A 110,889-nucleotide genomic window follows, 5' to 3' on the forward strand; every position below is an offset into this window, starting at 1 on the left:
ATCTCTGCTTATCGTCCTCACTTGCGTGAGCCGACAAACAGTGAAGCTGACACTCTCATCATCGGTTTCCCTAGAGAGCCGATATGCGTCGATCCGCGTCGAAAAACGACCAAACCACCCGCATATCCCTTCAGATATCTCGCAATGTCAAAAAGCAGAGGAAACAAAACAACCTGAACCGCGCCAATCACTCAGCGCCGTCAAGCCGCATCGTCTCCAGATAGTGTCCCGGATCTTCCGCGTCAAGGGCTCTCTCAAGCTTCCCATCCGCTTCCTTCCGTCCCGTCCGACCGTTCCGTCGTCTCGGTGAAGCGGTGTTTAGGCCCCAGCCCCGACAGCCGCAAGCACAAAAATGCAGAAATCCGAAAGATTGTTGTAAGTGGCTGAAATAAAACAGAAAATTCAGGCGGCTCCCCGCCGCAAATTCCCACAACAACAACCCAACTCCAGAATCATCACACACAAATATCCCAAATTCATGACAAATCACGATTCCCAGACGGACTAGAACATAGAGAATCCCGGGGAAACGACGAGGAATCGCTGATTCACCTCCCCGACTCGCTCGGCGAAGGCGATTCTGCGGGGCTGGTCAGCTCAGCGACAGCAGCGAGACACCGTTCTTGCGATGACGCCTGGCTAGGTCCCGCCCCTCCTTCCCTGTCAGCAGACGGCGAGCACCGGGAATCTCTTCCTCCCCTCGGGCCAGCGCAGGGAACAGAGCCATCATCTCGGCCTGCGCCTCATCATCCAGCGCCGACAGCCCCGTCGCACCGGGATAGAAGGATTCGGCGGGCGCGCCTTCGGCATAGACAATCTCGTGCTGATCGAAGGCGAAGTGGACATAGGTGATCTGGTCCAGATGCTCGACCGTGACGCCCGGCAGATCCAGAAGATGCTTCGCCGCGACCAGCACCCCTTCTGATGAGAACAGCCTGCTGGCGATTCGAGACGTCACTAGAACGCGATGCTGGGCCGAGACAATCAGATCGGCCTCCGGCAGCCCTGCCCCAAGCGCACCAGCCGAGATGCGCACCGGCAGCAACTGCGGGTTGCCGCGCAGCTCGGCCGGGCCAAGATGCTTCCTTCCCACCCAACGGATCGGGCGGACGCCGCTGTCTTTCGTGATCACCTCATCGCCGACTTCCAGTTGTCCCACCGCGACAGACCCCGATGGCGTCGCAATCCGGACGCTCTCCTCGAAGCAGACAATCTTGACGTTGGGCAGGTTGCGGTTCGCAAGCGTTCCAAAGAAGCCGCTGCTGCTATGCGCGATCAGCTTGATGGACTGGATGTTCTGGCCAGAGAAGTTCTCGGGCGTGAAGTTCGAGAAGATGGCCCCGTTCTCAAGCTGAACGAAGGCCAGCACCTGCCTGAACGTTGTGCCGTTGCCACGCGTGACCTCAATGTTCCAGGTAAACACCGAATCGATGTCAGAGGTGATCTTGCCGTTACCAAGATCATAGGTGAAGCTGTCGGCCCCCATAGGCCCGCCCTGCCCGGCGACACGGTTCTTGAAGTCGTTCTCTTCCAACCGGGTCGAATTGCCTTCGCGGACAGTGTCGTTCTGGGTCACCGTCAGCAGCCGCATGTTCGCAGAGGTAAATAGCTTGTTGGCGACCCACCCCGGGACAGTGGTCAATTCGTTGGTGTCATTGTTGAGGTTCGGGCTGCTTCCCGCCTCGGTCGGGTCCAGATCGGCATATTGCCCGAAATAGAACTGCGTCACGTTATAGGTGGGCATGGTCGGCTCTCACGCTTGGGGTACCGGGCGCATCCCGGCATGCAGCTTGAAGAGAGAGTGACCGAACCAGATTAAGATCAGGCTAATGCAGACATGAAAAAAGCGCGCCAGACTGGCGCGCTTTCGGAATTCCGGTCGAAGTTGCGATCAGCGCTTCGAGAACTGGAACGAACGGCGGGCTTTGGCCTTGCCGTATTTCTTCCGTTCAACGACGCGCGAGTCGCGGGTCAGGAAGCCGGCTGCTTTCAGTGCCGCACGCAGCGAGGGCTCGTGCAGTTGCAGCGCTTTCGAGATGCCGTGCTTGACCGCACCGGCCTGGCCCGAAAGACCACCGCCAGCAACGGTTGCATAGACGTCGTACTGACCGGAAACGCCAGCGATGTCGAAGGGCTGGCGCAGGATCATCTGCAGCACGGGACGGGCGAAGTATTCAGCCATGTCCTTGCCGTTGACCACGATCTTGCCCGAGCCGGGCTTGACCCAGACGCGAGCGACAGCGTCTTTGCGCTTGCCGGTGGCATAGGCACGGCCCTGCGCGTCACGCTGGGGTTCACGCGGAGCGGCAGGTGCAGTGGCGGCGACCGTACCGGTCGTCACCGACTTCAGGTCGTCGAGGGTTTTGATGTCTTCGGCCATTCTTACGCGCTCCGGGTATTCTTGGCGTTCAGGACTTTGACGTCCAGCACTTCGGGCTGCTGAGCTTCATGCGGATGCTCGGCGCCGGCATAGACGCGCAGGTTGCTCATCTGCTGCTTGCCCAGGATGTTGCGCGAGATCATGCGCTCAACGGCCTTGATCACGACGCGCTCGGGGTGCGCACCTTCCAGCACCTGACGCGCGGTGCGGTGCTTGATGCCGCCCGGGTGGCCGGTGTGCCAGTAGTATTTCTTCTGGTCGCGCTTGTCGCCGGTCATCTGCACCTTGTCGGCGTTGATGATGATGACGTTGTCGCCCATATCCATGTGCGGAGTGAAGGTCGGCTTGTGCTTGCCGCGCAGGCGGTTCGCAACGATCGAGGCAAGACGGCCCAGAACCACGCCCTCGGCGTCGATCAGGATCCACTTCTTCTCGATTTCCGCTGGTTTCGCGGTGTAGGTTTTCATCGGACGTTCCCTTTGGGGATGAGAATTCGTGATGCGCGTATATCCAAGAATGTCCGGCATCGGTCAAGTGCACAGCGCTTTAATTTACCTTGCAATATCATATCGTTACGAAATAGGTATCCAAATACCACAAATTCTGCCGCTTTTTATCCCCGCGTAGGCGGAATCGAATAGGTCATCGAGCATCTGGCGACGGGTTCTTCCCCACCTTCCGAATAGATCAGCGCCTCGCCGACCGCCAGAACCCGGCCCAGCTTGAGAATCCGGCATTCGGCCAGTAGGTCGCGCCCCGCCTCGGGCTTGCGCATGAAGTCGATCGAGGCGTTGGTTGTCACCGCCAGCGCGACCGGCCCGATGCGCGCCAGGATCGCCAGATAGATCGCCACATCGGCCAGCCCGAACATGGTCGGGCCGCTGACCGTGCCGCCCGGACGCAGATGCTCGTCCCGCACGGACAGGCGCACGACGACATTCTCTCGCGCCACAGTGTCGACGCTGATGAACGGTACCTGCGGAAATTCGCTTCGCAGGAAGGCGTTCAGACTGTCGCGGTCCATCTGGATGGTCATGCTTTCCCCCAATTCACTCGGCGGGTAAGGTGATCAGCGATGAACGGAAACACAAGCCGACAACAATCCGGAGACGCTGGAAAGATGACAGATACCGCAACGGAACCGCTGATCCTGCGTCAAGATACCGGCCATGTCGCGCGGCTTGTGATGAACAGCCCGGCGAATTTCAACGCGCTTTCGACGGCGATGATTGCCCAGATGTCAGCGGCGCTGGAGAAGATCGCGGCAGATCCGCAGGTGCGCGTGGTCATCATCGCGGCGACCGGCAAGGCCTTCTGCGCGGGCCATGACATCCGCGAAATGCAGGCCGCGCGGCAGGATGCGGATGGTGGAGAAGCCGCCTTCGCCGCGCTTTTCGGCGCCTGCTCGGCCATGATGCAGCGCATTGCCGCCCTGCCCCAGCCCGTCATCGCCGAGGTTCAGGGCATCGCCACCGCCGCCGGATGCCAGCTGGTCGCCAGCTGCGATCTGGCCGTCGCGGCCGAGGGCGTCCGGTTCGGCGTGAATGGCGTCAATATCGGCCTCTTCTGCTCGACCCCTATGGTCGCGCTCAGCCGGGCGATCCCGCCCCGCGCGGCATTCGAGCTTCTGGTGACCGGAGGTTTCATTGACGCGGCCCGCGCGCAGGAACTTGGGCTTGTGAATCGCGTCGCACCGGTGGACGGGCTTCAGGATCATGCGATGGAGCTTGCGCTCACCATCGCCTCGAAACTGCCAGCCGCGGTGCGGTTGGGGAAAGAGGCCTTTCGCCAGCAATCCGGGCTGCCCCTAGATGCGGCCTATGCGCAGATGTCGGAAACCATCTGCGCCAACCTTATGCTGGAGGATACGGCCGAAGGCATGCAGGCGTTTCTGGAAAAGCGCCCGCCAAGCTGGGCCTGATCAGCCCAGCATCGCGAGGAAGGGGAAGGTTTCCAGCAGCCAATAGGCGAACATCGAAAACGCCCCGGTCAGCAGCGCCACGCCGACAAGGACCAGCAGCGCGCCCATGACCTTCTCGATCACCGTCAGATAGGGTTTGATGCGGTTCATCACCCCCATCGCCCGGTTGATGAAGATCGCCGAAAGCAGGAAGGGAATGCCCAGCCCGATGGCATAGACCGCCAGCAGGCCCGCGCCACGCGACACCTCGCCCCCGGTTGCGGCCAGCGACAGGATCATGCCCAGCTGTGGCCCGATGCAGGGCGTCCAGCCAAAGGCGAAGGCCAGCCCCAGCACATAAGCCCCCATTGTCGAGCCGCCGCGATCTCCGGTATCCAGCCGCGCCTCGCTGTCGAGGATCGGGATGCGGATGACGCGCAGGAAATGCAGGCCCATGACCATCACCACGACGCCTGCGCCGCGCGCCAGCCAGTCCTGATATTGCAGGAACATCCGCCCGAAGGCCGAGGCCGCCATCCCCATCAGCAGAAAGACCGTCGACAGGCCCAGCACGAAGAACAGCGCGGGCACGACGGCGCTGCGCTCTCCCTGCCGCAAGCCCGAGACACCAACCCCGGTCATATAGGCCAGATAGGGCGGCACCACCGGCAGCACGCAGGGCGAGAGGAATGACAGAATGCCTGCCAGCATGGCGACCATGGCGGCGGGCAGGAAGGCGGCATCGATAAGGTCAATTCCAAACATGCCGCACCATGGCTTGGAAAAAGGGCGCGGGGAAGCCCCGCGCCCTCACGCTTACGTGGGTATGTCGCCCGTGATCAGCTGGCCGACCACCAGCCGCGGCGCTTGGCGCGCGGGGCAGCTTCGGCTTCGACCGGCGCGGCGGGCGCGCTGGCCTCAGGCGCTGCACCCTCGGAAACCGGCTCTTCTGCGGGTTTGTCATCCTCGGACGGCGCGGCATCCTCGGCCAGAGCGGGTTCGACTTCGACCGCCGACATGACCTCGGCGACGACTTCGGTGACGGTCCCGTTCATCCCGAGGTGCGACGATTCGTCCTCGACCACCGCAGCCGGTTCATCGGCTTCGACCGGCGCTTCGGGCTCGGGCGATGCCTCGACCGCAGCTTCAGCCGCGGGCTCCGATTCGGCGGCCAGTTCGGGCGCGGCTTCAGCATTGGCTTCGCCAGCGGACTCATCGGGCTTGCGACGCGAGCGGCTGCGGGTCCGGCGACGCGGCTTGGTGCCAGCCTCTTCCCCCTCGACTGCGGCCGGAGCGGCTTCCGCCTCGACGACCTCGGCCTCAGCCACTTCGGTCACGCCTTCATCATCGGCAGCAGCCTCATCCGAGTCATCCCCCTCGGATGCGCCCTGCATCTCGGCACCATCCTCATCACCCTTGCCACCACGACGGCGGCGACGGCGACGGCGGCGCGACTTGTTGCCATTCTCGGACTGCTCATCCGAGGCATCGGCCACAGCCGCGACGGGCGCTTCGGCCTCATCCTCGTCCTCGACCTCATCGACGATCTCGTCATCGTCGATCTGCGCCATCAGTTGCGCATTGACCGAGACGACCTGCGTCGCGACTTCCGGCACATTGCGCGTGGCGGTCTTGAACTTCTCGATGGCGTAATCGGGCGAGATCAGCACCGGATCAGCCTCGACCCGGACGGACATGCCATAGCGTGCCTCGATCCCGGCGATATGCTCGCGCTTCTGGTTCATCAGGAAGTTGGCGACGGCGATCGGCGCTTTCACCAGCACTTCGCGCGAACGCTTGCGCGTGCCCTCTTCCTCGATGGCGCGCAGGATCGTCAGCGCAAGGCTGTCGTCCGAGCGGATGAGGCCCGTGCCATGGCAATGCGCGCAAGGCTGCGTGGTCGATTCCAGCATGCCGGGGCGCAGACGCTGGCGCGACATCTCCAGCAGGCCGAAGCCCGAGATGCGGCCAACCTGAATGCGCGCGCGGTCGGTTTTCAGCCGCTCCTTGAAGCGCTTCTCGACGGCGGCGTTGTTCTTGCGCTCTTCCATGTCGATGAAGTCGACGACGATCAGACCGGCAAGGTCGCGCAGACGCAGCTGGCGGGCGACCTCTTCGGCGGCCTCGAGGTTGGTCTTCAGCGCCGTATCCTCGATCGAGCCTTCCTTGGTGGCCCGGCCCGAGTTCACGTCGATGGCCACCAGCGCCTCGGTCACGCCGATGACGATGTAGCCGCCCGATTTCAGCTGGACGACCGGATTGAACATCCCGGCCAGATAGCTTTCCACCTGATAGCGCGCGTAAAGCGGCATCGCATCGGTGTAATGCTTCACGTTCTTGGCGTGGGACGGCATGATCATCTTCATGAAGTCCTTGGCGGTGCGGTAGCCGCGCTCGCCCTCGACCAGAACCTCGTCGATCTCCTTGCTGTAAAGATCGCGGATCTGGCGCTTGATCAGATCGCCTTCCTCATAGATCGGCGCGGGCGCGACCGACTTGAAGGTCAGCTCGCGGATCTGCTCCCACAGGCGCATCAGGTATTCATAGTCGCGGCGGATCTCGGTCCGGGTCCGCTGGCTGCCGGCGGTGCGGATGATCAGGCCGGCGCCTTCCGGCACCTCCATCTCGCTGGCGATTTCCTTCAGCTTCTTGCGGTCGACGGCATTGGTGATCTTGCGGCTGATGCCGCCACCGCGCGCAGTGTTGGGCATCAGGACGCAATAGCGGCCCGCCAGCGACAGATAGGTGGTCAGCGCGGCACCCTTGTTGCCACGCTCTTCCTTGACGACCTGGACCAGCATGATCTGCCGGACCTTGATCACTTCCTGGATCTTGTAGCGACGAGCGCGCGGCTTTTTCGGCGGCGCGATTTCTTCCGCGATGTCCTCCTCGGCGACAGATTCGATCTGGTCGTCGTGATGCTCATCATGGTGATCGTCGTGATGATCGTCGTCGCAGGACGCCTCAGCCTCGCTGGAAGTGGCATCGCTGGCAACGGCGGTCTCCTCCGCAACGGCGGCGACTTCCGGCTGTTCCGCTTCGATCTTCAGGGTCTCGGCGACGTCAACGGCCTCGGGCTCGGCGGTGTCGACGACGGTCATGCCCTCGATCTCGTCCGACGAGATCACGGCATCCGCTGCCACAGCCGCAGGCTTCGCACCGCCGCGACGGCGCGAGTTGCGCTTGGGCCGCTCTGCCTCTTCGGTTTCGGCGACCGCAGCCGCGCGCTCTTCCTCGATCAGCGCTTTGCGATCTGCAGCCGGGATCTGGTAGTAATCCGGATGGATCTCGGCAAAGGCTAGGAAGCCATGGCGGTTGCCGCCATATTCAACGAAGGCCGCCTGCAAGGAGGGCTCGACCCGCGTCACCTTCGCCAGATAGATATTGCCAGCAAGCTGTCGCTTGTTGACTGTCTCGAAATCAAATTCCTCGACTTTTGTTCCGTCCACCACGACAACCCGGGTCTCCTCGGGATGTGTAGCGTCGATCAGCATTTTTTTTGACATAGTACCGTCTTTCGGGCAGCCGCTCCTGTCCGCCATCAGGCGGTGAAAGGTCACGGCTGCTGCATGAGATTTCCGCAAGTGTCGCTTCGGAAACGGCAAAAGGGGCCACCGGGGTCATGCCCCGCAGCCCATGCCTGAAACAATCCGACGCGCGATCCATCGCGGCATTTACCCTGTTTGGCCCGTTTCGACAAAGCCGATCCGGGCGGCGTACACGAAGGCCCAGAGGCCCCTTGGGGCATGGGCGCTGTTTTCCCGCACATCGCACCACCGACATCCCTGCGGGAGGCCAAGGCTGGCGCTTGCGCTGCGAAACTGTCTGCGGATGGTCCACAACCTATCGGTGTGTGTCATCATCCCACATATGACTTACATAAAGGGTATCCCCGAAAAAATACAATGGCGTTTTGCGATACCGCCATGACTTCCGCCGGAAAGGAAACGGGCACCCCGTGACAGGGTGCCCGCTTTCAGGGGATTTTCCCGGCGATCGCAGATCAAAGATAGTCCGCGCGGCTCAGGCCATATTTCGCCATTTTCTCGTTCAGGGTCCGGCGCGGCAGGCACAGCTCGTCCATGACGGCGGCGATGCTGCCCTTGTGGCGACGCATGGTATTGTCGATCAGCATCTTCTCGAAGCTCTCGACATATTCCTTCAGCGGCTTGCCCTCGGTCGTGGTGGCTTCCTGCGTGTCCTCGCCATCGGCCATCAGCAGCGAGGCGATCGAGCCCGAGCCGCGACGGTTCTGCAGCACCGCGCGTTCGGCCACGTTGATCAGCTGGCGGACGTTGCCGGGCCAGGGCGCCTGCAGAAGCTGCGCGGCCTCCTGCGCGGTCACCTGCGGGGGCTCGCAGCCATATTCCTCCGAGAACTGCTCGGTCATGCGGGTGAAGAGCGCCAGGATATCCTCGCCGCGCGAACGCAGCGGCGGCAGGGTGATCTTCAGCGCGGTCAGGCGATAGAACAGGTCCGGACGCAGCGAATCCTCGGCCCGGCGACCTTCGCCCCGCGCGTTCGAGATGGCGATGATGCGGGTTTCAGCCGGGGCCCCCTGCTCCGAGATGAAGGCCAGAAGCCGCGCCTGCAGCGGGTCCGACAGCGCCTCGATATCCTCAAGGCACAGCGTACCGCCACGGGCTTCCTCAACGGCGGGCAGGCCATTCTCGACCGGACCGAACAGCTTCGCCGACAGCACCTCGTCATTATAGGCGGCGCAGGAAATCGGGACGAACTTGCGCGAGGCGCGTGGCCCCACGGCATGCAGCGCATGCGCGACCAGCGTCTTGCCGGTGCCGGTTTCGCCGTCGATCAGCACATGGCCGTCGGCCTGTCCCAGATCCAGAATATCCTCGCGCAGGCGGTCCATCTCGGGGCTCGAGCCCACCAGCTTCGACATCACCTGCTGGCCTTCGCTGAGATCGCGGCGCAGGGCGCGGTTGTCCAGCGTCATGCGGCGGGCCTGGCTGGCGCGCTTGGCAAGCTCGGTCAGGCGGTCCGGGTTGAAGGGCTTTTCCATGAAATCCATGGCCCCGATGCGCATGGCCTCGACCGCCATCGGCACGTCGCCATGGCCGGTGATCATGATGACCGGCAGGCCGGAATCGATCCCCATCAGGCGCTTGAGGAAGGCCATCCCGTCCATGCCCGGCATGCGGATGTCCGAAATGACCACGCCCGGCCAGTCGGCGCCGATGACCTTCAGCGCCTCCTCGGCGCTGGAAAACATTTCGGTATCGAAGCCGGACAGGGCCAGCCACTGGCTGATCGACTCGCGCATGTCTGGCTCATCATCGACCACGGCAATTTTCATGGTGCGGCTCATTAACCGTTACCTTTCTTTCTCGTTACTCGGCCGCAAGCTGCGGCCCTGACCTCTGCTTTGGGTCGTACAAGGGTAGTTCAAGTTCAAATATTGCACCGGATTTACCTTCCTCGGTCGCGTTATGGGCGGTCAGGCGGCCGCCGAAATCGGATGCGATTCCGGATGATATGGCCAGACCAAGACCGGTCCCTTCGCCGGGTTTCTTGGTGGTGAAGAAGGGTTCAAACAGGTTTTCCAGATCGGAAACACCCGGCCCATTGTCACTGACAGACAAAAGGGCGTGAGAACCCGTACTGACGGTAATTTCGATGGCCGCATCGCGCTGGCCCTTGATGGCGTCGACGGCATTGCGCAGCAGGTTGATGATGATCTGCTCCAGCCGGATGCGGTCGCAATAGACCACCACCGGATAGCGCGGCACGTTGCGCTGGATGCGGATCTTCCGGCTGCGCAGCTGCGGCTCCATCATCATCAGCGCGCTCGACAGCGCCGCGCGCAGATCGACCGATTCGAAGGCCTCGCCGCCCTTGCGGGCATAGGATTTCAGCTGACGGGTGATCGCGCCCATGCGTTCGACCAGATCGTCGATGCGCTGGAAGCTGGACAGCGCCTCCTCACCACGCCCGCGCTGCAGCAGCAGGCGTGCACCGGCCAGATAGGTCTTCATCGCGGCCAGCGGCTGGTTCAGCTCATGGCTGACGCCCGCCGACATTTCGCCCAAAGCCGCCAGTTTCGAGCTTTGCTGGACCGTCTGCTCGGCCACGCGCAGTTCCTTCTGCACCCGCTCACGCTCGGCAATCTCGCGCGTCAGGCGGTTGTTCAGCGCCCGCAGATCGGCGGACTCGCGCATATAGGCGGCCGTTTCGCCGCGCGCCCGGCGCGACAGCAGATAGAACACCGCCGCCAGCAGGATCGCAAAGCCCATGATGACCAGCGCCAGCACCGAGTTCACCCGCTCACGCACCGAATCGTAGGTGGTGAAGGCGACCATCTTCCAGCCGCGGAAGGGAATGCGCGTCTCGGACTGCATCACCGCCTTGCCCTCGACATAGGCATCCGCCGGCATCGAGGTCCAGTCGGCGGTCACCTGAAACGCCCGCGCAATGGCCGATGGGGCCGAGCGGATCTCCAGCGCCTCGGGCAGCGTCAGCCCGCGCCAGCGCGGCTCGGTCGACAGGATGATAACGCCGGAACTGTCGGTCACCGTGATCGCATCGGAAATCCCGGCCCATGACCGCACCAGACGCGACAGATCCGCCCCCACGACGATGACGCCCAGCGTCCGCCCTTCCGAGACGATGGCGCGGGAATAGTTGAAGTCATACCCCCCCTGCGCCGGGGTCGAGACGGTGAAAACCGTATCTTTCGAGCGCAGCGGCTCTACGAAGAACGGCGCCTGTACGTAATTCGTGCCCAGAAGGTTGCGGTCGGTCGAGCCAACGGTGCGGCCAGACGCGTCCAGCAACCGGATCGAGGCCGCCCCGATTTCCTTTTGCGCCGACATCAGCCGCGCCGAGGTGCCCGAGAAATTGTTCGAGGTCAGCGCGCTGATCAGCGCCGGATCGCGCGCCAGCAGAAGCGGCACGACCGAGGTGCGCTGCAATTCAGACAGAAGGTTGCCGGTGTAAAGCGCCGAGCGCAGCTCGGTGCGGACACGGGTGTTTTCGGAAAAGCGCGCCGTCAGCCAGGCATTGGTCAGCCAGATCGTCCCCACGGCGACGACCAGAAGCACGGCAATCGCGCCGCGCAATCCCCAGCGGGCAGGCGACCCGCCCTTGCCCTCGGAGGGGTCCGAACTGACACCCTTCCTATTCATGAACCTCCGAAAACACCCCGTTCAGACGGGGTGCCTGTCCAATTTATTCAGTTAGAGCAAACCGCTCAAGTCAGGCGGCAACAAGCCCACCGATCAAAGCCGAAAACAGCCGAGCGCCATCCGATCCGCCATGCGCCGCTTCGGCCGCACGCTCGGGGTGGGGCATCATCCCCAGCACCCGCCGGTTCGCCGACAGCACGCCCGCGATATCCGCGACCGAGCCGTTGATGCCCGGCGCATAGGTGAAGGCGATGCGGTCCTGATCTTTCAGCGCCCGCAGCCCCTCGTCATCCACCTGATAGTTGCCATCGTGATGCGCGACCGGCAGGCGGATGCCCTGCCCCGCCGCATAGCCCGAGGTGAAGGCGCTGTCGGTCGAGGCGACATTCAGCGCCACCTCGCGGCAGATGAACTTCAGCCCCGCGTTGCGCATCAACGCACCCGGCAGCAGGCCCAGCTCGGTCAGGACCTGAAATCCGTTGCAGATGCCCAGCACGAAACCGCCGCGCGCCGCATGTTCGCGGATGGCTGCTGCAATCGGCGAATGGGCGGCGATGGCGCCGCAGCGCAGGTAATCGCCGAACGAGAAGCCACCCGGCACAGCCACCAGATCGACGCCTTCGGGCAGTGCATCATCCTTGTGCCAGACCCGGCTGACCGTGGCCCCCGCGCTTTCCAGCGCAACGGCAAGATCTCGGTCGCAGTTCGACCCGGGGAAGGTGATGACGGCAGCTTTCATGTCAGGACTCCGATATTCCTGCGACTTCCTTTAGCTCAGGAATGCAGAACTGTTAAGCGCCTTTGCCAGAAGGCACGGGAAATTGCTTGTCTGGCCGCCGATCCGACGCCCTGCGATTGTCCGCGCGGGCCGCGTTTTCCCCCTGAGGGGAGGCTAGCGCAGTGCGACCAGAATGGCCCCAAGCGCGATCAGGCCGACCCCGGCCCAGTTCACCGCGCTCAGCCGCTCGCCCAGAAAGGCCACGCCGAACAGGGCCACCAGCACGACGCTCATCTTGTCGATGGGGGCCACGCGGGCGGCATCGCCGATCTGCAGAGCGCGGTAATAGCACAGCCAGCTTGCCCCCGTCGCCAGCCCCGAAAGCACCAGAAACACCCAGCTGCGCGTGCTGACGCTGCCGAAACTCTGCCAGCCGTTTGTCAGCGACAGGATCAGCGCAATCGCGCCCAGAATCACCACCGTGCGGATGAAGGTCGCGAAATCCGAGCCGACGCCCGCCACGCCGACCTTGCCAAAGATCGCCGTCAGCGCGGCAAAGACCGCCGACAGCAGTGCCCAGAATGTCCAGTTCGCGATCATGCCCACTCCAAGAAGAAAGGCCGGGGTGCTGCCCCGGCCTTCGTGTCGATCAGCTGAGCGCCTTGTTCAGGTACTCGTCGACCTTTTCCAGATAGCCCATGGTGCTGAGCCATTTCTGATCCGGCCCGACCAGCAGCGCAAGGTCCTTGGTCATGAAGCCGTCCTCGACCGCCTGCACCGTCACCTTCTCCAGCGTTTCGGCGAAGTTCAGCAGCGGCGCGTTGTTGTCGAGCTTCGCGCGATGCTTCAGACCGCCGGTCCACGCATAGATCGACGCGATCGAGTTGGTCGAGGTCTGGTTGCCTTTCTGATGCTCGCGGTAGTGGCGCGTCACGGTGCCGTGGGCGGCTTCGGCCTCAACGGTTTTCCCATCGGGCGTCATCAGAACCGAGGTCATCAGGCCCAGCGAGCCAAAGCCCTGCGCCACGATGTCCGACTGCACGTCGCCATCGTAGTTTTTGCAGGCCCAGACATAGCCGCCCGACCATTTCAGCGCCGAGGCGACCATATCGTCGATCAGGCGGTGCTCGTAGTGGATGCCCGCCTTCTTGAACTGGTCGGCGAATTCGGCGTCAAAGACTTCCTGGAAGATGTCCTTGAAGCGGCCGTCATAGGCCTTGAGGATGGTGTTCTTGGTCGACAGATACACCGGATAGTTCCGCTGCAGACCATAGTTGAACGAGGCGCGGGCGAAATCGCGGATCGAATCGTCAAGGTTGTACATCGCCATGGCGACGCCCGAGGACGGCGCGTCGAAGACTTCATGCTCAATGGTCTCGCCATCTTCGCCGACGAATTTGATCGTCAGCTTGCCCTTGCCGGGGAAGCGGAAGTCGGTGGCGCGATACTGGTCGCCGAAAGCGTGACGGCCGACGATGATCGGCTGGGTCCAGTGCGGCACCAGACGCGGCACGTTCTTGCAGATGATCGGCTCGCGGAAGATCACGCCGCCCAGAATGTTGCGGATCGTGCCGTTGGGCGATTTCCACATCTTCTTGAGGCCGAATTCCTCGACGCGCTGCTCATCGGGGGTGATGGTCGCGCATTTGACGCCAACGCCGTATTGCTTGATCGCATTGGCGGCATCGATGGTGATCTGGTCGTTGGTGCGGTCCCGCTCTTCGATGCCCAGATCGTAGTATTTCAGGTCCACATCAAGATAGGGCAGGATCAGCTTCTGCTTGATGAAATCCCAGATGATCCGGGTCATTTCATCGCCATCAAGCTCGACGACAGGATTGGCTACCTTGATCTTCGACATGGGGGGTCCCTTCGGTTAGGATTCGCTTGCGCGCCTCTTAGACCGAAACCGATGGAAAGAAAAGGCTTGTATGCGATTGCATACCGAAATAACGCGCCCTAGCCCGCCAGCATCGGCCGTGCGCGCGCATCCAGCCACTCCCACAGCGCCGGAGCGCCGCGCGCAATCTTGACGCCCACCCGGTCGACCAGTTGCTGATGGGTCACCTGATATTCCTGCCAGGTGCCGCCCCCGGCATTGAGGTTCAGCATCACCGGCTGCGCCCGGTCCAGCGAGTTGGCATATTGCGCGGTCGGGCTTTCATTCTCCTCGAACTCGGCCCAGATCGCCCGCAGCGCCTGCCCCTTGGCGGCGGGCAGAAGGCCGAACAGACGCTGGGCGGCGCGCGCCTCGGCATCCATCTGGTCGGTGCTGTGATGGGTCAGGCCATTGCCCGAATGGATCGGCACATCGCCGGTGTCGATCTCGACCAGATCATGCAGGATCAGCATGCGGATCGCCCGGCCAATGTCGACGCCCGGCGCGGCCAGCGGTGCCATCACCAGCGCGAACAGCGCCAGATGCCAGCTGTGTTCGGCGCTGTTTTCGCGCCGACCGGAATGGATGCGGCTGGCGCGATAGACCGACTTCAGCCGATCCGCCTCGGCCAGAAAGGCCAGTTCCGGGGCCAGCGCGTCAGGCAGGTCGCGCCCGCCCAGCCGGGCTTCGATGGCGGCGATGGCCTCGGACCATTCGTGGCGCAGGCGTGCGGCGCGGCCGGTGTCGATGTTGTCGCGGCAGATCTGCAGATGCTCGGGGATCGGGTCCGAGGCCATGACCACCTCGAACATCGGCTGAACATGGTCCATGCGCTTGGCAAAGCGCGCATCCTCGGTCTCCGCCGTTTCGAATTCCTGCCAAAGCTCCATCAGCGCCGCGCCATCGGGCAAAAGCCCGAACAGGCGGCGCGCGGCGTCCAGCTCGGCCACGGCGACCGCACCCGCATCGTGGTCAAGGTGGATGGGATGATCGCCGCAGTCGATCTCGACCAGATCATGCAGCAGCAGCATGGCCAGCGCCCGGTCGCTGCCGCCAAAGACCAGCGCGAACAGCGCGACGTGCCAGCTGTGCTCGGCGCTGTTTTCCGCCCGCGACAGATCCATCAGCACGCTGGCACGGTCGACGGATTTCAGCCGGTCGGCCTCGGTCAGAAAAGCAAAGCGGCGGGTCAGGTCATCGAGCGGCAGGAGGTCGGTCATTCGGGTCTCGTCCGGGGAAAAAGCGAAGGGCCGGAATGACCGGCCCCTCAGTTCGTCAGCGTGTGTTTTCCGTCAGCCGTCGACGGACATAGGTCTGCACCGTGTCGATCATCGGCTTCATATGCACCTCATCGTCGCGGAAGAAGTGGTCCGCGCCATCGACTTCCTCATGCGTGATGGTGATGCCCTTCTGCTCGCGCAGTTTCGAGACCAGTACATGCGTGTCCTTCGGCGGCGCGACGCGGTCGGCGGTGCCGTTGATGATCAGCCCCGAGGACGGGCACGGCGCGAGGAAGCTGAAGTCATACATGTTCGCGGGCGGGGCCACGCTGATGAAGCCGGTGATCTCGGGACGGCGCATCAAAAGCTGCATGCCGATCCAGGCACCGAAGCTGAAGCCCGCGACCCAGCAATGCTTGCTGTTGGGGTTCATCGCCTGAAGATAGTCCAGCGCCGAGGCTGCATCCGACAGCTCGCCAATGCCCTGATCGAACTCACCCTGGCTGCGTCCGACGCCACGGAAGTTGAAGCGCATGACGGTGAAGCCCATGCGATGGAAGGCATAATGCAGGTTATAGACCACGCGGTTGTTCATGGTCCCGCCAAATTGCGGATGCGGATGCAGGATGATCGCGATGGGCGCATCCGGCGCATGCTGCGCGTGGTAACGCCCCTCAAGACGTCCTTCGGGACCGGGGAAAATCAATTCGGGCATGGGCTTCCTTTGAAATTCGGGTTTCTTGACCCTATGGCGGCACGGCTCTAGATCGACTATCTGGGAAGCGCGCGTGAATTAGGCAAGACGCGGTCAAGGATGGCTGGGGGCTTTAGCCCGAAGCGCCCATAGCGTCAATCCGTAGGGAGGGTTCGGATGAAATTGTCGACAAAAGGGCGTTACGCCATGGTCGCACTGGTCGACCTGACCATCGCCAAGGGGGACGACCTGACCTCGCTGGCCGAGATCTCGAAGCGTCAGGACATCTCGCTGCCCTATCTCGAGCAGCTTTTCGTGCGCCTGCGCCGTGCCGGTCTGGTCGATTCCGTGCGCGGCCCCGGCGGCGGCTACCGTCTGGCCCGCCCGGCCGAGACGATCCGCGTCTCGGAGGTGCTGGAGGCGGTCGATGAAACCGTGAACGCGCTGCATGTGGGCGCGGGTGCCTCGGGCGGCGTGTCGGGATCGCGGGCGCAGACCCTGACGAACCGGCTGTGGGAAAGCCTGTCAGCGCATGTCTATGTGTTCCTGCACAACGCGACCCTCGCCGATGTGGCCAAGAACGCCCTGCTGCCCTGCCCCGCGTTGCCGAAGCTGTTTTCGGTGGTGGACGAGTAGCGGCGCGGTGACATCGGCAGGTGATGGGCACTAAAAGCCCGACCTGCCCTGCACACCGCGTCAGGGCCGTCGCTTCTCCAGCCGAATATCGTCCTCACCAATCGCGCTTTCGTTGCCCCAGTCGAGGCTGCGATAGAACCCCGCCGCGCGGGTCGTCCGCCCGGTTTCCAGCCAGATGGTGGAATGCGTCTTGAAGAGCTGATCCTCGGCCACCTGAACCAGCCTTCTGCCGATCCCCTTCCCTTCATGCGAGGGCAGCACGAAGGCCGCGAACAGCGAGCCTTCCTCGGCATCGATCATCGAGAAGCCGACGATGGCCCCCTCCTCGACCGCCACCCAGCAGCAGGGTGAGGCGAGGATCATCTGCGTTACGACCTCGGGCGTGATGCCCAGCTCGACCATCTCCTCGACCGACAGATGGTTCTCATGAACCGAGGTGCGCACATGCGTGATCGCGGGCAGGTCCTCGGGAGTAGCGGGTCTGATCTCTGCTGGCATGGCCCTATCCATTCTCGCCCAGCTCCCGCGCCAGACGGACCGCGCCGTCCAGCGGCGTGCCTCTTGCGGGGCGCTGGCTCCAATGATCGAACAGGCGGTCGGCGAAGATCGGGCCCAGACCGCCGGTGAAGGTGACAGGCAGGCGCGCGCCCTCTTGCAGACGCTCGACCGCCGCGATCACATAGTCGCAGCCTGCGGTCAGCACCTGTTCGGCCACCGGATCGCCCGGGTGCTCCAGCATGACGCGGGCCAGACGGGCGAATTCGCCGCCCGTCGCGGTGCGGGCGAAGCCCACGATGCCCTGTGCGCCCTCCATCTGTGCCAGCACCGCCTGCGTCAGCGGGCTGGGCGGGACGAGGCCGTCCATCGTCCGCAGCGTCAGGGTCAGCAGCAGCTTCCCCATCCAGGCCCCGCTGGCCTCATCGCCCAGCACCGGGCCCCAGCCACCGATGGAGAGGATCTCGCCCGCCGACTGGCGCGAAAAGACCGACCCCGTGCCGATCGCGACGACAATACCGTCCGCCGCGCCAAGCGCACCCGCGACGGCGGTGACCGCATCATGCACGACCCGCGACTTGCCGAAGGGTAGCATCGGCCCCAGCCAATTCCGCGCGCCCGAGATATTGGCCCCCGCCAGCCCCAGACAGGCGGCCACCCCGGCGGGGTCGCGCCCGTCCAGCGCCTGCGCGGCGGTCGCCATGATCGTCTCCAGCGCGCCCTGCCGATCCGAGTTGATATTGGCAGGCCCGCCCTCGCCACGGCCCAGCACCCGGCCATCGGCATCGACCAGCTCGGCCCGACATCCGGTGCCGCCGCCATCCAGTCCCAGATACAGGTCCATGCGACTTCCCCTTGACGGCCCAATGACACGGTTGCAATCCTTTTCATCAGCTAACAGCGCGCCGGAAAGGCCGCAACAGGGAGAGAGAGCGATGTTCCACAGATTGACCGCTGCCATGCTGGCGGCGACCGCGCTGACGACGCCAGCCATGGCCCAGGACGTGACGCTGACCATCGAATCCTGGCGCAATGACGACCTGCCGATCTGGCAGGAAAAGATCATCCCCGCCTTTGAGGCCGCCCATCCCGGCATCAAGCTGAACTTCGCGCCCTCGGCCCCGGCGGAATACAACGCCGTCCTGAACTCGAAGCTTGAGGCCGGATCGGCGGGCGACATCATCACCTGCCGCCCCTTCGACGCCTCGCTGCAGATGTTCGACAAGGGCCAGCTGGCCGATCTGACCGATCTGCCGGGCATGGCGAACTTCTCGGATGTGGCGAAATCGGGCTGGTCGACGGATGACGGGTCGAAGACCTTCTGCGTGCCGATGGCCTCGGTCATCCATGGCTTCATCTACAACAAATCCGCCTTCGACGAGCTGGGCCTGACCGAGCCGAAGACCGTCGACGAATTCTTCGCCACGCTCGACAAGATCGAGGAAGAGGGCAGCTATGTCCCGATGGCCATGGGCACCGCCGACCAGTGGGAAGCGGCCACCATGGGCTATCAGAACATCGGCCCGAACTATTGGAAGGGCGAGGAAGGCCGCAAGGCGCTGATCGCCGGCACCGCCAAGCTGACCGATCCGCAATTCGTGGCCCCGCTTGAGCAGCTGGCGAAATGGGGTCCCTATCTGGGCGACGGCTATCAGGCGCAGACCTATCCCGACAGCCAGAACCTGTTCACGCTGGGCCGCGCCGCGATCTTCCCGGCGGGTTCGTGGGAAATCGGCATCTTCGGCCCGCAGATCGCTGGCGCGTTCGAGATGGGGGCCTTCCCGCCGCCCGTCCCGGCCTCGGGCGACAAATGCTATATCTCGGATCACACCGATATCGGCATCGGCCTGAACGCCGCCTCTAAGAACGCGGATGCGGCGCGCACCTTCCTCGACTGGGTCGCCAGCCCCGAGTTCGCGACGCTTTACGCCAACGCCCTGCCCGGCTTCTTCCCGCTCTCGAATGCCGAGGTGAAGCTGGACGATCCGCTGGCGCAGGAGTTCATCTCGTGGCGCGGCGAGTGCGAGTCCACCATCCGCTCAAGCTACCAGATCCTGTCTCGCGGCACGCCGAACCTGGAAAACGAGATGTGGAACGTCTCGGCCAGCGTGATCAACGGCACCGTCACCCCCGCTGACGGCGCGAAGAAACTGCAGGACGGGCTGGAAAGCTGGTACAAGCCCGGCGAGGCCACCGCGCCCGTCGCCAACTGAGCAAGGCGGCCCCTGCCCCGGCACCCTGCCGGGACAGGGGCGTCATCTGACGATGAAGCGCGCCCATATCCTTGTCTTTCTGGCCCCCGCGGTCATCGTCTATACGGTGATCATGGTGCTGCCGCTGTTCGCGACGCTGCAGCTTTCGCTGTTCCGCGACGGCGGCTTCGTGGGGCTTCAGAACTTCCGCACCCTCTTTGGTGACACGCGTTGGAGCGCGTCCTTCTGGAACGCGCTTGGCAACAACCTCTGGTTCTTCATCGTCCACATGCTGGTGCAGAACCCCATCGGCATCCTGCTGGCGGCGCTGCTGTCCTCACCCCGATTGCGGGGCGCGGCTTTCTATCGCACGGCGATCTTTGTTCCCACGATCCTCAGCTTCGTGGTCGTGGGCTTCATCTGGAAGCTGATCCTGTCGCCGATCTGGGGCATCGCGCCCGGCATGCTGGATGCGGTCGGGCTGAAATCGCTGTTCTCGCCCTGGCTGGGCAAAGAGGGCTCGGCGCTGACGACGCTGGCGCTGATCTCGGTCTGGCAGTTCGTGGGCATTCCGATGATGCTGATCTATGCCGCGCTGCTTTCGATCCCCGATGAGGTGCTGGAAGCCGCCGAGATGGACGGCGTCACCGGCTGGTCGCAGTTCTGGAAGATCAAGCTGCCGCTGATCCTGCCCTCGATCGGGATCATCTCGATCCTGACATTCGTGGGGAACTTCAACGCCTTCGACCTGATCTATGTGGCGCAGGGGGCGCTGGCGGGGCCGAATTTCTCGACCGATATTCTGGGGACCTTCTTCTATCGCACCTTCTTCGGCTTCCAGCTGCAACTGGGCGATCCGAACATGGGAGCAACGATTGCGACGGTGATGTTCGGCATCATTCTGGCGGTCGTCTGCGTCTATCTGTTCGCCATCCAGACCCGGTTGAGAAGGTATCAGTTCTGATGCGCCGCAACCGGATCCTCGCCCATGCGGTGTTGCTGACCTATACGGTCATCGCGCTGTTTCCCGTCTTTCTGGTGGTGCTGAACAGCTTCAAGAACCGCCGCGCGATCTTTGCCGATCCGCTGGCCTTCCCGGATGCGAAAAGTTTCGACCTGATCGGCTATCAGACGGTGCTGAAACAGGGCGATTTCCTGCTGTATTTCCAGAACAGCATGATCGTGACCGTTGCCTCGCTGACCTGCGTGCTGCTGTTTGGCGCCATGGCCGCCTTCGCGCTATCGGAATACCGCTTTCGCGGCAACATGCTGACCGGGCTTTATCTGGCGCTTGGCATCATGATCCCCATTCGCCTTGGCACGGTCGCCATCCTGCAGGGCATGGTCGCGGCGGGGCTGAACAACACGCTGCTGGCGCTGGTGCTGGTCTATACCGCGCAGGGGCTGCCGCTGGCGGTCTTTATCCTGTCCGAGTTCATGCGCGGCGTCTCGGATGACCTGAAATCGGCGGGGCGCATCGACGGGCTCTCGGAATACGCGATCTTCTTCCGGCTGGTCCTGCCCTTGGTCCGGCCCGCAATGGCGACGGTCGGTGTCTTCACCATGATCCCGATCTGGAACGACCTGTGGTTCCCGCTGGTTCTGGCATCGACCGAGGAGGTCAAGACCATCACCCTTGGCACGCAGGTCTTCCTTGGCCAGTTCGTCACCAACTGGAACGCGGTTCTGGCGGCGCTGTCGCTGGCGATCCTGCCGGTTCTGGTGCTTTACCTGATATTCTCGCGGCAGCTGATCCGCGGCATCACCGCAGGAGCCGTGAAATGAAGATACTGGTCGCCGGTCTGGGCAATATGGGCCGCAGCCATGCGCTTGGCTGGCAGAAACTGCCGGGGGCCGAGCTGGTGGCGCTGGTCAACCGCTCGGCCCCCGATCTGCCGCCCGAGTTGCAGGGCATCCCGCTTTACACCGACTTTCACGAGGCGCTGGCTGCAACCCGGCCCGATGTGGTGGTGGTCGCGACCTATTCCGACAGCCACGCCGAATTCGCCATCGCCGCGATGCAGGCGGGCGCGCATGTCTTCGTCGAAAAGCCGCTGGCGACCACGGTCGAGGACGCCCGCCGCGTGGTCGAGACCGCCCGCAGCCTGAAGCGCAAGCTGGTCGTCGGCTATATCCTGCGCCACCACCCCAGCTGGCAGCGGCTGATCGCGGAATCGCGCGCGCTTGGCGGGCCTTACGTCTTCCGGCTGAACCTGAACCAGCAGTCGAAGGGCCCGACGTGGGAGGTGCACAAGCAGCTGATGCAGACCACGCCCCCCATCGTCGATTGCGGCGTCCATTACGTCGATGTCATGTGCCAGATCACCGACGCGCCCCCGGTCGAGGTGCGCGGCATGGGCCTGCGCCTCTCGGATGAGATCGCGCCCGAGATGTACAATTACGGCCATTTTCAGGTGCTCTTCGAAGACGGCTCGCTGGGCTGGTACGAGGCAGGCTGGGGCCCGATGATGTCCGACACCGCCTTCTTCGTGAAGGATGTGGTCAGCCCGAATGGCGCGGTCAGCATCCGCATGGCCGAGGATGCGCGCTCGGACGATATCGACACGCATACCCGCACCTCGAAGCTGCGCCTGCATCGCGTGGGCCTGCCCGATCAGGATCTGTCGATGCAGGGCGAACCCGGCCATCAGGAGCTTTGCGACGCCGAGGCCGCCTTCATGGCCCGCGCCATTGCCGAGGATCTGGACCTTGACCGCCACATGCAGGACGCCGTCACCTCGCTGGCGGTCTGTCTTGCCGCCGACGAATCTGTCCGCTCCGGCCAACCCGTCAGACTGAAAGGCCCCGATGCACGCGCTTGAGATCAGGAACCTTCGCAAGACCTTCGGCAGTGTCGAGGTCATCCCCGGCGCCGATCTGGCTGTCGAGCCGGGCGAATTCTGCGTCTTCGTCGGCCCCTCGGGCTGCGGCAAATCCACGCTTCTGCGGATGATCGCGGGGCTGGAGGAACCGACCTCGGGCGATATCCTGATCGGCGGGCAGCGGGTGAATGACCTGCCCCCCGCGAAACGGGAAATCGCCATGGTCTTCCAAAGCTATGCGCTTTACCCGCATCTGACGGTCGCCGGAAACCTTGGCCTTGCGCTGAAACAGGCCGGCACGCCCCGCGCCGAGGTCGAGGCTGCGGTCAAGCGCGCCGCCTCGATGCTGGCGCTTGAGCCCCTGCTGCAACGCCGCCCGGCCGAGCTTTCGGGCGGCCAGCGCCAGCGCGTCGCGATTGGCCGCGCCATCGTGCGGCGGCCGAAACTGTTCCTGTTTGATGAGCCGCTGTCGAACCTCGACGCCGCCCTGCGCGGCCAGACCCGGATCGAACTGGCGCGGCTGCATCGCGAACTGGGCGCGACGATGATCTATGTGACCCATGACCAGGTCGAGGCGATGACGCTGGCCGACCGTATCGTCGTGCTGAACGCGGGCCGGATCGCGCAGATCGGCTCTCCCATGGAGCTTTACAACCGCCCGGCCAACCGTTTCGTCGCGGGCTTCATCGGCTCGCCCTCGATGAACTTCCTTGCGGCGGAACGCAGCGGGCTGACGCCCCCCGCAGGCGCGGTCGAACTGGGCATCCGCCCGGAACATATCGCGCTGGCCGATCATGGCATTCCCGCCCGCGTCACCCATGTCGAGCGGCTGGGCCATGAAACGCTGGTCCACACGGATGGCGAGGCCGGGCACATCACCCTGCGCCTTGTCGGCGAACATGATCTGCCGGTCGATCAGCCGGTGCATCTGCGCCCCGATCCGGCCCGCGCGCATTGGTTCGGGCCCGACGGAAACCGCTGCGACTAGGCGGCCCGGCCCGTCACGCGGCTGACACCTTTCCTTGCGAAACCTGCAGTCTGGCCCTATATGCGGCCTTTCTGCTTTGACCTCAAAGGTTTCGCGCGCCATGGCCGGACTTCAGACGCCCTATTACCTGATCGACCTCGCCAAGCTGCGGGGCAATATGGAAAAGATCGCCCGCCTGCGGGAACGGTCGGGGGCCAAATGCCTGCTGGCGCTGAAATGCTTCGCGACCTGGTCGGCCTTTGATTTCATGCGTCCCTTCATGGATGGCACGACCTCTTCCAGCCTGTTCGAACTGCGTCTGGGCCATGAGGAATTCGGCAAGGAAACCCATGCCTATTCCGTCGCCTGGGCCGATCACGAGATCGACGAGGCCATCTCCTATGCCGACAAGATCATCTTCAACAGCCTGGGCCAGCTGGACCGTTTCGGCGACCGCGCCAAGGCCAAGGGCATTCAGGCCGGGCTGCGGCTGAACCCGCGTTTCTCGACCTCGGGCTTTGATCTCGCCGATCCCGCGCGGCAATTCTCGCGCCTTGGCGAATGGGATCTGCCGCGTCTCGAGCAGGCGCTGGACCGCATCAACGGCGTGATGATCCACTATAATTGCGAAAACCGCGATTTCGCGCTGTTTGATCTGCAACTGACCCGGATCGAGACCGAATTCGGCGAGTTCCTGAAGAAACTCGACTGGGTCAGCCTGGGCGGCGGCATCCATTTCACCGGCGACGACTATCCGCTGGACGCGCTGGCTGACCGGCTGAAGGCGTTCTCTGAAAAGTTCGGCGTGCAGGTGTTTCTGGAACCCGGCGAGGCCAGCATCACCGGCTCGACCTCGCTGGAGGTCACGGTTCTGGACATCATCAACAACGGCAAGGATGTCGCCATCGTCGACAGCTCGATCGAGGCGCATATGCTGGACCTGCTGATCTATCGCGAGACGGCAAAGCTACCGCAGGACGGCACGCATGACTATCAGATCGCCGGGAAAACCTGCCTTGCGGGCGATATTTTCGGCGACGCGCGCTTTGCCGAGCGCCTGAGCATCGGCGACCGCATCAGCATCAGCGATGCGGCCGGTTACACGATGGTCAAGAAGAACTGGTTCAATGGCGTCGCCATGCCCTCGATTGCCCTGCGCGAGGAAGACGGATCTGTCCGCCTTGTCCGCGCGTTCCCCTATGCCGACTACAAGTCGAGCCTGTCCTGACCTCTACCTGAAAGGAAACTGAATTGGCCAAAAACGTTCTCATCATCGGCGCCGGTGGCGTCGCTCAGGTGACAGCGCATAAACTCGCTCAGAACGCCTCCGAATTCGGAGCCCTGCATATCGCCAGCCGGACCCAGTCCAAGGCGGACGACATCATCGCCAGCGTGAAGGCGAAAGGCCATCAGGTCGAATTTACCTCGCATTCCGTCGATGCCATGGACAGCAAGGCCGTGGCCGATCTGATCCGCAAGATCGACGCGAATATCGTCATCAACGTGGGTTCAGCCTTCGTGAACATGACCGTGCTTCAGGGCTGCATCGAAACCGGTGCCGCCTATCTGGACACCGCCATCCATGAAGACCCCGCGAAGATCTGCGAAACCCCGCCGTGGTACGGCAACTATGAATGGAAGCGCCGCGAGGCCGTGGAAAAGGCGGGCATGACCGCCATTCTGGGCGTGGGCTTCGACCCGGGCGTGGTGAACGCCTATGCCCGCCTGGCCGAGGATGAATATTTCGACAAGATCGAGTCCATCGACATCGTCGACATCAACGCAGGCTCGCACGGGCGCTGGTTCGCCACGAACTTCGACCCCGAGATCAACTTCCGCGAATTCACCGGCACCGTCTACGCCTGGCAGGGCGGCAAATGGACCGAGAACAAGATGTTCGAGGTCGGTCGCGAATGGGACCTGCCGGTCGTCGGCAAGCGCACCGCTTATCTCTCGGGCCATGATGAGGTTCACAGCCTCTCGGCCCGCTACAAGGACTCGGACGTCCGCTTCTGGATGGGCTTTGGCGAGCATTACATCAATGTCTTCACCGTGCTGCAAAACCTTGGCCTGCTGAGCGAACAGCCGGTCAAAACCGCCGAGGGGCTTGAGGTCGTGCCGCTGAAGGTGGTCAAGGCCGTGCTGCCCGACCCGGCGAGCCTTGCGCCCGATTACGAGGGCAAGACCTGTATCGGCGATCTGGTGAAGGGCACCCGCGACGGCAAGCCGGGCGAGGTCTTCATCTACAACGTCGCCGACCACAAGGACGCCTATAACGAGGTCGGCTCGCAGGGGATTAGCTATACCGCTGGCGTGCCCCCGGTGGCAGCGGCCATTCTGGTCGCCCGTGGCGAATGGGACGTCAAGAAGATGGTCAACGTCGAGGATCTGCCCGCCCGCCCCTTCCTTGAGCTGCTGGGCAAGCTGGGCCTGCCAACCCGCGTCATCGACGCGACCGGCGATCACCCGCTGTAGGGGCGGCACAAGCAGCAGATGACAGGCCGGGCCAGAGCAATCTGCCCGGCCTTTTTCTTTTCGGCGGTTCTGGCGTTTCCGTAGCGTCACGGTATCATTGCGTCACCCACCATCTGCGAATCGCGACATGTCCACACCGCCGTCCCCCCGCCTGCGCATCGGCTTCCTTCTGACGCCACGCTTCACGCTATCGGCCTTCGCCACTTTCGTCGATGTGCTGCGCCTTGCCGCCGATGATGGCGACGGTTCGCGCCCGATCCGCTGCAGCTGGAAGGTGCTCTCGCATGACATGGCGCCGGTGCAATCCTCTTGCGGGATGCGGCTCGAGCCGGATGAGCGGATGGGCGACGTCAGCCAGTACGACTATATCGTCGTAGTCGGTGGGCTGATCGACGGCGGCCCCGGCCTCACGCCCGAACAGATCGCCTTCCTGCGCCGCGCGGCCGAGGCCAAGGTGCATCTGGGCGGGCTTTGCACCGGCGTTTTCGCGCTGGCCCGGATCGGGTTGATGGACGGCTATCGCTGCTGCGTCAGCTGGTTCCATCACGAGGATTTTCTGGCCGAGTTCGAGAAGATGCGCCCCGTCTCGGACCAGATCTTCGTGGTCGACCGCGACCGCATCTCGTGCCCCGGCGGCGTCAGCGCCGCGCATCTAGCGGCCTTTCTGGTCGACCGGCACATCGGGCGGGCGGCGGCGCGCAAAAGCCTCTCGATCCTGATCATTGATGAGGCCATGTCGGCGGATCGCCCCCAGCCCGGCCTGCCGCTGGAACTGTCGGCGCGCGATCCGCTGGTGCGCCGCGCCCTGCTGGCGATGCAGCAGAATCTGCACTCGCCCCTGCCGATTGCCCGCATCGCCCGCGATCTGGGCGTCGGACGCCGCAAGCTCGAGCGGCATTTCAACGCCGATCTGGGCATTCCGCCTGCAGACGCCGCCATCCGCATCCGGCTGGCGCAGGCCCGCATGCTGCTGAGCCGGACCGACCGCACCGTCACGCGCATCGCCGAGGAAACCGGCTTCTGCGACGCCTCGCATCTGATCCGCGTCTTCCGCGAGGCCGAGGGCACGACGCCCGACCTCTGGCGGCAGCAACCTCAGGCCGAGGATGAGGCCGCGCCGATGCCGATGTGACGGCTAGCCCGTCAGGAACGCCAGCACGATGCCCCCGGCAGCCGCCATCAGCACGACCATCCAGGGTGGGGCTTTCCACATCATCAGCGCTATGAGACAGGCCAGTGCCAGCGCGAAATCCGGCATGCCAAAGACGGAACTGGTGAAGACCGGGCTGTAAAGCGCCGCGCCCAGAATGCCGACGACCGCCGCATTCGCGCCCTGCATTGCCGCTCCGGCGCGGGGCTGGCTGCGGAAGCGGCTCCAGAACGGCAGCACACCGATCAGCAGCAAGAACCCCGGCAGGAACACCGAGATCAACGCCAATGCCGCGCCCGCGATGCCATGGGGCGCGGGCCCAAGCACCGCCCCCAGATAGGCGGCGAAGGTGAACAGCGGCCCCGGCACGGCCTGCGCCGCGCCATAGCCCGCCAGAAACTGGTCGGCCGAGACCCAGCCGGGTGCCACGATCTCGGCCTGCAGAAGCGGCAGCACGACATGCCCGCCGCCAAAGACCAGCGCGCCCGCACGATAGAAGCGGTCCATCACCGCTACCCCCTGAGAGAGGCCCGCCAGAAGCGGCAGCCCCACCAGCAAGGCGGCAAAGAGGCCAAGCGCGACAATCGCCTGCGTTTTCGTCACTGGCATGCGGACCTGCCCGGGCGTCACCGCTGGCCCCGCAGGGATCAGCAGCAGCCCTGCCACCGCGCCCATCACAATCGCCCCCATCATGCCGACCGCGCCCGGCAGAAAGGCCAGCAGCACGACTGCGCCCACCGCGATGCTTGCCCGCAACCGATCCGGGCAGAGGCTGCGCGCCATCCCCCAGACCGCCTGCGCGACAATCGCCACGGCCACGATCTTCAGCCCATGCAGCGCCCCCTGCCCGACCGGACCCGAGATCGCGCCCGCCGTCATCGCGAAAACCGTCAGCGCAAGGGCCGAAGGCAGGGTGAAGGCCAGAAAGGCCGCCAACGCCCCCAGCCAGCCCGCGCGCATCATCCCCAGTGCAAAGCCCGCCTGCGACGAGGCCGGCCCCGGCAGGAACTGGCACAGCGCGACCAGATCTGCATAAGCCTGATCCGAAAGCCAGCGCCGTCGCAGGACCAGTTCATCGCGGAAATACCCCAGATGCGCGATGGGCCCGCCGAACGAGGTCAGGCCCAGCTTCAGAAACGCCCCGAAGACCTCAGCCGGAGTTCCTTCTGTCACAATCGGCTTGGCGCTCTCGGCTGGCATCATCGCTCCTCGATCCCTGGTCATCGGGCGATTATGCCAGATCATATGCAGATTGCGTGACGGATGCGCCCTTACACCGTCAGGTTCAGTCGCTGCAGATGCCGCACCAGAATGGCCGAGGCGGATTTCGCATCCCGGCGCCGGATGGCGGCCATGATGCCGTGGTGATCCGCATCGATGCGCGGACGCCAGCGGTTGCGATAATGGATCAGGATATAGCGCGAGGCCGCGTTCTGCAGATTGTCGACGGATTCGACCAGACGCGGCATCTCGCAGCCCTCATAGATCTTGCTGTGGAAGGCGCGGTTATACTCTTCCCAGTCGAAGATATTGTCGGCGCGGTCGCAGGCGTGGCGCAGCTCCTCGGCCTCGCGGATCTGCTGGGGCGTCAGATGCGGCACGGAATGCGCAAGCGCCATCGGCTCCAGCGCCAGACGCATCAGCTTCAGCTCCTTATGCGCCAAAGGGTCCAGCGGCGCGACCTGCACTCCGCGATGGGGCTGCGAGACGGCCAGACCCTTGGCGACCAGCCGCAGCAGAGCCTCACGCGCGGGGACGTGGCTCACGCCGAATTCGGCGGCGATATAATCCTGACGCAGCTTTTCCCCGGCCAGCAGCTCGCCCCGCACGATGCGGCGCGTCAGCTCGGCCGCGATCAGATCCGGTGAGGGCGTATACGCCATGCCTCAGGCCCACTCCTTGCCGCGTGCAGCCCGGACCCGCCCCGGCTTGCGTGCCAGCAGATAGGAGGGACAATAGGTCAAAGTCAAATTCCCCCCAAGGTTCATCCGCGCCATCAGCGATTTCAGCGCGGAGGGGGCCATCTGCCCACCCTGCGCGCCATTCACCCCGGTCGCACGCAGATGGCCAAACAGCCCCTGCGCCGAGGCGAAGGTCAGCGTGATCGTCGCATCCCGTGCCCATAGGATTTCCATCCCCTTGGGTAGGGCAGCGGCAAGGGCATTCGCATCACGATAAGAGGGCGCGCCTGCGGGCAGGCCCATCTGCGCCAGTTCGGGGAAGTTCCCCGGCCCGAAACCCGACAGCGCAATGACGCCCCCGGGACGCAGCACGGCGCAGAACCGGCGGATCAGCGCCTCGGGCTCGGGTAGCCATTGCAGCATCGAGGCGCTGGCGATCAGGTCCAGTTCCAGCGGCAGCGGCAGATGCGCGATATCGCCCGCCAGCACCTGCGGCGGCGCGGGGTATTGCAGATCCGGCAGCGGCGCTGACAGATCGTTCAGCCACAGCGCCTGAGGTTGCAGCGCCAGCAGGTCGCGGGTCAGAAATCCGGTGCCGTGACCGGCTTCCAGCAGGCGCGGATGGCGGGGCGTGACCGGCTCCAGCGCCTGAAACAGGGTCGCGGCGATCAGGCGCTGCGCCCGCGCCTCGGTGTCATAGCTCGGCAGATGCCGGGCAAAGGTCTGCGCGACGCGGGCCGAGGTCATGCGAAGACCTCATCCCAGCTTCGCCACATCGGGAAGGGGTTGTGGCCGCTGTCGTGCCAGTCGATGGGTCGCCCGGCCCAGCCAGCGGTCATGGCCGCATGGGTGAAAATGCGATCACGCTTTCCGGCATGGATGCGGTCGAAGGGCGGAATGTCTGGGGCCTGCCGTCCCCGCAAAAGGTCGAGTTCCTGCGCCAGCGCAGCGAAATCGAGATCAGGCGGCAAGGTGCATCCCGCACGGCGGGCAAAGCGAGCCATGCCCTCGGGTGTCACAGCGGCCTGCGTTGAGGCATAGATTTCGGGCGCGATGCCCAGCGTCTCATGCGCCGCAAATGGCGTACCGCAGACGGCGACCGAGCGTTCCGGCGCGATCTGGCCCCAAATCCGCGCGGCCACGCCGACGCCCAGCGAATAGGCCAGCAGCCTGAACCGCCGCCAGGGCGCGATCAGCGCCAGCGGCAGCGCCTCATCGCGGTAATCATCCAGCAGCAGCACATCGCCCCTGCCCGCCAAATGGGCGAAGGGCATCGCCCCCACCGCCCAGCCGGACAGGACCAGCGTCAGCTCTCGCCCCCCGTCGCGCCGCAGCCATTGCGCGCGCATCAGAGGCCCCGCGCGATGGTCAGCATCGCGTGTGCGATCTGCGAGACCTGCCCGGGCGGCGTGATCAGCGGCGGCATGGCGTAAAGCAGCCTGCCGAAGGGCCGCAGCCAGACGCCGGTCTCGGCGCAGAAGGCGTGGACACGGGCCATGGGCAGGGGCGCGCGCATCTCGATCACGCCAATCGCACCAAGAACGCGCAGGTCGGCCGCGCCTGCGAAATCCCGCGCCGGGGCCAGTTCGCCCTGCAACTGCGCGCCGATGCGGCGGGCCTCAGCCGCCCAGTCGCGCGTGCCCCACAGGTCCAGCGCCGCGCCCGCGACGGCGCAGGCCAGCGGATTGCCCATGAAGGTGGGCCCGTGCATCAGCGCCGCAGGGCTGCCCTGCCCGATCATCTGCGCGACCCTGCCGCTGGCGATGGTGGCCGCAAAGCTCATCATGCCGCCGGTCAGCGCTTTCCCGAGGCAGAGGATGTCCGGCACCACGCCCGCGTGTTCCATGCCGAAGGTCGCGCCGGTGCGCCCGAAAGCCGTCGCGATCTCATCGAAGATCAGCAGGATGTCGAACTGGTCGCAAAGCGCGCGCAGCCCCCGCAGATAGGCGGGATGATAGAAACGCATGCCGCCCGCGCCCTGCACGACAGGCTCGATGATGAAGGCGGCGATCTGCGGGCCGTGGCGGGCAAACAGCGCCTCGACCGCGCCAAGGCCGTTTTGCGCCGGGTCCTCGGTCCAGTCGGCGTTAAAGGCGACGGGCGGCATGGGCACGAAATGCTGCGCGCTGATCGCCGCGCCGAAGTGGCTGTGCATGCCATTGTCGGGGTCACAAAGGCTCATCGCCTTCCAGGTGTCGCCGTGATAGCCGCCGCGCGCGGTGGCCAGGCTGGTGCGCGCGGGGTTCCCTGCAGCGATCTGCGCCTGCACGGCCATCTTGACCGCCACCTCGACCGCGACCGAGCCGCTGTCGGCGTAAAACACCCGGTCCAAACCGTCCGGCAGCAGCGCCACCAGCTTGCGCGTCAGCTCGGTCGCCGGGTGATGCGTCAGCCCGCCGAACATGACATGTGGCATCCGGTCCGCCTGCGCCTTCAGCGCAGCGACCAGAGGCGCGGGCGCATGGCCATAGGCCGCGCACCACCACGAGGACATGGCGTCGATCATCCGCCGCCCGTCCGACAGATGCAGCCAGATGCCCTCGGCTCGCTCGACCAGATGCATGGGCTGCGGCTGGGTCATGGCGGTATAGGGGTGCCAGATGTGGCGGCGGTCGATGGCGAGCGCATCCATCACAGGGCCTCGCGGATGGCGGTCAGGTCGATGGCACGGAAGGCGGCGGCCAGCGCTTCGCAGGTCAGCAACGCCAGGCGCGGCAGGCGTCCCAGACTGCGCAACTGCCCCATCCGGCAGATGATCCCCTGACTGTCCGCCACCTCGTCGCCCACAAAGGCGATGCCAAGAATGGGCACGCCGCGCTGGCGCAGCGCCTCGATTGTCATCAGGCTGTGGTTGATCGTCCCCAGCCCCGTGCGGGCCACGATGATGACGGGGGCCTGCCAGCGCGCCATCTGATCGGCGAAGGTAAAGCCCTCGCGCAGCGGCACCAGTGCCCCGCCCGCGCCCTCGACTACCAGCGGACCTGCGGTCTGCGGCAGGTCCAGCGCGCCGGGTTCGATCACCACCCCTTCGCGCGCGGCGGACAGATGGGGCGAGGCAGGCAGGCTTAACCGATAGGCCTCGGGCAGGCAGGGGCACCCGGTCAGGCGGGCAACGGTGTCGCTGTCGGTCTCTTCCTCGAGCCCCGATTGGACCGGCTTCCAATAGGTCGCACCAAGGGCCTGCACCAGCCCGGCCGAGAAGACCGTCTTGCCAATGCCCGTATCCGTGCCGGTCACGATCACCGCGCTCATCTGTAGCCCCTTTCCTTCAGATCGCCGATCAGTGCGAACAGCGCATCGATGTCATCCCGCGTCACGTTTCCGGTGACCGAGATCCGTAGCCGGGCCGAGCCTTTGGGCACGGTCGGCGGGCGGATGGCGCGGATGTCGAAACCCTCTGCCTGCAGGGCCGCCGCTGCCCTCAGGGCGGGCTGGTCGTCTCCAATTACCAGCGGCAGGATCTGGCTTTCCGGCAGCGAAAGGCCCAGCCCCCTCCCCGCCATATGGGCATGGGCGCGCAACGCCGCCGCCTGCGCGATACAGGCCGGGTTGCCCTGAAGATGCGCGATCACCGCGCGCATGGACGCCGCCATCAGGGGCGAGGGCGCGGTCGCGAAGACGAAGGGTCGGGCGCGATTGACCAGCGTCTGAACCAGCACGCGGTCGGCGCAGATCAGCGCCCCGCTGCCGCCCAGAGCCTTGCCGCAGGTGTGCAGCGCGACCATCGCCACATCTGTAAGCCTCGCCCCATGCCCCTGCCCAAGGGGGCCGTAAAGCCCGGTCGAATGCGCCTCATCCAGCACCAGCACCGCCTCCTCGGCCCGCGCGAGCGCGGCGAAATCCGCTAGCGGGGCAAGATCGCCCTCCATCGAATAGACGGTTTCCAGCGCAATCCAGACCCGCCCGCGCCCGCCCGAGGCACGCCACTCGGCAATCATCGCCCGCGCATGCTCGACGTCATTGTGGCGAAAGCCCGCGACATGCGCCGGGCCAAGGCGCATCCCCTCATGCGCGCTGGCGTGGATCAGCGCGTCATGCAGGACCAGATCACCCGCCATCGGCAGGCTGGAGAAAATCGCCTGATTGGCCTGAAAACCGCCGCCCATGAAAAGCGCGGCCTCGGTCCCGAAGAAGCGGGCGGCCTCGGCCTCCAGCGCCTCATGCTCGGGGTGATTGCCGCGCAAAAGCCGCGAGCCCGCCGCCCCCACCGGCACGCCCCGCGCCAGAGCCTCGGCCATGGCGCGGCGCAAAAACTCGGACCCGGCCAGCCCCAGATAGTCGTTCGAGGCGAAATCGCGCCCCCGCGCCGGGGCCAGTTGGCGCAAGCGTCCCCGGGTCTCCAGCGCCTGCAGCCGCTCGGCGTGGCGCAGAAAGGCCGTCACGCCAGCTCTTCCGCCATCAGGCCCAGCTTCTGGAACAGTTGCGCATCCTTGGCGGCGTCGGGGTTGTCGGCGGTCAAGAGCGTGTCGCCAATGAAGATCGAATTCGCGCCCGCAAAGAAGCACATCGCCTGCAATTCATCCGACATCTCGCTGCGTCCGGCCGACAGGCGAACGTAGGATGCCGGCGCAAGGATGCGGGCGGTGGCGATGGTGCGCACCATCTCGATCGGGTCCAGCGGGGTCACGTCGGCCAGAGGCGTGTCGGCCATGCGCATCAGCATGTTGATCGGGATGGATTTCGGCGGCTCGGGCAGATCGGTCAGCGTCTGCAGCATCGAGACGCGGTCCTCGGCCGTCTCGCCCATGCCGATGATCCCGCCCGAGCAGACGTTGATCCCCGCCTGCCGCACCAGCTCCAGCGTCTCCAGCCGGTCGGTGAAACTGCGGGTGGTGATGATCGAGGGGTAGAAGCTCTCGGAGGTGTCGATATTGTGGTTGTAGTAATCCAGCCCCGCCGCCTTCAGACGGACCACCTGATCGCATTCAAGCATGCCAAGGGTCATGCAGGTCTCCAGCCCCATGGCCTTCACGCCTTCGATCATGGCGATGACGGCGGGCATGTCGCGCTCCTTGGGCGAGCGCCAGGCCGCGCCCATGCAATAGCGCGTGGCCCCCGCGTCCTTGGCCTTCCGCGCCTCGGCCAGAACGCGCTGCACCTCCATCAGTTTCGAGGCCCCCAACGTCGAGCCATTGCGCGCCGATTGCGCGCAATAGGCGCAATCCTCGGGGCAGCCGCCGGTCTTGATCGACAGCAGCTTGGCACATTGGATGCGGTTGGGGTCGAAGTTCTGCCGATGCACGGTCTGCGCCTGCCAGAGCAGATCCATCAACGGAAGATTATAGATAACATCGGCTTTGGTCTGCATATCGCCCCCTGTTCGCTGCGGTGAAGCAGACAAGGCGAGAGGACGAAGCTCAATTCCGCAAACTATCTATGATCGAGGATCAGCAGGAATGATGATTGACCGCTGTTTTCAATGGATATTTCAGGGAGGCCGGTGACGACGCGCCGCAAGGTCAGCGTCATCAACTATCTATAATCCATATCTCGATCCGAAATCCTCACGATCCGGCTGCCGCCCTTCGACCCGTCCGAGGAGCGCAGCGCCAGCAGCAAGGCCTCCAGCGCGGGCGTCCGCAGGTGCCGGTGATAGACCGCGTGGATGTCCGACAAGGGCGGGTCCGGCGCGATCTGGCGAAAGACCAGCGGCCCGGCGGTCAGCCGCGCGATCCCGGCGGGCACGATGCTGACGCCAAACCCGGCGGCGACAAGGCTGGGGATGGATTGCGCGTCGATGATCTGCTGCGAGACCTTCAGCTGGAACCGCCCGCCGGTCAGCAGCGATTGGATATAGGCCGCAAAATCCGAGCTGTCGGGGCGCAGGATGATATGGGTCTCGCCCCGCAACTCATCGATCGAGACCGTGGCCTTGCCGCCCAGCGGATGCCCCTCGGGCAGCAGGACCACCAGCTCCTCCTGCCAGGCAAGCGTGTGGGTCAGATCGTCATGCGCGGGTGCAGATCGGTTGAAGCTGACGTCCAGCCGCCCGCTGACCAGATCGCTGACCTGCAGGGCGGGCGATTTCTCGTGCAGGCGCACGGTGATGCCCGGATATTCGGCGCTGAAGCGCATCAGCAGATCCGCCAGACCAGAGCGCAGGATCGATCCGGTGGTGCCGATATCCAGTTGTCCCTGCCGCCCCGACTGCGCCTCGTGAATTTCCAGCAGGGCGCGGTCGTGCTGGGCCAGTATGGTGCGGGCGCGCCGCTCGAAGCTCGCGCCCGCTGCGGTCAGGGCAATCTTGCGGCTGCTGCGGTCGAAAAGCTCGGCCCCGATTTCCCGCTCAAGCGATTGAATTTGCAGGCTCAGCGGCGGTTGCGACATGTTCAGTCGCACGGCGGCCCGGGTGAAGTTCAGCTCTTCCGCCAGAACGACGAAACACTGCAGTTGCCGCATTCTCATATCAAAACCATATGGATGACCCGCAAAACGATATTAGACTCAGGGGCACTTTTGACCAACAACTTCCCATGGAGGATGCGGCACATGGTGCCGCGATAGTTAAGGGGGGAAGATTGATGCCGAAATGGAGCCGCTCACTATTCATACAGGTGTGCTTCGCGCTGGTCCTTGGCATTCTGGTCGGCTTTGCCGCGCCTGAATTCGCGGCCAAGATGAAGCCTCTGGGAGACGGCTTCATCAAGCTGATCAAGATGCTGATTCCGGCCATCGTGTTCTGCGTCGTCGTGCATGGCATTGCCGGGGCGGGCGATCTGAAGAAGGTCGGCGGCGTCGGCATCCGGGCGCTGATCTATTTCGAGGGCATCACCACCGTCGCGCTGATCCTTGGCCTTGCGCTGGCCTATATCTTCCAGCCCGGCGCGGGGATGAACATCGACGTCAGCACGCTCGATGCCTCGGCGATGAGCGCCTATATGGACCGCGCGCATGAGGTCAGTCAGGGCGGCACCGTCGACTTCCTGATGAAGCTGATCCCGACGACGATCTTCAGCGGCTTCGCGACCGGAGACGTGCTGCAGGTGCTGCTGGTCGCCATCCTGTTCGGCTGCGCGCTGGCCCTGCTGGGGGAACGCGGCCGCCCGCTTCTGACGATGATCGAGCTGGCGGGCGACACCACCTTCAAGGTCATGTCCTTTCTGGTCCGGCTGGCCCCCATCGGCGTCTTCGGCGCGATTTCCTATACCGTCGGCAGCTATGGCATCGGCTCTCTGGCGCAGCTGGGCTATCTGGTCGTGTTGTTCTATGTCGCCGTGGCGATCTTCGTCTTCGTGATCCTGGGGATTGTCATGCGGATCGCGGGCTTCAGCATCTTCAAACTGATCCGCTATATGCGCACCGAGATCGGCATCGTCGCCGGAACCACCAGCAGCGACAGCGTGCTGCCCCAGACCATGCGCAAACTGGAAAACCTTGGCATCAAGGACACGACGGTCGGACTGGTGGTCCCCACCGGCTATTCGTTCAACCTTGACGCCTTCTCGATCTATCTGACGCTGGCGGCGCTGTTTATCGCGCAGGCGACGAATACCGACCTGTCTTTCACCCATCTGATGACGATCCTTGGCGTGGCGTTGATCACCTCGAAAGGGGCGCATGGGGTGCCGGGCTCGGCCATCGTCATTCTGGCCGCGACCCTGACGGCGATCCCGGATATCCCGGTGATCGGTCTGGTGCTGGTCCTGTCGGTCGACTGGTTCATGGGCATTGCCCGCGCGCTTGGCAACTATCTGGGCAACTGCGTCGCGACCATCGCGGTGGCCTCCTGGGTGGGCGATATCGACAAGGCGCAGGCCCGCCGCGTTCTGGACGGCGAGCAACCGGCCGAGACCAATGGCGCGCTGGCCCAACCCGAGCATGGCTAAAGCCGTCGCCTGAGTTTGACGATCTGCGCTGGCCGAGATCTCGGCCAGCACTTCCTATTCGGCGCCGATGAAGCGCGCCAGCTTGCCCAGCGTCTGCAGGCCCAGCGCCTCGGCGCCGAAGCCCTTCGCCGTCTGGAACTCGGCCTCGGTGCTGAAGACCATGCCCAGCGTCACCTGCGTCGCACCGTCCACCTCATCGAAGGAGGCCCAGGCATCGGCGTGCTTGGGCCCGTTCTCGCCCCAGAGCAGGGAATAGCGGATGCGGTCCTGTGGGCGGACCTCATGGTAGAGGTGATGGTTCGGAAAGACCGTCCCATCCGGCCCGATCATGTCAAAGACCCATTCGCCGCCGGTCCGCAGCTCGATCCGGCTGGTCCGGCAGGAATACCCGTCCGGCCCCCACCATTTCGGCAGCGTCTCGGGGTTCATCCAGGCGTCCCAGACCAGCCTGCCCGGTGCCTTGATCCGGCGCTGCAGGATCATCGTCCGCCGCGCGACACCATCGAGATTGCCCAATCCCGCATCGAATCCCTGCCGATAGCCCGCCGCGATGCCCTCGGCGGTCGCCGACAGCTGCACGGTCACCACGATCCGGCTGCCCTCCTCCGCGCGTTCCAGATCCGCCGTCACCAGCGCCGAGGATTGCGTGACGCCCTCTGACGACACGAGTTCATAATTCACGCTGCGCCGCGCGGGCTCCAGCTCCAACCAGCCGCATTCGCAGCGGATGTCGGGCTGGTCCTTGACCTTGCAAAGCGAGATCTCACGCCCGCCCGGCCGTGTGTCGGCTTCCAGAAACTCGACCGTGACCGAGGGCGTGGGTGCCGCCCAGATCGCCCGGGCAGCGGGCGCGGTCCAGGCCTGCCACAGCACCTCGACCGGGGCCGGGACCTGTCGTTCGAAGGTCAGCGTCGAAAATTTGCTCATCGCATCAATTCCTTGCCAGAGGGTTCGCCTGCGTCATGTCCCGCGCTCCTGCATCAGCTTCATCACCTGATCCTCCAGCCGGTCGAGGCGCGCCTCCCAGATGGCGCGCTGTTCATCAAGCCAGCTGCGCATCGGCAGCAGCGCCTCGGGCACGATGGCGCAGGTTCGCACGCGCCCGTCCTTGGAACTGGCGATCAGCCCCGCCATCTCCAGCACCGAGAGGTGCCGCATCACCGTGGGCAGCCGCAGCGCCGTCGGGGCCGAAAGCTCCGAGACCGCCGCCGGCCCCTCGGCCAGACGCGTCAGAATCGCCCGGCGCGTCGGGTCGGACAGCGCGTGGAAGAGTAGGGAAAGATCAGGTTCATGCTTAGCCATACAGCTAACTATATAGCGCTGCGAAACGCAGGCAAGAAAAACTTAGCGCATCGGCTAAGTTTTATTCCAGCCGTTTTCGCGTCATGTTGGCCCCGCCCCAAGTGAGGATGGCTGGATGGAACACGCGGTAAGACGGCTTTTTGAGCAGTATGAGCGCCTTTTCAATCATGCCCTGCACGGGCAAGCCGATCTGGAGGCGCTGGCCGCCCTATACGCGCCCGAGATGATCGGCGCTGCCCCGGCAGGCGTGCGAACTGCCAGGAACGACGATCAGTTCAGGGCGGCGCTGGCGCAGGGCTATGCGCAGTACCGGGCCATCGGGACGCAGGCGATGCGGGTCCGCAGCCTTCGCGTCTCGGAGATCGACGCGCTGCATGGCATGGCGCAAGTCTTGTGGAGCGCGACCTATCTGCGGAAAGACGGGACCAATGAGACCATCGATTTCGCGGTTCACTATCTGGTTCAGATGCAGGATGGCGCGCCGAAAGTGTTCGGCTGGATCTCGGACGATGAGCAGACGCTGCTGCGGCAGCACGGGATCGGCTGATATCGGGGGACGCGTCAGGCCGCGCGGGCCTTACAGAACGAAGTGGTGCCGGTGAAGGGACTCGAACCCCCGACCCCATCATTACGAATGACGTGCTCTACCAGCTGAGCTACACCGGCACTTCGTTCATGTGCCGCGCCGGATAGCAGGTTCCGGCGCGACAGGAAAGGGGGTGTCAGCGGTTTTTGCCCGCAATCTTCGCATCTTCTTCCGGAGGCTCGACATCCGGCGGGACATGGCTGAAGGGCAGATCGCTTTCCCGCACCGTCTTGGCCGTTTCCTCGACCGGGGCGTCGACGACTTCGGGCGGAACCGGCACGGCCACAGGCTCGGGGTCGGTGACGGTCATCGCCGGTTCATTGTCCTCATCTGCGGGCGCGCGCACGGTCCGATAGTCCGATTCGCGCGGCACCATGCCCGGGGCCACGTCCGCGACCTCGACCGGCTGCGCCGGGGCCTCGGGTTCCGGCTCGGGCGGGACCGGGACCATGCTGGTGGTGCCGGGCAGATGCTCGACCACAGGCTCTGCAGGGGTCGGAGAAGGCGTGCGGCGCACCACTTTCGCGGCTGCGCTAGTACCGACGATCAGCGGCAGCATCTCGATCCCCTGCGGGACGATGGTGCCACGCGCGGCGGGCGTGTCGGGCTCGCGCCAGGTCAGCGTGTCGAAGCCGCCGCAGCTGTCGCAGACCGGAGACCAGTCGGCCATCACATTGTGGCACTTGTCGCAGACCCATTGCGGGCCACGGCTGGCGACCAGCGCACGCGCCAGAATGCCGCGCACGACGGCGTCATCGGCGCCCTCGCCCCGCTCAACGGCAGCAAGGATCGAGAGTGAGCGCACCGTCGGATGCTTCTGCGCCAGATCGCCCAAGGCACGCCGGGCACCGGGAAAATCCTCGGCCGCGATCAGCAGTTCGGCACGCAGAAGCCGCGTCTCTTCATGGTCGGGGTTCTGCCGCATCAACTCTTCGAAGCGGCGCAGACGCGCGGCCGGGGTCTCGTCCGGGACGATCTCGGCATAGGTCGCGGCGATCGAGGGATGCGGGCGCACGCTCCAGGTCTTTTGCAGCACGCGCGCGGCATTGCGGGCGTCTTTTTGCTGGATATAGCTTTGCGCGGCCAGAACGGCGGCCGGAATCAGGTCGGGGCTGGCGCGGTTGGCCGAAATCGCCGCCTCGCGCGCGCTGATCGAATTGCCCTCGGCCAGCACTTCCGAGGCCTCTTGCAGGGCCATCACCGCATCGCGGCGCATATGCACGTCCTGCGGCATCTCGCCTTGCTTGCGCTTCTCTTTCAGGATGGCGCGGGCGCCCTTCCAGTCATGCTCTTTGGTTTGCAGATCCAGCAGCGTGTTCTGGATTTCCGAGTGCTTGGGCTTCAGCGCATAGGCCTTTTCAGCCAGTTTCAGCGCGGTTGCGGTATCGCCCTGCTCCAGCTTCTGGCGCATCAACCCGCGAATGCCGACAAAGCGGGTGCGGTCATCAGACAGCAGACGGCGATAGATCTCATTCGCCTTGGCGCTGTCGCCCGCGACCTCGGCGGCCTGCGCGGCCAGCAGGTCGGTGATATGCGGCTGATCCAGAAACTTCGCGGCGCGTGCCGCCTTGTCCTGCGCCAGCCGCCCCTCGCCCGAGGCGACGGCCAGCATGCCCTCGGACAGCGCCTCATAGCCCTTGCGCTCGCGCGAGCGGGCGAAATAGCGGTTGATCGCCGTCTCATCGCCCGAGATGAAGCGGATGAAGGCCACGAATGCGCCCAGCACGCGGACCACCAGCCAGACCAGCAGCAAAAGCACGATCAGCGCAAACAGCGCCTGCACCGGGCCCAGCGTGTATTCGATCCCGCCATAGACCACGCGCAGCGTGTGGCCCATCTCAGAGAGCTGGATCGCGCCCAGGGTCACGACCAGAACGATGGCGAAGAAAATCAGGATCTTCAAAGCGGAAAGCAGCATCTTGCGTCCCTCACTTTCCGCCGGCGGCCAAAGCGGCCAGGGCGGCATTCGCCTCGACCCAGGTGGTGGCACTGGTGGTCCAGCCCGCCATGGCCTCTTGCCCGGATGCAGGCAGGGCCGAGATCTGGCTCAGCGCGCCCGGAATATCGCCTGCGGTCACCGCCGCACCGGCGCGGGACAGGATCGCATCGGGATCGTCCCCCTCGCGCGGCTCGACCGAGCGGGCGCCGGTCTGCACGCGCAGGAAATTCCCGATGGCCCCCATCGCACCGCCTTCGCCGCCGATTTCCTTGCGCGCGGCGGCCAGGCCGTCACGGGCAGCGGCGTCAAAGCTGGCTTGCAGGGCCGACAGCGTCGGCACCTCTTGGGTCAGGACGGCGGGCGGCTCTATCCCGGCCTCGGTCAGCGCCTGAAGGGCGGATGTCCGATCGCCGCCGCTTTCCATCGCCGCCTGCAGCTGCGCAGCGGCGGCTGCCGCACGCGCCCGGCGGTTGGCGTCGCTGGCGGCCTGCTCCAGCGCCTTGGCCTGTTCCTGAGCCGAGGCGATGCGTTCTTCCGCCTGCGCCGCGACCTGAGAGATCTGCTGCTGCGCGTCTCCGGCCTGACTGGCCAGTTGCTCGATCCGCTGGGCGGTCTCGGCATCCATTGCGGGCCGCTGCTCCAGCGCCTCAAGCTGGCGCTCCTGCGCCGAGACCTGTGCGCGAAGCTGGTCCATCTCGGCCCGCAGCGCATCGGCGGATTGGGCGTCAAAGCCCGCTACCGGCTGGGTCGAGGGCGAGGCGGTCGAGGCCGGGCGGCTCGACAGCGCCGCCAGCGTGCCTTCCAAAGAGGCGAGCTTCTCCTGCTGCGCCTTCAGCGCTGCCTGAAGCTCGGTCACTTCGACCGGCGCGGTCGCAGGCGATTGCGCGGGGGCCGGGGTATCGGCCAGCAGCTGGCGCGCGGCATCGGCCCCAGCCGATGAAGCACGGGCCACGAAAGCATCATTCTGGGCGGCAAGCTCGGCCTTGGCGGCCTCGGTCCCGGCATCGCGGGCGGCCTGCATCTGCGCCTCGGGCGAGGTCGCGAAACCTGCGGGCAGCAGCGCGGGCGGCAGATGCGGCAGCGCCCAATAGGTCGCGGCGGCCCCGATCCCGGCGGCCACGACGCCGCCCAGGAACATCGGCATGAAGCCTGCCTTGCGCACCTCGACCACGCGGGTTTCGGTGCGGGTTTCCGTCCGCGCGGGCGTGACCGGCGGGACAGAGCCTGCCTGAACGGTTTCAGAAGCCTTCCCTGTCTCCGCACGCTTTTCAGCGGCCGGGCGGGATTCGGTCGAGGTGCCGACCAGCGTCGAATCGATCAGCGGCTTCGTCTCGGCGAGCTTTGCAGCCCCGGTCGTGTCCTTCGGCAGCGGGGTGTTCTTGACCACCTTGCCCGGCTCTGCGGCTTTTCCGGTCTCTGGCTTGGGGTTCTTCGCGGTTTCGCTGGAAGGTTTTTCTGGCTGTTTCACGATTTTCCCCTGTCTCTGCCTGGCTCGCTTTACGGCGGAACCGGTCTCCCGCGCCACGATGACCGAATTGCATTGCCTCCGCCAGTCGTCAGTCTAGTCGGCAGCCGGGTGGGCCTCAACCCGGACGAAACGCATATTCGTCAGGCGAGAAGCTGGCGCAGCGCGGCGATGATGCCGGGACCGTCGGGCGTGGGGGCGACGACCGCGCGTGCAAAGGGCGCGGACCAGCGATCGAGCGCCGCCTGACTGATCGCCGCCAGCCACAGGGGCGCACGGGCCGTCCCGGCCTGCGCCGCCAGGATCTGCGCGCTGCGGGGAGAGAACAGCGGCAATAGGACGCAGCGGTCACCGGCCAGCGCCTCGACTGCTGCGGCGTTCAGATCCTGCGCCACCTGATCATAGACGGTGATCCCGGTCACCGGCAGCGCGCGTGCAACATGCGTGCCATGTGGATGTACCCAAGTCGGGCCCAGGTCCTGCAGCATGGGCATCATCCGGTCGGCATCGCCCGGCCCCACCGTCACATCAAAGCCTGCATTGCGCGCGGCTTCAGCCGTTGCGGGACCCACGCAGATCGCCGGGCGCCCGCGCCCCTGCCCTGCCGCAGGGACCGCGTTGACCGAGGTCAGGACCATGCCCTTAGCCCGCTCTAGCACCAAAGGATCATGCGCGACCGGCACGATGCGCATGATCGGAGAGATCAGCACCTCAAGACCCAGATCGGCGATCTGCCCGGCAAAGCGGCGGGACAGGGGGTCGGGGCGGGTCAGAAGCAGCAGCGGCGGCATGGCAATCGTCAGATCAAGGTGATAATCCGGTCCTGCCTAGGCGCTGGACGCCTGCGGAACAAGGAAAACCATGACGCAGCCCCTGCACCTGACCTTTCTGGGCATCGAAAGCAGTTGTGACGACACCGCCGCCGCGGTGGTGCGTGGCGACGGCACGATCCTGGCCTCGGTCGTGGCCGGGCAGACGGCACTGCATGAGAATTTCGGCGGCGTCGTCCCCGAGATCGCCGCGCGCGCCCATGCCGAAAAGCTGGACCTCTGCGTCGAGGAAGCGCTGGCGACGGCAGGGCTGACGCTGGCCGCGCTGGACGGCATCGCGGTGACCGCCGGGCCGGGGCTGATCGGCGGGGTGCTGTCGGGCGTCATGCTGGCTAAGGGGATCGCGGCGGGCAGCGGGCTGCCGCTGGTCGGCGTCAACCATCTGGCCGGGCACGCCCTGACGCCGCGCCTGACCGATGGCGTGAGCTATCCTTACCTGATGCTGCTGGTCTCGGGCGGGCATTGCCAGTTCCTGCATGTCGCGGGGCCGGATCGTTTCACCCGCCTTGGCGGCACCATCGACGATGCCCCGGGCGAGGCATTCGACAAGGTGGCGAAGCTTCTGGGCCTGCCGCAACCGGGCGGCCCTGCGGTCGAGGCGGCGGCCGCGCGCGGCGATGCCAAGCGCTTCCCCCTGCCCCGGCCGCTGCTGGACAAGCCCGGCTGCGACATGAGCTTTTCGGGCCTGAAGACCGCCGTCCTGCGCCTGCGCGACGATCTGGTCGCCCGCCAAAGCGGCCTGCATGAGCAGGACCGCGACGATATCTGCGCCGCCTTTCAGGCCGCCGTGGCCGATGTCCTGGCCGAGAAGACCCGGCGCGCGCTGGCCGCCATGCCCGCGCCCGTGCTGGCCGTGGCGGGCGGCGTTGCCGCAAACCAGCGCCTGCGCGCCGCGCTTCAGGCCGTCGCCGAGGAAGCCGGGGCCAGTTTCGTCGCCCCGCCGCTGCGTCTTTGCACCGACAATGCCGCGATGATCGCCTGGGCCGGAATCGAGGCTTTCGGGACTGGCCAGCGTGACGGCATGGACCTTGCCGCGCGGCCCCGCTGGCCGCTGGACCAGAACGCCGCCCCGATGCTGGGTGCGGGCAAGAAAGGGGCCAAAGCATGAGCGTTGCGGTGATCGGCGCGGGGGCCTTTGGCACGGCGCTGGCGGTCTCGCTGGCGGCAAAAGGGCCGGTGACACTGTGGGGTCGCGACACCGGCTGGTCAGAGAGCCGCGAAAACCCGCGCCTGCCGGGGGTCACTCTGCCCGCGAATATCCACGTCACCTCGGATCTGGCGCAGATCACGCAGCAGACCGTGCTGCTGGCCCTGCCCGCGCAAAGCCTTGGCGGCTTTCTGGCGGCCGAGGGCGCGCGCCTTGACGGGCGCAATCTGGTCAGCTGCGCCAAGGGCATTGATCTCGGCACGCTGGAAGGCCCCTCGGTCCTGATCCGCGCGGCCTGCCCTGCGGCCATCGTCGCCGTGCTGACCGGGCCGTCCTTCGCCGCCGATATCGCGCGCGGACTGCCCACCGCGCTGACGCTGGCCTGCGCCGATGCGGATGCCGCGAAGGCGCTGCAACATCAGCTCTCGACGCCGAACCTGCGGCTTTACCGCACGACCGATGTGGCGGGCGCCGAAATGGGCGGCGCGCTGAAGAATGTCATTGCCATCGCCGCAGGTGCCGCCATCGGCGCGGGCTATGGCGACAGCGCCCGCGCCGCCGTCATCACCCGTGGCTTTGCCGAGATGCAGCGCCTCGCCGCCGCCATGCAGGCCCAGCCCGAGACGCTGGCGGGCCTTTCCGGCCTGGGCGATCTGGTGCTGACCTGCACATCAGAGCAGTCACGCAATTTCCGCTATGGTCAGGCGCTTGGCGCGGGCCGCGATTTCGATGCCCGCACCACGGTGGAAGGCGCGGCGACCGCCCGCGCCGTCGCCGCACTGGCCGCACGCCTTGGGCTGGACCTGCCGATCTCGACCCTGATCGCCGGTCTTGCCGAGGGGCGCATCGCCATGGAACAAGCCCTGCAAATCTTGCTGAACAGACCCCTGAAGGAGGAATGATGCCGCTTTTTGCCGTGATCTGCCGCGACCGCGCGGGCCATCTGCAAACCCGCCTCGACACGCGCGAGGCGCATCTGGCCTTTCTGGGCAGCCAGCCCGGCCTGAAGGCCGCCGGTCCGCTGATCGAGGACGGAGAGATGCGCGGCTCGCTTCTGATCGTCGAGGCCGAGACCTTGACCAGCGTCAAGGACTGGGTGGCGCAGGACCCCTATAAGGCGGCGGATCTGTTCGCCTCGGTCGAGGTGATCGAGTGGAAGAAGGTGATCGGCTGATGGCCTACTGGCTTTTCAAATCCGAACCCGACGTGTTCGGCTTCGACGACCTGATCGCCAAGGGCGACAAGGGCGAGGAATGGGACGGCGTGCGCAACTATCAGGCGCGCAACAACATGCGCGCCATGCAGGTGGGTGATCAGGGCTTCTTCTATCACTCGAACATCGGCAAGGAAGTCGTGGGCATCGCCGAGGTGATCGCCCTTGCCCATCCCGATTCGACCGCCGATGACCCGAAGTGGGAATGCGTCGACATTCGCGCGGTGTCCCGCGTCGTGCGCCCCGTCACGCTGGATGAGGCAAAGGCCGAGCCCCGGCTGAAGGACATGGTGCTGGTCAACAACTCGCGCCTGTCGGTCCAGCCGGTCTCTGAGGCCGAGTGGAAGGCGATCCTCGACATGGCGGGCGGGACGAAAGCCCTATAGGCGCAAGCGCCCGATCCGACACAGCTTTGAACGACACCCCGACCCGCGCCATGCGGGCGGGCGGCGGGGAAGGCTCCCCGCATCTGCATGAAGGAAGACCGATGGCACGCGGCACGACGATCATGGCTGACCGGCCGACCACCAAGCGCGTGGGCGCATTGCGCGCGCTCTGGCCATTCCTGCGTCCCTATCACCGTCTGATGCTGGGGGCGTTCATCGCGCTGGTGCTGACCGCCTCGATCAGCCTTGTGCTGCCGGTCGCGGTGCGCCGGGTCGTCGACGGCTTCGGCGAACGGACCGAGCTGCTGGATGAATATTTCTTCGCCGCCCTGACCTTCGTGCTGCTGCTGTCGCTGGGCACGGGCCTGCGCTATTTCCTGGTGACCCGGCTGGGCGAACGCGTCGTGGCCGACATCCGCAAGGCGGTCTTTGGCCGCGTCATCACCATGAGCCCCTCGTTCTATGAACGCATCCTGACCGGGGAAATCATCAGCCGCATCACCACTGACACGACGCTGATTCTGTCGGTCATCGGCTCTTCCGTGTCGATCGCGCTGCGCAACATGTTCATCCTTGCGGGCGGCATGGCGATGCTGATCTGGACCTCGCCCAAGCTTTCTGGGCTGGTGCTGCTGCTGGTTCCGGTCGTCGTCGTGCCCATCGTCGTGCTGGGACGCAGGCTGCGCAAACTCTCGCGCGAGAATCAGGACTGGATCGCGGCTTCCTCGGGCGCGGCATCGGAAAGCCTGCTCTCCGCGCAGACGGTGCAGGCCTTCACGCATGAGGACGCCACCCGGGCCGAGTTCGACCGCGTGACCGAGCTTTCCTTCGGTGCCGCCCTGAAGCGGGTGAAAACCCGCACGGTGATGACGGTCATCGTCATTTTCCTCGCCTTCTCGGGCGTGCTGGGCATCCTTTGGGTGGGCGCGCGCGACGTCCGCGCCGAGATCATGTCGGTGGGCGAGCTGGTGCAGTTCGTCATCTATGCGGTGATGGTCGCGGGCGCGGTGGGCGCGCTTTCCGAGATCTGGGGCGAGCTGCAGCGCGCCGCCGGGGCGACCGAGCGCCTGACCGAACTGCTGACGGTTCAGGATCAGCTGTCGGACCCCGCCCATCCCATCCCGCTGCCCCGTCCGGTGCAGGGCCGGATCGGCTTTGACGACGTGACCTTCCACTATCCCTCACGCCCCGACATGTCGGCGCTGGAGGGCATGTCGCTGCAGATCGCCCCGGGCGAGACCGTGGCGCTGGTCGGCCCCTCGGGCGCGGGCAAGACGACGGTGATCCAGCTGCTTCTGCGCTTCTGGGACCCGCAATCGGGGGCCGTGCGCATCGACGGGATCGACCTGCGCGACATGGCGCGCGACGATTTCCGCGAGGCGATCTCTCTGGTGCCGCAGGACCCGGTGATCTTCGCCGCCACCGCGCGCGAGAACATCCGCTTCGGCCGCCCCGACGCCACCGACGCACAGGTCGAGGCCGCCGCCCGTGCCGCCCATGCGCATGATTTCCTGATGGACCTGCCGCAGGGCTATGACAGCTATGTGGGTGAACGCGGCGTGATGCTGTCGGGCGGCCAGAAGCAGCGCATCGCCATTGCCCGCGCCATCCTGCGGGACGCGCCGATCCTGCTTCTGGATGAGGCGACCAGCGCGCTCGACGCCGAATCCGAGCGTCTGGTGCAGCAGGCCGTCGACCGGCTGGCCGAAACCCGCACGACCATCATCGTGGCGCATCGTCTGGCGACGGTGAAAAAGGCCGACCGCATCATCGTCTTTGAACATGGCCGCATCGTGGCGCAGGGCCGGCACGAGGAACTGGTGGCGCAGGGCGGGCTTTACGCGCGCCTCGCCCGCCTGCAGTTCACCGCAGGCCTGGCCGAGGCGGATGCGCTGACCGAGTGACGCCTTAGTGGCGGCGCGCCCGTGGCGCGCTATAGACGGCAGCCCAGTATTCGGTCTTGCCATCGGCCCCGATGGCGCGACCCACGCCGTATTCGCTGATCTGCGGGATCAGGATATTGGCCAGATGCCCGGTCGAGGCCTCCCATGCGGCATGCACCGCCGCGTGGGTAAAGGGCCCCGCCGCAATGTTTTCCGCCGTAATCCCGGGCGCATAGCCCACCGCACGCACCCGCTGGGACGGGCCCGAGGTGCCGCTGCCGCGATGGCTCATCACGCCGCGCCGGGCCATGTCGCAGGCGTGGCGCGCCGCCGCCTCGGCCAGCTTGGCATTGGCGCGCACCGGCGGCAGGCCCCGTGCCCGGCGCACCGATGAGGTGGCCTCGGCCCCCGAGGCATTGTCGCGGCTGCTGGTGGCAAGGCAGCGCACCGCACCCGCCTGTTTTTCATTCTGCCGGACGCTTCCGTTCGCATCGGCCGAAATGGCGCCCGCTGCCAGAACGACGACCACAGCCGTCGCCCCCGAAACGAGCTTGCTAAGCATCTTCATATGAAGCGTAATTCCCGTAAGTTCTGATGCTGCAGAAGCTACTCGGACCAGCTTACCATTTAAACCACAGGTTGTTTAAAATGAAAGCGACTGCGTTGTGACGCGGTTTTTATAGCGGGAACCACCCCGTCCGGAAAGCGTTCGGACAAGCATAGGCAAGAAAGGACCGATCATGGCCATCTGGGATTTCGTCAAGGACGCGGGCAAATCGATCTTCGGGTCAGAGGCCAAGGCGGCCGAGGCCCCCAAGAATCCGGCACCGCAGGGTGCCACTCAGGCAGCCGCCCCCGCCCCCAGCGACACTGATCGCAAGGTCGCCGCGTTGAAGCAGGAACTGGTGCAGCTGGGCCTGACCAGCAAGGACGTCCACCTGACGCTGCGCGGTGATACCGTGGTCATCACCGGCAAGGCCGCCGATCAGGAAACGCTGGAAAAGCTGATCCTCGCGGTCGGCAACATCAAGGGGATTGCGCGGGTCGAACTGGCCGAACCGGCGCTGGCCAAGGCCGATACCCCCGTGCGCGAGCCGGTGTTCCACACCGTCAAGAAGGGCGAGAACCTCTCGGCCATCGCCCAGCACTATCTGGGCAAGGCCAGCCGCTATCGCGAGATTTTCGAGGCAAACAAGCCCATGCTCAGCGATCCCGACAAGATCTATCCGGGCCAGATGCTGCGCATCCCGCAAGACTGACCTTCCCCTAGGACAGCCCTGCTGACGCAGCGTTGCAAGACGGGCAAGCGCCCCGGTGGTGCTTGCCTGCCGGGGCGCTTTGCGGCCATGGTTGAGTGGTCAATCGGGACGTTGCATGATCCCGACGCAGCAAAGATCCTTGGGAGGAGATATATGACCGTGTTCGCGGGAAAGGCTGATCGAGATACTGTCGAGAATGAGATGCCCTATGAGGCACGCGGTCTTCCGACGACGATCTATCAGTTGCTGACCCAGACGCGGGACAAGTTCCCCGACCGCCCGGCGATCAGCTTTCAGCTATTCTCGGACCCGAATGCCCGCGCGGTCACACTGAACTGGACCGAGCTGCATGAGCGCGTGACCGAAACCGCGAATGTCTTTCACAGCCTTGGCATCGGCCCCAAGGATGTCGTGGCTTACCTTCTGCCCAACAGCATCGAGACGCCGATTGTCCTGCTGGCCGGGGCCACGGCGGGCATCGTCAGCCCGATCAACCCGCTGCTGGATGCCGACCAGATCGGTGGCATCCTGCGCGACAGCGGCGCGAAAGTGCTGGTGACGCTGAAGTCCTTCCCGAAATCCGATGTCGCGCAGAAGGCAGCGGCGGCAGTCGCGCTGGCTCCGAATGTCCAGACGGTGCTGGAGATCGACCTGCGCCACTATCTGACCGGCGTAAAACGCCTGCTGGTACCGCTGCTGCGGCCCAAGGTGCCCACCCGCCATCACGCGAACATCGTCGATTTCGAGGCCGCTGCCAGCGCGCAGCGCCACAATCGCCTGCTGTTCGAGGAAGGCACCGAAGATCGCGTCGCCGCCCATTTCCACACCGGCGGCACGACGGGCCTGCCGAAGGTCGCGCAGCACAAATTCTCGGGCATGATCTACAACGGCTGGCTGGGGGCAGAGCTGCTTTTCACCGAAACGGATGTGCTGATCTGCCCGCTGCCGCTGTTCCACGTCTTCGCGGCCTATCCGATCCTGATGTCCTGTCTGTCCTCGGGCGCGCATATGGTCCTGCCGACGCCCGCAGGCTATCGCGGCGATGGCGTCTTCGACAATTTCTGGAAGCTGATCGAGCGCTGGCAGGTCACCTTCCTGATCACCGTGCCGACGGCAATCTCGGCGCTGTTGCAGCGCCCGGTGAACGCCGATGTCTCCAGCCTGCGCACGGCGATCTCGGGCTCGGCCCCGCTGCCGATCGAGCTTTACAACCGCTTCAAGGCCGCGACCGGCGTCGAGATCGCCGAGGGCTATGGCCTGACCGAGGCGACCTGTCTGGTGTCGTGCAACCCGGTCGACGGGCTGAAGAAGGTGGGCTCGGTCGGCCTGCCCCTGCCCTATACCGAGGTGCGCATCCTGCGCCCCGACGGGCCGGGCCGCTTCGTCGAATGTCCGCAGGGCGAGGTGGGCGAGATCTGCATCTCGAACCCCGGCGTCTTCGAAGGCTCGACCTATACCGAGATCGACAAGAACCGCGATCTGTTCGCCGATGGCCGCTTCCTGCGGACGGGCGATCTGGGGCGCGTCGATGAGGACGGCTATCTGTGGATCACCGGCCGCGCCAAGGACCTGATCATTCGCGGCGGCCACAACATCGACCCGGCCGAGATCGAAGAGGCGCTGCTGGCCCATCCTGGCGTTGCCTTTGCGGGCGCCATCGGCCAGCCCGACGCTTTCGCGGGCGAACTGCCCTGCGCCTATGTCGAGCTGGTCAAGGGGGCCACCGCCACCGTTGAGGAGCTGACCGAATTCGCCCGTGGCCACATCCACGAACGCGCGGCCATTCCGAAATACATCGAAATCCTGCCCGAACTGCCCAAGACGGCGGTCGGCAAGATCTTCAAACCCGACCTGCGCAAGATGGCGATCAAGCGCGTCTACAGCCAGGCTTTGGCCGAGGCGGGCGTACCCGCCACAGTTGCAGAGGTCATCGACGACCCCAAGAACGGGTTGGTCGCCATCCTGACCGCCTCGGGGTCGGTGGATGAGCCGAAACTGCAGGAAGTGCTGGGTCAGTTCACCCGCCCGTGGAAGTGGAAAAACTGACCCGAACGGACCAATTTGCCACATAGCAGCAAGATCGCGCCGCGTCATTTGCGGCGTTATCTTGTTTTTAGGCGAATTCACGCCTAAAGTTGCCTCTTTCGCGGCATTCGGTCATAGGGTTTTCATATGCTTGATCTTCAGAACGAGTCGGACGATCTGGTCCTGATCGAGAACGCCCTGGTGATCCCCCCGCTCCCCAAAGGGTTGAGCAAGTGGCAGCCCTCGGGTGTTCTGGACAGCGACGGACGGTTCGTTCAGAACTCGGTCAGCTGGTCCAGCTCGACGCTTGTCGTGAACTCGGAACCCGAGATCCCGGACGCCAATGCCATTCAGGACCTGCCGGGCACGCATATGTTCGCGGGCATCAGCTATGGCCATTTCGGCCATTTCATCACCGAAAGCATGACCCGCATCTGGGCGCTGGATGAGCTGCGCGACAAGATCGACGGGCTGGTCTTCACCCCCAAGATCCAGATGAAGGACAACCTGCGCCCGTTCGAGGTTTATCAGGACCTGACCCGCCATCTGGGTCTGGACGGCATCAAGATCACCTGCCCCGCCACGCCCCTTCGGGTCGAGCGGCTGTATGTCCCGAAACAGGGCTTCGGCTTGGGTGATCTGACCGGCGGCAGCCGAAAGTTCCGCAATTATATCAACGCCCATGCCGGCAAGAATGTCGCGCCGAAAGGGCCGAAGAAGGTCTATATCTCGCGCTCGCTGCTGCCTCCGGGGCGTGGCGGGCTGCTGGGTGAGGCCAAGCTGGAGGCCTATCTGGCGGCCGAGGGCTATCACATCTTCCACCCGCAGCGCGAACCGAAGCTGGATCAGCTGGCGCAGTACAAGGCAGCCGAGCATGTGATCTCGGTCGATTGCTCGCCCCTGCATCTGATCGGCTATGTCGGCCATGAAAGCCAGAAGGTCGCCATCCTGCGCCGCCGCAGCATGGAATTCGGTGAGCTGTTCGAGCGTCAGCTGGGCGGCTTCAAAGGCATTCGCTGCTATCAGATCGACGCGCTGCAGAACGACTGGCTGCCGGTGAACACCGGACGGCCCAGCCGCAGCTCTTTCGGTGAGGTCAAGCTGAGCGAGATCTATCGCATGCTGCGTGAGGCCGGGATGATCCAGAGCGACGTGCCGTGGGAGGATCTGACCCTGGAAGAGCGCAATGCCGACCTGCACCGGATCGAGAAGCATCACGAACTGGGCTTCAAGCCTTTCAAAGCCGATGACAGCTTCCAGACCAGCATCGAGGCGAAAGAGCCCGAAAAGGCCTGAGCCGCCCCAGCCCGACATCAGAAACCCGGCCGTTCCGACGCGCCGGGTTTTTCATTGGTGATCTCAGGTGAACTGCCCCTCGGCGGCCAGACGGCAGATCGTGTCGATTGCCCGATCGCCCAGCCGCACGCCCACCAGCCCGTCGTTGATCGAAGGGACGTCCGAGGGATCATCGGTCGCGGTATCGGCGAAGACGATGGAATAGCGGCAACCCGAGGCATGGGCATTGCCCAGAAAATCGCCCCAGCGGTGGAATTGCGTCAGCACCGAGCCGACCTCGATCACATGCGCATCGGGGTTCGCGAACATCATGTTCGCGAAGAACGCCCCATGGGCCGAGCCGATGACCTCGGCCGCGTAAACGGCGGCGATCTGCTCGAGCGGGCTCATGTTTTCGAAATAGACCTGCTCGAACCCCTGTTCGCGCAGGCGGGCGACCAGCTTCTCTTCGCCGATCATCTGGCGCTGGTTCACGGTATGGGCCTCGGGATCACGGCTGACCCAGATCCGCTTGGGCATCTTGTCCAGATCCGCTTGCGAGATCATCGTCAGCGCCCGTTCCCGCAGCAGCCTCAGCGAGACGTCATAGGTGTTCTTCAGGATAAACTTGCGCCGCTGCGTATGCGGCGAGACCGTTTCCCACTCAGGGTCGGTCGGCGTATCCGCGACCAGTGAGCGGATGCGCGCATCACCACTCGCATAGATCATGTGGCGGAAGTTCAGCGGCAGGTTCACCCGCTCATATTCCGAGGCCTTGGCAGTGAATTCGATGCTGCCCGCCAGTTCGGGGAACAGCGCCTCGATGAACCGGGCCGAGAAGCGCGAGGGGTCATCATTGCGGCAATGAATGGTGATCTGCTCGGGCGGCGCGGCGGCGTAATGGACCAGCTGCGGCAGCGTCTCGGTCATGAAGTGATAGAAGTTCGTGCGGTTCCGGCATTCGATCCCAACCGGAATGCTGGCCGAGGCCAGCGGCCACAGCGGCAGATCGACGGAGGTGTCGCGCCGGGCGTGGTTGAAGAAGCGGTTCGTGCGCCGATAGGCCTGCGTGCCGGGGTTCTGCTTCAGATAGCGCGAATAGCTGCGGTCGCCCGCCGCGCCATTGGGCAGGAATTTGCCATTCACCTGCGCATTGCCACCCCGAAAAACCACATTCGAGGCGATGACCGGAACGGTATTCGTCTCGAACACCACCGGCACGGCCTCGTGCCAGCGGGGTTCAAGGTTGCGTTCAATGACGCCCTGCACTGCCGGATAATCGCTGCAGGCATATTGCCGGACGCGGGCGCCGCTGACCGGCCTGATCAGCCAGTCGAGGTTTTGCAGCGTCCAAAGGCCCTTGTCCCGCCCGACGACGAAGAAATAGTCGCGGGGCGGGCTGGTCCAGCGACCAGCCGCCTGATCTTCATCTGCAGCTTTCTCAGAGGTCTTCGTCTTGGGCATCAGGTCCGATCAGTCTCAGCGTGTGAATTTCTTGTATTTCACGCGCTTCGGCTCGATCGAATCCGGGCCAAGGCGGCGGACCTTGTCGGCTTCATAGTCTTCGAAGTTGCCTTCGAACCACTCGACATGGGCGTCACCCTCAAAGGCTAGGATGTGCGTGCAGAGACGGTCAAGGAAGAAGCGGTCGTGTGAGATGATAACCGCGCATCCCGCGAAATCCTCCAGCGCCGCTTCCAACGCCTGCAGCGTTTCGACGTCCAGATCGTTGGTCGGTTCGTCGAGCAGCAGGACGTTGCCGCCCGATTTCAGCAGTTTCGCCATATGGACGCGGTTGCGTTCACCACCCGAGAGCAGGCCCACCTTCTTCTGCTGGTCGCCGCCCTTGAAGTTGAAGGACGAGCAATAGGCCCGGCTGTTGACCTGCGCATCGCCCAGATCGATCAGCTCTGCCCCGCCCGAGATCTCTTCCCAGACGGTCTTGTTCGGGTCCAGCGCGTCACGCGACTGGTCGACATAGGAAAGCTGGACCGTATCACCATAGGTGATCTGGCCTGCGTCAGGCGTCTCATTCCCGGTCAGCATCTTGAACAGCGTCGATTTACCGGCGCCGTTCGGGCCGATCACGCCGACAATGCCGCCCGGCGGCAGGCTGAAGGTCAGATCCTCGATCAGCAGCTTGTCGCCCATGGCCTTCTTGAGCCCCTCGACCTCGATCACCTTGCCGCCAAGGCGCTGGCCGTTCGGGATGATGATCTGGGCGTTGGACAGCTTCTCACGCTCGGACTTGCCGGCCAGCTCGTTATAGGCGTTGATCCGCGCCTTCTGCTTGGCCTGACGGGCCTTGGCGCCTGCCCGGATCCACTCGAGTTCGCGTTCCAGCGTCTTCTGCTTGGCCTTGTCCTCGCGGGCTTCCTGCTCAAGGCGTTTCGCCTTCTGCTCAAGCCATGCGGAATAGTTGCCCTCATACGGGATGCCGCGGCCACGGTCGAGTTCCAGGATCCAGCCGGTGATGTCGTCAAGGAAGTAGCGGTCGTGGGTCACGATCAGGATCGTGCCGGGATATTCGATCAGGTGCTTTTGCAGCCAGGCGATGGTTTCCGCGTCCAGGTGGTTGGTCGGTTCGTCCAGGAGCAGCATGTCCGGCGCTTCCAGCAGCAGCTTGCAGAGCGCGACCCGGCGACGCTCACCACCCGAAAGGCTTTCGACATCGGCATCGTCGGGCGGGCAGCGCAGGGCCTCCATCGCGACGTCGATCTGGCTGTCCAGATCCCACAGGTTCTCGGCGTCGATCTCGTCCTGCAGCTTCGCCATCTCATCGGCGGTCTCGTCCGAGTAGTTCATCGCCAGTTCATTATAGCGATCAAGCTTGGCCTTCTTGGCCGCGACGCCCAGCATGACGTTTTCGCGCACGTTCAGCGCCGGGTCCAGATGCGGCTCCTGCGGCAGATAGCCCACGGTCGCGCCCTTGGCGGCCCAGGCCTCGCCGGTGAAATCCTTGTCCATGCCCGCCATGATGCGCAACAGCGAGGATTTACCCGCGCCGTTGACACCGACGACGCCGATCTTGACGCCCGGCAGGAAGTTCAGGTGGATGTTCTCGAACACCTTCTTGCCACCGGCATAGGCCTTGGTGACCCCGTCCATGTGGTAAACGAACTGGTAAGAGGCCATGATATTTCCTCGTGATTGTTTCTTGACGTTGTCTGGCTGGTTGAGGGCTATGTAGGCGAGCCCCGCTGAAAGGGAAAGCTTTCACCGCAAAAGAGCGTTGAATTCTGGCCCGAAGGTCTGTTCCAGAAAGCGGAACTGGGGACGAAGCTTGGCGCGCAGCGCCGCGCGCGCCTGTTCGGGCACCGAAAGCCCCGGTTTCGACGGGAACACCTTCTGATCAAGCTTGCGGTATTCGTAAGGAGGAAGGTCCAGAAACGCCTCGACCTGGCGCATCAGCCCTTCCGGATCGGCGGCGATCTGGCCAAAGGGCAGGATCAACAGCCGGTCGGGGCCGAAATGCGCGCTCCAGCGCGGTACGTAAGTTGCGTAATCGCCCCGGTCCAGCAGCACCGGGTCCTCGATCTCATTCAGCCAGTCCGAGACAGTCTGCGGCTTTCGCTTGGCTCGGGTGATGTTCATCTTCAACTGCGAGATCGCCCGGTCGACCGGGTGGCGGATGACATAGATGAACTTCGCCTTGGGCAGGAACTTGGCTACAAAGGCCACGCCTTCCTCTGGCAGGGTCGAGTATTCCGGCGTCACATCCATCGGCAGCGCATCGTCGGGCGCGGGCGCGAAGGCCTGCTTGTACCAGTGGTTGGTGAACATCGGCTCGCGCGTCATGCGGTCCAGATAGCGCCGAAGCGCCTCGGGCATCTCTTCGTTGCGGCTGTCATAGCCCTGCTGGATCACCAGTTTCGAGCGTCGGAAATGCCAGGGCAGCCAGCTGCGATGTTCCTCGATATAGCGGTGGTTGAAGAACTGCATCTCTTTGAAGGGCGGGGCCCAGACATGCGGATGCTGGCCCAGCTTCTGGCTGAGCCAGGTGGTTCCGGCCTTTTGCGCCCCGATGCCGATGATGGCGGGCTTGCGCGGTTTGCCTTCGCTGTTCCACTGCACGGGTCTTGTCCTGTCCTTGCGGGGCCTTTTTGTCGTCCTCCGCCTGTCTAGGCCACGGCGTTTCAGGGGAAAAGCAAGAAACTTGCCCGCCCAAGCGGACCGCCCTCGTGGACAGAGCCCGCAGATGCGATTAGCCTCGGCCCGATTTCGCTGGTGGAGAGTAATGATGTCATCTGGTTCGAATTCCGCGGTCAGCGTTTCGGATGCGACCTATCGCCGCTTGCGGCTGGACCCGCCCGCGCAATGTATCGCCCATGCGCAGAAAGCCGCGAATATCGGCCGCCATATTCAGGCGCTGGAGGAAACCCACCGCGAGCTGATGTCGATTCAGGACCGGCTGAATTTCGCCAACAAGGCCTATACCTTTGCGCGGATCGTGAAGGACACCAGCGTCGCCTTTCTGGACCTCGCGGGCGCGATTGCCGGGGGGCAGGCCGCGACCGTCGGCAGCGTTGGGGTGGCGGCCATCGACACGGCGACCTCGGTGTCAGAGGTCGCGCATGGTCAGGGTGACGCAGCCACCATTGCGCTCCGCACCGCGAACAGCGCGAATTCGGTCCTGAAGGGGCCCGGCGCGGGCGGCACGTTCGGGCAGATGTCGGGCCAGCAGACCATCGGCATGGCGCAGACGGTGAACGAGATGCGCAGCGCGCCCTCGGCCGGGGCGGCGCAGCAGAAGGCGGCACAGGGGGCGGTGAACCTGATGGCCGATACGGTGAAGGGCGTGGCCGACATGGCCTCGACCTCGGAAAGTGACAAATTCGGCAAAGCCGGGCGCGTGGCCGCGATCATCAAGGCGGCCTATGGCTACAAGGCCGCGCTGAACGACACGATCGAGCAGCGGCTGCAGACGGAATATGACATCGCCTCGGCGAAGGCTGTCTATCTGCACAACAACCGCCTGATCATGGAGCGCTATCGCAAGGACCTGCGCGAGGCAATGGACCTGCTGAACCAGTGTCAGGGGCAGTGAACGGGGGCCAGTAATCAGGCCTTCGTCAGCCTGCCCCACAGGTCATATTCGCCCGCCTCATCCACCGTCACGCTGACGATATCGCCGGGGGCCAGACCCTCGAAGCCCTCATCGATGAACAGGTTGCCGTCGATCTCGGGCGCGTCTGCCTTGGTCCGGCAGGTCGCGCCCTCGGCGTCGACGCTGTCGACGATGACGTCCATGACCTGACCGACCTTGGCGGCGAGCTTGGCTTCGGAAATCGCCTGCGCCTTCTGCATGAAGCGGTCCCAGCGGTCCTGCTTGACCTCATCGGGGATGTGATCGGGCAGGTCGTTGGCCCGCGCGCCCTTGACGTTTTCGTATTGGAAGCAGCCCACGCGATCCAGTTGCGCCTCGTCCAACCAGTCCAGAAGCGTCTGGAACTCGGCCTCGGTCTCACCCGGATAGCCCACGATGAAGGTCGAGCGCAGGGTGATATCGGGGCAGGCCGCACGCCATGCCACGATCTCATCCAGCGTCTTGGCCGCTGCCGCAGGCCGCGCCATGCGCTTCAGCGTGTCGGGATGGGCGTGCTGGAAGGGGATGTCCAGATAGGGCAGCACCAGCCCTTCCGCCATCAGCGGGATCAGGTCGCGCACATGCGGATAGGGATAGACGTAATGCAGCCGCACCCAGGCCCCGAGGCCGCCCAGATCGCGCGCCAGATCGGTGATATGGGCGCGGTGCCCGCGCTCGGTCGCGAATTTGCGGTCAACCCCGTAAGCCGAGGTGTCCTGCGAGATCACCAGAAGCTCACGCACGCCGGATTCGACCAGCTTCTCGGCCTCGCGGATCACCGCATGGGCCGGGCGGCTGACCAGCTTGCCGCGCATGTCGGGGATGATGCAGAATTTACAGGCGTGGTTGCAGCCCTCGGAAATCTTCAGATAGCTGTAATGACGCGGCGTCAGCTTGACGCCCGAGGCCGGCAGCAGATCGACGAAAGGATCGGGGCTGGGCGGCACGGCACCATGGACGGCATCCAGCACCTGCTCATATTGCTGCGGCCCGGTGACGGCCAGAACCGAGGGGTGCGCGCCGGTGATATACTCGGGCTCGGCGCCCAGACAGCCGGTGACGATGACCTTGCCGTTCTCGGCCAGCGCCTCGCCGATCGCCTGCAGGCTTTCGGCCTTGGCGCTGTCCAGAAACCCGCAGGTGTTCACGATGACCGCGCCCGCGCCCTTGTAGTCGGGGCTGATGGCGTAACCCTCGGCTCTGAGGCGCGTCAGGATGCGCTCGCTGTCGACCAGCGCCTTGGGGCAGCCAAGGCTGACCATGCCGATGGTCGGCTGGCCCGCGCGCGGGGTGGCATCAAAGACGGGGGCCGGTGCAAGGTCCGGACGTAGCTGGGGAGGGTTCTGGCTCATCCGGCGCATATAATGCGGGTTTGGGCCCGTGTTAAGCGTGTTCCTTGGGAGGAATGTCGATTTCCCTGCGTTCGGAGCGGGCGAGGCCCCTGCCCCTGCGTCACACACCGCTTCGTCACTTTTCTTTTGTCCCGAAGGACGGCAACCTTGCCACATCTGAATCTGACGCGGTGCGCATGAAACATCCTTTCAGACTGAATATCCTTGCCGGTTTCTGCGCAATGGCGCTGGCTGGTTGCGTAACGGTGCCGATGGAGCCCGACCGCCCCCCGATCACCAATAGCGGAGCCGTTGCAGGCGGCGGGGTCTCGATCACCCCGGCCCGGCCTTCGGCCCCGCGACCGGGGGTCGAGCCCATCGTGATCCGCGACAACAAGGGCGGAAACGTGGTGCGGATGATCCAGCAGCGCAACCGTCTGGCCTCCAGCGGTCGCCCGGTCGAGATCAGGGGCTATTGCGGCTCGGCCTGCACGATGCTGATCACCATGCCGAACGCCTGCCTTGGGCCGATGGCGACGGTGGGCTTCCACGCGCCGCGCATCCCGAACACGACCTATATTCCGCCGGGTGTCGATGACCTGATGGCGCAATATTACCGCAACGGCATCCTGCGCCGCTGGAATGCCGAGTGGAAGCATTCGCTGAAGATCCAGAAGATCTCGGCCGCGGAATATGTCCGGCTGGATCCGCAGACGAAGATCTGCAACGACCGCGCGCGGCGGCAATAGCCCCGCGCGCGCCGTCTTCGCTTACTCGCGCAGCCGCCAGCCGGTCAGGAAGATCAGCCGGATGATCGCAAGGCAGGCGACCAGCATGACCGACACCGCAACCAGCGAGACGCCGACCGGCACATCGGCCAGCCCGAAGAACGACCAGCGGAACCCGGAGATCAGATAGAGCACCGGGTTCAGCTTGGCGACGCCTTCCCAGAACGGCGGCAGCATCGAGGCCGAGTAGAACGCGCCCCCCAGAAACACCAGCGGCGTGATGACCATCAGCGGCACGATCTGCAGCTGCTCGAAGTTCTTGGCCCAAAGGCCGATGATGAACCCCAGAAGCGCGAACGAGACCGCCGTCAGCACCAGAAAAGCCAGCATCCAGAAGGGATGCGCGATATGGACGCCGTTGAACCAGAAGCTTGTTAGCAGGATCACCAGCGCAATCATGATCGCCTTGGTGGCCGCCGCGCCGACGAAGCCCAGCGTCACCTCGAACCAGCCCGAGGGCGAGACGAGGATCTCATAGATCGTGCCCGAGAATTTGGGGAAGAAGATCCCGAAACTGGCGTTCGCAACCGATTGCTGCAGCACCGTCAGCATCATCAGGCCGGGCACGATGAAGGCGCCATAGGGCACGCCCTCGACCGATTGGATGCGTCCGCCGATGGCCGCGCCGAAGACGACGAAATACAGCACCGTCGACAGCACCGGAGAAGCCAGCGACTGCCAGATCGTTCGGAAGAAGCGTGACATTTCATGCCAGTAGATGGCTTTGATCGCGGGCCAGTTCATGCGTCTTCCTCGACCAGTGACATGAAGATATCCTCAAGCGAGCTTTGCGAGGTCGCGAAATCGCGCACCGCCACGCCCTTGTCGGCCAGCTCGGCCATCAGCCGCGTGATCCCGGTCCGGTCCGCGTGGCTGTCGTAATCATAAATCATGCTCATCCCGTCTGGCGCAAGCACCAGCCCGCGTTCGGCCAGTTCGGCGGGCAGCGTGGCCATCGGCTCGTAAAGGTCCAGCACGAGGCGCTTCTTGCCGAATTCGCCCATCAGTTCCGATTTCGGCCGCATCAGCAGAAGCTGGCCGTGGTTGATGACGCCGATGCGGTCGGCCATGTCCTCGGCCTCCTCCAGATAATGCGTGGTCAGGATGATGGTCACGCCCTGCGCGCGCAATTCGCGCACGACCGTCCACATCTCGCGCCGCAGCGTCACGTCGACGCCAGCGGTCGGTTCATCCAGAAACAGCACCTTGGGGCGATGCGACAGCGCCTTTGCGATCAGCACCCGCCGCTTCATCCCGCCCGAAAGCTCGCGCGTGCGGGCCTCGCGCTTGTCCCACAGCGCAAGGCTGCGCAGAAGCTGTTCGACATAGGCCTCATCCGGAGGCAGGCCGTAAAGCCCGCGCGTGTAGCGCACGCAGTCGATGACCTTCTCGAAGGGCTCCAGCGCGATTTCCTGCGGCACCAGCCCGATCATCTTGCGTGCGGCGCGCCAGTCGGTGCGGATGTCATGACCGCCCACGCGGACCGTGCCGCTGGTGGGCACCACCAAGCCACAGATGATCGAGATCAGCGTGGTCTTGCCCGCGCCGTTCGGGCCCAGAAGGGCGACGATCTCGCCCTCGTTGATGTCCAGGCTGACGTCGTTCAGCGCACTGGTGCCGCTGCCGTATCGCTTGGACAGGTGATCGACTTCAAGAATTGCCGCCATTCGGCAGACCTCCGGCAGTGGGCCTACCAGAGGGTGCTTGCCGCCCGCTGAGGCCAGGAATCGTCATAGTCGCGGCCGCCAACCTCACCATCGGTGATCGCCGCAAGGATCTGGCCCGGTGTCGGAAGGTCGGCCGAGTCATCGCCGCCCGCCCAAAGGCCAGAGCGCATGATCGCCCGCGCACATTGGAAATAGACCTCGTCGACCGCAAGGACAATGACCGTGCGCGGTTCTTTTCCGTCCCGCGCGAACGAGGCCTTCAGGCCTGCGTCATCGGTCAGCCGCGCATGACCGCGCACGCGCAGCACATTGTCCGATCCTCGGATCATGAACATCAGGCTGGCATTGCCGTCAGCCACGATATTCTTCAACGAGTCGATGCGGTTGTTGCCGTGCCAGTCGGGCAGCGCAATCCGGCGCGGGTCCAGAATGCGCGCGACCGCGCCATCATCGCCCCGCGGGCTCGCATCCACGCCGCGCGGCCCGAAGGTCGCCAGCACGCAAAAGCGCGAGGCCTCGATCATCCGCGCATATTCCGCCGTGATCTGATTGGTGACCTTGCGCAGCGAGGTCGGGCCGGGCGCCCCGTAGATCTGCCCCAGATCCTCGGGCTTCAGCCAGTTCATTTCAGCCCCCCGGCTTCCGCGATCAGCGCATCGCTGGCGGCCTCGACCCGGGCTTCAAGCTCGGCCATCACCTCCTCAACCGGGCGGCCCGTGGCCGGGATCGGGGTCAGGAAATCCAGCACCGAGACGCCGCCCCGGATCGGGATGCCGCGCTTGGACCAGAACATGCCGCAGTTCACCGCGACCGGATAGATCGTCAGCCCCGTCGCCGCTTGAATCGAGGCCACGCCCGCCTTGTAGCGGCGCTTTTCACCGGGCCGCGTGCGCGTGCCCTCAGGGTAGAAGATCAGCTGGCCCAACCCTTCGGGCCGGGCGCGGGCGATCTCGACCTCATCGGCGATCTGCTTCATGGCGTCGCTGCCGCGCGTCCGGTCAATCGGGATGCTGCCCACCTGTTTGGCGAACCAGCCCATGATCGGCACGCGCATGATCTCGCGCTTCATGACGAAGGCGCGCTGCGGCACCGCCTGAGAGATGGCAAGGATGTCCAGAAAGCTTTGGTGCTTGGCAGCGATCAGGCAATCTTCGGTGGGGGGCGTGCCCCGCACCTCGATCCGGACGCCCAGAATGACCCGCGCCGCGCCCATCATCTGCCCGATCCACAGCGTCGCGACGCGATGCGCGCGGGCCGGTTTCACCAGCACCTGCGGCAGCCCCCACAGCCCCAGAACGACCGTCGCGAGCGCGACATAGATATAATAGGCCACCGCCCTCGGCCAATCCAGAAGTGAAGGCGGCCGGGGGTGATAGCGGTTCATCAGCGCACCTCGCGCAGCATCTTCAGCGCCGCCCAACGCGTGGCGACAAAGCCGATACCAGCCGCCACCACCGGGATCAGCAGGGGCAGGATCCAGCCCCAGCCCTGAAAGCCCAGCCCGGTCAGAAAGCCGCCCGCATCGTCGACGCCCGGCAGGGCCAGAATGGCCAGAATGCCCACCAGCGTTCCCGCCGCTGCGCCCATGGCCGCGCGCCGGGTAAAGCGGCGCACAAAGGCGGTCGCGATGGTGATGTCGCGCGCGCCGATCAGCCGCAGCACCTTGATGACCTGACCGTTCGCCGCCAGCGCGGCCTTCGCCGCCAGCGTGATCATCGCCCCCGAGGCCGCCGCGATCAGCAGAAGCGAGAACAGCCCCAGCGTCCGCAACCGGCTGGCCGCACTGACCAGAGGCTGACGCCAGCGGGTGTGATCGTCCAGCACCGCGCCCGAGGCCTCGCCCTCAAGACGCAGGCTCAGCGCATTGGCGTCAAATTCGCGGGTCAGGCCCGACAGTTCAATCAGCCGGGGCACGGGCAGCGCCTCGACCGGGACATCCGGGCCGAACCAGGGCTCCAGCAGCTTCTCGACCTCATCGGCGGGCAGCGGGCGCGCATCAGTGATGCCGGGGGTGGATTTCAGCACTTCCATCACGGTCGCGACCTGATCGTCGATCTGGTCGGCCGGGGCCGAGACGCGGATGGTGACCGATTGCGCCAGCTCATCGGACCAGCGGTCGGCTAGGCGTCCGGTGGCCAGCGCCAGCGCCAGCGCAAAGACCGCCAGAAACGCCATCGCCGCCGCCGAAAACAGCGTCAGCTGCGCGGTAAAGCCGGTGGGCGGCACGATGCGGTCCGAACCGCTGGGGTCGGGCTGCGTCAGCCCCCGCCACAACGCTGCAAAATCAAGCGATTTCAGATCCGGTCGTTTCACAGGTCGGCCCCCGCCAGCTGAAGTTTCTTGCCAGCGATGCGCAGCACCCGCGCCTGCACCTGCGCCTTGGCGGCACGGATCAGGTTCAGGTCATGCGTCGCGATCAGCACGGCCTTGCCCGAGTGGTTAAGCTCGATCAGCAGCTGCAAAAGCCGCATCGACATCTCCCAGTCAAGGTTGCCCGTTGGCTCATCCGCCAGCACCAGATCGGGCGACATGATGACCGCACGGGCCAGCGCGGCCCGTTGCCGCTCACCCCCCGAAAGCTCGGGCGGCAGGGCGCGGGCATGGCCCGAAAGCTGCACCCAGGCCAGCAGATCCTTGATCGCCGGTTTCTCGATCGGCTGTCCCGAGACGATCAGCGGCAGCGCGATATTCTCGGCCAGCGGCAGGTGATCCAGAAATTGCGGGTCCTGATGCACCACGCCCACGCGGCGGCGCAGACCGGCGATGCCATCGCGCGACAGTTCCGTCACATCCTGCCCGAAGGCCGTCATCCGCCCCGCAGTCGGCAACAGATCCGCATAGCACAGCCGCAGAAACGTCGTCTTGCCCGCGCCAGACGGTCCGGTCAGGAAATGGAACGAACCGGGCGGCAGGCTGATGGACATGTCGGAAAGCAGCGGAGTTCCCCCGCCATAACCGAACGACAGGTTCTGCATTTCGATCACTGGGGTCTCCATCACTGCCCGGCCTTCTTGGCGCGCCCTTTCTGTCCTGATAAAACAGTCCGGCGACGAATGCGAGACGCAGGGCCGTCGTTCATGCAGAAGAACGAACAAGAAAGTGGACATATGCGTCTGACTTGTCCGCGCTGCGGCGCCGAATATGAAATCGCGGAGAGCCTTATCCCGCAGCAGGGGCGCGAGGTCGAGTGCTGGGCCTGCAATCACGTCTGGCGTCAACCGGGGTTGGCGCAAAGCGCCGAATTCAACCCAGAGATGCGCCCGCAGCTGAACCGGCCGCTGAACGAATCGATCCTGTCGGTCCTGCGCGAAGAGGCCGCCCGAGAGCTTGAGGCCCGCAAAGCCGAGCAGCAGGGCGGGGCCACCCCGACTGATCACAATTCTGCGACAGGCGCCCCTTCGCCTGCCGCAGAGACCGATCTGGTGGCCGATCCGGCGCCCTCTGCCGATCCGCTTCCGCTTGAAGCCGCAGCCGTGGCCAGCGATCCGGCCAGCCCCTTGGGCGACATCGGCACCGAATGGCCCGCCGCTACCATCACCGCGCCGCCTGCGGCTGACGCGACCCCCGTCCCCTCGCCCGCGTCACGCGACGATATCGAGACGGAAATCTCCGCCGGGCAAGGCGCGCATGACCACCCAAGCGCGCGTCACGGCTCCATCGCGCATTTCGACGCCGATGATTTCGAGTTTCCGCCGCCTCCGCCCCGCCGTTCGCGCGAACAGGCGGCGCATGATCAGGACGAGGCGCAAAACGACCCCTCGCCGGCAACGCTTCCCGATGCCGAGGCCTTGGCGGCCACGCTGACCGGCCCCGAGACGACGGGCCAGCACCCGTCCTCGACCCTGACCTCGGGCATCAACGTGCCTGCAGCGGCCCTGCCGACCTCGGTCGTGCCAGCCGATCCCGACGCGCCGACACAGGCCCCGCCACCAGCCGCTTCAAGCGGTTTCGCCTCTGGCTTCGGTCTTGCGGTGATGCTGGGCTGTGCGGCCCTTGCGCTTTACGCGCTGGCGCCGCGCCTCTCGCCCGAGGACGGGTTGCTGATGACCTGGCGGCAAGAGGTCGACCGGGGACGGATCTGGCTGGATGAAAGCGTGACCTCGATCTTCGCGCCCGAGGATGCCACGCCGGGCCAGCCCGCCGAATAGGCGGCCCGGCCCCTCAGAAGCGGTCGAGCAGCCTGCCCAGATAGTCACGCTCATCGCGCGGCCGTTCCCGCTCGCCGCTGCGGCGGCGGATCTCATCCTGAAGATCGCGCGCGCGGCGTGAGGGATCGGCCCCGTCCGCCAAAGGATCGCCGGTGGTGACCTGCCCACCATTGCCGGTGGTCGAGCGTCCCAGCGGATCGGTGTCCGGCTTGCGATCATAGGGCTGCGCCAGCCCGCGCTGGCCGCGCGGATCGCTGGCCGGGCCGTCGGGGCCGGATTCCTGATTGCCCTCTTGCGAGCGGCCCTCCTGCCCTTCCGGCGCGTCGTTGTTCGCCATCATGTCGCCCAGGGCGCGCATGCCGTCGCGCATGTCCTGAATGGCCTGCGCCTGCCGTTCCATCGCACCCGCCGTGTCACCGTCGCGCAGCGCCTGTTCGGCCTCTTCCATGGCGCGCCCGGCTTCATCGAGATTGCGCCGCGCCTCATCACCCTGCTCGCTGCCGCGCCCGGGCAGAAGGCCGCGCTGTCGCCCCAGATCCTCGCGCAGCTGGCGCTGGCGGTCGGCCAGCTCTTGCCCTTGCTGCGGATCCTGCTGTTGCCATTGGCCGTACTGGTCCTGCATCTGGCGCATCGCGTCATCCGACAGCCGCTGCTGTTCGCGCAGGGTCTCGGCCAGCCGTTGCGAGGGACGCCCGCGCCCGGCCCCGTTCGCATCCGGCGAATCATTGACCCGCAGGTTCTGCATCATCTGGTTGAACTGCTCCAGAAGCGCCTGCGCCTCGGCCATGCGCCCCTCGTTCATCAGGCGCTGGATCTCATCCATCATCTGCTGGATCTGGTCGCCGGTGACCTGCTGGCCCTTCTGACCCGAGCGATCGAAGCGCTCGGACGGGTCCTTGCCCTGCTCGGCCAGCATGTCGGTATAAGCGTCGGTGGCCTTGCGCAGCTCATCCATCAGCTGCTGGACCTCATCGGGGCTGGCGCCATTGCGGATCGCCTCGCTCAGCCGCTCCTGCGCCTGCTGCATCCGCTCCAGCGCATCGGCCAGCCCGCCATCTTCAAGGGCAATCGCGGCTTCCCACAGCATCTCGGCCATGTCGTCGCGCGCCTTGTCGGCCAGCGGACCGCCCTCAAGCGCGCGGATCGCGCCCTGCAGCTTGCCGGTCATCGCCTCATCGAAGGTGCCATCGGGCTGCCAGCTGACGGCGCGCAGAACCATGGCGTTGCGCCCGGCATTCTCGCGCGACCACAGCAGATCGCGGCGCATCTCGATCAGCGCGGCGGCGCGCGGGTCAAAGAACCGCCGCCCCGGCAGGATCATCTTCAGCGGGGCCGAGGCACCCTTCTGGTCGATTCCGTCCTGCACATTCAGCGTCAGCACCACCGGCAGGTTGGCCCAGGGGTGGCGCGACAGATCCGCGCTCAGCCTGCCGCGAACCTCCTTGCGCTGGCCAGTCGCAGGCAGCGGCAGATCGATGCGCACCGGATCACGCGGCTCGGGCGCGACCTCAAGGCCGAAGCGGCGGTCCATCGCCGCCAGATCCAGCGCAATCACCGCCTCACCCGCCGCGATGCCATTGTCGTCCGAGGCGATGAAATCCTGAGAAAGCTTGCCGTCAGCCCGCCGCTCGGCCGCTTTTCCGGCCGCGACCACCGGCAGGGCATCGGGCGTCACGACAATGTCAAACGTCCGCCCGGCCACCTCGACCACGCCATCACGCTCGGCAATGAATGCCGGGGCCAGCGGGTCGGTCTCCGGCACAGGCGCGCCGACGGTCTGGGAAATCTCGGCCCCCTGCCCGTATAGCCGGAAGCTCAGACGCGCCCCCTGCGGCAGGGTCAGCACCTCACCCGCAGGCAAGGCGTTCAGATAGATGGTCGGACGGCGCGTATAGGCGGGCGGCTCGGCCCAGCCCTCCCATGAGGGCCCCTTTTCATCAACCAGAGGCGGCGGTGCAGGCATCGGGCGAAAACTCGCCCCCAAAGCCGTCAGCCCCTGCCCCAACTGCCCGCTCGGGGCAAACAGCATGACCATGGCCAGCGCCGTCATCCCGGCCAGACGCAGCGCCAGCGGATCGCGATGCGAGAGCCCCGCATCAGGCGCAATCGCCCGCGCCTTGGCGGCCTCCTCGGCCATCCGGTCCAGATGCGCGCGCCACAAGGCCGCAGACCCGGCATTCTCGCCGCCCAAGGCCACCTGATCGCGCAGCGCCGACAAGGGCCGCCCCGGCAGGACCGCATCCACACGGTCGCGCGCCGCCTCGGCGGTGGGCCGACGCAAACGCCAAAGCCCAAGTCCCAAGCCCACCAGCAACGCAAAGCCCGATGCCCCGGCCACGGCCAGAAGCCCGGTCCGCGACAGCACATCCGGCAGGCCGAAGGCAAAGACCGCCAGCACCAGCGCCGCCACGACCAGAAGCGGCCAGAAGCGCCGGGCGATCTCTTCCCACCACATCCCGGCATGGGTCAGCCCAATGGCGCGCGCGACCCGCGCCGACAGCGCCTGCCCTTCCGCCTGATCCTGCCCGGTGTTGCGGGGGTTCACCATGATCCGCGCCGCTCCCTCTCTTCCGCCGCTTCTTTCATGTCCAAATATCCCACGGGGGTCCGGGGGTGTGAAACCCCCGTTCTGGGCAAGCGGCGAAATGATGCGAGGGTCAGAGCCATTCGGGAATGCTATCGCGCGCCAGCATTTCCTCAAGGCTTGGCCTTGCGCGGATGACGGCGAATTGATCGCCCTGCACCAGCACCTCGGGCACCAGCGGGCGCGAGTTATACTCGGACGCCATCACCGCCCCGTAAGCCCCGGCCGAGCGGAAGGCGACCAGCCCCCCCGGCGCCAGCGCCGAAAGCTGCACCCCCTTGTCGAAAGTGTCGCCCGTCTCGCAGACCGGTCCCACCACGTCGAAGGCCGACACGGCAGCGCCGACCGAAGGCTCGATGACGGGCACGATGTCATGATGCGCGCCATACATCGCAGGCCGCACGAGATCGTTCATCGCCGCATCAAGGATCAGGAAATCCCGCCCCTCGCCCTCTTTCAAATAGATCACGCTCGACAGAAGGATGCCCGCGTTCCCGGCAATGTTGCGCCCGGGCTCGATCTCGATCTCGCAACCCAGATCACCCACGGTCTCGCGCACGACCTGCCCGAACTCGATGGGCAAAGGCGGCGCATTGTTGTCGCGGCGGTAGGGGATGCCAAGACCGCCGCCCATGTCGAGACGGCGGATGTCATGCCCATCATCACGCAGCGCGCGGGTCAGATCGGCCATCTTGGCATAGGCTTGACGGAACGGGTCCAGATCGGTCAACTGGCTGCCGATATGCATGTCGACGCCCACGACCTGAATCCCCGGCAGACGGGCGGCGCGGGCATAGACCTCGCGCGCCCGCGCAATCGGGATGCCGAATTTGTTCTCGGATTTGCCGGTCGCGATCTTTTCATGGGTCTTGGCATCAACATCCGGGTTCACCCGAATGGCAATCGGGGCCTCGACGCCCATCGAACTGGCGATCTGCGACAGAAGCTCCAGCTCTGGCTCGGATTCGACGTTGAACTGCCGGATGCCGCCTTCCAGCACCATGCGCATCTCGTCGCCGGTCTTGCCGACGCCAGAGAACACGATGCGCTCGCCCGGCACGCCCGCCGCCTTCGCCCGCGCATATTCCCCGGCCGAGACGATATCCATGCCCGCCCCAAGATCGGCCAGCACCTTCAGAACCGCGATGTTGGAATTCGCCTTGACGGCAAAACAGACCAGATGCTGCGTCCAGTCCAGCGCCTGCTGGAACAGCTTGAAATGGCGCGTGAGCGTCGCGGTGGAATAGACATAGACCGGGGTGCCCACGGCCTCGGCGATGCGGGTCAGCGGCACGTCCTCGGCATGAAGGATGCCGTCCTTGTAGTTGAAGTGGTCCATCAGGCGATCCTGCGAGAGCGGATGAAAAGGTAAAGCGGCAGCGCGCAGCCGATGCCAAGCGCCAGCGCCGGAAGGGTCAGGAAGGCCAGCCAGTTGCGGCGCACCATGGTCTCGACCGTGCACCAGATGGCCAGCGCCAGAAGGCCCACGGCCTCGGACAGATCCCGCGTATGCTCACCCCAAAGCGCCAATGCGGCGCCCAGCAGGGCAAGCCCCAGCCAGACCAGCCGCAGAGGCGTCAGATCAGAGGCTTGTGACGACACCGATCCGCGCCTCGCCGCTGACGGAGAGGCCGGGCTCGGTCTTGGCCTGCGGACGGATGGGCGCGCCATCCACGCCGCAACCCGCCACCAGCAGTGCTGCGATTACGGCAAATGCAAGCTTGGTCATGCCCATTCCTCCGATGCGATGATGTCGTTCCAACGCGCGATCTGCGCCCGCACCTGCGACGGCGCGGTGCCGCCATAGCTGGTCCGCGAAGCGACCGAATTGTGCACGCCCAGCACGGTGAACACATCCGCGGTGATGTCGGGGTTCACCGATTGCATCTGGTCCAGCGTCAGCTCGGGCAGGTCGATCCCGTCCTTCTCGGCCATGGCGACCAGTGTGCCGGTGACGTGATGGGCGTCGCGGAACGGCAGCCCCGCCTCACGCACAAGCCAGTCGGCCAGATCCGTCGCGGTCGAGAAGCCCGAGCCCGCCGCCGCCTCCAGCCGGTCACGGTTCGCGGTCAGATCGGACAGCATCCCCGTCATCGCGGCCAGCGCCAGCATCAGGTTGTCGGCGGCGTCGAAGACCTGTTCCTTGTCCTCTTGCATGTCCTTGGAATAGGCGAGCGGCAGGCCCTTCATCACCACGAACAGCGCGACCGCCGCGCCGAGGATCCGCCCGATCTTGGCGCGGATCAGCTCGGCCGCGTCGGGGTTCTTCTTCTGCGGCATGATCGACGAGCCGGTCGAGAAACGGTCGGACATGGTCACGAAGCGGAACTGGGCCGAAGACCAGATGACAAGCTCTTCCGCCAGCCGCGACAGATGCACCGCACAGATCGCCGCCGAGGACAGGAATTCCAGCGCGAAATCGCGATCTGAGACCGCGTCGAGGCTGTTGGCCATCGGCCGGTCGAAGCCCAGCGCCTGCGCCGTCGCATGGCGGTCGATGGGAAAGCCCGTCCCCGCCAGAGCCGCCGCGCCCAGCGGTGATTCGTTCATCCGCTTGCGGGCGTCGCGCATGCGCGACAGGTCGCGGCCAAACATCTCGACATAGGCCATCATGTGATGGCCCCAGGTCACCGGCTGCGCGGTCTGAAGATGGGTGAAGCCCGGCATGACCCAATCCGCGCCCTGCTCGGCCTGCGACAAAGCGGCGCGGATCAGCGCCTGCAACCCGTCGATGGTGGCATCGCATTGATCGCGCACCCACAGGCGGAAGTCCGTGGCCACCTGATCGTTGCGCGAACGCGCCGTATGCAGGCGTCCGGCGGGTTCGCCAATGATCTCTTTCAGGCGCGATTCCACGTTCATGTGGATGTCTTCCAGCGCCGTCGAGAAGGGAAAACCGCCCGCCTCGATCTCTGACAAGACCGTGAGCAGCCCTTCACGGATCGCATCCGCATCGTTAGTGCTGATGATGCCCTGCGCGGCCAACATCGCCGCATGGGCTCGGCTGCCCTGGATATCCTGGGCATGAAGCCGCTGGTCGAACCCGATCGAGGCGTTGATCGCCTCCATGATCGCGTCGGGCCCAGCGGCGAAACGTCCACCCCACATCTGGTTGGCGGTGCTGGCGGGCTGATCGGTCATGTCTTGTTGTCCCCTGGGGGTGAAATGCTGCGTTGGCTGGTTCTTTATACGGCACTGATACTTGGTGCAAACCCGGCTTTGGCGGGAGAAATCGACTGGGATGCCGCCCATGCGGCGGGTTTGCAGAAGCTGGCGCCGACCGATCCGACGCCGGTTCCGGACACCGCCTTCACCGATCCCGAGGGCAAGGAACACAGCCTTGCCGACTGGCGGGGCAAGGTCGTGCTGCTGAATTTCTGGGCCACCTGGTGCGCCCCCTGCCGCGAGGAGATGCCCTCACTTGACGCGCTGCAAACCGAACTCGGCGGCGATGATTTCGAGGTGGTGACGATTGCGACCGGCATGAACCGCCTGCCCGCGATCGAGAAATTCCTGGGCGAAATCAATGTGCAGAACCTGCCGATCCTGCTGGACCCCAAGCAGCGCCTTGCGCGTGAGATGGGTGTGATGGGCATGCCCGTCACGGTCCTGATCGACCGTGAGGGCAATGAGATCGCGCGCCTGATCGGCGGGGCCGACTGGGCATCCGACGCCGCCAAAGAGGTCATCCGGCAGGCGACAGCGCCCTGACCTCGGCATGGCGCGGGCAGGTGACGAAATGGTCGTTCACCAGCCCGCAGGCCTGCATATAGGCATAGGTGATGACCGGGCCGCAGAACTTGAAGCCGCGCTTTTTCAGCTCCTTGGCCATCGCCTCGGATTCGGGGGATTTGGTCGGCGCATCCGCCATCGAGCGCAGCTGTCCCTGTAGCGGCTTGCCGCCGACGAAGGACCAGATGAAGGGCGAAAACCCCTCGCCCGCCTCGATTTCCAGAAAACGGCGGGCGCCGGTCACCGTCGCCTCGATCTTGCCGCGATGGCGGATGATGCCGGGGTTTTGCAGCGCCCTTTCGATCTGCGCCTCGCCCCAGTTCGCGACGCGCTCGGGGTCGAAATTCTCGAATTCCTCGCGGAAAGCGTCGCGTTTGCGCAGGATCGTGATCCAGCTGAGCCCGGCCTGAAACCCATCAAGGACAAGCTTTTCCCACAGCGCCCGCGAATCGTATTCCGGCACGCCCCACTCCTGGTCGTGATAGTCGACATAAAGCGGGTCGGTCCCACACCAGGTGCAGCGTTCGGTCATGTCCAATTAACCTCATTCTCAAATATCGCGTTCGGTTTACACGATATTAGGAGAAGGTCGCCATCGTAATCACATGACAAGTAACAGGTTGGGCATGACCGAATTTAACTCTCCGCCGGATGAACCCGCATCGCCGCTGGACTTTGCGATCGATCAGCAATCGCGCGTGACCATGGCCTCGGTCCGGCGCGCCGTGTCGCGTGGCGATGCCGTGCTGGCCTTTCAGCCGGTCGTGCAGGCCGAACGGACCGAACTGCCAGCCTTCTACGAAGGGCTGATCCGCGTCTTCGACGAAACCGGCCGCATCATTCCGCTGCGCGACTTCATGCCACTGGCCGAAACCACCGAGCTTGGCCGTCAGATCGACTGCATGTCGCTGTCGCTGGGGCTGCGCGCGCTCTCGGAAGAAGCGTCACTGCGCCTGTCGATCAACATGTCGGCGCGCTCGATCGGCTATCCCGCCTGGCTGCGCACGCTGCGCGACGGCCTGTCGCAGGACGCGCGAATCGCTGAGCGGCTGATTCTGGAAATCACCGAAAGCTCGGCCATGGGCATGCCGGATCTGGTGGGCAAGTTCATGCATGACGTGCAGGACCTGGGTATCAGCTTTGCACTGGACGATTTCGGCGCGGGCTACACCTCGTTCCGCTATCTGCGCGATTTCTGCTTCGACATGATCAAGATCGACGGTCAGTTCATCCGCGAAATCGCCGATCAGCGCGACAATCAGGTGCTGACCAGCGCGCTGCAATCCATCGCCCATCACTTCGACATGTTCACCGTCGCCGAATCCGTGGAAACCGCTGATGATGCGGCTTTTCTGATCGAAAAGGGCATCGATTGCCTGCAGGGGTACTATTTCGGCGCGCCCACCATCGTGCCGCCGTGGAAGACGCCGGGCAGCTCGGCCGTCCGGCTTTGACCGCGCCGGGCAGCCCCCACCCCGCAGGCCCAAAGAGGGCTGATCCCTTCGTCTTTATGCGACTCGCCGCCACTTGACCTCGGGTCACGAAACGGCAACCTGACTCTCATCCGCCGGCTTCGGCTGGCGCTTGTGGGAAGGAGCCCCTAATGACGAAAGCCGTGATCGTTTCCGCTGCCCGTACGCCCGTCGGCAGCTTTCTTGGATCTTTTGCCCATCTTCCGGCGCATGAACTTGGCGCAATTGCCCTGAAAGCAGTGGTGGAGCGGGCCGGGATCGATCCGTCCGAGGTGTCCGAAACCATCCTGGGTCAGGTGCTGACCGCCGCTCAGGGCCAGAACCCGGCCCGTCAGGCGCATATCAAGGCGGGCCTGCCCGAAGGTTCGGCCGCCTGGCTGATCAACCAAGTCTGTGGCTCGGGCCTGCGCTCGGTCGCGCTGGCCGCCCAACAGGTGATCCTGGGCGATGCGACCATCGTCGCTGCCGGTGGTCAGGAATCGATGTCGCTGTCGGCCCATGCCGCCAACATCCGCGCGGGTCAAAAGATGGGTGATCTGCAGATGATCGACACGATGATCCGCGACGGCCTGTGGGATGCGTTCAACAACTACCACATGGGCCAGACGGCCGAGAACGTGGCCCAGAAATTCGGCATCTCGCGCGAAGATCAGGACCAGTTCGCCGTCGCCTCGCAGAACAAGGCCGAGGCCGCCCAGTCCGCCGGTCGCTTCAAGGATGAGATCACGCCCGTCACCATCAAATCGCGCAAGGGCGAGGCGGTGATCGACAGCGACGAATACATCCGTCACGGCGCGACGCTGGAAGCCATGGAAAAGCTGCGCCCGGCCTTCACCAAGGACGGCAGCGTGACCGCGGGCAACGCCTCGGGTCTGAACGACGGCGCCGCCGCCGTGCTGGTGATGTCCGAGGATGAGGCCGCCCGCCGCGGCCTGACGCCGCTGGCCCGCATCGCCTCCTATGCGACCGCTGGCGTGGACCCGACCATCATGGGCACCGGCCCGATCCCGGCCAGCCGCCGCGCGCTGGAGAAAGCCGGTTGGAAGGTCGCCGATCTGGATCTGGTCGAAGCGAACGAGGCCTTTGCCGCTCAGGCCATCGCGGTCAACCGCGACCTGGGCTGGAACCCCGAGATCGTCAACGTGAACGGCGGCGCCATTGCCATCGGCCACCCGATCGGTGCCTCGGGTGCGCGTATCCTGAACACGCTGCTGTTCGAAATGGGCCGCCGCGACGCCAAGAAGGGCCTTGCGACGCTTTGCATCGGCGGCGGCATGGGCGTTGCCATGTGCCTTGAGCGTCCCTGAGCATTTCAAAATTGGGCGCGCAATTATGTTGCGCGCCCAATTCCTATTCGGTAACACTATTTCACAAGTAATCACCTAGGGGGACTAAAATGGCTAAAGTGGCACTCGTGACCGGCGGCTCACGCGGAATCGGCGCGGCAATTTCGAAGGCGCTGAAAGAGGCAGGATACACGGTCGCCGCCAACTATGCCGGCAATGACGACGCCGCACGTGCGTTCACGGCCGAGACGGGCATCAAGACCTACAAGTGGTCGGTGGCCGACTATGACGCCTGCGCCGCCGGCATCAAGCAGGTCGAGGAAGAGCTGGGCCCCATCGCCGTTCTGGTCAACAACGCGGGCATCACGCGCGACGCGATGTTCCACAAGATGACCGCCGAACAGTGGAAAGAGGTCATCGACACCAACCTGACCGGCCTCTTCAACATGACGCATCCGGCCTGGTCGGGCATGCGCGACCGCAAATTCGGCCGCATCGTCAACATCAGCTCGATCAACGGCCAGAAGGGCCAGGCAGGTCAGGCGAACTATTCGGCGGCCAAGGCGGGCGACATCGGCTTCACCAAGGCTCTGGCCCAGGAAGGCGCGCGCGCCGGGATCACCGTGAACGCGATCTGCCCGGGCTATATCGGCACCGAAATGGTCCGCGCCATCGACGAAAAAGTGCTGAACGAGCGTATCATTCCGCAGATCCCCGTCGGCCGCCTGGGTGAGCCGGAAGAGATCGCGCGCTGCGTGGTGTTCCTGGCCTCGGATGATGCGGGCTTCATCACCGGCTCGACCATCAGCGCCAACGGCGGCCAGTTCTTCGTCTAAGACGCTGAACCTGCGGCTTTCGCCGGTCAAAAATACGGCTTGAAAATACTGCGGCCCGGGAAGTTCCCGGGCCGTTTCAACTGGATCTTCAGAATTCCACGTGAAGCGAGATCAATGCGTGAGACGCGCAATCTCCTCCTTGAGACGCATCTTTTCCTTTTTCATCTGCGCAATCGTGATGTCATCCATGCCCGGACTACGATGAGCCGCGTCAATTTTGTCGGACAGAGTCTGGTGCTTGCGGCGAAGTTCCAGAACATGGGATTCTACCGTCATTTCGTCCTCCTCGTGGATTGATCGAACTGGATGATTGCAGCACAGAATCGTCACATTGTCACCGACAATAACGGTCAAATACCCGCGATTCCGTCGCCGTCGCGCAAAACCCGGCTGGCATCGGGCGAGAGGTCCTCGGCATCGACCGAATGTGACAGTTTTGCGTGCATGATGAAGGGCGCGCAAAGCCGCAAAGGGCTGCGCGCGCCCTTCCGCGCCAGCACGATCACCCGCCCCGCCTCTCGCCCCTGCCGCGCGGCAATCGGCAGGATGCGGATGGCCCCTGCCCGGCCATGCAGCGCTGCGATCAGGTCGTCCAGCCGGTCGGCGCGCTGGATCAGCGTGATCTCTCCGCCCGGTTTCAGGCGGCGCAGCCCGGCATGGATCCAGGCGCCCAGCACCGTGTCCTCATGCCGCGAGATCCCCCTGCCCGATTGCAAGGCGACGGTGCCGCCCAGAAAATAGGGCGGGTTGGCGATCACATGATCAAAGCTTGCGCCGCGCAGATCGGCAGGCATTTCGCCCAGATCGCCAGTGTGGATCTGCGCCTCGATCCCGTTCGCGGCGGCGTTTTGTCGCGCCAGTTCCGCATAGGTGGGCTGAAGCTCCAGCCCCGCCAGCCGGGCCTCGCGCACCCGCCAGCCCAGACAGATCAGCGCCACGCCCGCGCCGCAGCCCAGTTCCAGCACCTTCTGCCCCGGACGTGCCGGACAGGCCGCCGCCAGCATCACCGCATCAGCCCCCGCGCGGTAGCCGTCCACCGGCTGGCGGATTTGCAGCCGCCCGCCCAGAAAGCCGTCGACGCGCGTGCCGTCAGTCATGCAGCCCGAAATCGCGCAGGATGGCCTTGGCCATGAAATGGTCGCGGTCGGCCACCATCAACCGGCGCGGCAGGATACCCAGCGAGCCTTCCAGCACGCTCATATGGGCGTCCAGCGGGAAGGCTTCGATGCCTTCCGACGCCAGCAGGTCGACGACGCGCGGGATCAAAAGCGGGTCGGTGGTGCGCAGAAGCTCTTTCATATCCGGTAAATAGTTAAGCGGCGGTTGCGAAACTGTCCATTGCATGGCAGATGCAGGCGCGAAAGGGGATAGCAATGGGCATGAACGAAAACGTCTTGAAACCGCTCGATCAGCTTTCCTCGGCACTGGCAGCCGATATGGAGGCCGTCAACACGTTGATCCGTCAACGGATGGCAAGCCGCCACGCACCACGCATACCCGAAGTGACCGCGCATCTGGTCGAGGCAGGCGGAAAGCGCCTGCGCCCGATGCTGACACTGGCTGCAGCAAGGCTTTGCGGAACTGCGGACGACCGGCATGTCCTGTTGGCCGCGGCGGTCGAGTTCATCCATACGGCGACACTTCTGCATGATGACGTTGTCGACGAAAGCCGGCAGCGACGCGGGCGTCCGACCGCGAACCTGCTGTGGGACAATAAATCCAGCGTGCTGGTGGGCGACTATCTGTTTGCCCGCAGCTTCCAGCTGATGGCCGAGACCGGGAATATGCGCGTCATGCACATCCTGTCCGACGCCAGCGCCACCATCGCCGAGGGCGAGGTGCTGCAGCTGACCGCCGCGCAGGATCTGGCGACGACCGAGGACATCTATCTGCAGGTCGTGCGCGGCAAGACCGCCGCGCTGTTTTCCGCCGCGACCGAGGCGGGTGCCGTGGTCGCGGGCGCCGACGCTTCGGTCCAGCGGGCGCTGTTCGACTATGGCGATGCGCTTGGGATTGCCTTCCAGATCGTCGATGACGTGCTGGATTACGGCGGCTCGACCAGCACCATCGGCAAGAACGTCGGCGATGACTTCCGAGAACGCAAGCTGACGCTGCCGGTGATCAAGGCGATTGCCGCCGCCGATGCCGAGGAGCGCGCCTTCTGGGAGCGCACCATCGGCAAGGGCCAGCAGGATGAGGCCGATCTGGCAACCGCCATGACGATCCTGAACCGTCGCCACGCCCTGAACGCCGCGCGTGAGGATGCGGTCGCCTGGTCGAACCGCGCGAAGGATGCCTTGGCCGCGACGCCGGACCACCCACTGCGCCAGACGCTGAGCGAACTGGCGGATTTCGTGGTCGCCCGGCTGTCCTGACAGGCCCCGCCGCAGACATGAAAAAGCCCGGCATTGCCGGGCTTTTTGCTTGATGGGGACCAAGGCTCAGCTGTTATAGGCGTTCTCGCCATGGGTGGTGACGTCCAGGCCCTGACGCTCTTCCCCAGCCGCGACGCGCAGGCCGACGGTGACGCGGGCGATGGTCAGCGCGATGACCGAAGCGATGGCAGACCAGATCACCGCGACCAGCACGCCGATGGTCTGCGTCGTCACCTGAGAGGCGATGCTGTAGTCCCCGACGGCTCCGGTCGCGTAGTCAAAGACCCCGGTTCCGCCCAGCGAGGGCGCGGCAAAGACGCCAGTCAGGATCGCGCCGACAATGCCGCCGATGCCGTGAATGCCAAAGACATCAAGGCTTTCGTCGATCCCCAGCTTCGATTTCAGGCTGATGACGAACCACATGCACAAAAGGCCCGCGACCAGTCCGATGGTGATGGCCCCCATCGGGCCGACAAAGCCCGCCGCCGGAGTGATGCCCACCAGCCCGGCAATCGCTCCCGAGATCCCGCCCAGAAGCGACGGGTGGCCGCGAAAGACCCACTCACCAAAGGCCCAGGCCAGCGCGGCAGCCGCAGTCGCAACGGTGGTGTTGAGCAGCGCCAGCGCGGCGGTCCCCGTCGCCTCCATGTTGGAGCCCGCGTTGAAGCCGAACCAGCCGATCCACAGAAGGCAGCCGCCGATGAAGGTGAAGGGCAGGTTGTGCGGGGCCATCAGCTCTTTGCCATAGCCCAGCCGGGGGCCGACGATGATCGCGGCGACCAGCCCCGCCACGGCGGCATTGATGTGGATGACGGTGCCGCCGGCGAAATCAAGGTCTCCATGCCCGAACAGATAGCCGCCCGGCGCGTCGAAGGCGCTCGGCCCGCCCCACCACCAGACCATATGCGCCATCGGCAAATAGGACAGGACGAACCAGATCACCACGAAGACCAGAATGGCCGCGAATTTCATCCGCTCGACCGTGGCACCGACGATCAGCGCCGAGGCGATGCAGGCAAAGGCCATCTGGAAGGTCACAAAGACCAGTTCGGGGACATAGACAGTGGCGGTGAAGGTCTCGGCGATCGAGGCAGGCGTCACGCCCGCCAGGAAGGATTTCGACAGCCCGCCAATGAACGGCGTCAGCCAGGTCGCATCCTCGGCGCTGCCAGCACCGGTGAAGGCCAGCGAATAGCCGAAGATCACCCATAAAAGCGCGATGACGCAAAAGATCGTCAGCACCTGCATCAGGACCGAGAGCATGTTCTTGGCCCGCACCAGACCGCCATAAAACAGCGCCAGCCCCGGGATCGTCATGGCCATGACCAGAATGGCCGAGATCATCATCCAGGCGGCATCCCCCTTGTCGAGAATGGGCGGCACCGTCTGGGTGGGCGTTTCCTGCGCGAGGGCCGAGAGCGCAAGTCCGGGCAGGACCAGGGTCGCCAGCGCCAGTTTCCGATGGATTGCGGTTGGTAACGTCATCTTGTGTGCACCTTCTTTCTGCGTCGCAGCAGTTCCTGTTGGGATCAGAAGGCGCGCCTTGATGCCCGCGCGACAAGCAACACCCGACGGTTGGCGCACGCAGGGGCGGAACTGCACAAGAATGAGGCACCGAAATGCCGCCGATGCAGCCTTTCAGGGCAGTTCACTGATAGGTCATCGCGGTTCTCAACAGCCCTGCATTCATGTATGTTCCGCCGCATCAGGTCGGAAAAACCGGCTGGGCAGGAACGCAGGCATGAAGAAAACCACCGGCCGGGGCCGTATTGTTGCCGACAAGCGCAACTTTCAGGAACCCCCGAAAAAACAGCAGAATCAGCAGCCCCCGCGGAGGCCGCGCAAACCGCGCCAGCCGCGTCGCGGCAATTTCGTGACCTTCGGAATCGCGGGATTCGTGGCGCTGATCTGGCGGATCATCTGGGGCTCGTTCTGGCGGCTGGGTGCAACGCTGGTGCTGATCGTCGGTGCGGCAACGCTGTATTTCTATTCGACCCTGCCCGAGGCGTCGGCGCTGTTTGACGGCCGCGCGCGCGGCTCGGTCACGATGCTCGACAACGAAAACCGCGTCTATGCCTGGCGCGGCGAGACCTTCGGCATGGTCAGCTCCGACAAGATCGCCCCGGTCCTGAAGGACGCCGTAGTCGCGACCGAGGACAAGCGTTTCTACCAGCACATCGGCGTCGACCCGCGCGGCATCGCCAGCGCCGTCAGCATCAACATGGCCGCCGGGCGCGGCCCGCTGGAAGGCAACGGCGGCTCGACCATCACCCAGCAGGTCGCGAAACTGCTGTGCCTGGGCGAGACCTACGACCCGATTCGCTGGAAATCCGAAGCCGAATACGAGGCCGAGTGCCGCAAATCCTCGATCTGGCGGAAGATCAAGGAAGTCCCCTATGCGATGGCGATGGAGGCGAAATACTCGAAGGCCGACATCCTCAACATCTACATGAACCGCTCGTATCTGGGCGCAGGTGCGCGCGGCTTCGAGGCGGCGTCACAGCGCTATTTCGACAAATCGGCCGCCGACGTAACCGCTTCGGAAGCGGCGATGCTGGCGGGCCTGCTGAAGGCGCCCAGCTATTTCGCCCCCACCTCGAACCTGCAGCGGGCGCAGGACCGCGCCAGCGTGATTCTGGGGCTGATGAACGAACAGGGCTATCTGGACGACGCCCAGCTTGCCGACGCGAAGGCCCATCCGGCGGCGCTGTCGCGAGCGGCGGCGGCGCGTGCCGGTGGCTATTTCGCCGATTGGGTCATGGAATCGGGCCCGGGCTTCCTGACCTCGGAAACGACCGAGGACGTGACCATCACCACCACCTTCGACCAGCGCATCCAGCGCGCCGCCGAACGCGCGCTGAAGCGGGTGTTCGACGAAAAGCTGTCCGATGGCTCGAAAGTGCAGGCGGCGGTCGTCGTCATGTCACCCGATGGCGCGGTCCGCGCGATGATCGGCGGGCGCGACAACACCGTCAGCGGCACCTTCAACCGCGCCACGCAGGCCAAGCGCCAGACCGGCTCCAGCTTCAAGCCCTTCGTCTATGCGGCGGCGCTCGACATGGGATACGGCCCGAATGACATGGTGCTGGACGCGCCGCTGACGATCAACGTGCGCGGCTCGGGGCCTTGGTCGCCGCAGAACTACACCCGCCGCTATCTGGGTGAGGTGACGCTGGTGCGCGCGCTCTCGCAATCGCTGAACACCGCGACGATCCGACTGCAAGAGATCGTGGGCCGCGACGCCGTGCGCCGCGTGGCGCAGGATTTCGGATTTGCCCATAACCTCGCCTCGGGTCCGTCGCTGGGTCTGGGCGTGTCGGAATCGACGCTGCTGGAGATGACCGGCGCCTATGCGGGCATCCGCAATGGCGGCACCGCCGTGCGCCCCTATGGTCTGGTCGAGTTGCGGATCAAGGGCGACGACCAGCCGCTGATCGGTCAGGCTGGCGGGATGAGCCAGCGGGTGATCTCGCAAAAAGCCGCAGGAGAGCTGATCGGCATGATGCAGCAGGTCATCGACCGCGGCACGGGTGGACGGGCGAAGCTGGCCGGGCGTCCGGCAGCGGGCAAGACCGGCACCACCTCCAGCTATCGCGATGCCTGGTTCATCGGCTTCACCGGCCAATATGTGACCGGCGTCTGGATGGGTTATGACGACAACACGCCCCTGAAAGGCGTGACCGGCGGCGGACTTCCGGCCGAAATCTGGCAGGCCGTGATGACCGAGATCCACGAGGGTCTGCCGGTCGAGCCGCTGGGCACCTTCGACTTCGATTCCTCCAGCGCCGTCCCGAATGTCGTAAGCTCGGGTGAGACCGATCCGCTGGCCGCCGCACTGTCCGAGGCGCTTGGCCAGCCCGGTCAGGCCTCCCCCTCGGGTGGGCGCGTGCTGCCCGATCCGGGTGTGCAGGGCGTCGATGGCGCGCCGCCGCAATTCCCCGGCCAGACCGTCACCAGCGAGGGCGCGTTCGAGGTCACGCCCGCCGATCCCCCCGCAGATACGGGCGAGCTTCCGCCCGACGATCCCCTGCTGCAGGCGCTGCAGGGCATCAGCGGCGTCTATCAGGAATGACAAAAGGCCGGTCCCTCGGGACCGGCCTTTTCCGTTCGCGGTGCAAGGGAGGCTTCAGCCAGCCTGCGTCAGATCCTGCGTCAGCGCGTCGATGTCGCCATTGCGGCGGGCCAGCATCGCGCCGATCTCGGCCCGTTCCGAGGCCAGCATGTTCACGCCCTCGATGATGATGTTGAAATACTTGCTTTGCCCCGATTTGTCCGAGACATGCCATTCGACCTCCATCGGGCTGCGGCCGTTCAGATGCGCGACCGAGGTGACCGCGAAGAAGGATTTGACCTGACGCGCGCCCGTCACCTCGATGCGCGAGCCGATGAATTCACGGAAGCGCTTGCCATATTTGCGCCCGATATAGCCCTGAAACGCCTGTTGATAGGCGGCAAGCTGCGCGGCCGAGGCCTGACGCGCCGCCGGACCCAGGGCCGAGCGTGCGATGACCGGCACATCGGCATAGCGCGCGAAGATCGCCTCGAAATTGCGGTACATCTGCGCGGGCGGTTGGCCCGAGTTGATGACCTGATAGACCTCGTCCAGCGAGGTCTGGATCAGCGCCCGGGCCTGATCTGTGTTCAGCGCCTGCGCGGAAGGGGCGGTCGCCACCAGCACGGCAGCGCCCATCATGGCCAGAAAGCCGCGGCGGGTCTCATTCGGCATAAGGGTCAATCTCGTCTCCTTCTTCGCCCAGTTCATGGCGGCGATGCTGCAGATAGATCAGCCGCGTCTGCACATAGCTATCCGCACTCTCATGCAGAATGGAATCAACGGAATCCCCGAACCGGCCCCGTTCACCGGCTTTTGACACAACGCGAGCGCCCAATCCGATCAACCGCTCATCGCTGTTGAGCCGGTAGCTCAGCGGATTGGTGAACAGATCAACGACGCGCCCTGCGGCATCACGCTCGGTCGAGGGGCCGATCAGTGGCAGTTCCAGATAGGCGCCCTCGGGGACGCCCCAGACGGCCAGCGTCTCGCCAAAATCGGTGTCCTCCTCGGGCAGGGCGAAATCCGCGCCTGCCGGATCGAAGAAGCCCGCGACGCCCAGCGTGCTGTTGACCAGAAAACGGAAGGTGTTCTTCACCGCAGGCACCGGACGGCCCTGCAGAAGATGGTTCACCACCTTGCCCGGCAGCGACAGGTTCCCACCGAAATTGCCGACCAGCTCGACCGCTTTTCCGCCTGCGCTTGGCCCGCCCTTGCTTTCGCCTGCGGACATGCCGCGCGTCACAGGCCGCAGCAGATTCGCATCAAGACCCCGGTTGAAGGCATGAACCCGCCGGTTCATCGGCTCATAGGGGTCGTTGATTCCGTCGCTGTTTCTGCCCGATGAGCAACCAGTCGCCGCTGTCAGGGCCAGGAAAAGAAGACCGGGGATCAGGATACGCAAACTCTTCCTAACTTTCTGCGCGTATAACCAACACCAGTGACAGCGAATCAATCGCCACCTTGAGGCTGTTGCCTGCGCTGCGGATGGGATAAGGGCAGGTCGTACGCCGGGCAACCCCGGCCGCGCATGACAGGAAGGGATCGGCATGGCGGCACCCATACGTCACGACGGAAAACGCGAGCTTTCATCAGCGCGCAGCATGGCGTTGCCGCTTCTGGTCTTCGTCGGCATTTTCTCTTTCGCCGTGAACCTGCTGATGCTGACCGGCCCGCTGTTCATGATGCAGGTCTATGACCGTGTCCTTGCCAGCCGCTCGGTCGAGACGCTGACGGCGCTTTTCGTGCTCGTCGTGTTCCTCTTTGCCCTGATGGGCCTGATCGACGCGGCGCGCACCCGCGTCATGTCCCGCATCGCCGCGCGTTTTCAGGAAAAGCTTGAAGGCCGGGTGTTCACTGCCGCGCTTCAGGACGGCTCGGCCAGCGGCTCGGACGCGGTCGTGCGGGGCGGCATGCGCGATCTCGAGGCCGTGCAAAGGCTGATCTCCTCGCCGGTGATGATGGCCCTGTTTGACCTGCCCTGGGCGCCCTTTTTCCTCGCCGCCGTCTATATCTTCCATTTCTGGCTGGGTGTCGTCGCCACGGTCGGCCTGCTGGTGCTGGTGATCGCCACGCTGCTCAACCAATGGCTCAGCCGCGAGGCCCTGCAAGAGGCGGCCATCGCCTCGCAAACGGCCGAGCGGATGTCGGACCTCTACCGCGAAGAGGGTGAGCTGATCGGCTCGCTTGGCATGCGCAACGCCGCCTTCCGCCGCTGGCAAAGCGCGCGCGATCAGGCGACCGAGGCGACCATGCGCAGCGCCGACCGCGCCAGCTCATTCACCGTGTTTTCCCGCACCTTCCGACTGTTTTTGCAAAGCGCCCTGCTGGCGGCGGGCGCTTGGCTCGTGCTGAAGCAAGAGGTGACTCCGGGTGCGATGATCGCCTCATCGATCCTGATGGGCCGCGCGTTGGCCCCGATCGAACAGGTCGTGGGCGGCTGGTCGATGGTCCAGCGCTCGCTGGATGGCTGGAAGCGACTGTCAGCCCTGCTGTCGCGCCGTCCGCCGACCGAAAAGCGCACCCCCCTGCCCCGCCCTCCTGCCCAGCTTGAGGTGCGCCAGCTTTCAATCGTGCCCCCGGGCCAGGGGCCCGCCACGCTGCGCGGCGTCAGCTTCGATCTGTCGCCCGGCCAGGCGCTTGGCGTCATCGGCCCCTCGGGCGCGGGAAAATCGACGCTGGCGCGTGCACTGATCGGCGCGTGGCCGATTGCCGCAGGCTCGATCCGGCTGGGCGGTGCGACGCTCGACCAATATGATCCGGACGTGCTGGGCAGCCTGATCGGCTATCTGCCCCAGCAGGTCACGCTGTTCGACGGCACCATTGCCGAAAACATCGCCCGGCTTTCGGCCCATCCCGATCCGCAGCGCATCGTCGAGGCCGCCACCGCCGCCGCCGCGCATCGCATGATTCTGGACCTGCCGAACGGCTATGACACGCTGGTCACCCAGACGGGCGGGCGCCTGTCGGGCGGGCAGATCCAGCGGATCGGGCTGGCCCGCGCGCTTTACGCCGAGCCGGTGCTGTTCGTTCTGGATGAACCGAACTCGAACCTCGACAATGAGGGCTCGAACGCGCTGAATCTGGCCATCCGCAACATCAAAGCACGCGGCGGGGCCGTCATCATCATGGCCCACCGCCCGGCCGCGATCTCGGAATGTGAACAGCTGCTGGTCCTTGACCAGGGCACGCGCCGGGCCTTCGGTCCAAGGGATGAGGTCCTGAAATCCATGGTGAAAAACGCCGAACAGATCACCAAAAGCCAGGGACAGGCCGGAGGCGTGACATGAGCGAACGCGCTGAAACCGGCCGCGCGCCGGTCGAGAAAATTCCCGTCGATGGCGATGCCGGGCGCGACATGCCGCGCTTCCGCGCGCGCCGCACCGATCCCCCGCCGACCGAGCCGCCACCTCCGCCCAAACGGCCCGAATGGTCGGCGCGCAAGCCGATCATTCTGGGGCTTCTGGGCCTGCTTTTGCTGTTCGGGGGCTTCGGCCTTTGGGCCTGGACCGCGAAGATTGCTGGGGCCGTCGTCGCCTCGGGTCAGGTCGAGGTCGAACAGCGCCGTCAGGTCGTCCAGCATCCGGACGGCGGCGTTGTCTCGGAAATCCTGACCAAGGATGGCGAATCCGTCACCACCGGGCAGCCGCTGATCCGTCTGGACGGCACCCTGCTGAATACCGAACTCGCCATCGTCGAGGGCCAGTATTTCGAGATTCTGGCCCGCCGTGGCCGGCTTGAAGCGGAACGCGCCGATCTGAGCGAACTGACCTTCCCCGAAGAGCTGGTCGAGTTTTCGACCAAACGCCCGGACGTCAAATCGATGATGGACGGGCAGATGAGCCTGTTCACCGCGCGCCTTGATACGCTGAAGCAGTCGCTAGGTCAGCTCGACAAGCAGGCCGAGCAGGTCGAATCGCAGATCGAGGGGGTTCAGGCGCAGACGCTGGCCCTGAACCAGCAGCGCACCTTCATCGAGCAGGAATTGCGCGACCAGCGCTCGCTGCTGGAAAAAGGTCTGGCGCAGGCCCCGCGCGTCCTTGCGCTGGAACGCGAGGCGGCGCGTCTGGACGGCCAGATCGGCGAGGTCACCGCCATGCGCGCCCGCGCGCAGACTCAGCTGGCCGAGATCGAGCTGAACAAGCTGGAACGCAGCGCCACCCGCCGCGAGGAGGCCGAGACCGAATTGCGCGATCTGGGCTATCGCGAGCTGGAGCTGGCCGAACGCCGCCGGGCCCTGACCGAACAGGTCTCCCGGCTGGAGATTCGCGCGCCGGTTTCGGGTGTCGTGCAGGAATTGCAGGTGACGACGCCCCGCTCGGTGATCCGTCCGGCTGATCCGATCCTCTATATCATCCCGCAGGATCGTCCGCTGGTCGTCGGCGCCAAGGTCGCGACGATCAACGTCGACGAGATCCATCCGGGTCAGGAGGTCGTGCTGCGCTTCGCCTCATTCTCGTCGCGGACCACGCCCGAGATCGACGGCATCCTGACGCGGGTCTCGCCCGACACGCTGATCGATCAGGCGACGCATATCCCCTACTACCGGGCCGAAGTCTCAATCCCGCCCGAGCAGATTGCCAAGCTGAAGGGGCTGGAGCTGGTGCCCGGCATGCCGGTCGAGGTCTATATCCAGACCGGAGAGCGCAGCCCGCTGGCCTATCTGCTCAAGCCCCTGACGGATTACTTTACCCGCGCCTTCCGCGAGGATTGAACGCAACGCGCGCCAAGGCTGGACCATTGGCGCGCGTCGGAGATTCAAGGCGGAAGACAGTTTCACCGCCAAAGGCAGGCGGAGCCGGGATTGGCCCGGCCCCGCAAGCGCAGGGTCAAAGACCTAGGCACCAGCGCATGACCGCCTTTTGCGCATGCAGCCGGTTTTCGGCCTCGTCAAAGATCACCGAATTCGGGCCGTCCATGACCGCGCTGGTAACCTCATCATCGCGATGCGCGGGCAGACAGTGCATGAACAGCGCGTCGGGTTTGGCATGGGCCATCAGCGCCTCATTGACCTGATAGCCGCGCAGCTGGTTGTGCCGCCGTTCGCGCGCCGATTGCGGATCATGCATCGAGACCCAGGTGTCGGTCACCACCAGATCGGCACCCTCAACGGCCTTTGCCGGATCGCGTTCTATCACCGCCTGCACGCCTTGGGCGCGCGCGAATTCCAGCGCCTCACGCTCGGGGTCCAGCGTCTGCGGGCCGGTGAAGGTGAAATCGAAACCGAACTGCCCGGCCCCATGGATCAGGCTGGCGCAGACGTTGTTGCCGTCACCCGACCAGACCACCTTGCGCCCGGCGATAGGGCCGCGATGCTCTTCATAGGTCAGGACATCGGCCATGATCTGACAGGGGTGGGTGCGGTTCGTCAGCCCGTTGATCACCGGGACCGAGGCGTATTCAGCCATCTCCTGAAGAGTCGCCTCTTCGAAGGTACGGATCATGATCAGGTCGACATAGCGCGACAACACGCGGGCGGTATCGGCGATGGTTTCGCCATGACCCAGCTGCATTTCCTTGCCCGACAGCACCATCGTCTGGCCGCCCATCTGGCGCACGCCAAGGTCGAAGCTCACGCGGGTCCGGGTCGAGGGCTTTTCAAAGATCAGCGCAACCATGCGGTTCTTCAGCGGATGGTCCTGATCCGGCGTGGCTTTCGGCTGGCCCGCACGGGCCTCTTTCATCTGGCGCGCATTGTCGATCATGCCACGCAGCGCAGCCTTGTCGGTGGTGTGGATGTCGAGGAAATGGTTCATTTGTCAGCTTCTTCTGGTGCGATTTTGCAAGCAAGCAGGCTTGCCGGGGGAAGGTCAAGGGCTGGCGCTGCGGCCTGCCGGAAGGAATGACGTCTTTCCCCTCATCGGTGACGCGTCAGCACGCGCACCAAGGTCGTGTGGCTGGCCGCTTTCGCGCAGGCCAGCCGTTGCTGGCCGGCCCGAGAGAACGGGCCAGCCGAAGTTCCGGGATGGAACCGATTACTGGCCATCGATCCGGCTGGCAGCCCGGTCAAGCCGTGCCACCGCCTCGGTGATTTCATCGTCCGAGATGTTCAGCGGCGGCAGCAGGCGCAGCGTGCTGTCAGCGGCGGGCACGGTCAGCAGATGCTCGGCATAGCCTGCCTTCACCACATCGGCGGGCGCGACATGGGTCCGAAGACCCAGCATCAGGCCCTGCCCCCGGACGCTTTCGTAGACCTCGGGATGGGCTGCCACCAACGCTTCCAGCTTCTGGCGGAAAAGGCCCGCCTTGCGGTTCACCTCGGCCAGGAACTCCGGCGTGGCGATGATCTCCATCACCTTCGCGCCGACCGCGCAGGCCAGCGGGTTGCCGCCATAGGTCGAGCCATGCGAGCCCGCGACCATGCCACTGGCGGCCTTTTCCGTCGCCAGCACCGCGCCCAGCGGGAAGCCTCCGCCGATGCCCTTGGCGACCATCATGATATCGGGGCGAATGCCCGACCATTCATGCGCGAACAGGCGTCCGGTCCGGCCCATGCCCGCCTGCACCTCATCCAGCACCAGCAGCGCGCCGGTCTGGTCGCAAAGCTGGCGGATCAGGCGCATGTCGTCATCCGAAAGCGGGCGGATGCCGCCTTCGCCCTGGATCGGCTCCAGCATGACAGCCGCGGTCCGGTCCGAGATCGCGGCCTTCAGCGCCTCCATATCGCCCCAGGGCAGTTGCCGGAAACCGGGCATCAGCGGGCCGAAGCCCTTCACCATCTTTTCGGACCCGGAAGCGGCGATCGCCCCGGTCGAGCGGCCGTGGAACGCGCCTTCGAAGGTCAGGATCTCGATCCGGTCGGGATCACCCGCCTCGGCCCAGAATTTGCGCACCATCTTGATCGACAGCTCGGCCGCCTCGGTGCCCGAGTTGGTGATGAAGACGGTATCCGCGAAAGTATGTTCGACCAGAAGCGAGGCCAGCCGTTCCTGCTGCGGGATCTGGTAGAGGTTCGACACATGCCAGATCTTGCCCGCCTGATCGGTCAACGCCTCGACCAGTTGCGGGTTGGCGTGGCCAAGGGCATTCACCGCAATCCCGGCCCCAAGGTCGAGATATCGGGTGCCGTCCGCCGTGATGGCCCAGGCCCCCTCGCCTTTTTCAAAGGCAAGATCGGCGCGATTATAGGTCGGCAGGACATGCGGAATCATGGGAAAGTCCTCTTGCAGGGAAGTACCGCGTCAGTGCGGCATCGACAATTTGCGAAGGCAGGCGAGATCGGACGTTGAGATTCAACGTCGGGGACGGGCAATGCGGGCAACGGTCCATACGATCATGGCGGAATGACTAGCGCGGAAATTTCATTCGCGCAATCTGCAAAAAATCAGGATGAACAGGCTGTGACGCGGGCGATATTCAGAACCCGTTCGGGCGCGCGGCATGCTAGGTTCCCGCCATGTCGATTATTGTTCATGGCTATCGCTACAGCGTCTATTCCCGGGTCCTGCGCATGGTGCTGGTCGCCAAGGGGCTGGAGGCCGAGTGGGTCGAGACCGACCCTTTCGGGCCCATGCCGGGCTCTTACACCAAGCTGCACCCCTTTGGCCGCGTGCCCGTGCTGGAGCACGGCGATTTCATCATCTATGAGACCGCGGCGATCTGCCGCTATCTGGATGAGGGGTTCGAGGGCCCGTCCCTGCAGCCCGGCGGCTATACGCGGCGGGCGCGAATGACGCAGATCATCTCGATCATCGACAATTACGGCTATCAGCCGATGGTCCGGCAGGTCTATGCCAAGGCGGTCTTCGCGCCCGCAAAGGGTGAACCGATCCAGGATTGGCAGGTGCAGGCGGGGCTGGAGGCCAGCCACAAGGTCCTAACCGCACTGGAGCCGCTGATCGTGCCGCAATCGGCCACCGAGATCAGTCTGGCCGATCTGCATCTGGCGGCCATGGTCGACGCCTTCGTCGCAGCACCCGAGGGCGCGCGCATGCTGGCCGGGTTCCCGCGCCTCAGCCGCTGGTGGGACATCATGCGCGACAGCGATCCGGTGACGAAGACCCGCGATTCGCTGCTGGTCAGGGTTTCATACGATAACCTGTCCTGATCCAGTACCAGGCCAGCCCCAGCACCGCCAGAACCACCGCGCTGCAGACCAGAAGCGCGCGCAGGGGCGGCGCGTCCGACACTCCGGCAATGCCGTAGCGCGCGCCGTCGATCAGATAGAAGATCGGGTTCCAGTGGGCGAGGGTGCGGAACGGCTCGGGCAGGGCCTGCACCGAATAGAAGGTGCCCGACAGGAACGACAGCGGCGTCACGACAAAGTTCGTAATGACCGCCATCTGGTCGAATTTCTGCGCAACGATCCCGGCCAGAAGCCCAAGGCCGCCCATCAGCAGCGCGCCCAACACGACGAAGGCCAGCGCCCACAGCGGATGCTGGATGCCCTGCCCCAGCACCAGCGCCATGCCCGCCGCGATGACCGAGGCGACGATCAGCGCCCGGACCAGCGCGCCGGTCAGATAGCCCGTCAGGATCTCGCCCGCCGAAAGCGGCGGCATCAGCGTGTCGACGATATTGCCCTGCATCTTGGCCGAAATGAGGCTGGATGAGGTATTGGCGAATGCGTTCTGGATGACGGTCATCATCAGGATGCCCGGCCCCAGAAAGGCCAGCAGCGGCAGGCCCATGACCTCGCCCCGGTTCTGGCCAAGCGCCAGCGCGAAGACGACAAGGAACAGCCCCGCCGTCATCAGCGGTGCAAAGATCGTCTGCTGCCAGACCGACATGAAGCGCATGATCTCGCGCCGGGCCAGCGTCGCCAGCCCCAGCCAGTTGACGCGGCCAAAGCGACGGACGCCCATTTCGCGGATCGGTGGGGGTGATACGCTGCGATGCATCGCGGCTCCTTGAATTCTTGGCTCTGTGGCGCTATTTCACACCATCCCGGTTTAGAACCGGTATCTTCGGAATTGAAGCTTGAAGCAAATGGGTGCCGGGAAGACAACATCCCGGGCAGGAAAGGCAAGTCATGTCCTGGACGGATGAGCGCGTCGAGACGCTGAAACGGATGTGGGCCGAAGGTCAGTCGGCCAGCCAGATCGCCAAGGAATTGGGCGGCGTGACGCGCAACGCGGTCATCGGCAAGGTCCATCGTCTGGGCCTGTCGAATCGCACCGAGGAAGCCCCGGCCGAGGCACCTGCCGCCGCGCCGGAAGCTGCTGCCCCCGCCGCGCCCGAGGCGAAACCCGCGCCCGCCCCCAAACCCGAGCCTGCCGCCGCTGCCGCACCCGAGCCGCGCGCCGAGGCCGAGGCACCGCGCGAACAGCCGGTCACGCCCGCCTTCAACCGCCGCACCATCGTGCCCGCAGGCCAGCCCCTGCCGCCGCAGCCTTCCGCCAATGAGATCAGCCCCGAGGCGCTGGCCTCGGTCCGCGAGGTCGAAAAGCGCGCCCGCAAGCTCAGCCTGATGGAACTGACCGAGCGGACCTGCAAATGGCCGATCGGCGACCCGGCGACGGACAAGTTCTGGTTCTGCGGCCTGCCCTCGGTGGCCGGAAAACCCTATTGCGAGGCGCATGTCGGCGTGGCCTTCCAGCCGATGAGCGCACGGCGCGACCGCCGCCGCTGATCCGGCCCGATGTCCGGATTTCCCCGACTTGCCGCGCTGGCCGTCCTGATCAAGGGCGGCCGCGTGCTTTTGGTGCAGCGCAAGAACCCTCCGGATGCGGGCCTTTGGGGCTTCCCCGGTGGCCATGTCGAACCCGGAGAGACGGCGCTTGACGCCGCCACCCGCGAACTGGCCGAGGAAACCGGCGTGATCGCGGCGCCCCTCGCCTATCTGGACAATATCGACGTGATCCTGCGCGACCCTGACGGCCGGCTGCGCTTTCACTTTCTGCTGGCGGCGGTGCTTTGCGACCATATCTCGGGCGATCCAGTGGCCGCCGATGATGCGCTGGCCGCCGACTGGATCACGGTCGAGGACGTTCTGGCCCGGCACCTGCCGCTCAGCGCCAGCGTGCCCGAGCTTTTGTCGAAGGCGCTGGCTCGCCTCAGCTAGCCGCGTGCAAGGCGGCGCTGGTCATCGCGCCCGTCGCCCGGTAAACAACCCCGGTAAACCTGACAGGACCAAGCCATGGCGCGCCATCTCATCACCTCGGCGATTCCCTATATCAACGGGATCAAGCATCTGGGCAACCTGGTCGGCAGCCAGCTTCCGGCCGATCTTTACGCCCGCTATCTGCGTGATCGCGGACATGAGGTGATGTTCATCTGCGCCACCGACGAACACGGCACTCCTGCCGAGCTGGCCGCCAAGAAGGCGAACCAGCCGGTCGCGGTCTTCTGCGCCGAGATGCATGAGGTGCAGGCCGACATCGCCCGCCGCTTTGGCCTGTCGTTTGATCATTTCGGCCGCTCCTCCAGCGAGCGCAACCATGTGCTGACCCAGCATTTCGCCGGCAAGCTGGACGAAAACGGCCATATCCGCGAGGTCGAAGAGCGTCAGGTCTATTCCATCGATGACGGCCGCTTCCTGCCCGACCGCTATATCGAGGGCACCTGCCCCAACTGCGGCTATGACAAGGCGCGCGGCGATCAGTGCGAAAACTGCACCAAGCAGCTGGACCCGACCGATCTGATCAATCCGCGCTCGGCGATCTCGGGATCGACGAACCTTGAGGTCCGCGCGACGAAGCACCTGTATCTGAAACAGCGCGCCATGCGCGACCAGATCGAGACCTGGATCGACGGCAAGAAGGACTGGCCGATCCTGACGACCTCGATTGCCAAGAAATGGTTGAATGACGGCGACGGGCTACAGGATCGCGGCATCACCCGCGATCTGGACTGGGGCATTCCGGTTAAGAAGGGCGACCAGCCCTGGCCGGGGATGGAGGGCAAGGTCTTCTACGTCTGGTTCGACGCCCCCATCGAATATATCGCCGCGACCGCCGAGGGCACCGACGCCAAGGGCGAGCCTGACAGCCAATGGCGCCGCTGGTGGCGTCTGGACGAGGGCGCCGAGGACGTCACCTACACCCAGTTCATGGGCAAGGATAACGTGCCTTTCCATACGCTGAGCTTCCCCGCCACGATCATCGGCTCGGGCGAGCCGTGGAAGCTGGTCGATTATATCAAATCGTTCAACTACTTGACCTATGACGGCGGCCAATTCTCGACCAGCCAGGGTCGCGGCGTCTTCATGGATCAGGCGCTTTCGATCCTGCCCGCCGATTACTGGCGCTGGTGGCTGCTGAGCCATGCGCCGGAATCCGGCGACAGCGAGTTCACCTGGGACAATTTCCAGCAATCGGTGAACAAGGATCTGGCCGATGTACTGGGCAATTTCGTCAGCCGCATCACCAAATTCTGCCGCTCGAAATTCGGCGAGGTGGTGCCCGAGGGCGGCAGCTATGGTCCCGAAGAGCAGGCGCTGATCGACGCAATCTCGGCGCGCGTCCGTGCCTATGAGGGCTTCATGGACGGCATGGAGGTGCGCAAATCCGCCGCCGAATTGCGCGCGATCTGGGTTCTGGGTAATGAATATCTGCAGTCGGCCGCGCCCTGGTCGACCTTCAAGACCGATCCGGAAAAGGCCGCGATGCAGGTGCGTCTGGGCCTGAACCTGATCCGGCTTTACGCCGTGCTGTCCTCGCCCTTCATCCCCTTCGCGGCGCAGACCATGCTGGAGGCGATGGGCACGACCGACGGCAGCTGGCCCGATGATCTGACGAAGGCGCTGGAGGCCCTGCCCGCCGGGCATGCCTTCACCACGCCCGAGGTGCTGTTCGCCAAGATCTCGGACGAGCAGCGCGACGAATGGCAGGAACGCTTCCAGGGCATCCGCAGCTGACGCGATCCGCAGTCAAGACGCAGGGCCGGGCAGGTTTGCCCGGCCTGTTACATTTTGGCGACAGGCCATCGCAGCAAATTTGCATCATCGCATTGTTTTTCAAAATTCCATGAGCTAACAGGTGACTGATTCACTCAGGTAACCGAACGCGCTCTCTCTCGGCGGTCCCAGGCAAATCACGGATCGACGATGGAGAAACACGATGCCCGACCTTTCGTGCGCCCTGTGGCAGCGCGCTCATTCGCCCCGGACCAGCAAAGCCATTCTGCTTGGCCTGACCGCTCTGATCGCCCCGATGGCAGCCCATGCGCAAGAGACGGACGGAACCGTCACCGAGCTTGAAACGGTCGTCATCGTGACCTCGGCTTCCGGGGTCGCCACCTCAATTCAGGACGCCCCGGCTTCCATCACCGTGATCGGTCAGGAACAGATCCAGGCCTCTGGCGCGCGTGACCTGAAGGATGTGCTGCGCACCGTGCCCGGCCTGAACCTGACGCGCGGCAATGACGGCAATGCCAACGTGTCCTTCCGCGGACTTTCCTCCAGCCGGACGCTGACGCTGGTCGACGGCAAGCGCATCAGCTCTCGCAACACCTTTGCCCGCCACTATCAGGGCGATCTGGGGGTTGTGCCGATGGATGCCATCGAGCGGATCGAGGTCGTGCGCGGCCCGATGTCGACGCTTTACGGATCGGACGCGATGGGCGGCGTCATCAACATCATCACCAAGAAGAATTCCGACGTCTGGTCGGGCTCGGTGACCACTGATTTCGGCATTGCCGATCAGAACACCACCGCCGACAGCCGCTCGATCTCGGCCTATGTGTCGGGTCCGCTGGGCCAGAACCTCAGCATGTCGGCCTGGGGCAAGCTGTCCGAACTGGACGCGCCCGAGTCGCCCTATGGCTATAGCGAGGGGCGCGGCGGCGTGCTGACCCCGCTTTACGCCTCGAACGGGATCAAGACCCGCACGCTTGGCACCCGCCTGACCTGGACCCCGCAGCAGGGCCAGGAATGGGGTGCCGAGATTCAGGCGGCCGAGGACACCTATCTGGCCGAAGACGGCGGCCATGACGAAAACGAGGTCCGCAAGCTGAGCTTTGGTGTGACCAATGAATGGACCATCGGCGAGGGCAATCTGTCCAGCTACCTGCGTCACGAGGCCAGCGAGAACAAAAGCTGGAACACCACCGACGAGGCGTGGAACGATTCCATCGACTATGACACCACCACGCTGGAAAGCCGCTATACCTCGCAGACGCGCGTGGGGGGCCGCGCCCTCGATTATACGATCGGCGGCCTGATCATGCGTGAAAAGCTGAAGGATCCGAACACCACGCCTGGTTCGCTGATCGAAGGCTCGGCCAATACTGCCGCCCTCTATGCCGAGGGCCGCTGGCAGGCGACCGATGCGCTCAGCATCACCGGCGGGCTGCGCTTTGACCATCACGAAGACTTCGGCAACCACGTCACCCCGCGCCTTTACGCCAACTATGACTTTGGCAACGGGCTGATGATGAAGGCCGGCTATTCGCAGGCGTTCGTCGCCCCCGACCTGCGCAACCTGAACCCGAACTATGAAATGGGTTCGCGTGGCAATGGCTGCAAACCCTATCAGGGCCCCTGCACGATCATCGGCAACCCCAACCTGAAGCCCGAGACCTCGGACAACTTCGAGGTTGGCCTGAACTATCAGGGCGAACGCACCAGCTGGGAAATCACCGCCTTCTACAATGATGTCGATGACATGATCAGCGCCCGCCGCATCCGCGAGGCGACCGCCACCGAAAGTGCCCTGTTCCAGCGCGACAACTTTGACTACGGCAAGACCGCAGGCATCGAATTCGGTCGGACCCATGATCTGAACGACGATCTGACCTGGACCACCTCGGGCACCTATATCGCCAAATCCGAGTTCAAATACGGCGATTTCGACACCGCCTATCCGATGGCCACCACGCCGAAATGGAACGTGACCACCGGGCTGGACTGGCGCGCCTATGACAAGCTGACGCTGTCGGGCAACGTCAATTATATCGGCAAGCAGGCGGGCTATGTGGTCGAGGACGATCTGACCGTCGGCAATGGTGAGCAGGCATCGGTCCCGGCGGGCCAGAACAGCAAGGCCTATTATCTGGTCAATGTCGCGGCGGCCTATGACCTGACCGATACCGCGCGCCTGAACGTCGGCATCGACAACCTGTTCAACGAACAGCCCGAAAGCACCGTCGATTACCGTGAAAACGGCCGCCTGTTCAAACTGGGCATCACCACCACCTTCTGATCCCTCGCGATCGGCGATATCGGGGCCGTCCATTCAGGGCGGCCCCGTCACATTTCGGGGGCGCTTTCGCTTGCCAATTTCCTTGCTCACGGCTAGCCAATAACGACGCGGGCGTGGCGGAATGGTAGACGCATGGGACTTAAAATCCCTGGGGCGCAAGCCCGTGCGGGTTCGAGTCCCGCGGCCCGTACCACTGACGAAGAATTCAAACGCCTCTGGCCGATCTGCGCCCTGCCCGAAAAGGCCGCTGTCGCAGGCCGGAATGGCAACCGGCCTGCGATTTTACAGAAAGCGTCGGGACCCGCACGTCCGGGCCGTCCCCTGCGCCTGCGTTCCTCACCACCACGCTTGGTTCGCGGCGCGTGCGGCTTTCTGGCAGCCGGTCATGGGTACAGGCTGACCGGACGTCGCGCAAACCTCAAAAGCCCGCCCTTTTAGGCAATTGCTCTTGGTTCCGGGCCTCCGCTCGGATAGGTTCCGCGCAAATTCCTGAAGGAGAGAACAGGATGGCGCAGCGCCTGCATCTGGTTTTCGGCGGAGAGCTTATCGACCCTTCGCGCACCGAGTTCCGCGACACCGACAAGATCCACGTCGTCGGCGTGTTTCCCGACTATGCCTCGGCCTATGCCGCCTGGAAGGCCGAGGCGCAGCGCACGGTCGACAGCGCCCATACGCGCTATTTCATCGCGCATCTGCATCGCCTGCGCGACGAGGAACGCGAGATCAGCCCGACCGAACTGCTGGGGAACTGATCCCCAGATGAGTCAGGCTCCGGCAAGCAGCCTGGCGCTTCGGCTGCATCTGTGGCGGCGGGCGGTGCTGGCCGTCGACCGGCAGGACAGCATCCCCATCCCCGATGGGGACGGTCCGCTGGTGCATATCCACATGTCGGAGAAGACCGAGCATCCGCCCGCGATCCAGCAACTGGTGGCGGCGATGCTCGCGCGCAACCCGGATCTGCGCTTTCTGGTCACCGGCGGGGCGATCCCGATGGACGCCTTCCCCGATCCTTCGGTGGTCGTGACCCTGCCCGTGCCGCGCGATCCCGCGACGGTGCGGCAGATGGTGCAGGCGCTGGCCCCCCGCATCCTGATGATCCTCGGGGACCAGCTTCCCGCCGCGCTGATCGCAGGCGTGACCGAAGCAGGCATTCCCGTCATCCTGGCCGAGGCGCGGCTGGTCGCCTATACCCGCCGCAGCTCATGGCGCGGCGCGATCAACCGGGGGCTGATATCGCGCATTTCCCGCATTCTCGTCCCGGATCAAAGCGCCGCTGGTGCCGCGATGCAGTTGGGCGCCGCCCCCGCGCAGATCGAGACGACCGGCCCCATCGTCGAAACCATCCCGCCCCTGCCCGCCAATGAGGCCGAGCGTCGCGCGCTTGCCCAGATCCTGCGCGCGCGCCATATCTGGCTGGCCGCCGCCCCCACCATGCCCGAGGTCACTGCCGTCCTGCTCGCGCATCAATCGACCCTGCATCACAACCACCGCGCCCTGCTGATCATTGCGGGCCTGCCGCCCGAGCTGGTCCCCGAGGTCCAGAAGGAATGCGAGCGTCTGGGGCTCGCCTCGATCCTGCGGACCGAGGATCATGACCCCGAGGATGACGACCACGTCCTGATCGCCGAGGACAGCTATGAGATGGGCCTTTGGTACCGGCTGGCCCCGGTCTGCTTCATGGGCGGCACCCTGATGCGGGGCGAGGGCCTTGAGCCGCGCCATCCGTTCGAACCTGCGGCCTTGGGCTCGGCCATCATCCACGGCCCGATCCCCGGGCCTCATGCGGCGGAATGGAACCAGCTTGGCAGCGCCGAGGCCGCACGGCTGATCGCCGATCAGGACGCGCTGACGAAGGCCGTCGATGATCTGACCGCGCCGGATCAGGCGGCAACCCTCGCCCGCAACGCCTGGGCGATCAGCACCGGCGGCGCGGCCGTGTTGCGCACCATCGCCGACCGGGTTCTGAACAGGATGGAGGGCAAGGCATGAGCCGACGTGCGCCTCGCTTCTGGTTTGCACCGCCCGGCGTAGCCGCGCGGCTGCTATCACCCCTGGGCGCGCTTTACGCCGGGGCCACCGCCCGCAGGCTGGCGCGCGGCGCGCGCGCGCGCGTGGGCGTTCCCGTCATCTGCGTGGGCAACCTGAACGCGGGCGGGACCGGCAAGACGCCGACCGTCATCATGCTGGCCCAGATGCTGACGGCCAAAGGCGTGAATGTGCAGATCGTCTCGCGCGGCTATGGCGGCAGTGAAAAGGGCCCGCTGCGGGTCGAAGAGATGCGCCACACCGCCGAAGCCGTCGGCGACGAGCCGCTGCTGATGGCGGCCTTCGCTCCGGTCTGGGTCGCTGATGACCGCGTGGAGGGCGCGAAGGCCGCTGCTGCCGATGGCGCGCAGGTGATCCTGCTGGATGACGGCTTTCAGGACCCTTCGCTGCACCACGACCTGTCGCTGGTCGTCGTCGACGCCGCACGCGGATTCGGCAACGGGCTGTGCCTGCCCGCCGGTCCCCTGCGCGAGCCGGTGGGCAAAGGGCTGGCGCGGGCCGATCTGGTGCTCTCTATCGGCGACGCCTCGGCGCAACGGCAATTCGCGGATTGCTGGGGCGCGGCCCTGTTGCAGCCGCATCTGACCGGCGCGCTGAAGCCCTTGCAGACGGGAATGGATTGGCAGGGGCAGCGCGTCCTGGCCTTTGCAGGCATCGGCCATCCGCAGAAATTCTTCGCCACGCTGCGCGATCTGGGGGCCGAGGTCGTCCGGGCCGAGGCGTTGGAGGACCATCAGGCCTTCACCCCCGCCCTGCTGACCCGGCTGGAGGCCGAGGCGCGACTGACCGGCACCCAGCTGGTCACGACCGAAAAGGACGCGGCCCGCCTGCCCCGGCGTTTCCGGCACAAGGTGCTGGCCCTGCCCGTCAGGCTGGAGCTGAATGACCCCGCCCCGCTGCTGGAAAAACTGCGGGGCCTGGGTCTGTCTTAAGGCTCAGTCGTCCTGCCCCAGCGCGGGCGAGGCACGATCCAGCGCCAGCTTCGCCTCCGAGAAGGTTATCGGCAGGCGCACGCCCGGCACGCCCTGCGGGTCGATCCGCATACCGCGCGCCACGATCTGCGGATCAGCGAAGACATCCGCCATATCGTTGATCGGCCCGGCGGGAACGCCCTGCGTCTCAAGCGCGGCCAGCAGGTCATCGCGCTTCCACGTCACCGTCACGGCGGCCAGAGCGGCGGTCAGCCCCTCTCGATTGGCGATCCGGTCGGCATTGGTCAGGTATTGCGGCGCATCGGCCAGCGCGGGCAGCCCAAGGACCGCACAAAGCCGCCGGTATTGCGCATCATTCCCGGTCGCAATGATGATCCAGCCATCGGCGCAGTCAAATACCGCATAGGGCACCAGATTGGGATGCGCATTGCCAAGCCGCGTGGGCGCGTTCTCGGTCGCGAGATAGTTCATCGCCTGATTGGCCATGACCGCCGTCGCCACGTCGAACAAGGCCATGTCGACATGCTGGCCCCGGCCCGTCTGCTGACGCTGGTTCAGCGCGGCCAAGATACCCACGGCGGAATAGATGCCGGTGAAGACATCGACCACGGCAACGCCAACCTTCTGCGGCTGACCCGAGGGCTCTCCGGTGACGCTCATCAGCCCGGACATGCCCTGAATGATGTAGTCATACCCCGCGCGATGCGCATAGGGGCCGGTCTGGCCGAACCCCGTGACGCTGCAATAGACCAGCCCCGGGTTCAGCACCGAGAGGCTGGCGTAATCCAGCCCGTATTTCGCCAGCCCGCCGACCTTGAAATTCTCGATCAGCACATCCGCGTCCTTGACCAGATCGCGGACCTTCTGTTGCCCCTCGGGCGTGCGGAAATCGGCGATGACCGATTTCTTGCCGCGGTTCGTGGCGTGGAAATAGGCGGCGGTCCGTTCGCCCTCACGCTCGATGAACGGGGGCCCCCAGCGGCGCGTGTCATCGCCTTCCGGAGCCTCGACCTTGGTCACCTCGGCGCCCAGATCAGCCAGAATCTGGCCGGCCCAGGGGCCAGCCAGAATACGTGCAAGTTCGACGACCTTCAGGCCGGCAAGTGGCGCGCTCATATCCTTACTGAGCGGCCGCGATCTTGGCGTCGATGGCCGCCTTCAGGCCATCCCACGGCTGGTTCTGGACCTTGTCGCCGCCGATGATGAAGGTGGGCGTACCCTCGATGCCGTCGCCGGTGGCGTTCTTCTGGAAGGTGGCGACAAGGTCGGCAACCTTCTGCTGGTCGTTCCAGCAGGCGTCCATCTGCTCGGCGCTCATCCCGACCTTGCTGCCGATCTTGCGCAGGTTCGCGGCGATTTCCTCGCCCGTCTTGGCCGAGAGCCAGGTCTTCTGTTCGTCGAAGATCATGTCCGAGACGGCATAATATTTGTCATCGCCGCCGCAGCGCGCGAGGATACCGGCCCAAAGACCCACCGCGTCGAAATAGACGTCGCGCTGGATGAACTTGACCTTGCCGGTGTCGATGTACTCCGCCTTCAGCTTGGGGAAGTTTTCCTCGTGGAAGGCCTGGCAATGGCTGCAGGTGAAGCTGGCATATTCGATCACCGTGACCGGCGCATTCTCATCGCCCAGCACGATGTCGGGCAGGATCTTGCCTTCGGGCATCTGCTCTTCGGTGGTCTGCGCCTCTTGCGCCAGAACCGGCGCGACCGAGGTCACGCTAAGCGCGGCCGCAGCAGCGACGGCAGCAAGAAGAGAGCGGCGTTTCAAAGTCATGAGTTGGCCTTTCGGTCGGATGCGTCCCGGCGGGACAGGGTGTTCAAGGCAAGCTGCCGGATCGCGGCGGCAAGGGCGGAATCGGGGAAACCGGCGGCCAGCTGCTCGGCCCGGGCCTGACAGGCGGGGTCGGGGGCGGCGGGCTTGCGCGCGGGGGCTGCGGTAAACTGGGCCTGCCCTTCGGCAAAGCCCACGGGCGCCGTCTGCGTCAGCACGATGCGAGAGACCGCGTTGAACCCATAGCAGGCGTTGACCTTTTCGCGGATGCGCGGCAATTGCATCTCGATCAGGGGGGCGCGGGCACCGGGCACCAGCAGGGTCAGCGTTGCGCCGAAGCTTTTGCCGTGGCTGATCTTGACGGGGCGGGAATGGGCGGCAATCTCGGGGCCGACCACCTCGGCCCAATGGGTCAGAAGGCGCGCCACCGCAAAGCCCCGGGTCTCGCCCACCGCGCGGATCGGGTTGGCGACAAGGCTGGCTGCGGCCTCGAAGCCACGCATTCTGCGGCGGTTGGGATGATTGGGTTTCGGCTGGGCCATCGTGCTGCGCATGATTAATCTGGTCGGCAGTCTGTACCGGCGCGCGTCCGGTTACCAGTGTGAAGAGGCTGAAAATTGCGTGACAGGGAAGTGATCGCGAAGGATCTGCTGGAATGGTACGACCGCCATGCCCGCACCCTTCCGTGGCGGGTGCCGCCGGGGGGCGGGACGGCCGATCCCTATCGCGTCTGGCTGTCCGAGGTGATGCTGCAACAGACCACCGTCGCGGCCGTGAAAGGCTATTTCCTGCGCTTCACCGCGCTTTGGCCAAGGGTCGAGGATCTGGCCGGTGCCGAGGATGCCGAGGTGATGGCCGAATGGGCGGGTCTGGGCTATTACGCCCGCGCCCGCAACCTGCTGGCCTGCGCCCGCGCCGTCACCGCGCGCGGAGGCTTCCCCGACACGCTGGAGGGGCTGGCCGCGCTGCCGGGCATCGGCCCCTATACCTCGGCCGCCATTGCCGCCATCGCCTTTGACCGCGCCGAAACCGTGGTCGATGGCAATGTTGAGCGCGTGATCTCACGCCTTTTTGCCATCGAGACGCCCCTGCCCGCCTCTCGCCCCCAGATCCGGGCGCTGGCGCAGTCGGTCACGCCCGCCACCCGTCCCGGCGATTTCGCGCAGGCGATGATGGATCTGGGCGCGACCATCTGCACGCCCCGCAGCCCCGCCTGCGCGATCTGCCCGCTGAACGCCCCCTGCAAGGCGCGCACCCTTGGGCTGGCGGCGGATCTGCCGCGCAAGGCCCCGAAAAAGCCCAAGCCCCAGCGTCAGGGCAAGGTCTGGATCGGCCTCTCGCAAGGTCGCATCCTGCTGGAGACGCGGCCCGCCAAGGGGCTTCTGGGCGGGACGCTGGCCTTCCCCTCGACCGGGTGGGACGGTTCGGACCAGCCGCCGCCTGCCGCCGCCGACTGGCAAGAGATCGGCACGGCCCAGCATGTCTTCACCCATTTCTCGCTGGAGCTGCGGGTGCTGCTGGGCAGGCTCGACAGCAACCCTCAGCGCGGAGAGCTGGTGCCGCTGGCCGGATTTTCGCCGAATGCCCTGCCGGGGCTGATGCGCAAGGCATGGGCCATTGCATCGGATGCAACGGCGGGGCTTAGTGACCTCCACGAAAACCGTCAGGCATAGGACCCGATGCAGACCGCATTCCGCCACCGGCTGATCGACGCGCTGCCCTTCTGGCTGTCGCTGGGCATGGTGCCTCTGGTCGTGCTGGCGGCGCGTCAGGGGGGCTGGTGGTTCACCTTGCTGCCTATCTACGCTTGGTATCTGACGACCTTTCTGGACGTGCTGATGGGCCTCAACACCGAAAACCCCGACCCGCAGACGCCCGAGGCGCACCTGTTCTGGTACCGCGCCATCACCATCCTGTGGTTTCCGCTGCAGGCCGCAATGATCTTCGGCGCGATCTGGTACGCGACCCGCAGCGATCTTGGCGGATGGGAGAAACTGGGCCTGTTCTTCGGCATCGGCACCGCTTCGGGCACAATCGGCATGGTCTATGCCCATGAGCTTTTGCACCAGAAAACCGCGGTCGAGCGGTGGATGGGCGATCTGCTGCTGGCCTCGACCCTATATTCGCATTTCCGCACCGAGCATCTGCTGGTCCACCATTCCTGGGTGGCGACGCCCCGCGATGCGGTCTCGGCCCGCTATAATGAGGGGTTTTTCCGCTATTTCCTGCGCGTGCTGATCGAATGTCCGGCCAGCGCCTGGCGGGCGGAAACCCGGCGGCTGGCGCGCGCGGGCCGCGCGCCCACGGATGCGCGCAACCCCTTCTGGCGTTATGGCGCGCTGCAACTGCTGATGCTGGCGCTGGCACTGGTGCTTGGTGGCTGGCAGGGGCTTTTGCTGTTTCTCTGGCAGGCATTCATCGCGATCTGGCAGCTGGAGTTGACGAATTACGTCGCGCATTACGGCCTGACCCGCCGCCATCTGGGCGATGGCCGATATGAGCATGTCCTGCCCCGGCACAGCTGGAACTCGGCCCATACCGCGACGAACTGGCTGCTGATCAACCTGCAGCGCCATTCGGACCACCATTACAAGCCCGACCGGCGCTTTCCCCTGCTGCAGACCTACCCCGAGGAGGAGGCGCCGCAACTGCCCATGGGCTATCCAGCCATGACCTTTCTGGCGATGATCCCGCCCCTGTGGCGGCGGCGGATGAACCCGCGCGTGCGGGCATGGCGGCGGCAGTTCTATCCCGATGTGACCGACTGGAAACCCTATAATCGCGCCGAAAACCCGATGCCACGCAGCGCGCTATAGCGCGGCAAAGGCCTCAACGATCTGGTCAAGTTGCATCGCCCCGAAGGTGGCATTCGCATGGGCATAATCGGTGCCCTCATGGGGCACCTCATCGCGGAAGGTCATCCGGATCGAGCCGCGCATCAGCGTCCCGTCAGTGAAGATATCGTCGACGATGCTGTCCTTCGGCTGCTCCAACAGGGTCGAAAAGCGGCCAAACCGGTGTCGCGCCTGCCGCATCACCCGCTGATGGAAATAGGCCCCGTCGCCCGTCCGCGCGATACTCACGGTCGCCTCGCGCGCGTCGGGATCGGTCCGGCAATCGGCAGAGATCAGCGGCTCGGGCAGGAACAGCACCGGCCCCTGCCCCAGCCCGTGCAGCATGCGCACCATCAGCATCGCGACCGAGGCATCGATCCGCTGCCGGATCATCGCCTCGATCAGCGCGGTCGAGACCAGCTCGCAACCGGCCCCCGCCCGGACCGAGGGGAAATCAAGGCTGCGGTGGTCCTGCACCAGCGAAATCATCGAGGCGAAGGCCAGCCCGCCGACCACCACGAAGCCGTCATACCCCTCCAGCGGCAGGCGGGAGATGTGGTTGAAGAATTTCATCGTCCGCCGTGTCTGGGCATCGCGGGGCACCAGCACCTTGCCCTTCAGCACCAGATGGCGCAGCGACCCACCCGGCATGCCGAAGGTCGCGGCCTCGAAACCGGGCCAGCGCTCGGGCTGGCTGACCAGCGCCGCGCGCGGCGCCGAGATATGGGAATTCCCCAGAATCAACAGGTTAGAGGGCATCACTTCCGAAACGCCTCAAGCAGGATTTCTTCGCAGATGACGTCCCCGAGGTCGACATCCTCATCCAGCGCGACAGGGGCGGATGACGCCCGCTCGGCCACCCCATGCGCCGCCAGAAACGCCTGCATCGCGGCGGCTACGCCCTCTGCCGTCACCTCGCGAAGGTTCGGGGCGAAGAACCTGCCCCCCGCTGCGGGATTGGTGACGATCTCGTAGCTCGGGAAATAGTCGACGTCCTCATGCGCCTCGGCGAAGGCCCCGGCGGCCGCGCGCAGGATCGCCTTCGACGCCGTGCTGGCCTGCAGGACATGCTGTCCCGAAGCCGTCGCGGTCAGCGGCACGGGTGAGACGGTCAGGATCATCCGCAGATCCGGGTTCAGGCCCCGCAGCAGGTCCCGCACCGCCGTCAGATCCGCCATCACCTCGGGCCAGCCGAGGTTCATGAACACATGCCGCGCCGGATCGAATGCCCCCGCGACAACGCCCGGACAGGTCGGATAGACGCGCCCGCTTTCCCGGTCGGCCCAGCATTCGGTCAGGCCCAGCGTGAAGACGAAATGCGTGGCTCGCTGAAACAGGTCCCGCAGCTTGCCCAGATGCGTATGGCGAAGCGCGACGGCCTCTTGCGGCGAGGCAAATCCGTCAGGCTCGATGGTCGGGCGCAGCGCGTCATGGAAGCGTCGGCCACGCGGCCAGATCGCCGCCGGATCGACGACATCCCCCATCGCGTCCTGCAAAAGCTGCAAAAGCTGCCGCGTGCTGTAGATATTGCCGTAGCGCGCCGAATAGATGCCATAGCCATAGTCCCGCGCCACCTGAGGCGGGCATTTGGGCGGCGCAGGCTCAGCATCCAGCACATTCAGCCCGGCCGCCCGCAGGGCCCGCCCGACATGCTGGGCAAAGCAGCTGCCCGCCGTGGCAATGGCCGATTGCCCGTCCAGCCGGAACTTCGGCGCGGCGATCCCCTCCAGCGCCTCGGGCGCGGTCCCGGCAACGGCGCTTCGCCAGAATGCAGTGGCAGGCAGGTCGGCGTAAGGGTGGCTCATGAGGTCACAAATCGCACGGACGGGAATGGAAGAACAGCGACGAAAAGGCCCCGCCAAGCGGCATTCCGCCTGACGGGGCAAGGCGGTCCCGCGCGTTTCATCGGTGGACGGACGCGGGACTGCGGCGAAAGGTGGAATGGCTCAGTTCGGGCGGCGGCCGGTTTCATCGGCCTCCATTTCGGCCCGGATCTGCTGGCGCAGCACGTCGATGGGGACCATCCGCCCCTCGCGCCGGAAGTGCCAATAGGTCCAGCCGTTGCACGAGGGCGCGCCCTCAAGCGCGGCCCCGACCTGATGGATCGAGCCCTTGACGTCATTGCCGATCAGGCTGCCATCGGCGCGGACCTTGGCCTTGTGGCGGCTGTTCATCGAGAAAAGCTCCTCGCCCGGGCGCAGCATGCCGCGCTCGATCACCTGGCCAAAGGGCACGCGCGGCTCGGCGCGCTTGGCCTTGGTGGTGGCGATGCCCTCGCTGTCGAATTTGCGTACGCGGGCCAGCCGCTTCTGGGCGACCTCGCGGTAAGCCTCTTCGCGCTCGATGCCGATGAAGTCGCGGCCCAGCATCTTGGCGACCGCGCCGGTCGTGCCGGTGCCGAAGAACGGGTCCAGCACCACATCGCCCGGGTTGGTCGATCCGACCAGCACGCGATGCAGCAGCGCCTCGGGCTTCTGGGTCGGGTGGGCCTTGCCGCCATCGGCGTCCTTCAGCCGCTCGCCCCCGGTGCAGATCGGCAGCACCCAGTCCGAGCGCATCTGTACCCCCTCATTCAGCGATTTCAGCGCCTCATAGTTGAAGGTGTAGCGCGCAGCTTCCGATTTCGAGGCCCAGATCATCGTCTCATGCGCATTGGTCAGCCGCTTGCCGCGGAAGTTCGGCATCGGGTTCGCCTTGCGCCAGACCACGTCGTTCAGGATCCAGAAACCCTGATTCTGCAGCTCGGCCCCCACGCGGAAGATGTTGTGATACGAGCCGATCACCCAGATCGCCCCATCCGGCTTCAGAAGCCTGCGTGCCGCCGCCAGCCAGTCGCGGGTGAAGCGGTCATACGAGGCGAAGCTCGAAAACTGGTCCCAATGGTCATCGACCGCATCGACCAGAGAGTTGTCGGGGCGATGCAGCTCGCCCTTCAACTGCAGGTTATAGGGGGGATCGGCGAAGATCAGATCAACGCTGCCCTCGGGCAGGCTGTTCATCACCTCGATGCAGTCACCTGCAAGGATCTGGTTAAGCGGAAGAGATCGCGGAGTCGCCTGCGACTTCGTGTCAATTTTGGTCATCACTGCCTCATAGACTCGGCTATTGGTTGCCGATGTGTTTGGACAGATGATGAGTCACCGACGATTCGCCGTCAAATTCTTTTTTGAATCAAGAACTTGTCGCAGGCTCTTTACACAATATCTTGTGGACGGGCCCGAAGCTGCGCCTATGATGTGGGGTTACGCCAAGATCTAGCAGCGCCTGCCTGTGCTGTTTGGTCGGATAACCCGCATTCACGTCCCAGCCGTATCCGGGGTGCTGTTGCGCCAAATCCACCATGATGCGATCGCGCAACAGTTTGGCGATGATCGAGGCCGCCGCAATCGACAGGCTCCGCGCATCGCCCTTGACCACGGCCTGCCCCGGAACCGGCAGATCGCGCGGCAGCCGGTTGCCGTCGACCAGCGCCAGACAGGGCCGCTGACGCAGCCCCTGAACGGCACGGCACATCGCCAGATGCGAGGCCTGCAGGATGTTCAGCCGGTCGACCTCTTCGACGCTCGCGTGGGCGACGCACCAATCGGCGGTCGCCATGATCTGCACGGCCAATTCGGCACGCCTCTTGGCGCTCAGCTGCTTCGAATCGTTCAGCCCCTCCGGGATCCGGGTGACATCCAGAATTACCGCAGCCGCGCTGACCGGCCCGGCCAGCGGGCCACGACCCACCTCATCCACCCCCGCAACGAACCGCGCGCCCGCAGCGAAGGCGGCTTCCTCGAAGGAAAAATCTGGCCCGCTCATGCGGTGATGGTGACCGGCGCGATGGCGACTTCCTCAAGGTTCACGCCATCCCCCTCACGGTCGACGACCAGGAAATCGGCAGGCTGATCCAGCGGCGTCAGCACCCCATGCCAGACACCGGCCCGCAGATTGACGCCCATGCCGGCGGGGATCAGAAAGGCAATCGGCGCGCCGGGCTTGCCGCCTTCATCATGGGCAACGACCGACAGCCAGGGCTGGCTTCCCAGCGGCACGAAGGCCTGACTGCCCAACGGATGGCGCTCCAGCAGGGCACAGTCATAGGGCAGGCTGACCGGCTCGGACCGGAAGATCGAGATGATCGCCTCACCGCCGCCCCGCTCGACCGTGGCCAGCGCATGATGCCGCTCGCAGCGGCCCGCATTGATCATCTTCGACGCCTTCTCGCGCGTGGCCAGCAATTCACCGAACGGCGCGAAGGCTTCGGCGGTGACGGGTGTAGCCTTGATGGTCATATTGTCTTCCATGTTCAAATATCCCGGGGGTCCGGGGGCAGAGCCCCCGGCTCGCTTCAATTCAAAGCCGTCCCATCCTCGGCAGGAAGATGGTCAGAAGACCGATCAGCGGCAGGAAGGAACAGACGTTGTAAACATACTCGATCCCCCGCACGTCAGCCACCACCCCCAGCACAGCGGCGGCAATCCCACCCATCCCGAAGGCAAAGCCGAAGAAGATGCCCGCAATCATCCCGGTACGACCTGGCACCAGCTCCTGCGCAAAGACAACAATCGCCGGGAAGGCCGAGGCCAGAATCAGCCCGATGATCACGCTCAGAACCCCGGTCGCGACCAGCCCGACATGCGGCAGAAGCAGGGTGAAGGGCAAAACCCCCAGGATCGAGAACCAGATGACCTTCAGCGGCCCGAAGCGGTCGCCGAAGATCCCGCCCAGCATGACGCCTGCGGCCATCGCGCCCAGGAACAGGAACAGCATCACCTGCGACTGCTGCGCGGTCAGGTTGAACTTCTCGATCAGGAAGAAGGTGTAATAGCTGCTGAGGCTGGCGGTATAGGCGTTCTTGGTGAAGGTCAGCAGCGCCAGAACCGAGATCGCCAGAATCACACGGTTGCGCGCCAGCGGCAGCGCCGGGATCTCGCGCACAGGGGCCGCCTTGCGCCGCCCTTCAGCCCAATGGCCCACGCGCTGCAGCACGGCCGAGCCGATCAGCGCCGCGACCGAAAAGATCGCAATCGACGGCCGTCCCAGCGGCACCACGACAAAGGCCGCCAGCAGGGGCCCCATGGCCTGACCGAAGTTGCCGCCCAGCTGGAACAGCGATTGCGCCGTGCCGAACCGACCGCCCGAGGCCACCCGCGCCACGCGCGAGCTTTCGGGGTGGAACACGGCCGAGCCCACGCCAATCAGCATCGCACCGGCCAGTAGCACCCAGTAATCATGCGCCAAGGCCAGCAGCAGCACGCCCACGAATGTCGCGCCCATGCCGACCGACAGCGATTGCGGCATCGGCTTCTTGTCCGTCACCATCCCGACGACCGGCTGCAAAAGCGAGGCCGTCACCTGAAAGGCGAAGGTCATCATCCCGATCTGCCAGTATTCAAGCGCGAATTCTTCCTGCAGCAGCGGATAGATGGCCGACAGCATCGACTGCATCACATCGTTGATCATGTGACACAGGCTGATCGCGATCAGGATGGTCCAGGTGGTGGTTGAGACGGGTGGGCGGACGCCAGCGACTTCGGACAATTTCAGCTCCCAGCACTTGAGGCAGGCGGAAACTCTGCCCCGACGGGGGGATTGTCAATCATCCGCACCCCCCATTTTTCGCGGAATCTGGCGTTTTATACGCCAAAACAACAGCTTGATGGGCACATCTTAAAGCTGCCCTTTTTGTCAGGTTTCAATCTCGGGGGTTTTCGCCATTCTGAGAAACAATCCTGACCATACAGTCCAACTTGTCCCAGCTTATTTAGATAATGTCCGAAATTCCTGCAGATATCATGCATTCCCTTGCGTCAACATCGCAGGGCAAACGGCGCTATAACCTTACATGGGAAAGCGTCCAGGAAGAAGTACTGTCACGCATCAGCTCGGGACAGTGGCGCCATGGCGAACTTATTCCGACCGAAAGCGAACTGGCGAAAGAGCTGGGCTGCGCCCGGGCGACCGTCAACCGGGCGCTGTCGAACCTCGCCCAGTCCGGGCTTCTGGATCGCCGCCGCAAGGTCGGCACGCGCGTCGTGCAGCACAATCCCCTGCCCGGCCGCCTGATGCGCCATGTCCTGCGCCACCAGATCGAGGGCGAGGGCAAGCAATACACCTATCTGGTCGATCAGGTCTCGATGGCGCCGGTTCCGGGCGATCTCGCCAAGACCATGATGCTGAACCCCGACGATGAACTGCTGCGCTGCAACGCGATCTTTCTGGCCGATGGCCAGCCCTATTGCTGCGAAGAGCGCTGGATTTCGCCCGAGGTCGTGCCCGAGCTGGATGAAAGCACGCTGCGCCGGATCAGCGCGGCCGAGTGGATGGTCTCGAACGTTCCGATCAGCCATGCCAATTTCGCCTTCAGCTCGACCGGGGCCGAGGCTGATTTCGTCGCGCGCACGCTTCAGGTCTCACCCGGCGACCCGGTGCTGATGGTCGAACGCGTGGCGTGGAAAAACACGCTGGCGGTCACCGCCGCGCGACAGTATTTCCCCTCTCATCACCGGTTCAGCGCCCAGCTCTGACGGCGATTCAAGATTTGTTGATTCGGGTGCCGCTTGCCCAATTCCGGCCAAGCGTTCAGTTTGTTTTTGTCCAATTCCTTTCGCGACGCCGGCTGCACCACCATGATTCTGAACCGCCCTCTTCTTTCCGCTTCGCTGGCGTTTTCGCTTGCCCTTCTGTCCCCGGCCCTGCTGCACCCCGCGCTGGCACAGGACACGCCCGCCACGTCGCGGGCGCTGGCCAGCGTCTCGGCCACCGAGATCGAGCAGGCGACCTATACCGGGGGCGACCTGCCGCCCGGCCAATCCGCGCTGACGGCGAAGGTGCAAATCCTGCTGGACCGCTCGGGCATCTCTCCGGGCGTGGTTGACGGCTGGCGCGGCGGGATGAGCGAAAGCGCCATCAAGGCCTTCCAGCGCCGCGCGGGCCTTCGCGTCAACGGCATCATGGACCATGCCGTCTGGGAACTCTTGCAGGCCTATGCCTCCGAGCCGGTGACTGGCCAGTACACGATCACCGAGGATGACGCGACCGGCCTCGTCGACAACATCCCGTCGGATTATGCGCAAAAAGCGAACATGACCTCACAGGGCTACACCAGCATTGTCGAGAAGCTGTCTGAGCGCTTCCATATGGACGACAAGTTTCTGGTCAAGATGAACCCGGGCATCGATTTCGTGCCGGGTGCGACGATCCAGATGACGGTTCCGGCAAAGCCCATCCGTGCGACGGTCACGCGCATCATCGTCGACAAGCAGACCCGCCGAGTCGCCGCCTATGACGCGAATGGCCGGTTGGTCGCCGATTATCCGGCGACGGTCGGCTCGGACGCCACGCCCTCGCCCCATGGAACGCATACGGTCGATGCGGTCGCGCTGAACCCGACCTATACCTACAACCCCGCGCGCAATTTCAAGCAGGGCGAGAACGATCGGGTGCTGATCGTGCCGCCGGGGCCGAACGGTCCGGTGGGCACGGTCTGGATCGACCTCAGCCAGCCGACCTATGGCATCCATGGCACGGCCACGCCCTCGCGCCTGTTCGTGAACCAATCCTATGGCTGCGTGCGCCTGACCAACTGGGACGCATGGGAGCTGGCTCATATGGTCAAATCCAAGGTCACCACGGTCGAGTTTCTCGACCCCGGTGTCAGCATTGCCGATGTGACCGGAGGCGCGGCGCCGGTCGCTGCGACCTCGGCCCCGGCGGTGATCGCGGCGACACGTCCGCCGATGCGCTCACCCGCATTGGCCGCGACGATTGCGGCGATGACCTCGCAGACGAATACGGATGCCGCCACCACCTCGGTCGCCCCGGTGGTTGCCGGAGAGATCGCCGCAGGTGCAGTCGCAGCAGCGGTGACCCCCGCCGTTCCCGTGGCCGTCGAGGCCCCGATCACCCAGCCCGCCGTCCAGCCTGTGGTCGAGCCGCCGCTGGTCGGTGTCTCGATCCCGGATGAGCCGGAATACCCCTCGGACCCCGATACCATGCTGCCCGAGACCCTGCCAGGCGAACAGCCGGGTACTGTGATTATGGCCCCGCAGCCGCTTTCCGGGACGCCCTGAGGATGCGGGGGCGGGGGCTGGTCGTCGCATTGATGCTGCCCTTCGCGGCAGTGGCGCAGGACGCTGCCCCCCGGCCCGACCCCAAACCCGAAAGCGCCG

The 110,889-nt window shown here is 65.0% G+C and carries 109 protein-coding genes and 2 tRNA genes (1 of these 111 only partly in view); 46 read left to right on the top strand and 65 right to left on the bottom strand.

What is annotated here, in order from left to right; all coding sequences use genetic code 11:
- A partial coding sequence (locus IQ24_RS20345) for a hypothetical protein (RefSeq protein WP_206751559.1) occupies positions 1-310 on the top strand: 310 nt, incomplete at its 5' end.
- A gap of 282 nt (positions 311-592) precedes the next feature.
- Here the strand turns inward: IQ24_RS20345 and IQ24_RS16585 are convergent.
- The 4 genes from IQ24_RS16585 to IQ24_RS16600 form a co-directional block, all read right to left on the bottom strand.
- Positions 593-1,744 (bottom strand): Hint domain-containing protein, encoded by a 1,152-nt coding sequence (locus tag IQ24_RS16585; protein ID WP_145399409.1) that lies wholly within the window; start codon positions 1,742-1,744, stop codon positions 593-595.
- 147 nt (positions 1,745-1,891) lie between these two features.
- Positions 1,892-2,380, bottom strand: a complete 489-nt coding sequence (gene rpsI / locus IQ24_RS16590; protein ID WP_145399410.1) for a 30S ribosomal protein S9 — start codon at positions 2,378-2,380, stop codon at positions 1,892-1,894.
- Positions 2,381-2,382: 2 nt separating this feature from the next.
- Positions 2,383-2,847 carry a 50S ribosomal protein L13 gene (rplM, locus tag IQ24_RS16595; RefSeq protein WP_145399411.1) on the bottom strand — a complete coding sequence of 155 codons (465 nt, stop codon included), beginning with the start codon at positions 2,845-2,847 and terminating at the stop codon, positions 2,383-2,385.
- Positions 2,848-2,993: 146 nt separating this feature from the next.
- Positions 2,994-3,416: a PaaI family thioesterase gene (locus IQ24_RS16600; RefSeq protein ID WP_145399412.1), complete on the bottom strand. Its 423-nt coding sequence runs from the start codon at positions 3,414-3,416 to the stop codon at positions 2,994-2,996.
- 84 nt (positions 3,417-3,500) lie between these two features.
- Between IQ24_RS16600 and IQ24_RS16605 the strand changes: the two genes are divergently transcribed.
- Positions 3,501-4,301 (top strand): enoyl-CoA hydratase, encoded by an 801-nt coding sequence (locus IQ24_RS16605; RefSeq protein ID WP_145399413.1) that lies wholly within the window; start codon positions 3,501-3,503, stop codon positions 4,299-4,301.
- Here IQ24_RS16605 and IQ24_RS16610 read toward each other — a convergent pair whose 3' ends face one another.
- From IQ24_RS16610 to IQ24_RS16650, 9 genes are all read right to left on the bottom strand, one after another.
- A complete protein-coding gene (locus IQ24_RS16610; protein ID WP_145399414.1) occupies positions 4,302-5,045 on the bottom strand; it encodes a cytochrome c biogenesis CcdA family protein in 744 nt (247 codons plus the stop codon). It lies immediately after the preceding gene.
- Positions 5,046-5,119: 74 nt separating this feature from the next.
- On the bottom strand, positions 5,120-7,786 hold the full coding sequence (locus tag IQ24_RS16615; protein ID WP_145399415.1) for an Rne/Rng family ribonuclease: 2,667 nt from the start codon (positions 7,784-7,786) through the stop codon (positions 5,120-5,122).
- A gap of 497 nt (positions 7,787-8,283) precedes the next feature.
- Positions 8,284-9,609: a sigma-54-dependent transcriptional regulator gene (locus tag IQ24_RS16620; protein WP_145399416.1), complete on the bottom strand. Its 1,326-nt coding sequence runs from the start codon at positions 9,607-9,609 to the stop codon at positions 8,284-8,286.
- 22 nt (positions 9,610-9,631) lie between these two features.
- Positions 9,632-11,425, bottom strand: a complete 1,794-nt coding sequence (locus IQ24_RS16625) for a sensor histidine kinase (protein ID WP_145399417.1) — start codon at positions 11,423-11,425, stop codon at positions 9,632-9,634.
- Between the two features lie 70 nt (positions 11,426-11,495).
- On the bottom strand, positions 11,496-12,164 hold the full coding sequence (gene purQ / locus IQ24_RS16630) for a phosphoribosylformylglycinamidine synthase subunit PurQ (protein ID WP_145399418.1): 669 nt from the start codon (positions 12,162-12,164) through the stop codon (positions 11,496-11,498).
- A gap of 153 nt (positions 12,165-12,317) precedes the next feature.
- On the bottom strand, positions 12,318-12,743 hold the full coding sequence (locus IQ24_RS16635) for an EamA family transporter (protein ID WP_145399419.1): 426 nt from the start codon (positions 12,741-12,743) through the stop codon (positions 12,318-12,320).
- A 49-nt stretch (positions 12,744-12,792) separates the two neighbouring features.
- Positions 12,793-14,004 (bottom strand): NADP-dependent isocitrate dehydrogenase, encoded by a 1,212-nt coding sequence (locus tag IQ24_RS16640; RefSeq protein WP_145399420.1) that lies wholly within the window; start codon positions 14,002-14,004, stop codon positions 12,793-12,795.
- A gap of 98 nt (positions 14,005-14,102) precedes the next feature.
- Positions 14,103-15,242, bottom strand: coding sequence for an HD domain-containing protein (locus IQ24_RS16645; RefSeq protein ID WP_145399421.1), 1,140 nt, complete (start codon positions 15,240-15,242; stop codon positions 14,103-14,105).
- A 55-nt stretch (positions 15,243-15,297) separates the two neighbouring features.
- Positions 15,298-15,957 carry an alpha/beta hydrolase gene (locus IQ24_RS16650; protein ID WP_145399422.1) on the bottom strand — a complete coding sequence of 220 codons (660 nt, stop codon included), beginning with the start codon at positions 15,955-15,957 and terminating at the stop codon, positions 15,298-15,300.
- Positions 15,958-16,113: 156 nt separating this feature from the next.
- Between IQ24_RS16650 and iscR the strand changes: the two genes are divergently transcribed.
- A complete protein-coding gene (gene iscR / locus IQ24_RS16655) occupies positions 16,114-16,572 on the top strand; it encodes a Fe-S cluster assembly transcriptional regulator IscR (RefSeq protein ID WP_145399423.1) in 459 nt (152 codons plus the stop codon).
- A 60-nt stretch (positions 16,573-16,632) separates the two neighbouring features.
- Here iscR and IQ24_RS16660 read toward each other — a convergent pair whose 3' ends face one another.
- Positions 16,633-17,070, bottom strand: a complete 438-nt coding sequence (locus tag IQ24_RS16660) for a GNAT family N-acetyltransferase (RefSeq protein WP_145399424.1) — start codon at positions 17,068-17,070, stop codon at positions 16,633-16,635.
- Between the two features lie 4 nt (positions 17,071-17,074).
- Positions 17,075-17,911, bottom strand: coding sequence for a glucosamine kinase nucleotide-binding domain-containing protein (locus tag IQ24_RS16665; RefSeq protein ID WP_158637559.1), 837 nt, complete (start codon positions 17,909-17,911; stop codon positions 17,075-17,077).
- 91 nt (positions 17,912-18,002) lie between these two features.
- Here IQ24_RS16665 and IQ24_RS16670 point away from each other — a divergent pair, with 91 nt between their 5' ends.
- The 8 genes from IQ24_RS16670 (at position 18,003) to IQ24_RS16705 (ending at position 26,655) form a co-directional block, all read left to right on the top strand.
- The gene (locus IQ24_RS16670) at positions 18,003-19,280 is read left to right on the top strand and encodes an ABC transporter substrate-binding protein (protein ID WP_145399426.1); all 1,278 of its coding nucleotides are present in this window, start codon (positions 18,003-18,005) and stop codon (positions 19,278-19,280) included.
- Between the two features lie 52 nt (positions 19,281-19,332).
- On the top strand, positions 19,333-20,223 hold the full coding sequence (locus IQ24_RS16675; RefSeq protein WP_199756623.1) for a carbohydrate ABC transporter permease: 891 nt from the start codon (positions 19,333-19,335) through the stop codon (positions 20,221-20,223).
- Positions 20,223-21,044, top strand: coding sequence for a carbohydrate ABC transporter permease (locus tag IQ24_RS16680; protein ID WP_145399428.1), 822 nt, complete (start codon positions 20,223-20,225; stop codon positions 21,042-21,044). The genes IQ24_RS16675 and IQ24_RS16680 overlap by 1 nt, the downstream gene beginning before the upstream one ends.
- Complete coding sequence (locus tag IQ24_RS16685) at positions 21,041-22,081, top strand: Gfo/Idh/MocA family protein (RefSeq protein WP_145399429.1); 1,041 nt, start codon at positions 21,041-21,043, stop codon at positions 22,079-22,081. Before IQ24_RS16680 ends, IQ24_RS16685 begins: the two co-directional genes overlap by 4 nt.
- On the top strand, positions 22,068-23,069 hold the full coding sequence (locus IQ24_RS16690; protein WP_145399430.1) for an ABC transporter ATP-binding protein: 1,002 nt from the start codon (positions 22,068-22,070) through the stop codon (positions 23,067-23,069). Before IQ24_RS16685 ends, IQ24_RS16690 begins: the two co-directional genes overlap by 14 nt.
- 100 nt (positions 23,070-23,169) lie before the next feature.
- Positions 23,170-24,276 carry a carboxynorspermidine decarboxylase gene (gene nspC, locus IQ24_RS16695; RefSeq protein ID WP_145399431.1) on the top strand — a complete coding sequence of 369 codons (1,107 nt, stop codon included), beginning with the start codon at positions 23,170-23,172 and terminating at the stop codon, positions 24,274-24,276.
- A gap of 23 nt (positions 24,277-24,299) precedes the next feature.
- Positions 24,300-25,523 (top strand): saccharopine dehydrogenase family protein, encoded by a 1,224-nt coding sequence (locus IQ24_RS16700; protein ID WP_145399432.1) that lies wholly within the window; start codon positions 24,300-24,302, stop codon positions 25,521-25,523.
- Between the two features lie 127 nt (positions 25,524-25,650).
- Positions 25,651-26,655 (top strand): GlxA family transcriptional regulator, encoded by a 1,005-nt coding sequence (locus IQ24_RS16705; protein ID WP_145399433.1) that lies wholly within the window; start codon positions 25,651-25,653, stop codon positions 26,653-26,655.
- 3 nt (positions 26,656-26,658) lie between these two features.
- On the opposite strand, the gene chrA is transcribed toward IQ24_RS16705, so the two are convergent.
- The 9 genes from chrA to IQ24_RS16750 form a co-directional block, all read right to left on the bottom strand.
- Entirely contained in the window at positions 26,659-27,876 is a 1,218-nt protein-coding gene (gene chrA, locus IQ24_RS16710; protein ID WP_199756624.1) for a chromate efflux transporter, read from the bottom strand.
- Positions 27,877-27,944: 68 nt separating this feature from the next.
- Entirely contained in the window at positions 27,945-28,556 is a 612-nt protein-coding gene (locus tag IQ24_RS16715) for a GntR family transcriptional regulator (RefSeq protein WP_145399435.1), read from the bottom strand.
- Between the two features lie 3 nt (positions 28,557-28,559).
- The gene (locus IQ24_RS16720; protein WP_145399436.1) at positions 28,560-29,321 is read right to left on the bottom strand and encodes a methyltransferase domain-containing protein; all 762 of its coding nucleotides are present in this window, start codon (positions 29,319-29,321) and stop codon (positions 28,560-28,562) included.
- The gene (locus tag IQ24_RS16725) at positions 29,318-29,923 is read right to left on the bottom strand and encodes a pimeloyl-ACP methyl esterase BioG family protein (RefSeq protein ID WP_145399437.1); all 606 of its coding nucleotides are present in this window, start codon (positions 29,921-29,923) and stop codon (positions 29,318-29,320) included. Before IQ24_RS16725 ends, IQ24_RS16720 begins: the two co-directional genes overlap by 4 nt.
- Complete coding sequence (bioA, locus tag IQ24_RS16730; protein WP_145399438.1) at positions 29,923-31,206, bottom strand: adenosylmethionine--8-amino-7-oxononanoate transaminase; 1,284 nt, start codon at positions 31,204-31,206, stop codon at positions 29,923-29,925. The genes IQ24_RS16725 and bioA overlap by 1 nt, the downstream gene beginning before the upstream one ends.
- Positions 31,206-31,826, bottom strand: coding sequence for a dethiobiotin synthase (gene bioD / locus IQ24_RS16735; RefSeq protein WP_145399439.1), 621 nt, complete (start codon positions 31,824-31,826; stop codon positions 31,206-31,208). Before bioD ends, bioA begins: the two co-directional genes overlap by 1 nt.
- Entirely contained in the window at positions 31,823-32,956 is a 1,134-nt protein-coding gene (locus tag IQ24_RS16740) for an 8-amino-7-oxononanoate synthase (protein WP_145399440.1), read from the bottom strand. Before IQ24_RS16740 ends, bioD begins: the two co-directional genes overlap by 4 nt.
- On the bottom strand, positions 32,953-33,882 hold the full coding sequence (gene bioB / locus IQ24_RS16745; protein ID WP_145399441.1) for a biotin synthase BioB: 930 nt from the start codon (positions 33,880-33,882) through the stop codon (positions 32,953-32,955). Before bioB ends, IQ24_RS16740 begins: the two co-directional genes overlap by 4 nt.
- A gap of 164 nt (positions 33,883-34,046) precedes the next feature.
- Complete coding sequence (locus tag IQ24_RS16750) at positions 34,047-34,973, bottom strand: LysR substrate-binding domain-containing protein (RefSeq protein WP_242008275.1); 927 nt, start codon at positions 34,971-34,973, stop codon at positions 34,047-34,049.
- 122 nt (positions 34,974-35,095) lie between these two features.
- Here IQ24_RS16750 and IQ24_RS16755 point away from each other — a divergent pair, with 122 nt between their 5' ends.
- On the top strand, positions 35,096-36,400 hold the full coding sequence (locus tag IQ24_RS16755) for a dicarboxylate/amino acid:cation symporter (RefSeq protein WP_145399443.1): 1,305 nt from the start codon (positions 35,096-35,098) through the stop codon (positions 36,398-36,400).
- Between the two features lie 54 nt (positions 36,401-36,454).
- On the opposite strand, the gene IQ24_RS16760 is transcribed toward IQ24_RS16755, so the two are convergent.
- Together IQ24_RS16760 and IQ24_RS16765 are read right to left on the bottom strand one after the other, a co-directional pair.
- Complete coding sequence (locus tag IQ24_RS16760; protein ID WP_145399444.1) at positions 36,455-37,327, bottom strand: SRPBCC domain-containing protein; 873 nt, start codon at positions 37,325-37,327, stop codon at positions 36,455-36,457.
- Positions 37,328-37,360: 33 nt separating this feature from the next.
- On the bottom strand, positions 37,361-37,702 hold the full coding sequence (locus IQ24_RS16765) for an ArsR/SmtB family transcription factor (protein ID WP_145399445.1): 342 nt from the start codon (positions 37,700-37,702) through the stop codon (positions 37,361-37,363).
- 115 nt (positions 37,703-37,817) lie between these two features.
- Between IQ24_RS16765 and IQ24_RS16770 the strand changes: the two genes are divergently transcribed.
- On the top strand, positions 37,818-38,249 hold the full coding sequence (locus tag IQ24_RS16770; protein ID WP_145399446.1) for a DUF6841 family protein: 432 nt from the start codon (positions 37,818-37,820) through the stop codon (positions 38,247-38,249).
- A 43-nt stretch (positions 38,250-38,292) separates the two neighbouring features.
- Here the strand turns inward: IQ24_RS16770 and IQ24_RS16775 are convergent.
- The 4 genes from IQ24_RS16775 to IQ24_RS16790 form a co-directional block, all read right to left on the bottom strand.
- Positions 38,293-38,368: transfer RNA gene (locus IQ24_RS16775), tRNA-Thr, on the bottom strand.
- Between the two features lie 56 nt (positions 38,369-38,424).
- Entirely contained in the window at positions 38,425-40,206 is a 1,782-nt protein-coding gene (locus IQ24_RS16780) for a heme biosynthesis protein HemY (protein ID WP_199756625.1), read from the bottom strand.
- Between the two features lie 10 nt (positions 40,207-40,216).
- Positions 40,217-41,695: a COG4223 family protein gene (locus IQ24_RS16785; protein WP_242008277.1), complete on the bottom strand. Its 1,479-nt coding sequence runs from the start codon at positions 41,693-41,695 to the stop codon at positions 40,217-40,219.
- A gap of 140 nt (positions 41,696-41,835) precedes the next feature.
- On the bottom strand, positions 41,836-42,483 hold the full coding sequence (locus IQ24_RS16790) for a uroporphyrinogen-III synthase (protein ID WP_145399449.1): 648 nt from the start codon (positions 42,481-42,483) through the stop codon (positions 41,836-41,838).
- Between the two features lie 70 nt (positions 42,484-42,553).
- Between IQ24_RS16790 and tsaD the strand changes: the two genes are divergently transcribed.
- The 5 genes from tsaD to IQ24_RS16815 all read left to right on the top strand — a co-directional run bounded on the left by tsaD (position 42,554) and on the right by IQ24_RS16815 (position 47,172).
- The gene (gene tsaD, locus IQ24_RS16795) at positions 42,554-43,630 is read left to right on the top strand and encodes a tRNA (adenosine(37)-N6)-threonylcarbamoyltransferase complex transferase subunit TsaD (protein ID WP_145399450.1); all 1,077 of its coding nucleotides are present in this window, start codon (positions 42,554-42,556) and stop codon (positions 43,628-43,630) included.
- Entirely contained in the window at positions 43,627-44,571 is a 945-nt protein-coding gene (locus tag IQ24_RS16800) for an NAD(P)H-dependent glycerol-3-phosphate dehydrogenase (protein WP_145399451.1), read from the top strand. Before tsaD ends, IQ24_RS16800 begins: the two co-directional genes overlap by 4 nt.
- Positions 44,568-44,843, top strand: a complete 276-nt coding sequence (locus tag IQ24_RS16805) for a YciI family protein (RefSeq protein WP_145399452.1) — start codon at positions 44,568-44,570, stop codon at positions 44,841-44,843. Before IQ24_RS16800 ends, IQ24_RS16805 begins: the two co-directional genes overlap by 4 nt.
- Entirely contained in the window at positions 44,843-45,268 is a 426-nt protein-coding gene (locus tag IQ24_RS16810; protein WP_145399453.1) for an EVE domain-containing protein, read from the top strand. The genes IQ24_RS16805 and IQ24_RS16810 overlap by 1 nt, the downstream gene beginning before the upstream one ends.
- Before the next feature lie 101 nt (positions 45,269-45,369).
- Positions 45,370-47,172 (top strand): ABC transporter transmembrane domain-containing protein, encoded by a 1,803-nt coding sequence (locus IQ24_RS16815; RefSeq protein ID WP_145399454.1) that lies wholly within the window; start codon positions 45,370-45,372, stop codon positions 47,170-47,172.
- Positions 47,173-47,176: 4 nt separating this feature from the next.
- On the opposite strand, the gene IQ24_RS16820 is transcribed toward IQ24_RS16815, so the two are convergent.
- Positions 47,177-47,719, bottom strand: coding sequence for a CAP domain-containing protein (locus IQ24_RS16820; protein WP_242008279.1), 543 nt, complete (start codon positions 47,717-47,719; stop codon positions 47,177-47,179).
- A 172-nt stretch (positions 47,720-47,891) separates the two neighbouring features.
- Between IQ24_RS16820 and lysM the strand changes: the two genes are divergently transcribed.
- The 3 genes from lysM to IQ24_RS16835 all read left to right on the top strand — a co-directional run bounded on the left by lysM (position 47,892) and on the right by IQ24_RS16835 (position 51,731).
- Complete coding sequence (gene lysM, locus IQ24_RS16825) at positions 47,892-48,410, top strand: peptidoglycan-binding protein LysM (RefSeq protein ID WP_145399455.1); 519 nt, start codon at positions 47,892-47,894, stop codon at positions 48,408-48,410.
- Positions 48,411-48,563: 153 nt separating this feature from the next.
- Positions 48,564-50,456, top strand: coding sequence for an acyl-CoA synthetase (locus IQ24_RS16830; RefSeq protein ID WP_145399456.1), 1,893 nt, complete (start codon positions 48,564-48,566; stop codon positions 50,454-50,456).
- Positions 50,457-50,582: 126 nt separating this feature from the next.
- Positions 50,583-51,731, top strand: coding sequence for a glycosyltransferase 61 family protein (locus IQ24_RS16835; protein ID WP_145399457.1), 1,149 nt, complete (start codon positions 50,583-50,585; stop codon positions 51,729-51,731).
- A gap of 63 nt (positions 51,732-51,794) precedes the next feature.
- On the opposite strand, the gene IQ24_RS16840 is transcribed toward IQ24_RS16835, so the two are convergent.
- The 3 genes from IQ24_RS16840 to IQ24_RS16850 all read right to left on the bottom strand — a co-directional run bounded on the left by IQ24_RS16840 (position 51,795) and on the right by IQ24_RS16850 (position 55,784).
- Positions 51,795-53,174 (bottom strand): glycosyltransferase family 61 protein, encoded by a 1,380-nt coding sequence (locus tag IQ24_RS16840; protein ID WP_145399458.1) that lies wholly within the window; start codon positions 53,172-53,174, stop codon positions 51,795-51,797.
- Positions 53,175-53,189: 15 nt separating this feature from the next.
- Positions 53,190-54,845, bottom strand: coding sequence for an energy-dependent translational throttle protein EttA (gene ettA / locus IQ24_RS16845; RefSeq protein ID WP_145399459.1), 1,656 nt, complete (start codon positions 54,843-54,845; stop codon positions 53,190-53,192).
- An 81-nt stretch (positions 54,846-54,926) separates the two neighbouring features.
- Positions 54,927-55,784: a sulfotransferase family protein gene (locus IQ24_RS16850; RefSeq protein WP_145399460.1), complete on the bottom strand. Its 858-nt coding sequence runs from the start codon at positions 55,782-55,784 to the stop codon at positions 54,927-54,929.
- Between the two features lie 166 nt (positions 55,785-55,950).
- On the opposite strand from IQ24_RS16850, the gene IQ24_RS16855 reads away from it, so the two are divergent.
- A complete protein-coding gene (locus tag IQ24_RS16855; protein ID WP_145399461.1) occupies positions 55,951-56,757 on the top strand; it encodes a hypothetical protein in 807 nt (268 codons plus the stop codon).
- 14 nt (positions 56,758-56,771) lie between these two features.
- On the opposite strand, the gene rimO is transcribed toward IQ24_RS16855, so the two are convergent.
- Positions 56,772-58,148 carry a 30S ribosomal protein S12 methylthiotransferase RimO gene (gene rimO / locus IQ24_RS16860; protein WP_199756626.1) on the bottom strand — a complete coding sequence of 459 codons (1,377 nt, stop codon included), beginning with the start codon at positions 58,146-58,148 and terminating at the stop codon, positions 56,772-56,774.
- A gap of 176 nt (positions 58,149-58,324) precedes the next feature.
- Between rimO and IQ24_RS16865 the strand changes: the two genes are divergently transcribed.
- A complete protein-coding gene (locus tag IQ24_RS16865) occupies positions 58,325-58,876 on the top strand; it encodes a hypothetical protein (RefSeq protein WP_242008281.1) in 552 nt (183 codons plus the stop codon).
- A 21-nt stretch (positions 58,877-58,897) separates the two neighbouring features.
- On the opposite strand, the gene IQ24_RS16870 is transcribed toward IQ24_RS16865, so the two are convergent.
- From IQ24_RS16870 to IQ24_RS16895, 6 genes are read right to left on the bottom strand one after another with little or no spacing between them, the layout of a single operon-like run.
- Positions 58,898-59,659 carry an ABC transporter permease gene (locus tag IQ24_RS16870; protein WP_145399463.1) on the bottom strand — a complete coding sequence of 254 codons (762 nt, stop codon included), beginning with the start codon at positions 59,657-59,659 and terminating at the stop codon, positions 58,898-58,900.
- Positions 59,656-60,582, bottom strand: a complete 927-nt coding sequence (locus tag IQ24_RS16875; protein WP_145399464.1) for an ABC transporter ATP-binding protein — start codon at positions 60,580-60,582, stop codon at positions 59,656-59,658. Before IQ24_RS16875 ends, IQ24_RS16870 begins: the two co-directional genes overlap by 4 nt.
- Before the next feature lie 23 nt (positions 60,583-60,605).
- On the bottom strand, positions 60,606-61,208 hold the full coding sequence (locus IQ24_RS16880) for a pyridoxamine 5'-phosphate oxidase family protein (protein WP_145399465.1): 603 nt from the start codon (positions 61,206-61,208) through the stop codon (positions 60,606-60,608).
- A complete protein-coding gene (locus IQ24_RS16885) occupies positions 61,205-61,966 on the bottom strand; it encodes a lysophospholipid acyltransferase family protein (protein WP_145399466.1) in 762 nt (253 codons plus the stop codon). The genes IQ24_RS16880 and IQ24_RS16885 overlap by 4 nt, the downstream gene beginning before the upstream one ends.
- Positions 61,966-62,895 carry a cell division protein FtsX gene (locus IQ24_RS16890; RefSeq protein ID WP_145399467.1) on the bottom strand — a complete coding sequence of 310 codons (930 nt, stop codon included), beginning with the start codon at positions 62,893-62,895 and terminating at the stop codon, positions 61,966-61,968. The genes IQ24_RS16885 and IQ24_RS16890 overlap by 1 nt, the downstream gene beginning before the upstream one ends.
- Complete coding sequence (locus IQ24_RS16895) at positions 62,892-63,566, bottom strand: cell division ATP-binding protein FtsE (RefSeq protein ID WP_145399509.1); 675 nt, start codon at positions 63,564-63,566, stop codon at positions 62,892-62,894. Before IQ24_RS16895 ends, IQ24_RS16890 begins: the two co-directional genes overlap by 4 nt.
- Before the next feature lie 123 nt (positions 63,567-63,689).
- On the opposite strand from IQ24_RS16895, the gene IQ24_RS20295 reads away from it, so the two are divergent.
- Positions 63,690-64,730, top strand: coding sequence for a zinc-ribbon domain-containing protein (locus IQ24_RS20295; protein WP_242008283.1), 1,041 nt, complete (start codon positions 63,690-63,692; stop codon positions 64,728-64,730).
- A 13-nt stretch (positions 64,731-64,743) separates the two neighbouring features.
- On the opposite strand, the gene IQ24_RS16905 is transcribed toward IQ24_RS20295, so the two are convergent.
- From IQ24_RS16905 to argH, 5 genes are all read right to left on the bottom strand, one after another.
- Positions 64,744-67,278, bottom strand: a complete 2,535-nt coding sequence (locus IQ24_RS16905; RefSeq protein ID WP_242008285.1) for a DUF4175 domain-containing protein — start codon at positions 67,276-67,278, stop codon at positions 64,744-64,746.
- Between the two features lie 109 nt (positions 67,279-67,387).
- The gene (gene lysA / locus IQ24_RS16910) at positions 67,388-68,653 is read right to left on the bottom strand and encodes a diaminopimelate decarboxylase (protein WP_145399468.1); all 1,266 of its coding nucleotides are present in this window, start codon (positions 68,651-68,653) and stop codon (positions 67,388-67,390) included.
- A complete protein-coding gene (locus IQ24_RS16915; protein WP_145399469.1) occupies positions 68,653-68,916 on the bottom strand; it encodes a DUF2834 domain-containing protein in 264 nt (87 codons plus the stop codon). Before IQ24_RS16915 ends, lysA begins: the two co-directional genes overlap by 1 nt.
- Positions 68,897-69,043, bottom strand: a complete 147-nt coding sequence (locus tag IQ24_RS20300) for a hypothetical protein (protein ID WP_199756628.1) — start codon at positions 69,041-69,043, stop codon at positions 68,897-68,899. The genes IQ24_RS16915 and IQ24_RS20300 overlap by 20 nt, the downstream gene beginning before the upstream one ends.
- Positions 69,040-70,455 (bottom strand): argininosuccinate lyase, encoded by a 1,416-nt coding sequence (gene argH, locus IQ24_RS16920; protein ID WP_145399470.1) that lies wholly within the window; start codon positions 70,453-70,455, stop codon positions 69,040-69,042. The genes IQ24_RS20300 and argH overlap by 4 nt, the downstream gene beginning before the upstream one ends.
- 24 nt (positions 70,456-70,479) lie before the next feature.
- Here argH and IQ24_RS16925 point away from each other — a divergent pair, with 24 nt between their 5' ends.
- Entirely contained in the window at positions 70,480-71,025 is a 546-nt protein-coding gene (locus IQ24_RS16925; RefSeq protein WP_145399471.1) for a TlpA family protein disulfide reductase, read from the top strand.
- On the opposite strand, the gene IQ24_RS16930 is transcribed toward IQ24_RS16925, so the two are convergent.
- Positions 71,000-71,578 (bottom strand): DNA-3-methyladenine glycosylase I, encoded by a 579-nt coding sequence (locus IQ24_RS16930; RefSeq protein ID WP_145399472.1) that lies wholly within the window; start codon positions 71,576-71,578, stop codon positions 71,000-71,002. The genes IQ24_RS16925 and IQ24_RS16930 overlap by 26 nt on opposite strands.
- 94 nt (positions 71,579-71,672) lie before the next feature.
- Here IQ24_RS16930 and IQ24_RS16935 point away from each other — a divergent pair, with 94 nt between their 5' ends.
- From IQ24_RS16935 to phbB, 3 genes are all read left to right on the top strand, one after another.
- A complete protein-coding gene (locus tag IQ24_RS16935; protein ID WP_145399473.1) occupies positions 71,673-72,500 on the top strand; it encodes an EAL domain-containing protein in 828 nt (275 codons plus the stop codon).
- 149 nt (positions 72,501-72,649) lie between these two features.
- Complete coding sequence (locus IQ24_RS16940) at positions 72,650-73,825, top strand: acetyl-CoA C-acetyltransferase (protein WP_145399474.1); 1,176 nt, start codon at positions 72,650-72,652, stop codon at positions 73,823-73,825.
- Positions 73,826-73,914: 89 nt separating this feature from the next.
- Entirely contained in the window at positions 73,915-74,640 is a 726-nt protein-coding gene (gene phbB, locus IQ24_RS16945; RefSeq protein ID WP_145399475.1) for an acetoacetyl-CoA reductase, read from the top strand.
- 111 nt (positions 74,641-74,751) lie between these two features.
- Here the strand turns inward: phbB and IQ24_RS16950 are convergent, their stop codons facing one another.
- From IQ24_RS16950 to IQ24_RS16960, 3 genes are all read right to left on the bottom strand, one after another.
- Positions 74,752-74,916, bottom strand: a complete 165-nt coding sequence (locus IQ24_RS16950; RefSeq protein ID WP_145399476.1) for a YdcH family protein — start codon at positions 74,914-74,916, stop codon at positions 74,752-74,754.
- Positions 74,917-74,990: 74 nt separating this feature from the next.
- A complete protein-coding gene (locus IQ24_RS16955) occupies positions 74,991-75,737 on the bottom strand; it encodes a tRNA1(Val) (adenine(37)-N6)-methyltransferase (protein WP_145399477.1) in 747 nt (248 codons plus the stop codon).
- The gene (locus IQ24_RS16960) at positions 75,730-75,939 is read right to left on the bottom strand and encodes a putative signal transducing protein (protein WP_145399478.1); all 210 of its coding nucleotides are present in this window, start codon (positions 75,937-75,939) and stop codon (positions 75,730-75,732) included. The genes IQ24_RS16955 and IQ24_RS16960 overlap by 8 nt, the downstream gene beginning before the upstream one ends.
- A gap of 74 nt (positions 75,940-76,013) precedes the next feature.
- Between IQ24_RS16960 and IQ24_RS16965 the strand changes: the two genes are divergently transcribed.
- Positions 76,014-77,015, top strand: coding sequence for a polyprenyl synthetase family protein (locus IQ24_RS16965; protein WP_145399479.1), 1,002 nt, complete (start codon positions 76,014-76,016; stop codon positions 77,013-77,015).
- 66 nt (positions 77,016-77,081) lie between these two features.
- On the opposite strand, the gene IQ24_RS16970 is transcribed toward IQ24_RS16965, so the two are convergent.
- A complete protein-coding gene (locus IQ24_RS16970) occupies positions 77,082-78,500 on the bottom strand; it encodes an ammonium transporter (RefSeq protein ID WP_145399480.1) in 1,419 nt (472 codons plus the stop codon).
- Between the two features lie 256 nt (positions 78,501-78,756).
- On the opposite strand from IQ24_RS16970, the gene IQ24_RS16975 reads away from it, so the two are divergent.
- Positions 78,757-81,087 (top strand): transglycosylase domain-containing protein, encoded by a 2,331-nt coding sequence (locus IQ24_RS16975; RefSeq protein ID WP_145399481.1) that lies wholly within the window; start codon positions 78,757-78,759, stop codon positions 81,085-81,087.
- Positions 81,088-81,141: 54 nt separating this feature from the next.
- Here the strand turns inward: IQ24_RS16975 and IQ24_RS16980 are convergent, their stop codons facing one another.
- On the bottom strand, positions 81,142-81,741 hold the full coding sequence (locus IQ24_RS16980) for an MlaC/ttg2D family ABC transporter substrate-binding protein (RefSeq protein ID WP_145399511.1): 600 nt from the start codon (positions 81,739-81,741) through the stop codon (positions 81,142-81,144).
- Entirely contained in the window at positions 81,731-82,369 is a 639-nt protein-coding gene (locus tag IQ24_RS16985) for an MlaA family lipoprotein (protein WP_242008287.1), read from the bottom strand. Before IQ24_RS16985 ends, IQ24_RS16980 begins: the two co-directional genes overlap by 11 nt.
- A gap of 247 nt (positions 82,370-82,616) precedes the next feature.
- On the opposite strand from IQ24_RS16985, the gene IQ24_RS16990 reads away from it, so the two are divergent.
- Both IQ24_RS16990 and IQ24_RS16995 read left to right on the top strand, forming a co-directional pair.
- Positions 82,617-84,356 (top strand): type I secretion system permease/ATPase, encoded by a 1,740-nt coding sequence (locus tag IQ24_RS16990; protein WP_145399482.1) that lies wholly within the window; start codon positions 82,617-82,619, stop codon positions 84,354-84,356.
- A complete protein-coding gene (locus IQ24_RS16995) occupies positions 84,353-85,780 on the top strand; it encodes an HlyD family type I secretion periplasmic adaptor subunit (protein WP_145399483.1) in 1,428 nt (475 codons plus the stop codon). Before IQ24_RS16990 ends, IQ24_RS16995 begins: the two co-directional genes overlap by 4 nt.
- Positions 85,781-85,895: 115 nt before the next feature.
- Here the strand turns inward: IQ24_RS16995 and argF are convergent, their stop codons facing one another.
- Both argF and IQ24_RS17005 read right to left on the bottom strand, forming a co-directional pair.
- Positions 85,896-86,822: an ornithine carbamoyltransferase gene (gene argF / locus IQ24_RS17000; RefSeq protein WP_145399484.1), complete on the bottom strand. Its 927-nt coding sequence runs from the start codon at positions 86,820-86,822 to the stop codon at positions 85,896-85,898.
- 219 nt (positions 86,823-87,041) lie between these two features.
- The gene (locus tag IQ24_RS17005) at positions 87,042-88,217 is read right to left on the bottom strand and encodes an aspartate aminotransferase family protein (RefSeq protein WP_145399485.1); all 1,176 of its coding nucleotides are present in this window, start codon (positions 88,215-88,217) and stop codon (positions 87,042-87,044) included.
- Positions 88,218-88,462: 245 nt separating this feature from the next.
- Here IQ24_RS17005 and IQ24_RS17010 point away from each other — a divergent pair, with 245 nt between their 5' ends.
- Positions 88,463-89,113, top strand: coding sequence for a glutathione S-transferase family protein (locus IQ24_RS17010; RefSeq protein ID WP_145399486.1), 651 nt, complete (start codon positions 88,463-88,465; stop codon positions 89,111-89,113).
- On the opposite strand, the gene IQ24_RS17015 is transcribed toward IQ24_RS17010, so the two are convergent.
- Complete coding sequence (locus tag IQ24_RS17015) at positions 89,085-89,906, bottom strand: ABC transporter permease (protein ID WP_242008289.1); 822 nt, start codon at positions 89,904-89,906, stop codon at positions 89,085-89,087. The genes IQ24_RS17010 and IQ24_RS17015 overlap by 29 nt on opposite strands.
- 131 nt (positions 89,907-90,037) lie before the next feature.
- Between IQ24_RS17015 and IQ24_RS17020 the strand changes: the two genes are divergently transcribed.
- From IQ24_RS17020 to lpxK, 8 genes are all read left to right on the top strand, one after another.
- A complete protein-coding gene (locus tag IQ24_RS17020; protein ID WP_145399487.1) occupies positions 90,038-90,637 on the top strand; it encodes a GcrA family cell cycle regulator in 600 nt (199 codons plus the stop codon).
- Positions 90,638-90,646: 9 nt separating this feature from the next.
- The gene (locus IQ24_RS17025) at positions 90,647-91,069 is read left to right on the top strand and encodes an NUDIX hydrolase (RefSeq protein ID WP_145399488.1); all 423 of its coding nucleotides are present in this window, start codon (positions 90,647-90,649) and stop codon (positions 91,067-91,069) included.
- 75 nt (positions 91,070-91,144) lie between these two features.
- A complete protein-coding gene (gene metG, locus IQ24_RS17030; protein ID WP_145399489.1) occupies positions 91,145-92,863 on the top strand; it encodes a methionine--tRNA ligase in 1,719 nt (572 codons plus the stop codon).
- Positions 92,864-93,065: 202 nt separating this feature from the next.
- Positions 93,066-95,147 carry a TonB-dependent receptor plug domain-containing protein gene (locus IQ24_RS17035; protein ID WP_242008291.1) on the top strand — a complete coding sequence of 694 codons (2,082 nt, stop codon included), beginning with the start codon at positions 93,066-93,068 and terminating at the stop codon, positions 95,145-95,147.
- A gap of 107 nt (positions 95,148-95,254) precedes the next feature.
- Positions 95,255-95,340, top strand: a tRNA-Leu gene (locus IQ24_RS17040).
- A gap of 313 nt (positions 95,341-95,653) precedes the next feature.
- Positions 95,654-95,899, top strand: a complete 246-nt coding sequence (locus tag IQ24_RS17045; protein WP_145399490.1) for a DUF4170 domain-containing protein — start codon at positions 95,654-95,656, stop codon at positions 95,897-95,899.
- A gap of 7 nt (positions 95,900-95,906) precedes the next feature.
- The gene (locus IQ24_RS17050; protein WP_145399491.1) at positions 95,907-97,136 is read left to right on the top strand and encodes a 3-deoxy-D-manno-octulosonic acid transferase; all 1,230 of its coding nucleotides are present in this window, start codon (positions 95,907-95,909) and stop codon (positions 97,134-97,136) included.
- Complete coding sequence (lpxK, locus tag IQ24_RS17055; RefSeq protein WP_145399492.1) at positions 97,133-98,125, top strand: tetraacyldisaccharide 4'-kinase; 993 nt, start codon at positions 97,133-97,135, stop codon at positions 98,123-98,125. Before IQ24_RS17050 ends, lpxK begins: the two co-directional genes overlap by 4 nt.
- Positions 98,126-98,128: 3 nt before the next feature.
- On the opposite strand, the gene IQ24_RS17060 is transcribed toward lpxK, so the two are convergent.
- The 3 genes from IQ24_RS17060 to IQ24_RS17070 are packed head-to-tail and all read right to left on the bottom strand — an operon-like array spanning position 98,129 to position 100,453.
- Positions 98,129-99,241, bottom strand: coding sequence for a CaiB/BaiF CoA transferase family protein (locus IQ24_RS17060; RefSeq protein WP_145399493.1), 1,113 nt, complete (start codon positions 99,239-99,241; stop codon positions 98,129-98,131).
- 4 nt (positions 99,242-99,245) lie between these two features.
- Positions 99,246-99,902 (bottom strand): DsbA family protein, encoded by a 657-nt coding sequence (locus tag IQ24_RS17065; protein WP_145399494.1) that lies wholly within the window; start codon positions 99,900-99,902, stop codon positions 99,246-99,248.
- On the bottom strand, positions 99,899-100,453 hold the full coding sequence (locus IQ24_RS17070; RefSeq protein WP_242008293.1) for a DUF721 domain-containing protein: 555 nt from the start codon (positions 100,451-100,453) through the stop codon (positions 99,899-99,901). Before IQ24_RS17070 ends, IQ24_RS17065 begins: the two co-directional genes overlap by 4 nt.
- Before the next feature lie 63 nt (positions 100,454-100,516).
- Here IQ24_RS17070 and IQ24_RS17075 point away from each other — a divergent pair, with 63 nt between their 5' ends.
- Entirely contained in the window at positions 100,517-101,572 is a 1,056-nt protein-coding gene (locus IQ24_RS17075; RefSeq protein ID WP_242008295.1) for an A/G-specific adenine glycosylase, read from the top strand.
- A gap of 6 nt (positions 101,573-101,578) precedes the next feature.
- Positions 101,579-102,715 carry an alkane 1-monooxygenase gene (locus IQ24_RS17080; protein ID WP_145399495.1) on the top strand — a complete coding sequence of 379 codons (1,137 nt, stop codon included), beginning with the start codon at positions 101,579-101,581 and terminating at the stop codon, positions 102,713-102,715.
- Here IQ24_RS17080 and IQ24_RS17085 read toward each other — a convergent pair.
- The 6 genes from IQ24_RS17085 to IQ24_RS17110 form a co-directional block, all read right to left on the bottom strand.
- Positions 102,710-103,495: a hypothetical protein gene (locus tag IQ24_RS17085; protein WP_145399496.1), complete on the bottom strand. Its 786-nt coding sequence runs from the start codon at positions 103,493-103,495 to the stop codon at positions 102,710-102,712. The two genes, IQ24_RS17080 and IQ24_RS17085, sit on opposite strands and share 6 nt — an antisense overlap.
- Positions 103,492-104,538: a GSCFA domain-containing protein gene (locus tag IQ24_RS17090; RefSeq protein ID WP_145399497.1), complete on the bottom strand. Its 1,047-nt coding sequence runs from the start codon at positions 104,536-104,538 to the stop codon at positions 103,492-103,494. The genes IQ24_RS17085 and IQ24_RS17090 overlap by 4 nt, the downstream gene beginning before the upstream one ends.
- A gap of 141 nt (positions 104,539-104,679) precedes the next feature.
- Complete coding sequence (locus IQ24_RS17095; protein ID WP_199756629.1) at positions 104,680-105,816, bottom strand: site-specific DNA-methyltransferase; 1,137 nt, start codon at positions 105,814-105,816, stop codon at positions 104,680-104,682.
- A gap of 88 nt (positions 105,817-105,904) precedes the next feature.
- Positions 105,905-106,537: a ribonuclease HII gene (locus tag IQ24_RS17100; RefSeq protein WP_145399498.1), complete on the bottom strand. Its 633-nt coding sequence runs from the start codon at positions 106,535-106,537 to the stop codon at positions 105,905-105,907.
- Positions 106,534-107,010 (bottom strand): ureidoglycolate lyase, encoded by a 477-nt coding sequence (locus IQ24_RS17105; protein ID WP_242008297.1) that lies wholly within the window; start codon positions 107,008-107,010, stop codon positions 106,534-106,536. Before IQ24_RS17105 ends, IQ24_RS17100 begins: the two co-directional genes overlap by 4 nt.
- Before the next feature lie 61 nt (positions 107,011-107,071).
- Positions 107,072-108,181 carry an MFS transporter gene (locus IQ24_RS17110; protein ID WP_145399518.1) on the bottom strand — a complete coding sequence of 370 codons (1,110 nt, stop codon included), beginning with the start codon at positions 108,179-108,181 and terminating at the stop codon, positions 107,072-107,074.
- A gap of 332 nt (positions 108,182-108,513) precedes the next feature.
- Here IQ24_RS17110 and IQ24_RS17115 point away from each other — a divergent pair, with 332 nt between their 5' ends.
- From IQ24_RS17115 to IQ24_RS17125, 3 genes are all read left to right on the top strand, one after another.
- A complete protein-coding gene (locus IQ24_RS17115) occupies positions 108,514-109,245 on the top strand; it encodes a GntR family transcriptional regulator (protein ID WP_242008298.1) in 732 nt (243 codons plus the stop codon).
- Positions 109,246-109,347: 102 nt separating this feature from the next.
- Positions 109,348-110,790, top strand: coding sequence for a L,D-transpeptidase family protein (locus tag IQ24_RS17120; RefSeq protein WP_145399501.1), 1,443 nt, complete (start codon positions 109,348-109,350; stop codon positions 110,788-110,790).
- A 2-nt stretch (positions 110,791-110,792) separates the two neighbouring features.
- Positions 110,793-110,889 carry the start of an extensin-like domain-containing protein gene (locus tag IQ24_RS17125; RefSeq protein ID WP_145399502.1) on the top strand. 731 nt of this gene lie beyond the right edge of the window, so only the first 97 of its 828 coding nucleotides appear in the window; it begins with the start codon at positions 110,793-110,795; the stop codon falls past the right edge of the window.

The organism is Paracoccus sulfuroxidans, from assembly GCF_007830335.1.
Taxonomy (GTDB): Bacteria; Pseudomonadota; Alphaproteobacteria; order Rhodobacterales; family Rhodobacteraceae; genus Paracoccus; species Paracoccus sulfuroxidans.

Bases quoted from the DNA above. Each gene is read 5' to 3' on its own strand.
- IQ24_RS16985 (WP_242008287.1), bottom strand. From the start codon at position 82,369: ATGAACCGGCGGGTTCATGCCTTCAACCGGGGTCTTGATGCGAATCTG.
- IQ24_RS16635 (WP_145399419.1), bottom strand. From the start codon at position 12,743: ATGATCGCGAACTGGACATTCTGGGCACTGCTGTCGGCGGTCTTTGCC.
- bioD (WP_145399439.1), bottom strand. From the start codon at position 31,826: ATGAGCGCGGTGATCGTGACCGGCACGGATACGGGCATTGGCAAGACG.
- IQ24_RS16705 (WP_145399433.1), top strand. From the start codon at position 25,651: ATGTCCACACCGCCGTCCCCCCGCCTGCGCATCGGCTTCCTTCTGACG.
- iscR (WP_145399423.1), top strand. From the start codon at position 16,114: ATGAAATTGTCGACAAAAGGGCGTTACGCCATGGTCGCACTGGTCGAC.
- IQ24_RS17025 (WP_145399488.1), top strand. From the start codon at position 90,647: ATGTCCGGATTTCCCCGACTTGCCGCGCTGGCCGTCCTGATCAAGGGC.
- ettA (WP_145399459.1), bottom strand. From the start codon at position 54,845: ATGGCCTCTTACCAGTTCGTTTACCACATGGACGGGGTCACCAAGGCC.
- metG (WP_145399489.1), top strand. From the start codon at position 91,145: ATGGCGCGCCATCTCATCACCTCGGCGATTCCCTATATCAACGGGATC.
- IQ24_RS16820 (WP_242008279.1), bottom strand. From the start codon at position 47,719: ATGAAGATGCTTAGCAAGCTCGTTTCGGGGGCGACGGCTGTGGTCGTC.
- IQ24_RS16965 (WP_145399479.1), top strand. From the start codon at position 76,014: ATGGGCATGAACGAAAACGTCTTGAAACCGCTCGATCAGCTTTCCTCG.
- IQ24_RS16840 (WP_145399458.1), bottom strand. From the start codon at position 53,174: ATGCCCAAGACGAAGACCTCTGAGAAAGCTGCAGATGAAGATCAGGCG.
- IQ24_RS17015 (WP_242008289.1), bottom strand. From the start codon at position 89,906: ATGCATCGCAGCGTATCACCCCCACCGATCCGCGAAATGGGCGTCCGT.
- IQ24_RS16975 (WP_145399481.1), top strand. From the start codon at position 78,757: ATGAAGAAAACCACCGGCCGGGGCCGTATTGTTGCCGACAAGCGCAAC.
- IQ24_RS16815 (WP_145399454.1), top strand. From the start codon at position 45,370: ATGGCACGCGGCACGACGATCATGGCTGACCGGCCGACCACCAAGCGC.
- IQ24_RS16960 (WP_145399478.1), bottom strand. From the start codon at position 75,939: ATGAAAGAGCTTCTGCGCACCACCGACCCGCTTTTGATCCCGCGCGTC.
- IQ24_RS16585 (WP_145399409.1), bottom strand. From the start codon at position 1,744: ATGCCCACCTATAACGTGACGCAGTTCTATTTCGGGCAATATGCCGAT.
- IQ24_RS16865 (WP_242008281.1), top strand. From the start codon at position 58,325: ATGAAACATCCTTTCAGACTGAATATCCTTGCCGGTTTCTGCGCAATG.
- IQ24_RS16680 (WP_145399428.1), top strand. From the start codon at position 20,223: ATGCGCCGCAACCGGATCCTCGCCCATGCGGTGTTGCTGACCTATACG.
- IQ24_RS16790 (WP_145399449.1), bottom strand. From the start codon at position 42,483: ATGCCGCCGCTGCTGCTTCTGACCCGCCCCGACCCCCTGTCCCGCCGC.
- IQ24_RS16955 (WP_145399477.1), bottom strand. From the start codon at position 75,737: ATGACTGACGGCACGCGCGTCGACGGCTTTCTGGGCGGGCGGCTGCAA.
- IQ24_RS16930 (WP_145399472.1), bottom strand. From the start codon at position 71,578: ATGACCGAACGCTGCACCTGGTGTGGGACCGACCCGCTTTATGTCGAC.
- IQ24_RS16755 (WP_145399443.1), top strand. From the start codon at position 35,096: ATGCCGAAATGGAGCCGCTCACTATTCATACAGGTGTGCTTCGCGCTG.
- IQ24_RS16810 (WP_145399453.1), top strand. From the start codon at position 44,843: ATGGCCTACTGGCTTTTCAAATCCGAACCCGACGTGTTCGGCTTCGAC.
- IQ24_RS17090 (WP_145399497.1), bottom strand. From the start codon at position 104,538: ATGAGCCACCCTTACGCCGACCTGCCTGCCACTGCATTCTGGCGAAGC.
- IQ24_RS17060 (WP_145399493.1), bottom strand. From the start codon at position 99,241: ATGAGCGCGCCACTTGCCGGCCTGAAGGTCGTCGAACTTGCACGTATT.
- IQ24_RS17070 (WP_242008293.1), bottom strand. From the start codon at position 100,453: ATGCGCAGCACGATGGCCCAGCCGAAACCCAATCATCCCAACCGCCGC.
- IQ24_RS16870 (WP_145399463.1), bottom strand. From the start codon at position 59,659: ATGAACTGGCCCGCGATCAAAGCCATCTACTGGCATGAAATGTCACGC.
- IQ24_RS16855 (WP_145399461.1), top strand. From the start codon at position 55,951: ATGTCATCTGGTTCGAATTCCGCGGTCAGCGTTTCGGATGCGACCTAT.
- IQ24_RS16835 (WP_145399457.1), top strand. From the start codon at position 50,583: ATGCTTGATCTTCAGAACGAGTCGGACGATCTGGTCCTGATCGAGAAC.
- IQ24_RS16980 (WP_145399511.1), bottom strand. From the start codon at position 81,741: ATGCCGAATGAGACCCGCCGCGGCTTTCTGGCCATGATGGGCGCTGCC.
- IQ24_RS16665 (WP_158637559.1), bottom strand. From the start codon at position 17,911: ATGGACCTGTATCTGGGACTGGATGGCGGCGGCACCGGATGTCGGGCC.
- IQ24_RS16715 (WP_145399435.1), bottom strand. From the start codon at position 28,556: ATGGCGTATACGCCCTCACCGGATCTGATCGCGGCCGAGCTGACGCGC.
- lysM (WP_145399455.1), top strand. From the start codon at position 47,892: ATGGCCATCTGGGATTTCGTCAAGGACGCGGGCAAATCGATCTTCGGG.
- rplM (WP_145399411.1), bottom strand. From the start codon at position 2,847: ATGAAAACCTACACCGCGAAACCAGCGGAAATCGAGAAGAAGTGGATC.
- IQ24_RS16725 (WP_145399437.1), bottom strand. From the start codon at position 29,923: ATGCGCGCGCAATGGCTGCGGCGCGACGGGGGGCGAGAGCTGACGCTG.
- IQ24_RS16885 (WP_145399466.1), bottom strand. From the start codon at position 61,966: ATGAACCGCTATCACCCCCGGCCGCCTTCACTTCTGGATTGGCCGAGG.
- lpxK (WP_145399492.1), top strand. From the start codon at position 97,133: ATGAGCCGACGTGCGCCTCGCTTCTGGTTTGCACCGCCCGGCGTAGCC.
- tsaD (WP_145399450.1), top strand. From the start codon at position 42,554: ATGACGCAGCCCCTGCACCTGACCTTTCTGGGCATCGAAAGCAGTTGT.
- IQ24_RS16605 (WP_145399413.1), top strand. From the start codon at position 3,501: ATGACAGATACCGCAACGGAACCGCTGATCCTGCGTCAAGATACCGGC.
- argH (WP_145399470.1), bottom strand. From the start codon at position 70,455: ATGACCGATCAGCCCGCCAGCACCGCCAACCAGATGTGGGGTGGACGT.
- IQ24_RS16995 (WP_145399483.1), top strand. From the start codon at position 84,353: ATGAGCGAACGCGCTGAAACCGGCCGCGCGCCGGTCGAGAAAATTCCC.
- IQ24_RS16950 (WP_145399476.1), bottom strand. From the start codon at position 74,916: ATGACGGTAGAATCCCATGTTCTGGAACTTCGCCGCAAGCACCAGACT.
- IQ24_RS17050 (WP_145399491.1), top strand. From the start codon at position 95,907: ATGAGTCAGGCTCCGGCAAGCAGCCTGGCGCTTCGGCTGCATCTGTGG.
- IQ24_RS17095 (WP_199756629.1), bottom strand. From the start codon at position 105,816: ATGACCAAAATTGACACGAAGTCGCAGGCGACTCCGCGATCTCTTCCG.
- IQ24_RS16620 (WP_145399416.1), bottom strand. From the start codon at position 9,609: ATGAGCCGCACCATGAAAATTGCCGTGGTCGATGATGAGCCAGACATG.
- IQ24_RS16650 (WP_145399422.1), bottom strand. From the start codon at position 15,957: ATGCCCGAATTGATTTTCCCCGGTCCCGAAGGACGTCTTGAGGGGCGT.
- IQ24_RS16675 (WP_199756623.1), top strand. From the start codon at position 19,333: ATGAAGCGCGCCCATATCCTTGTCTTTCTGGCCCCCGCGGTCATCGTC.
- rimO (WP_199756626.1), bottom strand. From the start codon at position 58,148: ATGAGCCAGAACCCTCCCCAGCTACGTCCGGACCTTGCACCGGCCCCC.
- IQ24_RS16670 (WP_145399426.1), top strand. From the start codon at position 18,003: ATGTTCCACAGATTGACCGCTGCCATGCTGGCGGCGACCGCGCTGACG.
- IQ24_RS17100 (WP_145399498.1), bottom strand. From the start codon at position 106,537: ATGAGCGGGCCAGATTTTTCCTTCGAGGAAGCCGCCTTCGCTGCGGGC.
- IQ24_RS17110 (WP_145399518.1), bottom strand. From the start codon at position 108,181: ATGATCAACGATGTGATGCAGTCGATGCTGTCGGCCATCTATCCGCTG.
- IQ24_RS17115 (WP_242008298.1), top strand. From the start codon at position 108,514: ATGCATTCCCTTGCGTCAACATCGCAGGGCAAACGGCGCTATAACCTT.
- IQ24_RS16935 (WP_145399473.1), top strand. From the start codon at position 71,673: ATGACCGAATTTAACTCTCCGCCGGATGAACCCGCATCGCCGCTGGAC.
- IQ24_RS16625 (WP_145399417.1), bottom strand. From the start codon at position 11,425: ATGAATAGGAAGGGTGTCAGTTCGGACCCCTCCGAGGGCAAGGGCGGG.
- IQ24_RS16760 (WP_145399444.1), bottom strand. From the start codon at position 37,327: ATGAGCAAATTTTCGACGCTGACCTTCGAACGACAGGTCCCGGCCCCG.
- IQ24_RS16940 (WP_145399474.1), top strand. From the start codon at position 72,650: ATGACGAAAGCCGTGATCGTTTCCGCTGCCCGTACGCCCGTCGGCAGC.
- IQ24_RS16690 (WP_145399430.1), top strand. From the start codon at position 22,068: ATGCACGCGCTTGAGATCAGGAACCTTCGCAAGACCTTCGGCAGTGTC.
- IQ24_RS20295 (WP_242008283.1), top strand. From the start codon at position 63,690: ATGCGTCTGACTTGTCCGCGCTGCGGCGCCGAATATGAAATCGCGGAG.
- IQ24_RS16970 (WP_145399480.1), bottom strand. From the start codon at position 78,500: ATGACGTTACCAACCGCAATCCATCGGAAACTGGCGCTGGCGACCCTG.
- IQ24_RS17065 (WP_145399494.1), bottom strand. From the start codon at position 99,902: ATGACTTTGAAACGCCGCTCTCTTCTTGCTGCCGTCGCTGCTGCGGCC.
- IQ24_RS16660 (WP_145399424.1), bottom strand. From the start codon at position 17,070: ATGCCAGCAGAGATCAGACCCGCTACTCCCGAGGACCTGCCCGCGATC.
- IQ24_RS17045 (WP_145399490.1), top strand. From the start codon at position 95,654: ATGGCGCAGCGCCTGCATCTGGTTTTCGGCGGAGAGCTTATCGACCCT.
- purQ (WP_145399418.1), bottom strand. From the start codon at position 12,164: ATGAAAGCTGCCGTCATCACCTTCCCCGGGTCGAACTGCGACCGAGAT.
- IQ24_RS17010 (WP_145399486.1), top strand. From the start codon at position 88,463: ATGTCGATTATTGTTCATGGCTATCGCTACAGCGTCTATTCCCGGGTC.
- IQ24_RS16780 (WP_199756625.1), bottom strand. From the start codon at position 40,206: ATGCTGCTTTCCGCTTTGAAGATCCTGATTTTCTTCGCCATCGTTCTG.
- IQ24_RS17035 (WP_242008291.1), top strand. From the start codon at position 93,066: ATGCCCGACCTTTCGTGCGCCCTGTGGCAGCGCGCTCATTCGCCCCGG.
- argF (WP_145399484.1), bottom strand. From the start codon at position 86,822: ATGAACCATTTCCTCGACATCCACACCACCGACAAGGCTGCGCTGCGT.
- IQ24_RS16990 (WP_145399482.1), top strand. From the start codon at position 82,617: ATGGCGGCACCCATACGTCACGACGGAAAACGCGAGCTTTCATCAGCG.
- IQ24_RS17105 (WP_242008297.1), bottom strand. From the start codon at position 107,010: ATGACCATCAAGGCTACACCCGTCACCGCCGAAGCCTTCGCGCCGTTC.
- IQ24_RS16750 (WP_242008275.1), bottom strand. From the start codon at position 34,973: ATGCGGCAACTGCAGTGTTTCGTCGTTCTGGCGGAAGAGCTGAACTTC.
- IQ24_RS16615 (WP_145399415.1), bottom strand. From the start codon at position 7,786: ATGTCAAAAAAAATGCTGATCGACGCTACACATCCCGAGGAGACCCGG.
- nspC (WP_145399431.1), top strand. From the start codon at position 23,170: ATGGCCGGACTTCAGACGCCCTATTACCTGATCGACCTCGCCAAGCTG.
- chrA (WP_199756624.1), bottom strand. From the start codon at position 27,876: ATGATGCCAGCCGAGAGCGCCAAGCCGATTGTGACAGAAGGAACTCCG.
- IQ24_RS16600 (WP_145399412.1), bottom strand. From the start codon at position 3,416: ATGACCATCCAGATGGACCGCGACAGTCTGAACGCCTTCCTGCGAAGC.
- IQ24_RS16800 (WP_145399451.1), top strand. From the start codon at position 43,627: ATGAGCGTTGCGGTGATCGGCGCGGGGGCCTTTGGCACGGCGCTGGCG.
- IQ24_RS16770 (WP_145399446.1), top strand. From the start codon at position 37,818: ATGGAACACGCGGTAAGACGGCTTTTTGAGCAGTATGAGCGCCTTTTC.
- IQ24_RS20300 (WP_199756628.1), bottom strand. From the start codon at position 69,043: ATGACCAAGCTTGCATTTGCCGTAATCGCAGCACTGCTGGTGGCGGGT.
- IQ24_RS16765 (WP_145399445.1), bottom strand. From the start codon at position 37,702: ATGGCTAAGCATGAACCTGATCTTTCCCTACTCTTCCACGCGCTGTCC.
- IQ24_RS16640 (WP_145399420.1), bottom strand. From the start codon at position 14,004: ATGTCGAAGATCAAGGTAGCCAATCCTGTCGTCGAGCTTGATGGCGAT.
- rpsI (WP_145399410.1), bottom strand. From the start codon at position 2,380: ATGGCCGAAGACATCAAAACCCTCGACGACCTGAAGTCGGTGACGACC.
- phbB (WP_145399475.1), top strand. From the start codon at position 73,915: ATGGCTAAAGTGGCACTCGTGACCGGCGGCTCACGCGGAATCGGCGCG.
- IQ24_RS16685 (WP_145399429.1), top strand. From the start codon at position 21,041: ATGAAGATACTGGTCGCCGGTCTGGGCAATATGGGCCGCAGCCATGCG.
- IQ24_RS16645 (WP_145399421.1), bottom strand. From the start codon at position 15,242: ATGACCGACCTCCTGCCGCTCGATGACCTGACCCGCCGCTTTGCTTTT.
- bioA (WP_145399438.1), bottom strand. From the start codon at position 31,206: ATGGATGCGCTCGCCATCGACCGCCGCCACATCTGGCACCCCTATACC.
- IQ24_RS16805 (WP_145399452.1), top strand. From the start codon at position 44,568: ATGATGCCGCTTTTTGCCGTGATCTGCCGCGACCGCGCGGGCCATCTG.
- IQ24_RS16720 (WP_145399436.1), bottom strand. From the start codon at position 29,321: ATGACCTCGGCCCGCGTCGCGCAGACCTTTGCCCGGCATCTGCCGAGC.
- IQ24_RS17080 (WP_145399495.1), top strand. From the start codon at position 101,579: ATGCAGACCGCATTCCGCCACCGGCTGATCGACGCGCTGCCCTTCTGG.
- IQ24_RS16925 (WP_145399471.1), top strand. From the start codon at position 70,480: ATGCTGCGTTGGCTGGTTCTTTATACGGCACTGATACTTGGTGCAAAC.
- IQ24_RS17020 (WP_145399487.1), top strand. From the start codon at position 90,038: ATGTCCTGGACGGATGAGCGCGTCGAGACGCTGAAACGGATGTGGGCC.
- IQ24_RS17005 (WP_145399485.1), bottom strand. From the start codon at position 88,217: ATGATTCCGCATGTCCTGCCGACCTATAATCGCGCCGATCTTGCCTTT.
- bioB (WP_145399441.1), bottom strand. From the start codon at position 33,882: ATGCAGACCAAAGCCGATGTTATCTATAATCTTCCGTTGATGGATCTG.
- IQ24_RS16905 (WP_242008285.1), bottom strand. From the start codon at position 67,278: ATGGTGAACCCCCGCAACACCGGGCAGGATCAGGCGGAAGGGCAGGCG.
- IQ24_RS16830 (WP_145399456.1), top strand. From the start codon at position 48,564: ATGACCGTGTTCGCGGGAAAGGCTGATCGAGATACTGTCGAGAATGAG.
- IQ24_RS17120 (WP_145399501.1), top strand. From the start codon at position 109,348: ATGATTCTGAACCGCCCTCTTCTTTCCGCTTCGCTGGCGTTTTCGCTT.
- IQ24_RS16880 (WP_145399465.1), bottom strand. From the start codon at position 61,208: ATGAACTGGCTGAAGCCCGAGGATCTGGGGCAGATCTACGGGGCGCCC.
- lysA (WP_145399468.1), bottom strand. From the start codon at position 68,653: ATGGACCACTTCAACTACAAGGACGGCATCCTTCATGCCGAGGACGTG.
- IQ24_RS16610 (WP_145399414.1), bottom strand. From the start codon at position 5,045: ATGTTTGGAATTGACCTTATCGATGCCGCCTTCCTGCCCGCCGCCATG.
- IQ24_RS16875 (WP_145399464.1), bottom strand. From the start codon at position 60,582: ATGGCGGCAATTCTTGAAGTCGATCACCTGTCCAAGCGATACGGCAGC.